Below are 100,602 nucleotides of genomic sequence, written 5' to 3'. Positions count from 1 at the left end.
TGGCTGGCCGACGGCAGCATCGAATACCTGGGGCGCAACGATTTCCAGGTGAAGATCCGCGGCTTCCGCATCGAGCTGGGCGAGATCGAAGCCGCGCTGCTGGCCTGTGCCGGCGTGCGCGAGGCGGTAGTCGTCGCGCGCGAGGATGTGCCGGGCGAAAAGCGCGTCGTCGCCTATCTGGTCGCGGCGCAAGCCGACGACCTGGTCGAACGCCTGCGCGTACAGCTGGCAGCGCGGCTGCCGGCCTATATGCTGCCGGCGGCCTTCGTGCTGCTGCCGGCCCTGCCGCTGAACAGCAACGGCAAGGTGGACCGGCGCCAGCTGCCGGCGCCCGACTACCAGGCGCAAGAGCTCTATGTGGCGCCGGCCAACGCCGTCGAAGCCCGGCTGGCGGAAATCTGGCAGCAGCTGCTGCGCGTCGAACAGGTCGGCGTACACGACAATTTCTTCCAGATGGGCGGCGATTCCATCCTGTCCATCCAGGTCGTTGCCCGCGCCAACCAGGCCGGCATCCATATCACCACGCGCCAGCTGTTCGAGGCGCAGACCATTGCCGAGCTGGCCCGGCTGGCTGCCAGCCAGGCCGCCGTGGCCGCGCCGCAGGATGCCATCGACGGCGTGCTGCCGCTGTTGCCGATACAGCAGCGTTTTCTCGACGGCGACGAACGCGACCGCCACCATTTCAACCAGGCCGTGCTGCTGCAGACGCCGTCGGGCTTCGATGCCGCCGCGCTGCAGGCGCTGGTCGCCGCGATCTATCGCCGCCACGATGCCCTGCGCCTGCGTTTTACCCGCGTCGACGACCAGTGGCAGGCCCGGCATGTGCCGCTGGATGCAACCATGCTGGCCGACAGCTGCGTGGTCGAGCCGCTGCCGCTGCAGCCTGCCGAACAGGCGGCCTTCGTCACGGCACGCTGCAGCGACTGGCAGACACGTTTCGACCTGGCCCAGGGCCCCTTGCTGCGCGCTGTGCTGTTTGCGCCGGCCGATGCGCAGGACAGCGGCCGCCTGTTGCTGGCGGTACACCATATTGTGATGGACGGCGTGTCCTGGCGCGTGCTGCTGGCCGATCTGGAACAGGCCTATGCGCAGCACAGCCGGGGCGAACCGATTGCCCTGCGCGCCAAGACCTCGTCGCTGCAACAGTGGAGCAATTCACTGGTGGACTATGCAAACAGTGACGATCTGCAGCAGGAACGGGCCTACTGGCTGGCGCAGAACGACCTGGCGCCGGCGCCGCTGCCGCTGGACCGGCCGACGCAGGGCGAGGGCAGCATTGCCAGCACGCGCAGCGTGACACTGGGCCTGGATGCGGAAGAAACCCGCGCCTTGCTGCAAGAATGTCCGGCCGCCTACCGCACCCAGGTCAACGAACTGCTGCTGGCCGGCGTGTTTCTGGGCATGCGCGAATGGACCGGCAGCGACGGCCTGCGCCTGCGCCTGGAAGGTCACGGCCGCGAGGCCCTGTTCGACCAGCTCGACGTGACCCAGACGGTAGGCTGGTTCACCAGCCTGTTTCCGCTGACCTTGCACTGCGCCGAGACCGACACCGGCGCGCTGGTCAAGGCGGTGAAAGAGCAGTACCGCGCCATTCCGCACCATGGCATCGGCTACGGCCTGCTGCGCTATCTCGCGGCCGAGCCGCTGCCGGCCTGCGACGACGATGCGGTGCTGGAATTCAACTATCTGGGCCAGTTCGACCAGGTGCTCGGTGCCGATACGCGCTTCCAGGCGGGTCGCGAAAGCAGCGGTGCCCAGGTCAGCCCGCAGCGCCGGCGTCCGGCCCGGCTGTCGCTGATCGGCAAGGTATTCGGCGGCCAGCTGCAGTTTTCCCTGAACTACAGCGCTGAGCAGTACGACGAAGCGAACATGCGCGGCCTGGCGGCCTTGCTGGAAAACGCCCTGCGCCGCGTGGTCGCGCATTGCCGCATGCCCGGCGTGGGTTCGTATACCTTGTCTGATTTTCCACTCGCGCGCATCACTGCCGCACAGCTGGACGACTGGCAGATGCGCTATCCGGCGCTGTCACGGCTGTATCCGGCCACGCCGATGCAGGCGGGGCTGCTGTTCGAAAGCCTGGTCGACGCTACGACGTATGTGGTGCAGATGATGCCGGTACTGCAGGGCGAGCTTGACCTGCCTGCCTTCCGCGCCGCCTGGCAGCAGACCGTGCAGCGGCACGACGCCTTGCGCACGGCCTTTGTCGGCGAGGGCGCGGCATTGCACCAGCTGGTCTGGGACCAGGCCGAGCTGCCCTGGCACGAGGAAGACTGGTGCGGACTGGACGATGTGGAGCAGACCCGCCGTTTCGAAGCCTACCGCCGGCGCGACAAGCAGGCCGGTTTCGACTTCGTCCGGCCGCCGCTGCTGCGCCTGGCCGTGTTTCGCCTGGGCGCGCAGCGCTACCAGCTGCTGTGGACGTATCACCATATCCTGTCCGACGGCTGGAGCAGCCCGCTGGTCTACCGCGATGTCGTGGCGCTGTATCAGGCGCAACTGCAGGGCCTGCCCGCGCCGTTGCCGCCGCCGCCGGCGTACGAACGCTATATCGCCTGGCTGCAGCGCCAGGATGCGGAGCAGGCCAGGGCGCACTGGCGCAGCCTGCTCGCCGACGTCGACGCGCCGACACCGCTGGTGCTCGACACCTTGCCCGGCGACGGCAGCCACGGCCCGCGCGAACAGCGCCTGCTGCTGAGCGTGGCGGAAACCGATGCCTTGCGCGCGCTGGCGCAGAGCCAGCACACCACCGTGAACACCCTGCTGCAATGGAGCTGGGCGTACTTGCTGCACCGCTACAGCGGCGAGGCCCGCGTGCTGTTCGGCGCGACCATTTCCGGCCGCGCGGCGGAAGTCGCGGGCATCGAGCAGATGGTGGGACTGTTCATCAACACCATCCCGGTCAAGGTGGAGTTCGACGGCAGGCGCAGCGTCGCCGAGTCGTTGCGCACCCTGCAGCAGGATTTCCAGCGCAGCAATGACTACGGTTTCCTGTCGCTGGTGGATATGCAGCGCCAGTCGGCGCTGCGCAGTGGCGTGTCGCTGTTCGACAGCCTGCTGGTGTTCGAAAACTATCCGCTGGACGCAATGACCGAAGCTGCCGACGCGGCCAGCGGCGGCGCGGCCGCGGCACGGCTGCGCATCGAGCGCTCCAGCAGCAACGAGCAGACCAGTTACGCACTGACCCTGAATGCCAGTCTCGACCGCAGCCTGCAGGTCAAATGCGGCTATCGTGCCGAGGATTTCGCCGCGGCCACGATAGAACGCCTGCTCGGCCACCTGGCCGCCGTGCTGCGCCAGCTGCCCGCAGCCGTGCAGCACAACCGCCGCATCGAATTGCTGCAAGACAGCGAACGCCGGCAACTGCAGGACTGGAATGCGACGCAGCAGGACTACGCGCGCGACGCCACCATCCACGCGCTGTTCGAGGCGCAGGTGCAGCGCCATCCCGGCGCGATTGCGCTGGTACACGGCAGCGAGTCGCTGAGTTATGCGGAACTCAATCGGCGCGCGAACCGGCTGGCCCGGCGCCTGGTCGCACTAGGCGCGCAGGTCGACGGCCGCGTCGCCATTTGCCTGGAGCGCGGCGTCGACATGATCGTCGCGCTGCTGGCCAGCCTGAAGGCGGGCAGTGCCTACGTACCGCTGGATCCGCGTTATCCGCCCGAGCGTCTCGCCTATATGCTGGCCGATGCCGCACCGAGCGTGCTGCTGACCCAGGCGGCGCTGCGCGACAGCCTGCCGGTACTGGCCGCAGGTGCAGCGCCGCTGCTGTTGCTCGACGGCGAAGACCTGTCGGCACTGGCGGACAGCGATCTGCACGTTGCCGGCCTGGCCGCCAGCAGCCTCGCCTACGTGATCTATACCTCGGGTTCCACCGGCCAGCCCAAGGGCGTGGAGCAGACCCACCGCACCATGGTCAATCTGATGACCAGCCTGTTCAGCCGCCATGCCGTGCTGGCGCAGCCGCTGCCGACCTTGCAGTTCGCCACGCTGAACTTCGACATGTCGCTGTACGAGGTCTGCAATGCGCTGTTCACCGGCAGCGCCCTGGTGCTGATCGACGAAGACGACCGTCTCGACTTCGACCGGCTGTTTGCACTGATCGCGCGCGAACAGGTCGGCCGCGTCTACCTGCCGACGGCCCTGCTGCAGCCGTTTGCCCATGCTGCACTGGCGCAGCAGGTGCGACTGCCTGCGCTCAAGCTGATGCAGGTCGCCGGCGAGCAACTGACCATTACGCCGACGATCCGCGACTGGGCCCGGCACAGCGGCTGTGCAGTGCTGAATCTGTACGGACCCACCGAAAGCCATGTGGTCAGCGATCAGTTGCTGGAGGGCGATGCGGTGAACTGGGCGACGCTGCCACCGGTGGGCAAGCCGGTGGCGAACATGCAGATGCAGATACTCGATGCCCAGCTGAGCGCTGTGCCTGTCGGCATCGCCGGCGAGCTGTACCTGAGCGGCGACGGCCTGGCGCGCGGCTATCTCGATCGTCCGGCCCTGACCGCCGAGCGCTTCATCGAACCGGTGCAGGACGGTGGCGACAGAATACGTTTGTATAAAACCGGCGATCTGGCGCGCTGGTTGCCCGACGGCACCGTCGAATACCTGGGGCGCAACGATTTCCAGGTGAAGATCCACGGCTTCCGCATCGAGCTGGGCGAGATCGAAGCGCGCCTGGTCGCCTGTGCCGGCGTGCGCGAAGCGGCTGTGGTCGCGCTCGACGACGGCCCTGCCGGCAAGCGCCTGGTCGCCTACGTGGTGGCGCAGGATGCGGCGCAACTGCAGCCGGCGGAACTGCGCGCAGCGCTGGCGCGGGAACTGCCCGACTACATGATCCCGGCCGCCTTCGTCAGCCTGCCGGCGCTGCCGCTGACGGCGAACGGCAAGGTCGATCGCCGCGCCCTGCCGGCGCCGGATGCGGCCCTGTTGCCGGGCCGTGCCTACGCGCCGCCGCAAGGCGACATCGAAAGCGCGATCGCTGCGGTCTGGCAGGAACTGCTGGGCCTGGACCAGGTAGGCCGCGACGATCACTTCTTTGAACTGGGCGGGCATTCGCTGCTGGTCATCAGCCTGATCGAACGCCTGCGCCAGCGCGGCTTCAGCCTGGGCGTCAAGGCGGTATTCGCTGCACCGACGGTGCGCGCGCTGGCCGAAGTACTGGCCGGCGCGGCGGGCGAGGCGGCCTTCGAGGTCGCGCCCAACCGGCTCGATGCGGCCACCACGCAGATCACGCCCGAGCTGCTGCCGCTGGTCGAACTGAGCCAGCCGGCCATCGACGGCATCGTGGCCGCCGTGCCGGGCGGCACGGCGAATATCCAGGACATCTATCCGCTGGCACCGCTGCAGGAAGGCATCTTGTTCCATCACCTGCTCGGCGGCAGCGGCGATGCCTACCTGTTGCGCCGGGTCGTCGGCTTCGACAGCCGCGAGCGGCTGGATGCGTTCCTGCAGGCCTTGCAGACTGTGATCGATCGCCACGACATTCTGCGCAGCGCGGTGTTCTGGCAGGGCCTGCCCAAGCCGGTGCAGGTAGTGCATCGCCGTGCGCCGCTGCCGCTGCACGAGCTGGCCCTGGCGGACGATGTTCCGGCGCTGGAGCAACTGCTGGCGCGTACCGATCCGCGCCGCACGCGTCTGGACTTGCAGCAGGCGCCGGTCATTGCCGCCTATGTCGTGCCCGATGCACAGAGCGGCGAATGGCTGCTGGCCCTGCTCAACCACCACATGGTCTGCGACCACGTCACGCTCGACCTGATGATCGGCGAGATCCACTGCCTGCTGCAGGGGCAGGGCGACCGGCTGGCCGAACCCCTGCCTTACCGCAATTTCATCGCGCGCACCCATACCGTACCCGAGGCCGTGCACGAGGCGTATTTCCGTGCCCAGCTCGGCGACATCGACACGCCGGTCGCGCCGTTCGGCGTGCTCGATGTGCAGAGCGATGCACAGGCAGTCAGCGAAGTGCGCATCGCCCTGGACGACAACCTGGCCCAGCGTATCCGCGAGCAGTCGCGCCGCTGCGGCGTCACACCGGCGGTGCTGTTCCATGTGGCCTGGGCGCAGGTGCTGGGCCGCTGCACCGGACTTGACGATGTGGTCTTCGGCACCGTGCTGTCGGGTCGCCTGCAGGGCTCGGAAGGCGCCGATCAGGTGGTCGGCCTGTTCATCAACACCTTGCCGCTGCGCGTCGGCCTGGCCGGCATCGGCGTGCGCGACGCGGTGGCCGAGGTGTATCGCCGCCTGGGCGAGCTGCTGACGCACGAACAGGCGTCGCTGGCGCTGGCGCAGCGCTGCAGTGCGGTGTCGCCAGCCTTGCCGCTTTTTACGGCATTGTTGAATTATCGCCATATCCACAATATAGGAACGCCGGCGGACATGGCCTGGCAGGGCATGCGCTCGCTCGATGCCAGCGCGCGCAACAGCTATCCGCTGACCATGTCGGTGGAAGACCGCGGCCAGGCCTTCGGCCTTACCGCGCAATGCCAGCAAGGCATCGACGGCGCACACCTGGCCGGCTATCTGGAAAGCGTGATCGCAGCGCTGGTCGACAAGCTGGAGAGCGATCCGGCCTTTCCTCTGAACCGGCTGGAGCTGCTGCCGTCCGCACAGCATCAGCAACTGCTGGTGCAGGGCCGCGGCCCCGCCAGCCTGCGCTGGCGAGGCTTGGCCCTGCCGCTGCAGATCGAACAGCAGGTGCAGCGCACGCCCCAGGCCGTCGCCCTGCGCTGCGGCGATACGCAGCTGAGCTATGCCCAGCTCGACGCGCGCGCCAACCGTCTGGCCCACGCGCTGATCGAGCAGGGCATAGGCCGTGGCGCCCGCGTCGGCATCCACCGGGAACGTTCGCCGGAGCTGCTCATTGCGCTGCTGGCAGTACTGAAGACCGGTGCGGCCTATGTGGTGCTGGACCATCGCCAGACCACGGCGCGCCTGCGCGCGATCATTGCCGATGCCGGCGTGAGCGTAGCCCTGCTCGACAGCCGGCACTCGGTATTGCCGGTCGGTGGCGTGGATGCGCTGTACCTGGACGATGCCGCTACCGATGCGCAATGGCTGGCGGAATACCCGTCGACGCGGCCCGACATCGCCATTGCCGACGACGACAGCGCCTACGTGCTGTACACCTCGGGCTCTACCGGCACGCCCAAGGGTGTAGAGATCCTGCACCGCGGCCTGACCGACTATTGTGCCTTTGCGCGCGAAGGCTATTACGCGGCATCGCTGAGCGGATCGCTGGTGGTGACGTCGCCGGCGTTCGACCTGACGGTGCCGTCGCTGTACGTGCCGCTGCTGACGGGCGGCTGCGTGGAACTGATCGCGGCTGACGACGATCTCGCCGGTTTTGCCGCGCGGCTGGAGCAGGCCGATATGCCGCCGGTACTGCTGCGCCTGACGCCATCGCATCTGCAGGGATTGCTGCAGCTGGCCGACGAAGCGCCGCGCCAGACTGCACATGTGTTCGTGATCGGCGGCGAAGCGTTCGGCGTGGATCTGGCGCGGCAGCTGCAGGCGAAGTATCCGCAGGCGCAGATCTACAACCATTACGGCCCTACCGAAACCGTGGTCGGCTGCAGCTGGTACGACGTGACGGCGAATCTGGCCGATCTGCAGCGCACGATTCCGATCGGCCGGGCGATGAGCAATACGTCGCTCTACGTGCTCGATCCGCAAGCACGGCTGCAGCCGCCCGGCGTGGCGGGCGAGCTGTATATCGGTGGTGCCGGTGTGGCCAAGGGCTATCTCAACCAGCCCGAGCTGACCGCAGCGAAATTCGTTGCCGATCCGTTCGAGGCCGGTGGCCGGCTATACCGCAGCGGCGACCGTGTGCGCTGGCGCCACGACGGCACGCTGGAATTCCTCGGCCGCCTGGACGACCAGGTCAAGCTGCGCGGCTTCCGCATCGAACTGGGCGATATCGAAAGCGCATTGCGCCGGCATACATCGGTGCGCGATGCGGTAGCGGTGGTGCGCGAGGGCGGAGAGGGGGGCGAGGCGCAGCTGGTCGCCTATGTCGTGGCCGACCCCGCGGACGGACTGGCCGACAGTCTCAAGGCCCAGCTGGCCGAGCAACTGCCGGCGTATATGCAGCCGTCAGCCTACGTCGTGCTTGCACGCCTGCCGCTGACACCCAACGGCAAGGTCGACAAGGGCGCCCTGCCGCGGCCAGAGCAACAGGCCAAGCAGTACATTTCTCCCGAAACGGAAACCGAGAAAATTCTGGCCGCGGTATGGGCCGGCCTGCTTGGCCTGGACGTGGGGCGGATCGGCGCCGGCGACAATTTCTTCGAGCTGGGCGGGCATTCCATCCTGTCGATCCGGTTGGTGGTGCAACTGGGCGAGCGTTTTCCGCTACCGCTGGGCGTGCGCGATCTGTTCCGCTATCCCGAGTTGCGGCAACTCGCGGCGTATCTCGACACGGCCACGCCGTTGCGCGACGGGGCCTGGAATCCGCTGGTGCTGCTGGGCAGTCAGCAGGCCGGTGCGGCGCTGTACTGCGTACCGGCTGCCGGCCTGACGGCGGCGTCCTACCAGGCGCTGGCGCAGGCGCTGCAGCCGCAGCTCGCCCTCAACGTGTTCGAGCCGCGCGGTTTCGACGCGGCGCAGCCGCCCTGCGCCGACATGGACGAGATCGTCCGTTGCAATCTGCAGGCACTGCGCGAGCACCAGCCGCGCGGCCCTTACCACCTGGCCGGCCATTCCTTTGGCGGCGGCGTTGCTTTCGAAATGGCGCGCGAGCTGGAAGCGCAGGGAGAACAGGTCGAACTGCTGCTGCTCGACAGCATGCTCTACCTGCAGGAACAGCAGCGCGGCGGCCGTTCGGCACTCAGCCATCTGCGCCAGATGTTCGCCGACGAGGACGAGGCTACCGCGGTCGCGGACACCCCCGCGAGCGACGCGGCCTTCCGCGCCCGTTTCGAGGGGCGCCTGCGCCAGGCCGGCCTGCTGCCGTTGCGGGGCGATGACGCGCTTCTGGACAAATACATTGCGGCGTTCGACACGCAATTGGCACTTTATTCGGCCTACCGGCCGTCGGGCCTGCTGCAGGGGCCGGTAAGCCTGCTGCTGGCCAAGGGCGGCCTGGCGCGGCTGGATCGCGACGCGCTGGTGCAGCACTACGGCCGTTGCTGCGCACAGCTTGCCGAGGTGGCCGTGGTTGCCGGCGGACACCTGTCGATGCTGTCGCCGGAGCATGTACAGTCACTGGCCTGGGTAATGCTGCAACACACGCAAGCCATGCCTGCGGCAGTCGTTGCATGAGTGGACGACTTCACAACATGGCGGAAATTCTTTGTGCTGTATCCCCGCTGGCTCAGGGGAATGGCCGCAACCTCGCCATGCCGGGGTTGCAGCGCGGTCGCAGGGCAGCTGTCCCGTCGACCGGTTCATGTGGCATTGGGGCCATTGCGTGCAATGGGAATGGGGCCGGCTGCTCGCTGCCGGCACTTACCAACCTTTAGAGATTGAGCAAGAACGTACTATGGACATTACTAGGAAAACCGAGAAAAAAGCCCCCTGGAAGCGCTACTGGCCGGTACTGCCGGCGGCAGTCGCGTTGCTTGTTGCGCTGTATGCGCTGCAGAGCTTCGGCAGTGCGTCCTACGTTGCCAGCCGCGACAGCCTGATCTTCGGCGACGTCAAGCGCGGCGACTTCCTGGTGCAGATCCGCGGCGTCGGCGTGCTGGTGCCGAAGAACATCCAGTGGCAGGCAGCGAATGTCGACGGCCGTGTCGACAGCATCGCGGTCGAGGCCGGCACCAGCGTCAAGCAGGGCGACGTGATCGCCAGCCTGAGCAATCCCAAGCTGAAACTGCAGCTGGAGGAATCGACCTGGGAACTGGAGGCGCAAAAGAAGGAAAACCGCGCCGCCGAAATGGAGCTGCGCTCGGAGCTGGCCGAGGTGCGCGCCGAGGCAACCAACGCCGAGCTGGATTTCCGCAGCTCCAAGCTCAAGCTCGATGCCGAGGAAGTCCTCGTCGCCAAGGGCATCGTTTCCCGCATTACGGTGGAGCAGTCCAAGCTCGCCGTCGAGCAGTTCAAGGAAAAGAACAAGTCGCAGCTCGAGCGCGTCTCCAAGATGGAGGCCAACCTCGAAGCCCTGATCGAAGCGCACGTGGCGCGCATGAACAAGCTGCAGAACACGCACAACCAGATCCAGCAGCAGATCGACGACCTTACCGTCAAGGCGCGCATCGACGGCGTGGTGCAGGAGATGGTGCTGAAGCTCGGCCAGCAGGTGCTGCAGGGCGCCGAGGTAGCGCGCATCGCGCCGCACGACAATCTCGTCGCGCTGCTGGACATCCAGGATTTCCAGGTGCGCGACGTGGTGCTGGGCCAGGTCGTCAATGTGGACACGCGCAGCAGCAAGATCGTCGGCAAGGTGGTGCGCATCGATCCGGCCGTGATCAACGGCGTGGTCAAGGTCGAGGTGCTGCTGGAAGGCAAGATGCCGCCCGAGGCGCGCCCTGACCTCAGCGTCGAAGGCGTCATCGATGTCGAACGCAAGCCCGACGCCCTGTTCGTCGAGCGGCCTTCCTTCGCGCAGAGTTTCAGGACCACCGCCATGTACCGGCTCAACGGCAGCGGCAATGCGGCAACCCGTGTCGAAGTGCAGCTGGGGCGCGCTTCCACGCGGCATATCGAGGTGGTCAACGGGCTGAAGGAAGGCGACCGCATCATCGTCTCCGATCCTTCTTCCTGGGAAAGCCACAACGACATTCTTATCAGGTAGGGATAGCCATGACTCAAGCACAACCACTCATCCAGCTGCAGGATCTGCAAAAGTCCTTCTTCACCGAGGAGGTCGAGACGCGCGCCCTGCAGGGCATTAACCTTTCAATATGGAAAGGTGAATATGTATCGTTCTCGGGGCCATCGGGCTGCGGCAAATCGACCCTGCTGTCGCTGCTGGGCCTGCTCGACGTGTGGACCAGCGGCAAGTACCTGCTGGCCGGCCACGACGTGTCCACGGTCGACCGCGACGAGCGGGCACGCATCCGCAACAAGGAAATCGGTTTCGTATTCCAGTCGTTCAACCTGATCAGTGACTTGACCGTGGAAGAGAACGTCGCGCTGCCGCTGACCTACCGCGCCGACCTGAAGAAGGGTGAGATCCAGGCCCTGGTGTCACGGGCGCTGGACAAGGTCGAGATGTCGCACCGGGCCAAGCACTATCCGACCCAGCTGTCCGGCGGCCAGCAGCAGCGCGTGGCCGTGGCGCGTGCGGTGGCGGGCAATCCCTCGCTGATCCTGGCCGACGAACCGACCGGCAACCTGGATTCCAAGAACGCCGAGATCGTGACCGAGATGCTGGAGAACCTGCACGCCGAGGGCTCTACCGTCTGCATGGTTACGCACAATCCGGAAACCGCGGCGCGCGCGCCGCGCCGGGTGGAACTGCTGGACGGCCAGATCGCCTCCAATATCGTCGTGCCGCGCAAGATTCCGGTAGCCGGCTAGGAGAGGCGAAGTGCTGCATATTTCCGATTTCAAGTATGCCCTGCGCCTGCTGAAGAAGACTCCGGGCTTCACTGCGCTGACCATTCTCGTGCTGGCCGGCGGCCTGGCCATCAGCCTGTACACATTCGGCCTGCTAAATACACTGTTATACAAAGACCTGCCGATCGCCGATGGCGGCTCGGTGGTGCGGGTGGTCGGCGAGCGCAAGGGCCGCATCAGCACGGTGAATGCCTATCTGCTGTCGGAGATCCGCGCCGGTGGCATCCGCAGCCTGAGCGAGCTGGGTGCGTATTCCGCCACCACGCTGGCCCTGGGCGACAAGGATTCCGTACGCAACCTGAGCGCCACCCTGGCCGAGTGGAACGTGTTCGAATTCAGCCGCACCAAGCCGCTGATGGGGCGTGGCTTCGTGCGCGAAGACAGCACCGACGGCGCGGAGGCCGTGGTCGTGCTGGGCTACAAGGTCTGGCAGTCGGCATTTGCCGGCGATCCGAACATCATCGATCGCAGCATCCTGCTCAACCGCAAGCCGACGCGTGTGGTCGGCGTCATGCCCAAGGACTATGCCTTCCCGGGTTCGGCCAGCCTGTGGCTGCCCATATCGAGCAAGGATCTGCAGCCCACCGGCTACACCGCCAACGCCTACAGCGTATACGCGCGGCTTGCCCCCGGCGCGTCGCACAGCCAGGTCAGGACCGAGCTGCAGGGCCTGATGAAGCGCGTACAGCAGCAGGACGGCCGCGCCGATTCGCAGGAGGAAGACCTGGACGGCCTGTTTCCGCTGACTTTCCAGTCGGTACAGACCTATCCCGAAGGACCTTTCGTCTTTGCCATCCTCAATGCGGTGTCGCTGTTCATCCTGCTGCTGGCCTGCGTCAATGTGGGCAACATGCTGCTGGCACGCACCAACGAGCGCATGCGCGAGATCGCCGTGCGCGTCGCGCTGGGCGCACCGCGCCTGCGCCTGCTGCTGCAGATGACACTGGAAAGCATGATCATCTGCGTCAGCGGCGGCATCATCGCCGTGCTGCTGGCCGGCTGGGCGCTGAAATCGACCAACGGCTTCATCGCCACGGTGTTCGAAGGCAACCTGCCGTACTGGTGGAACTGGGGGCTGGACGGCGCGACGGTGACCGCAGCCGCCGTGTTCATTCCGCTGATGATCCTGCTGGTTTCGGTGATGCCGGTCTACGGCGCCACGCGCATCAATGCCAGCGCGCTGCTGCGCGACGGTACGCGCGGCTCGCAGGGACGTACCAGCGGACGTATCTCGCGCATCCTGGTCACCATCCAGATTGCACTGATCTCGGTAGTGCTGCTGGTGGGCACGGCCATGGGCATCATCGCCTACCGCGCCGGGCATATCGATTTCGGCATCGATCCGACCAACCTGCTGACCATGCAGGTCGACTTGCGCGACAGCAGCCAGGACACGCCGGAAAAACAGCTGCTGTTCTACCAGCGTCTGCTGGGCGAACTGCGCGGCAGCAGCGATATCGACGCTGCCCTGCTCACCGGCAATCTGGGCGCCAGCCGCTTCGCCGTCGACGACATGGAATACAGCCGCATCGGCGACTACCCGGAAGCGACCCTGCTGGTCACTTCGGAATCGCCCGGCCAGATCGGTACGCGTCTGCTGGAAGGGCGCAATTTCGACAGCCGCGACAGCGAAACCGGGCTGAAAACTGCGGTGATCAGCCAGTCGCTGGCCCGCGCCTACTGGGGCGGCGAATCGGCGCTGGGCAAGCGCATCCGGCTGCTCGACGAGCAGGGCAAGACCACCGAGCAGCGCATCGTCATCGGCGTGGTCAGCGATGTGCGCCGCGGCGAGAACCTGCTGGTTACCGACAAGAACACCTTCGCTGCGATCTACCAGCCGCTGCCGCAGGCGATAGAGCCGGTATTGGGCGTGCTGGTACGCCATCGCGGTTCGGCCGCGGCAGCCCGCACGGCGATGTACCGCGCCGTCAGCAATGTCGACGCGTACGTGGTGCCGGGGCCTATCGCCAACTACGACGATTCGCAGAAGAAGCTGACCCTGGTCGCCACCACGATGACCGACCTGTTCGTACGCTGCGGCATCTTCGCCATCCTGCTGGCAATGACCGGCATCTACGGCCTGAGCAGCAACACGGTGGTACAGCGCACCCACGAAATCGGCCTGCGCCGCGCAGTCGGGGCGACCGACCGCAGCATCATCTGGCTGTTCCTGCGCCAGGGCGGCCGGCAGGTGACGGCAGGCCTGCTGATCAGCGCGCTGATCTCGATCGGCATTCTTTACCTGTTGTCGCGCTTTGCCGGCCTCGGCACCTTGACCCTGGTCGTGGTCGGGGTGTTCTTTGCCGCGCTGGTGACCGGGCTGGTCATGTCGGCGATATACATCGCTACACGTCGTGTTGTGAAAAACGAGCCGAGTGTGGCGCTGCGTTACGAGTAACAAGAAGCGTGCCGGCGATGCCGGCACCGCAGGGCAGAACCGCTGTGCACGCAGTGCGGCACAGCATCGCCGCCTGGGCCGAACCACGGCCCGGGCCGGCAGGACAGGCAAACCATGGCGCGGGGGCGCATGGGCGCGCGCAGGCGCGCAGCCATATACGGTGGCGTGAACACGGACTGATTCAGGAGGAAAGGGGAATGGCTACGTTGGCAAATGTGGATTGTGCGGACCTGAAGCCGGTACAGGGGACGCGGCTGCTGCTCGATCTCGATCTGCAGGGCAGCAAGGTGCTCGATTGGGCGCAGGAGAATCGCGCCCATGTCGAACGCCTGGTGCAGGGCAATGGCGCGCTGCTGATCCGCGGCCTGAAATTCGTCGGCAGCCAGCAGTTCGGCGCGGTGCTGTCGACGCTGTTCGGCGAAGACCTGATGCAATACACCTATCGTTCGACCCCGCGCACCGAGCTGCGCGGCAATGTATACACGGCGACGGAATACCATCCCGACCAGGTCATTCCCCAGCACAACGAGAACTCCTACTCGAACCGCTGGGCCATGCGCATCGGCTTCCTGTGCACGGTGCCGTCGCCCGTCGGCGGCAGCACGCCGATCTGCGACAGCCGCCTGGTGTATCGCGAGATTCCCGAAGCGATCCGTGCGCGTTTCGAGCGCCACGGCGTGATGTACGTGCGCAACTATTCGGAAATCGACATTCCCTGGACCGAGGTATTCCAGACCACGGAAAAAGCCGACGTGGAAAGTTTCTGCATCGCCAACCAGCTGTCGTACGAGTGGCTGGGCGAGCGGCATCTGCGCACGCGCCAGATCAACCAGGCCAGTGCGCAGCACCCGGTCACCGGCGCCCGGGTCTGGTTCAACCAGGCGCATCTGTTCCATGTCACCAACCTGGAAGCCGATGTGCAGGAAAGCCTGCTCAGCGTGATGAAGGAAGAGCACCTGCCGCGCAATACCTATTACGGCAATGGCGACCACATCGAGCCGGAAACGCTGCAGACGATCCGCGACATCTACGACCGCAACAAGATCGCCTTCGACTGGCAGCGCAACGACCTGCTGTTGCTGGACAACATGCTGTATTCGCATGGCCGCGGCACGTATTCCGGCAATCGCCAGGTACTGGTCGGCATGACCCGCCTGCACGGTTCGGAAGCGGCGGCCATCGCCGCCTGATCCGCACTTCCCGTCATCCGCTCGTCGCACACGGTACTCTCATGAACACTCCCTGGTTCATCCACTTCTCCCGGCCGCAGCGCTCGCGCCTGCGTCTGTTCTGCTTTCCCTATGCGGGCGGCAACGCGCATATTTTCCGCGCCTGGGCCGAGCAGCTGCCGCCCTGGGTCGAGCTGATCGGCGTGCAGTCGCCGGGCAAGGGCAGCCGTGCGCTGGAGCGGCCGTGCACGACCGTGTCGGAAATGACCGGCAAACTGATGCTGGCGCTGGAGCCGTTGCTGCACGACAAGCCGTTCGCGTTCTTCGGCCACAGCAACGGCGCGCTGATCTCCTTCGAGCTCAGCTGCATGCTGCAGGAACGTGGCCTGCCGCTGCCGCGCCAGCTGCTGCTGTCGGCCAGCCCTGCGCCCTGGACGCGGGAGTTCGAGCAGCCGTATTCGGCCATGAGCGACGAGGAGTTCAAGGCCGCGCTGCAGGATCTCAACGGCACGCCGCAGGAAATCCTCGCCAACCGGGAGCTGCTGGACCTGTTCCTGCCCGGCCTGCGCGCAGATTTCTCTCTGTCGGAAACCTATGTCTACGCCCGCGCGCGCAAGCTGTCAGTGCCGACCAGCGTGTTCTACGGCGAGCACGACGAAATCGAAGAGCATCAGGTACATGCCTGGCAGGAAGAGATAGAGCCGCCTATCCGCTTCGACCGCCTGCCGGGCGGGCATTTCTTCATCCACAGCCATCTGGAACTGCTGACGGCGATGGTCGGCAGCCGGCTGCGCGAGCTGGAGGTGCAGGACAGGGCGAGCCGCAGTCTGGAAAGCGTGGCATGACATGTTGCAATGTGACTATCTGGATAGTTTGCCGCGGCGCCCGGACGGTGCCCCGGCCGATGTCGATGAGGCAAGGAGATTTGAATGAGCAATGACGACGGTAAGCTGTACCTGCGCGAAGATGTCTATTTCGAGCCATTGCTGAACCAGTGGTACGCCTGGCCGTATCTGCTGCCGCCGGTCACCGGCGCACGGCATATCGTGAACACGCATCGCCGCATCATGAGTTCCTTCATCAAGAACGCGAAGCTGCATGTGATGGCGGTGGCCCAGCCCGGCATGGCCGGCTCGGAGTTCCTGGATTGCGCCGAAGACCGCGTGTCGGACATCAAAGCCCTGGTCGAGCGCATCGACCTGGAGCATGCAGACCTGGTGGTGCTGTCCGACTCCGTGCGCGAACTGGACGAACTGCTGCGCGCGCATACCAGCGGTGAGTCGATCGAATACCTGTACGAGCGCGTGCCGGCTCCGCTGCGCGGCTACGTCGAGATCTTCATGGATCTGGAGCACCACCCCTCGTACCGGCTGCTGGAAAGCCTGCTGTACAAGAGCCGTCACTATAAGCGCTCGCTGCAGAGCGTGTCGTTCGGCCTGCTCGACACGGTAGGCCAGCGGCCATTCGTGCTGAGTACGCCGCGCCTGCCCGAAGCCAACAATCTGCAGCTGAAGATCGATTACAACGATCCCATCCTCGACGCGGTATTCCGTGCCCGCGCGCTGCCGCTGGCGGCTGCGGAGGTGGACGCGCTGTTCGCCGGCCGCGAGACGCTGGGCGGCGTGCACTATCGCGACCTGTTCACTGCCGCGCCGCCGGCACAGCGCCACGTGCCGGTCCGCGACGGCGTGCGCCTGCAATACCTCGGCCATGCGGGCTTCCTGCTGGAAACCGCCGACGTAGCCATCATCGTCGACCCGGTCATCGCCTCGCGGGGCGAGTCCTTCTCCGACGAGGTGATCAGCTTCAGCCAGCTGCCCGAGCGTATCGACTACATCTGCATCACGCACAACCATCAGGACCACGCCAACATCGAGTCGCTGCTGCAGCTGCGCCACAAGACCAGCAAGATCCTCGTGCCGAAGAACAACGGCGGCAGCCTGACCGATCCGTCGCTGCGCCTGCTGCTCAAGCAGTTCGGCTTCGATGCGATCGAGATGGACGACATGGACGAGGTGCAGGTGCCCGGCGGGCGCATCGTCAGCGTGCCCTTCCTTGGCGAGCACGGCGATCTGAACGTTCGCTCCAAGGCGGCGTGGTTTTTCGAACTGCTGGGAAAGCGCGTATTCCTCGGCGCGGATTCTTCCAATCTCGATCCCACCATGTATCACCACATCGCCGACTACCTGGGCGAGGTCGACGTGATGGCGATAGGCATGGAATGCGTAGGTGCTCCGTATACCTGGCTCTACGGCGCCCTGCATACCAAGCTGGTGAGCAAGAAGATCAAGGAATCGCGTCGCCTGAACGGTTCCAATTTCGAGCAGGCGCACAAGATCGCCGAGATATTCAAGCCGTCACGCGTATTCCTCTACGCGCTCGGCATGGAGCCTTGGTACAAATATTTCATGGGCCTGGACTACGACGAGAATTCCGCCCAGATCATAGAAACCGAAAAAATGCTGCTGGCCTGCAGCGACAACAACATTCCGGCAGAACGGCTGTACGGCAAGATGACCATGGAAATGGCCTAGCCGCTACACCTTCGCGGGCATTCCTGCCGCGCTGCAACCCTCTGTCGTGGAGTACTCAATTTTATGAATGCCATAAACAACAACGCACCGATCTTCGTGGTCTGCTGTTCCCGCTCCGGCTCGACTCTGCTGCGCTACGTGCTCGATTCCCACGCCGAAGTCGGCTGTCCGCCGGAACTGCACCTGGGCGAGCTGTGCAAGACCCTGAGCTGGACCCATGCACTGATTCACCAGAGCGAAAAGAACAGCGAACTGACGCGGCAGCGCTGCCGCGAAGTGATCGACGGGATGATGAGCGACTACCAGAGCCGCGTCGGCAAGGCGCGCTGGTGCGACAAGTCCATCAGCACGGTCGATCACCTGGCCCTGGTCAGGTCGGTATTCCCCGATGCGCGCTTCGTCTGCCTGTACCGCAATTGCATGGACGTGGTGCACTCGGGCATGGAAGTCTCGCGTTTTGGCTATTCGGGTTACGGCTTTTCCTCGTTCGTGTCGAAGCGGCCGGACAATGTCGTCGCGGCGATCATGGACTACTGGTGCGACAAGACCGCCAAGGCGCTCGCCTTCGAGGAGCGCGAAAGCGGTTCGGTGCACCGCGTACAGTACGAAGACCTGGTGTTCTATCCCGACCAGGTCGTGCCGGCACTGCTGCAGTTTCTCGGCATGTCGCCGGATCCGGGCCTGGTCGAACGTATCTTCGCCATATCGCACCAGGGTGGGCCGGGCGATTCCAACATCGTCTTCACCCGTCGCATCGAACAGGGCGGCGTCGGCAAGGGCAAGGCGATTCCCCTGCGCCAGATTCCGGCCGAGCAGTTGCAGCGTGCCAATGTGCTTCTTGCGCGCCTGGGCTATGCGCCGATCGGCCCGGACTGGGACAGTGCGCCCTCGCCCTATCTGCCGGCAGTGCCGCTTGCCGGCGGCAGCGCGGCAGTCCAGGACGACATGGATCCGGGCCAGATGCTGACCCTGCTGTGCGGCCTGATCGGCAAATCCAGCCAGGATGGCGCGATCCGATTTGTCTTCGACGACCGCGCCGACGAGGTGTGGCGCATCGTGCTCGAAAACGGCGCGGCTGCGGTCGTCCGTGGCGACGCCGCGGCCGACTGCGAAGTGCGCCTGCCGCTGCCGCTGCTGGTGGCGATAGGACAGGGCCAGGCCAATCCCATGAAGTTGTTGAATGCGGGAAAAATTCACATTTCAGGAAATGGCGACTTGGCGCGGCGCATGTTCCAGGTCTGAGCAGCACAGGACGCGCGTCCAGGGCCTGGTGCCGGGATGCGGCTGGCTGTCGCTACCAACTGTTGAATCGTCGCACGGGACGGATTCGGCTGCCGCCGGCAGCGCCGCTGGCGGCAACCCGAAAAATTTTCGCCTTGTTCAGGGGTTCACTAAAGGACTAGCACTGATGAACGCATCCTCTGCCTATGCCGAAGCATCGGAGCGGCCTGCCGATACGGCCGATCCGCGCGTTACCACGGCCGACCGCATCCGCGAGTCGGGCTACGCGCTGCAGCGCGGCTGCTTCCTCGACGAGGAAGTGCGCGCGATCCGCAGCCATATCGACGCCTATGTGCAGCAGGCGCATCCCGGCATCGTCTACGAAGACGACTCGCGCCTGATCCGCGGCATTCACGGCCCGCATCTGTACGACGCGTTCTTCGCCGACATGGTCAGCGACCCGCGCTTTCTCGCCACCGCCGAGCAGTTTCTCGGCGAGCGCTGCTACGTGCACCAGTTCAAGATCAACATGAAGCAGCGCATGAATGGCCAGGCCTGGCCCTGGCACCAGGACTACATCTACTGGAAGAACGGCGACGGCATCGAGAACCCGGACCTGCTCAACGTGGCCATGCTGCTCAACGATGTCGATATGCTGCACGGCCCGCTCTGCTTCATTCCACGCAGCCATACCGGCGGCGACCTGTCGGAAGATCCGGACCGCTCCGGCGACTGGCGCCAGGATCTGTCCAAGGACCTCACCTACCAGGTTGGCCACGGCGCGGTCGACCGGCTGATCCGCGACAACGGTATCGAGTTCATCACCGGCAAGGCCGGCGATGTGGTGTTCTTCGATCCGCTGCTGGCGCATTGCTCCTCGACAAACCTCTCGCCGCAGGACCGGGTGCTGCTGATCGTCACTTACAACGCTGTGTCGAACGCTCCGCGGCCCGGCCACCATCGCATCCGGCCCGAATTCCTCTGCGCGCGGGATTTCACCCCGCTCTGAACCGAGCAAGCGAGCGGTCACGGAGTTCGTTGGCCTGCCGCGATGCTCAGCCGCGGGCTACTGGCCGAACGCCGCTGCGATACAGCCGAGATGGTCTCCTGCTGCCGGTCTGCCTGGGCATGGAAAGCTGGTCCTGGGGGCGAATCGGCTGGCGAGCCGTGGCAAGTGCGAGGTGCCAGGTGTCCGATGCCGATGACATGAATCCGGCAACCGGGCGGCATGGCCTGAAACTCAATGTCAGCGAAGTCGACAACGCGCAGGCCCTGGAGCTTGCGCTGTCGGTAGCTGCGTTTTTGCGGGTCTCGAAATCGCTGGCCGGCGAGATCGTCGGGCGCTGCCGGGTCGTGGTGAAACAGTGGCCGAAGATTGCCGGCAAATTGCAGATTCGCCCACGCGAACAGGAGCGGATGGCGGCGGCGTTCAGGCTTGCCGGCTGAAGTCGATAGCTGCGCCCGCGGAAAGGCCTGCTCGCATGGCTGTCGTTGCGACCTGTATTGCCATTGCAGCCTGTTCACTGCGCCAGCCGGAAATAACTCCGCTGCCTTGCCTGTATCGCGCCGCATCGGCCGGCCTCGCATCGACAGCTCAGCATAAGCGACGCCGTGGGTAGTTTCTTCCGGCGACAGCGGCCGGCGCGGTGCCGGCTTTTGCCAGACCGCTGGCGGCAACGCGTGCGGCCACGGCGAGCATCGGATGCACCCGCGATGCTCCTGTCGGAAAGACCGTGGTCGATGTCATTTTCGACACTCGTCACGGCAATGGGTAACCGCAAAAATGTTGCACGGCATCAGCAGGACGTCCGCCGCGGCAGTGGCGGCGCACCGGTGGCGCAATGACGGCAATCACCGCGGAGCGGCACGTATATGACGCGTCGTAGCATGACTGAAGACGACCCCCTGGACGATTTCGCGCCGCGCGAGATCGCACTCGACGGTGTGAGCAAGCGCGTCCATGTGGGTGGCGGCGGGCCGGCGGTCATCGTCATGAGCGAAATGCCTGGTATCAGCCCCCAAGTGGCGCGTTTCAGCCGCTGGGTGCGCGATGCTGGCTTTACGGTATACCTGCCTTCGCTGTTCGGCCGCGACGGCGCCGTGGTCAGTGCGGACGAAGGCGCCGCCGTGTTCCGGCATGCCTGCGTCAGTGCCGAGTTCCGCGCATTTGCCGGTGGCGGTTCCAGTCCGGTAACGCAGTGGTTGCGCGCGCTGGCGCGGCGTGCGCACGAGGAATGCGGCGGCGCCGGCGTTGGTGCCATCGGCATGTGTTTCACCGGCAATTTCGCCCTGACCATGATGCTGGAACCGGCCGTGCTGGCAGCGGTGCTGGCGCAGCCCTCGCTGCCGCTGGACGATCCTGCGGCCACCGGCATCGGCGAAGAGGAGTTCTGTGCGCTGCGGCAGCGGCTGCAACGCGAAGACCTCACCGTCATGGCCTACCGCTTCGACGGCGACCAGTTCTGTCGCGCGCAACGCTTTGCTGCCTATGCCGAAGCGCTGGGCGAACGCTTCATTGCCCGCGTGCTGCCCGACAGCGCGGCGAATCCCGACAGCCCGCCCTTCTTCCAGCGCTACGTGACCTGTCCGCACAGTGTGCTGACGGCCCATCTCATCGATGCGGCAGGGCAGCCGACTCTGGCGGCGCGCGATGAAATTCTGGCGTATTTTTCACGGCGGCTTATGCCGGGTTGCGGCTGACGCGCACGACGCGAGCGGTTTCAGTCGCTGTCCTGCAGCCAATGCCGTTTTAGCGGATTGTAGATTTCCAGACCGGCGAAATCGCGTTCGTTGTCGGTCACGATGATGCAGCCGCGTACGCCAGCGACGGCGGCCACCATCATGTCCAGCGCGTCGCGCGGACGGCCGCTGCGCTTGCCTTCGTGCATGAGTTCGGCCCAGAGCAGGGCGGCTCGTTCGTCGAAGGCGAGGATGCGGCCTGCAAACAGCGCCGGCGGGCCTTCGGCACCGGCGAACCAGTGTTCCAGCTGGCTGCGTTTGCGGCCTGCGGGCAGGTTGAGAATGCCGCGCCGGATCTCCGCCAGGGTGAGCGCAGCGATGTACAGGTCGTCATCGTGCTGGTTGCTGAGCCAGGTCAGCAGGTCTGGCGACGGCTGCGGCTTGATCGCGTGGCTGAGGATATTGGTATCGAGCAGATAGCGCATCACAGGTCGACGGCGCGGCCTTTGCTGCGCGTGCGCTTGAGGTTCAATTCGACGCCGGCCAGCGGCGAGCGGCGCAGGGCCGCCAGTATGCCGCCGGTGCGCGGCTTGGTGGCAGCCATCGCGTCGTGCAATGCCTCGCGCAGGCGTAGCGAGGCCGCACCTTCCTCGGCCAGCTGGCGCACCAGCGTGCGGATCAGTTCCCGATCGGCTTCCAGGCCCAGTACTTCGAAGCGGACCAGTCCGCGTTCGCCCAGCCGGGCGCGGTAATTGCGTACCGCGCGTTTTTGCGAGTCCGACATGGTTGCCTCCTGTTCCGAACCTGGCCAATGCCCGGAAATATATCCTGGCATTGGCCCGGGTTCAATTGGAAAACTAGGGCGCGGCAGGGTCGAGCGGCGCGGGTTGCAACGCTTGCAAGCGCCGAGTAGCCGCCACTGCCTGCATGACGGCAATCCTGCCGCGCCTACGGCAAGTAGCCGGTTCGCCGCTGTGCGGCCTCAGACCGGATAAGGTCCGTGCTCGAACGTTTCGGCGTGATAGCCCTTGGCGCCGACGGCATGGGTCAGGGGGCTGCGGTAGTCCTGTTCCTGGCGCAACTGTTCCAGCGCGTGGGCGAAGTCGTAGCGCGGCTGCCAGCCGAGTAGCTTTCTGGCTTTTGCGTTGCTGTATACACGGTCCAGGCTCGGGAGCATGCGCCAGCCGCGGCGGCGGTATTCGGCGACGTAGCTGGGGCAGTACTGCTCGACCACGCCGGGCGCGTCGCTGCGCAGCCGCGCCATGTCGGCTGGCTGGAACGGTGGCGTCGCGCTGACGATGAATTTGTCGAAACCCAGCGACGGCGCCTTGTCCAGCGCCAGCAGATGCGCGTCGACCACGTCCTGAATATCGACGCGGCGGTACAGCAGTTCATTCACCTTGCTGTTGGCATCGGCGTAGCTGGCGCGCGTGTCGGCGCTATCGTCTTCCTCGGGGAAGAAACGCGAGGTGCGCAGTACCAGGCAGGGCAGGTGCTGTTTGCGCTGGAACAGTTCGCACAGGTCTTCCGCGGCGATCTTGGTCACGCCGTAGATGTTCTTCGGTACGGGGCGCACATCTTCGCTGATCCAGGCTGCCGGCTCGCCGGGCGGCGGTACCAGGGCCGCGCCGAACGTGCTGGTGGTGCTGGTGAAGACGAGTGCCTTGACGCGGTGTGCAACGCAGGCTTCGAGCACGTTGAGCGTGCCGCTGATATTGACGTCGACGAACTCCTGCCGCGCATGCGTCGCCACGTGCGGCTTGTGCAAGGTGGCGGCATGGATCACCGCATCGCAGCCGTGCATGCAGCGGTCGACGAAACCGGCATCGACGATAGAGCCGACCTTGTCGGTAAATTCCGACGCGCGCAGGTCGATACCGCGGGCTTCGAGGCCCCGCGCGCGCAGGCTGCGCATCAGCGCTTCGCCGAGATGTCCGGCACTGCCGGTAACCAACACGTTCATAGCTCTTTTCCTGATCGATCCGGGTTGTACTGCGGCTGCATACCTGCCGTTGCTGGCCGCTTGCGGCGGACTGGCGTACGGCCTGGCCACATCGCCTGAACGGTACGCCTGCACCGCAGTAGCGATGGCGTAGCGGGAAAGCAGGTGCCGGCAAAAGCTAGCAGGCAGGCGCGGGCCCGCACAGGGCAGCAATGCACAGGACAGGCACATGCCCGTCGCGGCTGCGGCGCCTTCGACCAAAGTCGGTAGGGCTCTGCGTCAACATCTGCGGCGCTGCAGGCTGCGGCGCTTTCGCCGCCGTACCGTGGCCGCTAACCTCGGCGTATGGTTCAGCAACTTCTGCGCTTCGGCGATTGCACACTGGATATCGCGGCGCGTGAATTGCGCCGCGGCGGCGAACGCATCGAGCTGTCACCGACGGTGTTCGACTGCATCGCCTATCTGATCGAGCATCGCGGCCGTGCGGTCGGCCGCGACGAACTGGTGGCAGCGGTCTGGGCCAGGACCAGCATCAGCGACACCATGCTGGGCAAGGCCATACTCGCTGCGCGCCGTGCCCTCGGCGACGACGCGGAACGCCAGGCGCTGCTGCGCACGGTGCCGCGCTTTGGCTATCACTTCGTCGGCACGGTCGAAGCGGCGATTGCCACAGCGGACCAGCCAGCGACGCAGCCGGTCTTGGCCGAAGCGGTGCCAATGGCGGCGTCGGCGCAACAAAAAGCGGATCTGCGCGGCGCTGCAGCGGGGACAGCGGAGCCTGTTGCTGAAAACCCGCTGCCTGGCGCTGCTGCCACGCGGCCGCCGCCGTCCGGTTCCGGGCTGGACGGCATCCGGCCGCGCCGACCGGGCTACCTGGGGTGGCTTGGCGCAGTCCTGCTCGTGCTGGCTGCAGTGTTCTTTGCCGCGCGCCAATGGCCGGGTGTGTACGGCCCGCCAGCGGCGACGCCGAACGCCACAGCGCTGGTCGTCGCCGCCACGCCGCTGCCCGGCGACAGTTGCGCCATCCTGCCGGCGGAAATTGCTGCCGACGCGAGCGATTCCTGGCTACGCCTGGGCGTGATGGACCTGATGGCGACGCGCCTGCGCATGGCCGGCCTGCCGGTGCTGTCCAGCGACAGCGTGGTGCGGCTGGCGCCCGAAGGCAGCACGGCCGAAGCGGCGGCGGCGTCGCTGCGGCGTGCCGCCGAGGTACAGCACCTGATCCAGCCGGCCCTGCGCCGTAGCGGCAGCCACTGGATCGCCCGGGCCGAACTCAGCGCCGCCGACGGCAGCCGTCGCGTAGTGCAGGCCGAAGCCGACAATCCCATCGCTGCGGCCAATGCCGTTGCCGACCAGTTGCTGGGCCTGCTCGGACGCCGTGTCGAGCAGGCCACACAGGTGGCGAATCTTTCCCTGGCCGAGCTGCTGCAGCGCGTCGATGCGGCACGCCTGTCCGACCAGATGGACCAGGCCCGCGCCCTGATGGCCTCGGCCAGCGCGGCGCAGCAGCGCGAGCCGGAACTGCGCCTGCGCCAGATCCAGCTCGACCTGCGCGCCGGTGACCTGGCGGCAGCGCGCCGCGGCAGCGAGTCACTGCTGGCCGACGTGCCGGCGGAAACCGATCCGGTGATGCATGGCCGTGCGCTGGAAAGCGACTGCGTCGCCTTGTCCCGTGCCGGCGACATGGCGCCGGCGCTGCTTGCCTGCAACGGCGCCATCGAGCTGCTGCAAAGCCGCAACCAGCCGCTGGCGCTGGGCCGTGCGTACAACCACCGCGGCATCATCCATGCGCGGGAACTTCGCCGCGAATTGGCATTAGTGGATTTTTCCCATGCGCGCGTGGTGCTGGGCACGGTCGGCGATCCGCTGCTGCTGGCCATGGTCGACGGCAACGAAAGTGCGTTCGCGATGGAGCAGGGCCGCCCGGCCGAAGCACTGCCCGGCCTGCTGCGTGCCGGCCAGCAGTTCCAGCGCTTCGGCATGCGCAGTGAATTCGCCGTGGCCGTGGTCAACCAGGTGGAAGCACAGCTGGCTTTGCTGCAGCCGCTGCAGGCCTTGCAGGCCAGCGAGCAGAATTGGGCGCAGCGCCAGCAGCTGGCCGATCCGGCTCTGCGCCAGCGGCTGGCCTACGAGCGCGCCGAGGCGCTCGCCGCGAACGGGCGCCTGGCTGAGGCACGCAGCCTGTTTGGCGAGGTGCTGCACGGTGCCGATGCAGCAGACACGCCGCTGGAACAGGCGCTGGCCCGGGCCGGACTGGCGCGGCTGGAACTGCGCGCCGGACAGGCCAACAGCGCGCTGCTGCTGGCGCAGCAAGCGCAGGCAGCACTGCTGCCGCTGGAGCTGGCACGCCAGCGTGCCCAGGCTTGGCTTGCCCAGGTGCAGGCCTTGCTGCAGTTGCAGCGCACGGCCGAGGCCGAGGAACAGGCGCAGGCCCTGCGCCGCTGGGCCGCGACGGCCAAGCCGGAAGCGGCGGTTCTGGCCGAACTGGCGGCAGCAGCGGTGGCGACTGCCCGGGGCCAGGACGAGAACGCTGGGGCGGCCTTTGCCGAGGCGCGCAAGCGCGCCGATGGTCAGAGCAGGCCGGATATCCAGGCCCAGGCCGCAGCGGTCTATGCGACAGATTTGCTCGCCCGCGGCGATCTGCGGGCAGCGGCGGAACCGGTAGGTTTGCTGGCGCGTCATGCCGAGACCGACTTCGATGCCGCCGTACTGCAGTGGCGGCTTTATCTCGGCCTGGGCCAGCATGAGGCGGCTGCCGCAGCCCAGCTGCGCCTGCGCCGGCTGGCGGGCGAGCGGCCCTTGCCCGAGCTGGCGGTGCCCGGCGGAATTGCCGCCGCGCCGCCCGCGGCGCGGGCAGGCCGGCCGTGACGGCGCCGGGGACAGGGCGCGAACAAGGCCCGAACAGAAACGGAACGGTACGGGCATGGCCGGTGCGGCGAGCCGACGCGATGCTGTGGCCTGTCCCGTCGCCGCCCGCTGGCGATGGCCATTGTCACCGTCTGGAGTCGCCGATGTCCCCGACCACTGCCTTTCCCTCGACCCGCCGCCGTCCTGCGCGTCGCCCGCTGGCCCTGTGCCTGGCTGCTGCCCTGCTGGCTGTGCCGGCCGTACCGGCGCTGGCGGCGAACCTGCCGGTGGCCAACTGCAACGACAGCGGCAGCGGCAGCCTGCGCGCCGTTATCGCGACGGCGGGCAGCGGCGATACGGTCGATCTCAGTGCGCTGGCGTGCAGTAGCATCGCCCTGACCAGCGGCACCATCGACGTCGGTGCCATCGCCGATCTGACCATTGCCGCCGCAGCGGCGCAGAACTTCGCTGTCAGTGGCGCGCCGCAGTCGCGGCTGTTCCAGCACACGGGCACCGGCTGGCTGAGTTTCGACAACCTCAACCTTGGTGCCGGCCACAGTCCCGACAGCGGTGGCTGCGTGTTTTCCCAGGGCAGCGTGCGCGTCACCGGCGGCAGCGTGACCGGCTGCAGTGCAGGCGGCAACGACGTGGAAGGCGTACGCGGCGGCGCCATTGCAGCCCTGGGTGATGTCAGCCTCGACGGCACGCGCGTGGCCGACAGCCGCGCCGACGGCCGCGGCCTGGTGCTCGGCGGCGGCGTCTACGCCGGTGGCACTCTGCGCATTTCCCGCACGCAGATCGCCGGCAATACCGCCCACAGCCATCTGGTCAGCGGCAACAACCCCTTCGTCAATATTGCCCAGGGCGGCGGAGTGCATAGCGACGGCAACCTGTTGCTCGATAACGCGCGTATCAGCGGCAATAGCGTCACTTCGGACAGCTACGAAAGCTTTGGCGGCGGCATCAGCGCAGGCGTCAACGCCAGCGGCACCACGCCGGTGCAGCTGGAAGTGCTGCAGAGCGTGATCAGCGGCAATAGCAACCGCTCGCTTTGCGACGTCTGCGCGCCCCAGGGCGGCGGTGGCATCGTCGTCGGCATGGCTACCATCGATCACAGCGAAATCAGCGGTAACACGGTCGGTTCGACCAACCACTACGGCGGTGGCGGCGGTTTCCGCTTCTTTGGCAGCGGCAACGACGTACAGGTGCTGGACAGCGTGATCAGCGGCAACGAGGCCGATTCGGCCGGTGGCGGCCTGATCGGGCCGGGGCGGGGCAGGCTGATCGTGCAGCGCTCGCGCATCGAGAACAATACCGCGCACAACGATGCTGGCCTGGACGAAGGCGGTGGCGGCATCCTCGGTTTCGGCGTCAGCGTGCAGCTGCTCGACAGCAGCGTGACCGGCAATATCTCGGGCTCGGACGGTGCCGGCGTCAACCTGCTGTTCGGCGAATACGCGCCCGAGTCCAGCCGAATCGACAACAGCACCATTTCCGGCAACACGGCGACCAACCAGGGCGGCGGCGTGTTTTCCAGCGGTGCCGAACTGAACGTGCGCAACAGCACCATCGCCTTCAACAACGCCGGCGAGCGCGGCGCCGGCATCAGCGCCGACAGCTATACCTATAGCGTCGACCTGCAGAGCAGCATCATCGCCAACAATGCCACCGCCGGCGCGGCCAACAACGTCTGGACCTTCCCCGACGTGATCAGCGGTGCGAAAAACATCGTGCCGAATGCGCCGGGCCTGCCCGGCGAATTGCCCGCCGACACGCTGGCTGCCGATCCGCTGCTGCTGCCGCTGGTCTTCAGCGAAGGCATGGTACGCACCCGCGTACATGCCTTCGCCAGTGCCAGCCCGGCGCTGAATGCCGGCAGCAATACGCTGAATGTGCTCTACGACACACGCGGCTGGCCGTTCGTACGCGCCTTCGGCACGCCGGATATTGGCGCCTACGAGGAACAGCCGAATACCGATCGCGTTTTCGCCGACGCGTTCGAGGGCTGAGGCGCAGATGCGCGCTGCAGCGCCGACAAACGATGCCGCGCTGGCCGCCGAGGCGCTGGCAAGCGTGCATACCGCGAGTTTTCCGGTGCTGCTGCGCGAGCTTTCAGCCAGTGTGCTGGTCAGCACCTACCAGGCCGGCAAGCTGGTGCTGCTGCGTGCCGAGGGCGCGCGCGTGAACACGCATTTCCGTGGCTTCGCCAGGCCGATGGGCCTGGCCGCCGACCGCGGCCGCATCGCGCTGGGCACGCATTCGGAAATTGTGGAATTCCACAATATGCCGGCGTTGGCGGCGAAACTCGGCGGCGATGCGGTACACGATGCGGCCTATCTGCTGCGCCGGCGCCATGTCACCGGCGCGATCGACATCCACGAGATGGCTTTCGACGGCAGCGGCCGCCTGTGGTTCGTCAACACGCTGTTTTCCTGCCTGTGCACGCAGGACGAATCGTCCAGCTTCGTACCGCGCTGGCGGCCCTGGTTCGTCAGCCACCTCGCCGCGGAGGACCGTTGCCATCTCAACGGCCTGGGCATGCGCGACGGCGAGCCGCGCTACGTCACCGCTCTAGGCCAGAGCAACAGCCTGCAGGGCTGGCGCGCCAACAAGCGCGATGGCGGAGTGCTGATCGACATTCAGCAGAACCGCATCGTTGCCGCCGGCCTGAGCATGCCGCATTCGCCGCGCTGGCACGGCGGGCGGCTTTGGCTGCTGGAATCCGGCCGCGGCGCGCTGGTGAGCATCGATCCGCTCAGCGGCGCCAAGACCGATATTGCGCGTGTGCCGGGTTTTGCCCGCGGCCTGGATTTCATCGGTCCGGTCGCGCTGATCGGCCTGTCGCAGCTGCGCGAAAGCAATGCCTTCACCGATATTCCCCTGACCGAGCAGAATGCCGAGCGCCGCTCGGGCATATGGGCGGTGAATGTGCACAGCGGCGAGACGCTGGCATTCCTCACCTTTACCGGCGGCGTGCGCGAGATTTTCGCGGTACAGGCGCTATGCGGCGTGCAGTTTCCCGAAGTGGTGTACGAGGGCGAGCTGCTCGCCTCGGCCTATGCCTTGCCCGACGCGGCGCTGCGCGATGTCGCGAGCCACCCGTAGCCACTGCCGCTTGGCTAAGATGGCTGCCCCGCCGGCGCTAACCACACGGCGGGGAAGAGGGCGGCAGGCAGGTCGTCGGCGCGACGGCCTGTGGATAGCGCGCAACGACCAGCACAGGGAGCGGCAACTCAGTGGCCAGGCGGGCAGGGGATCAGGCACCTTACGTTGTCGACGCCGCGGGTCTGCGCTCGCTGCATTTCGGCCCGGCGCGGGTGCAAAGCCGCATGCTGCTGCGCGATCCCGGCCTGCTCGTATTCGACTACACCTGCCTGATGATGGGTTTCCTGCTGTTCCTGCCGCGGCCGCGGCGCATAGGGCTGATCGGCCTGGGCGGCGGTTCGCTGTTGAAGTTCTGTCACCGCCATGTGGCCGGCTCGCGCTGCGAAGCGGTCGAGCGCGATGCCCGCGTGATCGCGCTGCGCGATGCCTTCGCCCTGCCACGCGACGACCGCCGCTGCCGCATCCACCTGGGCGATGGCGTTAATTTTATAAAAAGCGAAACGGATGCCTTCGACGCCATCCTGCTCGACGGCTACGACGAATCCGGCATGCCGGCCCGACTGCGCAGCCGCAGTTTCGTTACCGCCTGCCGCAAGGCCCTGCGCGCCGACGGCATGCTGGTGGTGAATGTCGACAGCAACGACGCGGGCCGCGATGCCTTCCTGGCCAATGTCTGCCGCGTCTTCGAGGGTTGCGTGCTGTGCGTGCTCGACGAGGACGGCGGCAACTGCGTCGTCTTCGCCGGCCGCCGCCTGCAGCGGCGCATCGGCGAAATCCGCCGCCCCGCTGCAGTCGACCGTGCCGGCTGGGCCCAGCTTGTGCCGGCGGCGCTGCGCATACGCGCCGCGCACGACCCGGACGGCAGCTTGCGCAGGTCGCAGGCGCAATCCGACAGCGAGGCCGATGACGGCTAGGCGGGGTGCACCTGCGGCAGTGCCCGACCTACCTGTACCGGCCTGTTTCGCTATGATGCGTGCCCTTGCCGCGCAGACGATTACGCATGTCCGACGATTCCGCCCTCATCGATACCGCCTTCATGCACCGCGCTCTGGAACTCGCGCGCCATGCGGAGGCGGAATACGGCGAGGTGCCGGTCGGTGCGCTGCTGGTGCAGGACGGCCACATCGTCGGCGAAGGCTGCAACCGCAATATCGGCCTGAACGATCCCAGCGCGCATGCGGAAATCCAGGCACTGCGCGATGCCGGCCAGCGCCTGGGCAACTACCGCTTTCCGGGTGCCACGCTGTACGTCACCCTGGAGCCTTGCGCCATGTGTTCCATGGCGCTGGTGCATGCGCGGGTCGCCCGTGTCGTCTACGGCGCCAGCGATCCCAAGACCGGCGCGGCCGGCAGCGTATTCGACACGCTGCTGTCGGACCGGCACAACCACCGCATCGAGGTGCTCGGCGGCGTCGAGGCCGAGACTGCGGCGGAACTGCTGCGGGTGTTCTTCCGCAAGCGCCGCTGAGCGGCCGCCAGCGATCGCCCTCTGTGGCCGTCGCCAGTCCATCGTTGTCATCGTGTCCTCGCCCGGAGAATTACCGAACGTGATCGTGCGGTAATTGGCGTGTTTCCGACTTTTTTTCCAACTGTGGCAGGCCGGGTAGTGACGGCTGCCACAGACGGTTAAGTATGTTTGAATCAGAATTTGACAACGTTGTCATCAAGGGCTATTTGTCGCCGTGTCGCGGCCCGGCATTTGCCCTGGTGCCAGGGCGCAAGAACGCCAGGCCGTTCGACGCTGCGGTTGCTCTTGCCAAGTATTGAACAATTTTCTTTGTTGTTAATTCTGGTTATTTCCGTATTGCCGAGGAGACCCTTCCGATGAAGTCGCTATTGCTTTCGCGTGCACGCCTGTTTGCCCCAGTGCTGGTCGCGGTGGTGGGTCTGCAGTCGGCCAACGCACTGGCCCAGGCGCCACCGGCGCCGACCATTGCCTGGATGCCGGAAAGCGTACCGCTGAACAATGGCAGCGCCAGTGTGACGGTCAGCTGGGATATGTGGTGGGGCAACAACGGCAACCGCTGGAAATTGAAGCAGAACGGCACCGTCGTGCACACGGCCGCACTCACGCCGAACGGACAGAACGCCCAGCACGCCACGCATACGCTGAATCTCGCCGCCGCCGGCAATTACAGCTTTGTCGTCGACCTGTGCAACGGCAGTGGTGCCAGCGAGCAGTGCACCGCCAGCGCCCCGCGCAGCGTGACAGTCGGCGGCAGCAGCGGCGGCAGCGACGGCCTGACCTGGCCGGCGCCGCTGCTGGAACACAACCGCCCCTACGCCAACAGCACGAATGCGGTGGTTGCGGCGTATTTCGTCGAATGGGGCATCTACGGCCGCGCCTTTCCCGTGCGCAAGATGCCCACGTCCAACCTGAGCCACATCATCTACGCCTTCATCGCCATCTGCGGTCCCAACGATTCGCTGCTTGCTGCCAATCCGCAGGGTTATCAGGCGCTGATGCAGGAGTGTGCCGACCAGCCTGATTACACCGTCACCATCCACGACCGCAACGCCGCGCTGGACACCAGCTATCCGGGCGATACCTCGACCACGCCGATCCGCGGCAATTTCGGCCAGCTGATCCGCGCCAAGGCAGCGCAGCCCGGCCTGAAGATACTGCCGTCGATCGGTGGCTGGACCTTGTCCGATCCCTTCTACCACCTGGCCAACGATCCGGCCCGGCGCACCACCTTCATCAACTCGGCCATCCAGTTTCTGCAAACGTATACCTTTTTCGATGGTATCGACCTGGACTGGGAATATCCGGGTGGCGGCGGTGCCAACGACTTGCTCGGTGCGGCGACGGATCGTGCCGGTTACAACGCCCTGCTGACGGAGCTGCGCACGGCGCTGGATGCGCTGGGTGCACAGAACAACCGCCAGTACCTGCTGACCGCAGCGGTCGGTGCAGCGCCGGCCAAGATCGCCGCGGTCGACTATGCCGTTGCGGCGCAGAAGCTCGACCTGGTGTTCGCCATGAGCTACGACTACTACGGCGGCTGGAACAACGTACTCGGCCACCAGGCGGGCCTGCGTGAAGCACCGGGTCTCACCGCTCCGGGCTGGAACGGCAGCGCGACCATTGCCAACCTGCGCGCAGCCGGTGTGCCCGCGGCCAAGCTCGTGTTGGGCGTGGCCATGTACGGGCGTGGCTGGCAAGGCCTGAGCGGCGTGCAGAACGGCAATCCATTCAGCGGCACTGCCGCCGGCGCGGCGAGCCCCGGCACCTGGGAAAACGGCGTATTCGACTATCGCCAGATCGAAAGCGCTTTTCTCGGCGGTGAAAACGGCAGCGGGGCCGGTGGCTATGTCGCCGGCTACGACGCGACGGCAGAAGCAGCCTGGGTGTGGAATGCGTCAGCGGGCAAGCTGATTTCCTTCGAAAGCTCGCGCTCGGCCAGGGCCAAGGGGCAATTTGCGCGCAGCAACGGTCTGGCCGGCGTGTTCGGCTGGGAGATCGATGCCGACAACGGCCGCATCCTCAATGCCATGCACGAAGGGCTGGGCCATGGCAGCGCCAACGCCGACAGCTTGTTTGCCGACGATTTTCAGGTGCACACGCCATAAACGCCGCGGCGCGGCCGTGGGCGCACCGCGGCCGCTACAGTTCTGCGCCAGAGCGCAGGCCATGACGCATTTTCCACAACGCTTGCAGTGACCGGCACTTGCGCCGGATCCCGCTCATCCCACGGACTTCGGGGAGGAAGACCATGACTCGCCATTACCTGCCTTGCATCGCCGCACTGCTGGCCGTCGCCGCGCTCTGCGGCGGCAGCGCCCAGGCCCAGGACAGCTGCAGGCCCGACGGCATGCAGAAAACCGCCGGCGTGAATACGCCGTACTGCCTCGCCTACGACACGGCGGGCCGCGAACGCATGGGCAGCCGCCAGCGCCGCATCATCGGCTACTTCACCAGCTGGCGCAGCGGCACCAACGGTCAGCCGCGTTTTCTTGCCAGCGACATTCCCTGGAGCAAGATCACCCACATCAACTATGCCTTCGCCCATATCGACGGCAGCAATCGCCTGTCGGTAGGCAACGAGGCCGATCCGCAGAATCCGGCCACCGGCCTGCAATGGCCCGGCGTCGCCGGCGCGGAGATGGACCCGGAATTCAGCTACAAGGGTCACTTCAATCTTCTGAACAAGTACAAAAAACAATTTCCGCAGGCGAAGACGCTGATCTCGGTCGGTGGCTGGGCCGAGACGGGCGGCTATTTCGACGCCAATGGCAATCGCATCGCCGACGGCGGTTTCTATGCGCTGACCGTGACCGCGGCCAACCAGGTCAACCAGGCAGCGATCGACACCTTCGCCGATTCCGCCGTCGCCTTCGTGCGCCGCTTCGGCTTCAACGGCGTGGACATCGACTACGAATACGCCACCTCGATGAACGACGCCGGGCATCCGCTGGACTGGAGCGTGTCCAATCCGCGCCGCGCCGCGCTGATGCGCGGCTATGTCGCACTGATGAAGACCCTGCGCGAGAAACTCGATGCCGCCGCGGCGCAGGACAACAAGTACTACCTGCTGACCGTGGCCGCACCGGCCTCGGGCTATCTGCTGCGCGGCATGGAAACCTACCAGGTCACGCAGTACCTGGACTATGTCAACGTCATGAGCTACGACCTGCACGGCGCCTGGAACCAGTTCGTCGGTCCGAACGCCGCACTGTACGACGACGGCCGTGATGCCGAGCTGGTACATTGGAACGTGTATACGACGTCGCAGTACGGCAATCTCGGCTATCTGAATACCGACTGGGCCTATCACTACTTCCGCGGCAGCCTGCCGGCCGGGCGCATCAATGTCGGCGTGCCGTACTACACGCGCGGCTGGCGCAATGTCAGCGGCGGCAGCAACGGTCTGTGGGGCACGGCGCCACAGAGCAGCGGCTGTCCGGTCGGCCTGACCAGCTGCGGCCAGGGTGCCCGCGGCATCGACAATATCTGGCACGACCTGGAACTGAATGCCGAAGTGCCGGCCGGCTCCAACCCGATGTGGCATGCAAAAAATCTGCAGGATTCCATTCTGCCGACCTATCTCGCCGCCTACGGCCTGGACCCGGTCAACAACCCCGACGACCGGCTCAGCGGCACCTACGTGCGCCACTACGACGCGACCCTGGTGGCGCCGTGGCTGTGGAACGCGCAGAAGAACGTATTCATCTCCACCGAGGACGAGACCTCGACCGCGACCAAGGCCGACTATGTCGCCGACAAGGGCCTGGGCGGCGTGATGATCTGGGAGCTGGCCGGCGACTACCGCTGGCATCCCGACCGCCGCGGCGGCCAGGGCGAGTGGTATATCGGCACGACGCTGACCGACATCTACTATCAGCGCTTCCAGTCCGCTGCGCCCTACGGCAATCGACGCTTCGCAACGCCGGCAACCGGGGGCACGCTGGACGCCAGCATCAGCGTCAGCGAATTCGACCTGGGCGACAGCAACTATCCGATCACGCCCAAGCTGAAGATCGTCAACAACTCCACGACGACGATTCCGGCCGGTGCACTGTTCGAGTTCGATCTGTCCACCTCGGCGCCGGCCAACTGGACCAACTGGTCCGGCGCCACGCTCAGCGTGGTTTCCACCGGCCATAGCGGCAGCAATATCGGCGGCCTGGACGGCGATTTCCATCGGGCACGGCTGTCGTCGAGCTGGAACGCACTGCCGCCCGGCGGTTCGCTGGAAGTGGAATTCGTCTACTACCTGCCGATGGTCGCGCCGGGCAATTTCACGGTGAGCTTCGGTGGTACGACGTATGCGCTGAGGGATACGACATCGGCTACGGGCGGCAGCGCGGTCGACGTGATTTTCGCCAACGGTTTCCAATAAAGGTAAACAACGATGGCGGCTGCGCCCGCGCTACCGCAGCGCAGGCGTTGTCGTTCGACCGGCCGGTATCGGGTTGCTTCCTTGCCGCAGCGTATGTGCAAGTTGTCCGCTAAGCTGGCGCAAACCGGGGAGGGGACCAATGAACCGTTGGCTGTTTTTCACTGCCTGCTCTGCGCTGGCTCCGTTCGCGCAGGCCGTCACACCGGCTTTCGACCGGCCCGGCATCGCCGTCACCACGACGACGGTGCCGGCCGGCGGTATCGCCTGGGAACAGGGCCTGCCCGATTTCGTACGCGACTCTCGCGACGGTACGAGTCTGCGTGCCTACGCGGCGAATACGAACCTGCGTTTTGGCCTCAGCGATACCTTCGAACTGCGCCTGTTCGGCTCGCCCTGGAACTACCAGCGCCTGGTCACGCCGCAGGGGCGCAGCAGTAACAAGGGCTATGGCGATACGGGTATCGGTTTCAAATGGGCCGGGCCGTCCACGTCGAAAGCGTTTTCCTGGGCGCTGCTGGCCACCGCCAGCTTCGCGACGGGCGAAGACGATTTCAGTTCGGGCAGCACGGCCTACGATGTCGCCGCCAGCCTGGGCTGGGCCTTCGACGACAGCGTCTCGGCCACGCTCTACGCCGATGCCGGCCATCAGGACGGAAGCAACAGTTATACGATTTCACCGAGCCTGGGCTTTGCCCTGAGCGAGCGCTGGGCTGCCTTCGTCGAAGCCGGCTATACCCACGCCAAAGGCTCGCCCGACAACGCCGTGGCAGGCGGCGGCTTTACCTGGATGGCCAGCGAACGGGTGCAGCTGGATCTGTCCGCCGACTTCGGTGTCAATGCGGCGACGCCCGATGTACAGGGCGGCTTCGGGGTCTCGATCTACTTCGATTGACCATCGCTCAGGTTGCAGCAACGCCGGCCCGGCACCGGCCGGGCGCCAGCATTTGCCGTACTGGCGCACGCCGACGCTGTTGCTAACCTGAGCGTGCCAAGCTCCGTCCAAGCCCGACCACGGACAGGAGTTGCCATGCAGTCATACCTTGAAATTTCCACTAGCCCTGAGGCTTGGTGCGCCCGCTTGCAGCGCGGCGCGCTGGCGGCCTCGCTGATGCTGGCGACCCTGCTGGCCGGTTGCGCCGCATCGTCAATAGAGGGCAAGCCGCCGCTGGACGTCGGTGCGGCAGCGCCCGTGGCCGACCCGCTGGCCATGCTCGATCACGGCCTGCGGCCCTCGCTGTTACAGCCGGGACAGGCTGTGCCGCACTGGTCGCTGCAAGAACGCATGGCGCATTACAAGGTAGCGGGCGTCGCCGTGGCCTTGATCCGCGACGGCAAGCTGGTTGCCGCGCGTGGCTATGGCACGCGCGAAGCGGGCAAGGCGTTGCCGGTCGACGCCGATACGCTGTTTTCGGTCGGATCGGTCAGCAAGGTGGTGACGGCGACGCTGGCCCTGCAACGGGTGGCCGAAGGCAAGCTCGCGCTGGACAGCGACGTGAACCAGTCGCTGAAAAGCTGGCAGTTGCCGCCGGCAGCGCAGTTCGCCGACGCCAGCGTTACCTTGCGCATGCTGCTGTCGCATACCGCCGGCCTGAGCACGCGCGGCTTCGAAGATTTCCAGCCCGACGAAGCCATGCCGGCGCTGCTGCAGATTCTCGACGGCCTGCCGCCGGCCAAAAACAAGCCTGTGCGCATCGAGCGAGAGCCGGGCCTGATGTATCGCTATTCCGGCGGCGGCACTCAGCTGGTGCAGCTGCTGGTCGAGGAAAACAGTGGCCTGCCGCTGCAGTTGCTGGCGCAGCAGCGTTTGTTCGCGCCCCTGGCCATGCAGCGCAGCAGCTTCGCCAGCCCATTGCCCGCGACGACCGACAATGTGGCAAAAGCCCACGACAAACAGGGCAAGGTGCGCGCCTTGCCGCGCGGCTGGGAGTCGTTCCCGGAAATTGCCGCCTCGGGCCTGTGGACCAGCGCGAACGACCTGGGCCGCTTCGTCGCAGCCTTGCTGCAGAGCTACCGTACACAGGACGGCCTGCTGCCGCAGCCGCTGGCCCGCCAGATGATGACCGAGGTTGCGCCCAGCGTGCACGGCCTGGGGCCGCGCCTGGAAGGCGCCGGGCGGGCCCGCGTGTTCCATCATGGTGGCGACAACGACAGCTATCACGCCCGCATCGAAGGCTATCTGGAAAGCGGCGACGGCTTCGTCATCCTGACCAATACCAGCGACGGTGGGGCCGAACTGCGCGTGGAGATCCGCAATGCCCTGGTCGATGCGATAGGACTGGCGGTGGAACCGCCGCTGCAGATCGTTGCGCTGGACCTGAGCGGTGCCGCCTACGCCGACTATGCCGGCGAGTATCGCCTCGACGACTCGGTGCCGATGGAATACCGCGGCGTGCTGACCGAACTGTTCGATGCAGCCACGATCACGGTGCGTGCCGATGCCGGCCGTTTTGCCTTTCTCACGCCCGGGGCCAGGCGCGAACAGACCCTGGCGCCGCTGGCGACCGCGCGTTTCGTCGCTGCCGAGCGTGGCTATCCGCTGTTCGAATTCCACCGCGATGCGCGCGGCCGGCTGCGCGGACTCAGTGTTTCCTGGGGGCAGGGACGGGCCTACTACCGGCGCGAGGCGGCGGCGCCCGCGGGCTGAGGCGGCAGGCATCTCGACCGGGTCGAGGTACTGCGGCGCGATCCTGCTGACGGATCGCGCCGGCTGCTGTGGTCTGGCGTGGGCGGTGGCGGCGCGCAAAGCAAAGTATCAAAAGCGTTTTTTTCGACTAGTTTCTGATGCGCGGTCGTAGCTGGCGCCAGGCCGCAGTCGGTCGCCAGGGTCAGCACAAGCAGGGCGACGCTGAATCGCAACATGGGCAGTGTCCGCAATCGGTCCGGCCTGTGCTATCAGCGCCTGCGCCGGCAATGCGCAAGTCGTGCCCGGGCCGGCGCGGCGCTGCAGCCGGCGGCGCGGTACGTCGCCTCCTCGCCCCGGCATGGCCGGGGCGAGAAAGCTGCACGGTCAGCGAACTGCTACTGCGTATCGCCCACCGCCCGCGAGAACGGCGCTTGCGCCGCACCGCGCAGTTCGATTCGTGCGACGGCCCAATGCACGTTGTTCGCCCGATACGTCGTCGGTGCACTGGCGCGCAGACGCAGCTGCACGCGACGGTTGGCCAGGCTGGCGTTGAACACCAGGCTGTCGTTGCGCCAGCCATTGGAAAGGCCGCTGAAGACGCTGCTGCCGCTGCTCAGATAAGCGGCTGCGTTTTCCCATTCGCCGTCGTCGACGCGGATTTCCACCGTACCCGAGGTCGGACGCGGCGCGCGCTCCAGGTCGTAGTCGTGGCGCAGCAGCAGTTCCAGCGGCGTGCCGGCCGATACGGTGAACGGCTGGGTGGCGATGGCAACGTTGAAGTTCAGTTGCGGCTCGCTGATCACATAGCTCCACACGCCGTTGTGGCGCTGGCGCTTCCAGTCGAAGATTTCCGCCTGCTGCGCGCCTTCGGCGCCGAGGCAGACGCCAACCGAACAGGCGTAATAGTCGGCGAAGTCATGGCTCCAGTCTGCGGCGAACGTGGCCGCATGTGCTGCGCTGTCGACGAAACTGTCGCGGCGCAGATCGACATTGACGTCGAAGGTCTTGCTGTCGGCGGCAAACGCTTCCGGATGCCGCGTGTCCCAGGCCAGTGCCTGTACCGGCAGGGACAGCAGGGCGCGATTGCTGCGCACGCGGAAATCGAAGCTGAGTTCGCGCGTTTCCTCCGGTGCCAGCGCAATGTTCTCGATGAAGATCTGCTGCGGCAGGTCGTAGAAGCCGGGAATGGGCGGTACGACCAGGGTAATCGCATCCAGTGTGTCGAAGCCGGTATTGCGCAGGCTTACCTTGAGCTGGCCGCTTTCGTTGCGATCGAGCACGCCATCGCCGTCACCCTGGGTTTCCACCAGGCGCATGCCGACGATGTCCAGCGCGCGTTCCATATCGCGGAAGCTTTCCTTCACGCCGCGCAGGCTGAAGGAATAGCGCTCGGGCGATACCGCGCCCGCACCCATGCCGCGGTCGGCGAAGCCGCTGCGGCAGCGTCGATAGTCGGCTTCGCTGTCGGCGCGGATGGCCGTGAGCAGCGCTGTGCGTGCCTCGGTATAGGTGGCATCGACCGGGAACAGCTTGAGGCCGTCGACCAGCCAGCCGAGAAAGCGCTGGTGGGTTGCGTCGAACTGGCTGGACGGTGCGGCAGCCAGCACATTGCGTGCACAGGCCCACAACGCCGTGGTCCAGATTTCGCCGGCCGTATGCACTTCGGCATTGACCATGGCACGGCCTTTCCAGTCGAACGGATTGCTGTTGGCCGGTACCAGATTGTCCTGAGCGATGTGCTTGAAGGTGAGCGGGTTGTGCTGCTTGTCGACCGCGTACGGATAGCGCCGTATGCCGTGGTAGTAGCTGTTGTCGGGATTGCCCGGCGTGCCTGCGGCAGGCAGGTCGTCGCCGCGGAAATCGTAGTCGAGGTTCATGTAGGCGCCGACGGCATAGGCGCCGTAGAACGCGGGCTTGCCCGCCTGGTGGTAGCGGTCCTGTTCGCGCACGGTGAGGATAAGGCCGATGAAATCGGCCGTTCCTTCGTTCAGCGCACCTTGCTGGCCGTAGTAGGCCGACAGGGTCAGGCGGCCGAACATGGTGTGGCCCCATTCGTGGGCGATCACGCCCAGATCGAACGCGCCGGTATCGCGCCGGCTGGTGGTGCTGGGGTTCGTGCCCAGGGTCAGCGAACCGGATTCGCCGTCGGCCGGCGCGTACGCAAAAGTGGAATAGTACCCGGCATGCACGAACAGCGGATCGCCGGCGATGCCGCCGCGGCCGTAGTTGTCGGCCTGCGCATTGCCGGCGGCTTCGTCGTAGCCGGCGTCGTAGAAGCGGTCGTGCAGCCAGTTGGTCACGTAGAACGCCTGCACGATCTTGGCGCTCAGCGCGACGTCGTTGGTGGGAATGGTCGAGGTGGGTACATCGACCAGGCACTGGCTGAAGTCGTTCTGCGAATTGGCCGCGTCGTAGGGATAGTCGAAGGTGCGCGGGCCGGTCAGCGTGGCGCGGAAATCGCCTTCGGCCGCGCCGAAGCCCGGTCCCCAGCCTTCGCCGTAGCATTCGCCGTCGACGAGGATCTCGGCGTTGAAGAAGGCGTCGACGTTGTTGCCCTGCGTCGTCGTTGCGCTGTCGGCCAGCCAGGGATCGTTGCGGCTGATCGGGCCCTTGACCAGGCTGAGCAGGTTCATCGGCGCCCACGCCGTAGGCTTGTAGCCGTCGGCGACACCGGTCGGGTGCGGACTGGTAAAGCCGTAAGGATCGAAATACGGATGCGCGTCGGCCGCGCCGTAGACGCGATAGCGGAACGGCTCCAGGTCGTGGATCTGGCTTTGCCGGCGCAGGATGCGGCCGTCTTCGGCGGAGATCACCAGCGCCTCGGCACGCGGCCGCTGCTGGCCGGCTTGCTTGCCGATGAACTCGGCGTAATAGGCGGCGACAAGGCGTTCGCCGGCCGGATACCAGACCGGCTTGATGCGCGCCGGCCTGGCCGGGTTGAAGGTGGCGCCGGCGCTCAGCGGCAGGCGCAGGTAGCGGTCGTTGCTGGAAGTCTTGGCGGCGACACCGACCGCAGCATCCAGCTGCAGCGTGGCAAAGGCATGGCGCAAGGCCTGGCTGGAGTCCAGAGCGAAGGATGGCAGCGTCGCAGCGGCATGCTTGGCAGCGAGGCTGGCGGCAACGGCGCGCGGTTGCAGCGTGCTGTCGCGCAGTATGCCCAGACGCGCACCGAACACCTCGATGCCGGCGATTTCCTGGCGGTATTGCACGACACGGCTGGCGTCGCTGCTGCTGTGCACCAATTGGCTGTCGTCCAGCGCGAGCTTGCTGCGATAGGTTGTCAGCAGCTGGCTCGGCGAATTCGCATCGAAGCGGACGGATTGCTTGGCCACCGCCTCGGGCGAAAGCCATTGCAGGCTTTGCTGCAGTGCGAGCGGTTCGCTTTGATCGGGCGGGGCGGCGATGGCCGCGGGTGCTACAAAACCAGTTGCCAGCACTAACCACAATGATGCGTAGTTCACGGCGTCGCTCCCTAGTTGGCAGCGGCGCAGACTAGCAAGTATGGATTGAACTACGCAAGACTTCGTACGAAGTGGCTGGGCGTATCGGGGCAGTGGCCGGCGACCGCGGAAACCGGCACCGCAGCATAGGCGCCCCGGACGGCATTTGCCGGGCCGCCGTGCAATTCGCGTTGCTCATCGAACCCTGCGAAAGCGAGATCCCGTAGGACGCTGATGAGCGCAGCGAACTGCGCCGCGGCCGTGCCGGTAGTGGCAGCATGTAGTCGCTGGCGGTGCAATTCGCGTTGCTCATCGAACCCTGCGAAAGCGAGATCCCGTAGGACGCTGATGAGCGCAGCGAACTGCGCCGCGGCCGTGCCGGCAGTGGCAGCATGTAGTCGCTGGCGGTGCAATTCGCGTTGCTCATCGCACCCTGCGAAAGCGAGATCCCGTAGGGCGCGGATAAGCGCGGCGAATTGCGCCGCAGCCGTGCCGGCAGTGGCGGTATGTCGGCGCTGGCGGTGCAGTTCGCGTGGCTCATCGCACCCTACGAAAGCGAGATCCCGTAGGGCGCCGAAGCGTGCCTAGCCGAGCACCATTTCCGCCGGACTCTCCAGCAGCCGGTAGGCCGCGACCGACTCCTGGCCGAACACGTCGGCTTCGCGCAGCACACCGAAATCCAGCCCGGTGCGCTTCTGGATCTCGGCCACGCTGGTCTGGTAGGTCTTGTACGGGCCGAAGGCGAATTCCAGGTCGTCCAGGTGCGCGCTCTGGCTCAGCAGGTAGGCTGCCGCGCGCAACTCGCCACGGTTGTTGTCGCAGAACGCGATCACTTTCCAGAATTCCTGCGGAATCTTGAACTCGCGATAGTCCGGATCGCGCGCGCGCAGGACCGGGCCGGTGAAGACGCTGATCTTGATGTCTTCCGCGTCGGCCGTATCGAGTACGTAGTCTTCCAGGCCCAGCCAGCTCTTGGGATTGAACTGCTCGTGCTGTGGCGTGCAGTTGGTGAAGTAGAAGGTGTCGGCAATACCGGCGACGGCCTGCTCGCGCGTACCCCAGGCCGGGTCCAGGCGCCGCACCAGGTGGCCGCGCTGCAGCTTGTTGCGCGCGTACAGCGCCTCGCCGGCCTGGTCGTCGGGCGACAGGCGCGGATCGAGGAACCATTTGTCCGGCGTGCGCTTGACCGCGTGCAGCGCGTTGCCGTCGATGTTGCAGGCGGTGAACAAGGCCATCTTGCGGGCGCGGCTCATCTTCACCGAATAGCGGTGATAGCGCAGCTCGCCGTCGAGAACATCGTTGTTGCGCAGCAGGTCGCGTTCCAGTTTTTCCGACAGTGCCGGCAGCGGCAGCGGCTGTCGCAGAAATTTTTCATTGTATCCTTTGCGTTTTTGCAACTCGTCGGCGCTGGGGCCGCGGGCGCGGCTGGCCTCGTCATCCTCCGCAGGTGCGTCCGCATTGCTGTCCGCGGCCAGCTTGCTGCTGCGGCTGACCGGTACGCTGGGTTTCAACCGGGCCAGCGCATCGAGTACGGCACTGGCACGCACGGCGACATTGGTGCGGCGGTAGGCGCCACTGAAATGCAGACCGACGGCGCGGCCGTTGTCGCTGTTGAGGATGACCGAGCCGGAATTGCCGCCGAGACTGGTGCAGTCGTGCTCGAACGTGAAACGCTGGCCGGTGACATTGCGCGTCTGTCCCGGCGCGCAGCGCTTGACACCGTAGACGCCGCCGAAGATGCGCTGCATCTCGACTTCGTCGTTGCGGTCGTCGAAGGCGGGGTAGCCCACTGTCATCACGTTCTGCTTGTCCTTGACCGGATCGGGATCCAGCTCGATGGGCTTGGGCAAGGGGTGGTCCGATACCAGTTCGACGAAGGCGATGTCGGGCCCGCCGCTGGGTTCCACATGCAGCACCTTGGCGATACGCAGCGGCGCGGGTTTGCCGCGGAAGCCATCTTCGCGCACGAAATCGACACCGGCGCTGTAGTCGGCACCGTCTTCGTTCTGCAGCAGCTGTATTCCGCGGCTGCCGTGGCTGACGAAGGCCTCGACGACATGGCGGTTGGTCACGGCGACATTGCCGCGCAGCATCCAGGCCGTACCCAGGTGGGCGAAGTTCAGCGCATTGAGCACGTCGAGCCGGCCGATGGACGGCAGCAGCGGTTCGACCTTGGGCAAGGCCTTGTTGACGCGGTCGAGCATGAGCCCGGAAATGTCCGCGTTTTCGGGTATGACGATGCGGTTTTCGCGCACGAAGAATACCGGCCGCCCGGCCAGCAGCACGATGGCTTCCAGGCCGCCGTGCGCCACCTGGCCGAAGTCGCCGCGGTCGACCGCGGCACGCTCGGCGCTCGGTGCCGACGCGGTGGCGACTTCCAGCGCGCTGGCGGCCGCTCGCTGCAACCGAGGCGGCCGTACGCCTTCCAGGCCCCCTTCGACGCTGCCGCCAGCGCTCTCCAGTCCGCTGCTGCCGCGCTGTCCGCCGGCAGGCTGCGCGGTCCGCGCCAATCGGCGCTCGACGACCTCGGCAATGCTGGCGCGCAGTTCTTCGTCTTCGCTCAGTGCGGCAAGTTGCGAATTGTTCGGATGGGAACTCATGGCATTGCTCCGGTGGCGGGTGGGCTAGCGGAACGGCGGGTCGGCCGTCGCAGCAGTGGATTGGTTCTGCAGGTTCGCCGCGATGTCGCCGCGGAAGCCCTGCACGATCAGTTCGCGCAGGCCGGCCGCGTCCGCGTCGTGGCGCATCCAGTTGGCCAGGCTTTGCAGCAGTTCGGCGGACTGGCGCGAGCTGTCGCGGCGTTTGCCGCTGGCATCGGTCTCGGCGACGGCATGCAGCTTGGCGGCCAGATCGCGGCGCAGCTCCTGTTCCGAGCCCCAGGCATTGGCGTCGTCCAGTCCGCGCGCGATGCGCGTGGCCCAGTCCTGTGTGCCGCGGCCGGGCAGGCCGAGCTGTTCCAGCGCGTAGTAGAGAATTTCCGGATAGGCCAGGCCGTATTCGGCCACGGTTTCGCGCAGCAGCAGCGGCCGCAATTTCAGTTGGCGCAGTCCGTTCAGATTGATCTGGCCATCGCGCCGACGCAGGGCCGGCGGCAGTGGCGGCTTCGCCGTTCCAGCTACCTTGGCCGCGCTGTTCGGCACTGCCGGCGCCAGTCTTGCCAGACGCTGCGCGCAGACGTCCAGGCGCAGCTTGAGCATCTCGTCGGTGTGGAATGCGTTCATCGCCTGCAGCATTGCCAGGCGCTGGCGCGCCTGGGTGTAGTCGCCCAGCGCTTCCGCGGCGAGCACCGCGACGAACTGCAGCGTGACCGTCTCGCAGGCGGCAAAGCCGCCGGCGGCGACAGCGCGGTCGACGTGGTCGATGGCGGCCTCGAACTGGCCGGTGCTGCGCTGCAGCTCGGCCTGGATTTCCCAGAGCGGACTGCCGTCCAGCCGCTCCGTGCGTTCGACCAGCACCGCCCTGGCCGTGTCCAGGGCGCCGCGATTCAGCGCCGCGCGCGCGCGCCGGGCCGCCAGCCGTTCCCACGAGCCCTGGTCGGCAGTGCGGCGCAGGTCTTCGTCCACCGACAGGCCCAGCCGCGAAGCCAGGTACAGGCGCGAAGCAGCGGGCAGTTCGTCGATGGCATTGCCCAGCAGCACGGCTACGTCGTCGCGCCAGCGCGCATCGATCTGCGCAGCCGGCTGGGCCTGGCGCAGGCGGTGATAGATTTCCTCGGCGCGCGCAGTGGCCGTATCGATGTCCTGGTAATAGGCAATTGCGGCATTGTCTATTTTTCGTATCGTATCGCTGCCGGCCTCGGCGAGCAGGCTTTCCAGCATCACGCTGCGCACATCGCTGCGATGCAGCAGGCTGCCGTCGGCATCGATTTCGACCAGGCCTACTTCGCGCTGCAGCCGTTCGAACAGCGACTGTGCATGCGCCGCATCGCGCACGGCAATGCGGCAGGGGCTGGCCAGCACCTCGCTGATCACCTCGGGCGTGATGCGCCGCACCGCCAGGCCGGGATGGGCGAGGCGGCGCACTTCCTCGTCGTCGATATGCGACAGCACACGGGTATGCAGCAGCGCCTGGACTTTTTCTTCCGCCAGACGGAAGACCAGCCAGCGCGTGGTCGCAATATCGGCCAGCGCGGCGGCGCCGTGCTGGCGCAGCAGGCGCAGGGCCAGGCGCAGGGTCAGCGGATTGTCGCGGGCGATGTCGAGTACGCGCTTGCGCGTGACGGCGTCGAGCCGGCCCAGCTCGTGCTGGGCGAGGTAGGTATCGACCAGGGCTTCGCTGGCGGGGCGTTCGAGACCTTGCAGGCGTAGCCCCGGAGGCGCGCTTTGGCGTGGTGGAGCGCGGCCGGAGACGACGGTGCGCAGGTCGGGTATTTCGCGCTGCAACCTGACCAGCACGTCCCAGACAAAATCTTCCTCGACGTTGCCGCGGCGCTGGATTTCCTCGAAGGTATCGATGACCAGGATCAAGGGCAGGCCACGGAACTCGGCGAGGCGTTCGATGATGGCGGCGAAGCGATTGAGCCATTCGTCCGCGTTGACATTGCGCGCGCCGGCATCGCTACTGGACGATTCGCTCGCCGCGGCTTGCAGTACCGTCAGCTCGCTCTCCAGCATGGCGGTCGATTCGCTTGCCTGCCGGGCTAGCTGGCGTACGGCCTCGACCGTGAAATGACCGAAATCGGCGGTGCGGAAACCCAGCCGGTCGATGTCGATATAAACGAAGGGCAGTGGCTGGGCCACGTCCGGACCGCAATGCTCCATCAGGAACTGCGCCAGCACAGTGGATTTGCCGATGCCGCCCGGCCCGTACAGCACCAGCGGCGAAGCGCCGGGCGCGGACCGCAACGCAAAGCGCCGGACCACACGGCCCAGCTCGGAGCCCGGTTCGGCCACGCCCACATAGTCGCGCAAGGTTTTCAGTTCTTTCTGACGTCCCTGAAATCCATCCGCCAGCAATCGCTGGAACGGCTTGAACAGCTGCAGCCGGTCCAGCCGCCGCGCTGCTGCATGGATCAGTGCAGGTGCGGCGAACTCGCTGCCTTCCAGCCAGTGCAGCACTTCGCGTAGCAGCGCGGTCTGGCGAAAATCCAGCTGCTGCAGATCGATGCCTGCACCCAGCAGCTGCCGCAACAGCGTGTCGCGCTCCGATACCGCTGCCGGCAATGCGGCGAGCGCCTGCGCGAGGCGGCCTTCGCTGCGCAACTGCTGCAATGCCCGGCGCCGCGCCGCAGGCCGCAGCCGCCAGCGCGCTGGTATCGCGACAGTGCCGGCCTTGGCATTCTGTGCGGCAGCGACGAGTTCCGCATCGATGGACAGCTGTACCCAGTCCGCGTCGCGCGGCAGGCCGGCGAATTCACGCAGCTGTGGCACGCTGAAGGTATCGACCAGGCAGGCTGCCTGTACAAAGATCTGCTGCGTTGTGCTGGCTTCGCCGTGTTCGCGGCGCTGCAGGTCGTGCAGGCATTGCTGCACGACGCGCGAGGAGACCGTTGCCGGCAGCTCGATCATGGCGTCACCGCTGCCGGCACGCTGCCGTCGATCGCATCGCGCAGAAACACCACGGCGCGCTGCATCTGCTGGCGTGTCGGCGGATTGCCGACGTCTGCCAGCGCCGCATCGACGATGGCCTGTGCATCCGCGGCGGCCATGGCTGCGTTGCGCGCGGCGACTTCCGCCTGCAGGTAGGCGAGGAATTCGGCACGGCCCAGCGGCAGCAGGTTTTCCGCATAGGCCAGCATCTGCAGCTCGCTCTCGTAGCCGGTGCTGCGCAGCTGGCCGAGCAGGAAAGCGCTGATGTGTTCGATCTCGTGCTGCACCACCGCGATGCCCAGGCGCTGGAAGAACACCACGGTGTCGTCGGGCGTGGCCGGATCGTCCAGGCCGTCGACGACCAGCCAATGATTCTGCGCGCTGGTCTTGAGCGTCTTGCGCAGCAGCTCGAGCAGGCGGCCCGCTGCGCGGGCATCCTGGCTGCTGTCGGCAAACGGCGACGGCGCTGTGTCCAGGCCCAGCGGCTGCTTGATCAGCTCGAACACGTCGGCCAGTCCGCGTTCGCCGACCCCGCGGCCGGCCAGGTCCACGCGCAGCGGCGAGACGCCGGCGCTGAGGTTGGCGATATGGCGGATCAGATACCAGGAATGGCTTTTGCCGGCGGCGCCCGGTCCGCCGATCACTACGGTATTGCCGGACAATTCGTTGTTTTCCACAAATTGCCTGAGCAGCGCGCGCAGTCGCGGCCGCGCGATGAAGGGCAGGTTGCCGATACGGCGCAAGTCGTAGGCGATGGTCTGCGCAGACCGCCCGGCCGCCGCAGCGCCGGCCGGCCTGACGACGGCGGCGTTCAAGGCTTGCGCCCGCGGCACCGGCGGCTGCTCGACCAGTTCGCTCCTCGCCTGGCGGCGCAGGTCGGCGGCGATCAGCGGAATCGGAATAGCCTGGTTGTAGCGTGCGAACTCGCTGGACGGATCGCCGGCATGATGCAGCGCGAGCAGGCAGGTATTCAGTTCGTCCAGGCAGGGCGAGCCGGACGAGCCGTAGTCGGTAGAGGCGCTGTGGCGCAGGCGAAACGCACAGTCGGCATTGTCCGGCAGTTTCAGTACCACGCCGCTGGAAACCTTGATCGGATCGCCCAGCGGATGCTGGAAGATGCGTATCGGTTTCTGTGCATGGGCCTCAGTATTGCAGGCGTCGAGACGAAACCAGCCACGCAGGCTGGCGTGGCTGGGGGCAATGTCGACCGGATCGTGGCCGGGCTGGGCGGCCAGTTTCAGCACCGCATAGTCCAGTTCGTGCGGCTGGGCGAAGGGCGGCTGGCCGGTCTTGTCCGAATCGGCATAGCGCTGCGAGGCGCACAGCCATTTTTCGTCGGCGAGGTTCAGATCGGCACCGCTGTCCTCGACCAGCGTCGGTGCCTCGGCGGTATAGCCGAAGCGGACCTTGACCGCGGCGCCGGCCAGCTGGCGCACCAGCGCATCTTCAATCACGTGGTAGTTGGTCATGACCAGGTCCGGGCCGATCAGGAAGCCGGTGCCCTGGACTACGCCGCCGTCGCGGTCGGGGTAGTAGATCAGGCAGACGCGGCTTTCAACCTGACTGCTCTGGTTGCGCAGCCGCGCCGCCGATACCGGCCCCGAACTTCCGTTGACCCTGCCCATGCTGCGCCCCCGGCGACGCGGTTGTGCTGCCTCGATCTATTCACCGATAACGGCGAACACCTGCCTGCGGCGACATGCTTGCGATTGCCGCGCCGCCAGCAGCCGGACAGCGGCATGCACCGCGTTCCGCGCCAGCGAGGGGACATCGCGGAACCGTGTGTGCCTCGCCGCGGCGAATGCATCGGAGTGTACGTCTGTACGCTGCACATTTGTCACCGCGGCGTGCGCTTTTCCGCCGCTAAAGCCCGGCTTGCAGCAGGTGTCGCGAGGGCGCGCGGCCTCTCATCGCGTTGCGCCACTCGGCGAAAAAAGTCACCCAGGCAACCTCGCCTTGGCGTGGACTTGGCGCCAGCCGGCCGCAGGCCGCATGATCGCGCCGGGGAACTGCTCCACATGATCACTGCTGTACTTTTGCCCGGCCGCGCGGCCTGGGCGATATCCACTTCGGGGAGTGCAACGCCATGTCTCGCAACCTGGTCATCTGCATCGACGGCACCAACAACTATCCCAACGGCGGCTATACCAACATCCAGCGCCTGTGCCGCCTGCTGCAGCGCGACGAGACGCAGCAGACCTACTACCAGCCCGGTGTCGGCACCATAGAACCGAACTCGCTGGCCACGCGCTGGGGGCGGCGCGTGGCGATGACGCTGGATGCCATGTCCGGCATCCTGCTGCAGCGGCATGTCTGCGCCGCGTATCGCTACTTGATGGCGCACTACCAGCCCGGCGATACGCTGTACCTGTTTGGCTTCAGCCGCGGCGCCTATTCCGCGCGCGTGCTGGCCGGCATGCTGAGCAAGATCGGCCTGCTGCATCCGGGCTTCGACGAGATGGTGCGCTTCGCCTGGGAAACCTATATCGACCCGGCCAACCGCGAGGCGGCGAACAATTTCCGCGAGCACTACGGCCGCGTGGTGCCGTCCATCCGCTTTCTCGGCCTGTTCGACACGGTCAGTGCGATAGGCCTGCCCTGGGTGCCCAAGGTCTTCCCACGTACCTTCAACAATGCCGATGTGCAGGTCGTGCGCCACGCCCAGGCGCTGGACGAGCATCGCGTCATGTTCGTGCAGAACAGCTGGACCGCCACGCCGGTGGCGGCCGCCGGCAAGCCGCCTACCGACGTGCAGCAGGTCTGGTTTGCCGGCGTGCATTCCGACGTCGGCGGCGGCTACGCCGAAGCCGAGGCCGGCCTGTCGCGCATTCCGCTGGCCTGGATGGTGCGCGAAGCCCAGGCGGCCGGCCTGCGCTTCGACGCGCAGGCTTGCGCACGCACGCTGGACTGCAGCGCCGAACGGGTTCCCGACGTGGCCGGCGTGGCGCAGAAATTCGCCGCCAGCGCGCCGGCCCACGACGAGCTGCAGCAGCGCTGGCTCTGGAAACTGCTGGAATGGCTGCCGGTGCCGCGCCACCGGCGCAATCCCGACGACGACAGCTGGTACCGCCAGTGGCGTGTCAACCGCGGCCAGGAGCGTCATCTGCCGCACCTGCCGCTGCTGCACGACAGCGTGCGCGTGCGCATGAACGGCAGTGCCTACCGGCCACGGCCGCTGTTGCCGGCTGATCCACGCTTCGTCGTCTGAAGCAGGCGCCGTGTCCCGTCTGTCTGCTTTGCCGGTAGCGGCAGGCGGGACAGGCGTGGCGGCGTCGTTTTTTCGCCGTCCGGCTGCGTTGCACGCGACATCGACGTCCATGCTCACTACACTCCCGCGCCCCGCGAAACACCCGGAGCCCGGCGATGCAGATCGGTATCGATTTTGGAACCAGCTATTCGGCCGCAGCCGCCTACGTGCAAGGCCGCCTCGAAGGCATCCGCTTCGGCGAGCAAAGCCAGTTCCGCACGGCGGTGTTCTTTCCGGCTGCGGTGCCGGACCCGGCCGATTTCTATCTCAGCGCCGAGCGCGAACTGGAAGTGGATGCCTATGTGCGTTCGGCCAAGGCGGCGCAGCGCAGCGCCTACGTGGCCTGGCAGCAGCGTCGTGGCGAAGCCGAGCGCCTGTCCGGCTGGGACAAGGCCAAGGCGCTGGCGCTGGCCTCCGAACCCACCGAGCGCAGCGACGCCGATCTGCGCGCAGCCGGCATACGCCATGTGCGGCGCAACTGGATGGAAAACCTGGTGCGCCAGTCGCAGGGCGCCGTGGTCAAGGTCAACGACGCGCTGTTCGGCGACGAAGCCATCGATGCCTACATCAATGACGGCCTGGGGCATCTGGTCGAATCGCCCAAATCCATGCTCGGCTACAAGCTGCTGCCGAATGCGCGCCGCGTCATCCTGCATATCGCCAGCCATGTGCTGGAACATATCCGCCTGAGCGCGACACGCCAGCTCGGCACGCCGGTGCGTGCGGCGATTTTGGGGCGCCCGGTCGAGTTCAAGAGCGCCATGGGCGCCAAGGGCACGGAACAGGCGCTGGAAATGCTGACCGAAGCGGCGCAGTCGGCCGGCTTCGAGCAGATTGCGTTCCTGGAAGAGCCGGCCGCGGCGGCCATGCACTATCACACCCAGCTGACGCTGCCCGAGCGCAGCCTGATCGTCGACGTCGGCGGCGGCACTACCGACGTGGCCTTTGCCGAAGTCGGCGGCACGGCCGCTGCGGCGCGCATCCTCGGCAGCTGGGGCCTGCCGCGCGGCGGCACAGACATCGATATCGAACTGAGCCTGGCCGCCTTCATGCCGCTGTTCGGCCGCGGCCATCCGCTGATACCCGTGCATCATTTCCGCGAGGCGGCCAGCGTGCAAAGCCCGCCGCAGCAGAAAGAGTTCCGCGGACACAACTATCGCGACGCGCCGCAGCCGTTCGGTACGCGCTTGCAGGAGCTGCAGCGCATAGGTTCGACCTCGCTGCTGAACCGCGAGGCCGAGCGCATGAAGATCGCGCTGGGGCAGGTCGCCTCGGACCGGGTCGAGCTGGACTTCATCGAGCACGGACTGGCTGTGGAGCTGGATCTGCGCCATCGCGACCAGGCGTATGCGGATTTTCTCGACAAGCTGGCCGCGTTGCTGGGGCGGGTGCGCGGGGATATCGGTGTGGTGCCGGATTCGGTTTTCCTGACGGGCGGATCGTCGCGGGCGCCGTTGATCCGCGAGGTCGTGGCGCGGGAGTTTCCTGGGGTGCGGATCGTGGTGGGAGATGCTTCGCTGGGGGTGGTTTCGGGGTTGGCGGTGGCGGCGGGGCAGTGGGAGTTGTAGTTTTATTTTGTTTTGGGTTTTTGACTATTCGAGTCCGGGTACGGGGCCGCGGCCGAGTTTGAACTTTGGTTTGGGGTCAGCTCTGAGAGCTGCTGGGCTGCTGGGCTGCTGAGTTGCTGAGTTGCTGAGTTGCGCGAGTTGCGCGAGTTGCGAGAACACGCCCTCTCCCCCGACCGCTGTCGGGGGAGAGGGCTGGGGTGAGGGGGCGGCCGAATGGTGCGGTGAGTGGGTCGAAGCGCAAAAGCGCATCATGCGGGAGAATCCCATGCCTATCCCGCCACCGCCGCCGCCAGGAAAAAGCTGACCCGTAGCTTTGCACAGGCGAATTGGCCGGGACGGCAGCCGGAAGGAATTGCTGGCGGGGCTGGAGCCGATGGCGTTCCGGTAGGTGCATCGCGGCAGCGTGGTGCGCGCAGCGGACATCGATCACTTGCGTCGCGACGAGCGTGGCAAGTGCTCGCTCAGCCTCAAGGGGCGCAGCGAACGGCTGCTGTAAGCGCCGGAGTCCAGCGGCATTTTCGCGGCATGCAGCGGCCTGGTGCGCTGGCCGTCGTCGCAGTCGCGACAAACTACGGGGGTCTTCGTATTTTTGTCCGCTTGCGGCAGAATCGCCCGACCACCACGGCGGAGACGGGCGATGCTGAGCAGGCGCGAATGGTTGATCGGGGCTGGGCTGGGGGCTGCTTATGCGGCAGCAGGATCGCCGGCACTGGTTGCCGGCACAGCGACCGGCAAGGCGTCGCAGGGCAAGGCGTCGCAAGGCAAGGCCACCAGCCCTTGGCCGCCGTATCGCGACACGTTCGCCATCGACGGCGCTTCCAGTTTTGGTTTTTCTTACATCATGGACGACGCCGCGGCCACGGCCAAGGAGCTTGAGCTCGTGCGCGCCGCGGGCATGGGCGCCGTGCTGACTACGGTCGCGCCGCAGGGCCGCTTCTGGCTCAACGACGATGCATTCGAGCGGGCCAAGAAGGAAATCGCCAAATGGCAGACGATCGCGGCGCAGCACCCGGATCATCTGTTCATCGTGCGCAGCGCGGCCGATCTGAAGGTCGCTGAACGCAGGCAGCGCAGCGGCGTGATCATGGGCTTCCAGGGCACCGAGCCGCTGGGCGAGGACGCCGACCGTATCCCGATGTTCCGCGAACTCGGCGTGCGCGTGATCCAGCTCACCCACAACCGGCGCAATATCGTCGGCGACGGCTGCACGGAGCCGGGCAATGCGGGGCTGAGCAACTACGGCCACACGGTGGTCGAGCGCCTCAACGCGGAAAAGGTCGTGCTGGACCTGGCGCACGGCGCGCCGCGCACCATCGCCGAGGGCATTGCGGCGGCCAGGGCGCCGATGCTGATCAGCCATACCGGCTGCCGCGCGCTGGCTGACCTGCCGCGCAATACCTCCGACGCGGAACTCAAGGCCATGGCGGACAAAGGCGGCGTCGCCGGCATGATCTTCTGGCCGTATCTGCGCGTCGATACCCAGCCCATGGCGGTCGACGTGATCCGGCATATCGAACATGCGGTCAAGGTCTGCGGCGAAGACCATGTCGGCATCGGCACCGACCTGGGCGTGGCGCCTATCGAGCGCACGCCGCAGTTTGAAAAGGACAACATCGAATACATCAAGGCAATGGTGGACGACGGCATCTTCAACAAGGGCCGCCCGGAAAATCTGTACCTTTTCATCCCTGACCTGAACTTGGCCAACCGCTTCGAAGTGCTGGCCGGCATGCTGTCCGCGCGCGGTCACTCGGATGCGCGCATCGGCAAGATACTCGGCGGCAATTTTGCGCGGGTGATGGGCGAGGTCTGGGGCTGATCCAGGCGTTGCGGTTTTCGTGCAAGCCGCAATAGTCATTGCGCCTGTCGTTCAAATCGCTGCGCGGCATGAGTGGCCGCGCAGGCCTGAAAACACGCACTGGCGCCATTGTGCCGGACGCGACGGTCATGCGCTGCGCTCGGCACGACTCCTGCTGCAATGACTGCGCCGCTTTTGGCATAGCCATTCAAGGAGTACACCATGGCCAAGCACTATCCGTTGCTCGGTGCCGTTCTCGTCACCCTCTGGTCCGCCGTGCCGGCGTTTGCACAGCAGCCGGCATCGCCGCCGCTGGACAAGAGCCACGCGCCGGTTCCGCCGTACAGCCAGATCGACAGCGATGGCGACGGCAAGCTGGACAAGAAGGAATTTGCAGCTGCGACGACGCAGCTCAATATCACCCTGGCCCAGCTCGACACGAACAACGACGGCAACGTCTCCCGTGGCGAGTGGGACGACTATCGCGATGGCGTCGAGAAGTCGCGCATGCATTGATGCGCGCACGCAAGGAATCGCCGCGATGCATGAGCGCAATGCGGGGACGTGATGCACGGACGTAGGTTGGGGTAAGCCCGCGGGCGCACCCCAACATCGCGGTGGATCGCCATCCAAATGCCCGTGCCGAAGGAATGCTTCGCTTCCGCCGAGTCGCCAAGCGAAACATTCCTCCGGCACGCGTTATGAGTTAGTGCCATGCCTCGATGTCGGGGTGCCTCTGCGGCTTGCCCCGACCTACATTTTCCATTCGATTTACCCGTGCAGCACGTCGTAGCACGCGCCCATGGTGTGGTAATCGGTCTTGCCGGCAGGGCTTTTCTGATCGTCGTATTTGCGATTCTGCCGGTCGAGTATCCGGTACCAGGCGCCGTGTTCGTGATCGACGAAATGCGTCCAGGCATAGGCCCATAGCTTGTGGTACCAGCCCCAGTATTTCTCCTCGCCGGTGGCTCGCGCCAGGCGCGCGGCGGTGGCGATGGATTCGGCCTGTACCCAGAAATACTTGTCGTCGTCGCAGACGCTGCCATCGGGCGCGAACCCGTAGCACAGGCCGCCGTTTTCGTCGTCCCAGGCGTGCTGCATGGCGCGGTCGAACAATTGCTGCGCCACGGGTACCAGCCATTCCTGCGGCTGGCCGCGTTCGCGCCAGTGCTTGTCGAGAATCAGCAGCAGTTTGCTCCACTCTGTCTGGTGGCCGGGCTGGAAGCCCCAGGGGCGGAACAGGTGCTTGGGATTGTCGCGGTGATAGTCCCAGTCCACCTGCCAGTCTGCCGTGTAGTGTTCCCATACCAGCCCGCCGGCCAGCGCGGCCTGGCGCCGCGTCAGGTTGTCGGCCAGCTGCAGGGCGCGTTGCAGATAGCGCTCATCCTGTGTCGCTTCGTAGGCCGCCAGCAGCGCTTCGCAGGCATGCATGTTGGCGTTCTGGCCGCGGTAGGCGGAAAAATTCCATTGTTCATCGGCTTCGTCGCGGTACAGGCCGTAGTGCGCATCCCAGCAGCGCGCTTCGAGCAGGTCCCAGGTTTCCCGCAGCCAGTCCGCCGCTTCGGCGATGCCGGCCTGCAGCGCCCGCGCATAGGCCAGCACGACGAAGGCCAGGCCGTAGGTATGGTTGCTGCGGTCTTCGGGCTGGCCGTCGCGGATCGTCCAGGCATAACCGCCGCCGTGTGCATCGCGGTGTACTTCGCGCAGATAGGCCAGGCCATGACGTGCGGCGGCCAGATAGTCGGCATTGCCGAATTCCCGCGCGGCCATGGCGTAGTTGAAGACAAAGCGCGTGCTGCTGACAAGATGGCGATGACTGCGTTCGTAGACGCTGCCGTCATCGCGGAAATAATGGAAAAATCCACCCTGCGGATCGAGTGCATGCGCCTGGTAGAACGCCATTGTGTCGGCGATATGCCGGCGCAGGAATTCGACACTGCGGAAGTCGGGCAGGGCATTCACGCGGAAATCTCCAGGAAAGGGGCGATATCGGCCGGTGCCGGCATGGCGGCGAAGGCGCCGGGCCGGGTCACTGCAAAGGCACCGGCGGCGGCGGCCTGGCGCAGGGCCTGGTCCATGGTCGTCGCCGTGCGCAGGAAGGCATCGAACTCGGCGGTGGCGATATCGCGCAATGCCAGCCAGGCCAGCAGGCCGCCGACGAAGGCATCGCCGGCGGCGGTGGTATCCACAGCCTGTACCGCAAAACCGTCCATGCCGCCGCGGCGCGTGCGCGTATGCCAGTGCAGGCGCCTTGCGCCATCGGTCACGATCAGCCAGCGCGTACGGCCTTGCCACAGGCGTTCGATCACTGCCGCTTCGCTGCCCGCTGCGCTGGCCAGGTAGTCCAGCTCGTTGCGGGCGAGCTTGACCAGGTCGGCCTGCTCCAACACGCGCCACAGGCGCGCCAGCGGATCGACCTCGGCTGGCCAGAGCGACGGGCGCAGGTTCATGTCGAAACTGACCAGCGCGCCGGCGGCCTGGGCACGTTCTATCGCTTCCAGCGTGACGGCGGCGAGCGCGCCGTCGGTAAGGCTGTTGGAACACAGATGCAGAATGCCTGCATCGGTAAAACAGGCATCGTGGAAATGTTGTGCACGGAACAGCAGGTCGGCAGCCGGCGGGCGGTAGAAGCTGAAACTGCGTTCGCCCTGGGCGTCCAGCGCGACGAAGGCCAGGGCGGTGTTCGCCGCCGCGGTGCGCTTGACGTAGCCTGTGCCGACGCCGGCCTGGTCCAGGCTGGCGAGCAGGAAATCGCCGAACATGTCGGCGCCGAGCATGCCGACGAAATCCACCGTCGCGCCCAGCCGTGCCGCTGCCACCGCGACATTGGCCGGCGCACCGCCGGCAAACTGCAGGAACGCACGCGGCGCCGCCGGCGATGCCGGCGCCTGGGCCAGGAAATCGATCAGCGCTTCGCCGAAACAGACAATGCGCTTCATGCGGCGGCTACCGTGCCGGCACCGGCGCGTGCATCGCGCCAGCCGTACCAGACGATATAGACATAGCAGGCCAGCGGCAGCACGAACGATAGCTGCAGGCCGATGCGATCGGCCAGCAGGCCCTGCAGCAGGGGAATCACCGCGCCGCCGACGATGGCCATGATCAGCAGGCTGGAGCCGCGCGCCGTCAGCGGCCCCAACCCCTTGATGCCAAGCGTGAACAAGGTCGGGAACATGACCGAGTTGAACAGGCCGATCGCCACCATGCTCCACAGCGCCAGGTTGCCGTGGCTGGCCATGCTCAGCGCCAGCAGCGTGAACGCCAGCGCCGCGAACAGGCTGAGCAGACGTGGTGCTGCGATGAAGCGCAGCAGCACCGAGCCGACGAAGCGACCGATCATGGCGCCGCCCCAGTAGTACGACAGGTAGATCGCCGCACTGGTCTCGCTGATGCCGACGATGGCCGGATGGGCCAGGTAGTTGATCAGCAGGCTGCCGATGGCGACCTCGGCGCCGACATAGACGAAGATGCCGATCACCGCATAGCGCAGCGAGGAATGCTGCAAGGCGTCTCCGAAGCTGCCTTGCGTAGCCGCACCCGCGTCGGTGGCCTCGGCCAGGTGCGGCAGACGGAACAGGTATACAAAGAACGAAAGCGCAAACAGCAGCAGGGCCAGGCCCAGATAAGGTAGCTGCACCGCCTGCGCCTCGGCCGCGCGGTAGTGCTGCAGCTGCTCCGGCGACAGCGCGGCCAGCGCCTCGGCGCCCAGCACGGCAACCGACAGAATCAGCAGGCCGCCGATGGCCGGGCCTATGGTATGGCCCAGCGAATTGAGCGCCTGGGCCAGGGTCAGCCGGCTGGACGACTGCGCTTCGTCGCCGAGCAGGCTGACGTAAGGGTTGGCCGACACCTGCAGCAGGGTGATGCCGCTGGCCAGCACGAACAGTGCGGCAAGAAACAGGCCGTAGGACTGCCACTGCGCCGCAGGCAGGAAGGCCAGCGCGCCCAGGCCGGCGACGAGCAGGCCGCAGACCATGCTGTGCTTGTAGCCCAGCCGCGCGACCACGCGCCCGGCCGGCAGCGACATGACGAAATACGCACCGAAGAAGGTGAACTGGATCAGCATGCTGCGGGCGTAGTTCAGGTCGAACACGGCCTTCAGATGCGGAATCAGCACGTCATTGAGGCTGGTCAGGAAACCCCACAGGAAAAAGATCGTCGTGGTGACGATCAGGGCAATGCGGTTTGACGCACTGGCGGCAGTGTTCATCCAGGCAACCTCGGCATAAGGCGAACGGGCTTCAAGGCCGGGCCGGCGCGCAGGTACTGGCGCGCACGATCAGGCGGACGGGAACGACGGTATGCGCCGGCGCCGCGGCCAGGCTTTCCTGCAGTTGCGTTGCGGCGTTTTCGCTGCCGGCATTGCCGCCGATGCGTGCCAATACCAGTTGCGCTGCCTGGCGGCCGCGCGCGCGCGGATCGGCGGCGAGCGTGGTGAGTGGCGGCACACTGAGTGCGGCTTCGGGAATGTCGTCGAAGCCGGTCACGGCGAAATCCGCGCCGGGTACGCGGCCGCGGGCCTGCAAGCCGAGCATCAGGCCCAGCGCGACCGCGTCGTTGTAGCAGACCGCTGCGGTCGGCGCGCGCTCGCGAGCGAACAGCGCGCCGGCCTGGGCGGCGGCTTCCAGCCGGGTCGGTGCAGTTTCCACCAGCCATTGCGGCTCGATCTCGATACCGGCGCCCTGCAGCGCCTGGGCATAGCCTTCGCGGCGCTGGCGGCAGGAGCTGGAACCTGCATGGCCGCCGAAGAAGGCGATGCGGCGATGTCCCCATTGCAGCAAATGCTGCGTCGCCTGGTGTGCGCCGTCGGCATTGTCCAGGCTCAGCTGGTCCCAGCCGCTGTCGCGCAGTTCGCGGTTGAACACCAGTACTGGTGCGCGCATGCCTATGGCCTGGCGTACGCGCAAGGTATCGCTGCCTTCGGCCGGCGACAGGATCACCCCGGCCGGGTCGTGTTCCATCAGCGACAGCAGCACGGCCTGCTGGCGCTCGGCCGATTCGCCGGTGCTGCCGAGCAGGGTGACGTAGCCGGCGCCGGCCAGCGCTTCGTCGACACCGGCGGCGAATTCGGCAAAGAACGGATTGGACAGATCGTTGACGACCAGGGCGACGCTGCTGGAGCGGCGCGTGCGCAGGCTGGCCGCGGCGCGGTTGTAGACGTAGCCGACGCGCTTGAATTCGGCCTCGACCCGGGAGCGGGTCTGCGCGTTCACCAGCGGGCTTTGCCGCAGCACCAGCGAGACAGTGGCACGGGAAACGCCACAGCTGGCGGCAATATCGCTGAGCGTGACCTGGCGGCGGCGGGAACCTGGCATGAATTTAGATCGATCTAAGTTGTGGCCAGTGTGCCTGCGCCCACCGTCCGGCACATTCTGCAGTGCAGCAAGCCAGGTCGGTATCGATCATGCTAGGTTTCGATTTAGACCGATCCAAATTCACGGGAATACCCATGTCGCTGCTTGCCCGCACCGCCCTAGGCCTGCTCTGTACGGCGGCCTGCGTGCTGCCCACCGCCCAGGCCGACGATGCCGGCGAGCTGGCGTATGCGGCGGTCGATCCGTTTATCGGCACCGGTGGCGAAGGCCATACCTTTCCCGGCGCCGTGGTGCCGTTCGGCATGGTGCAGCTGAGCCCGGACACGCAGATCCGCGAGCGCAAGCAGGCCTATGGCTGGGCCGCCGGCTATCGCTACGACGACGACAGCATCGTTGGTTTTTCGCATACGCATTTTTCCGGTACCGGCCATTCCGACCTGGGCGATGTGCTGGTGATGCCCATCGCCGGCGCGGTCAGGCTCGAACCTGGCGACAGCAGCCAGCCCGGCAGCGGCTATCGCTCGCGCTTCTCGCATGCCGACGAACAGGCCAGGCCCGGCTATTACGCGGTAGGCCTGAGCGACTACGGCATCCGTGCCGAACTCACCGCGGGCGAGCGCATCGGCGTGCACCGCTATCGCTTTTCCAAGGACAAGCCGGCGCACCTGCTGATCGATATGCGCACCAGCATGTACGACTACCCGGGCAAGGTGCTGTGGTCGCGCCTGCGCCTGCACCCCGACGGCACCTTGACCGGCATGCGCGAAACCCGCGGCTGGGCGCCGGGCCGGCAGCTGTACTTCGCACTGCGCGTATCGGTGCCTGTCGTGGGCCAGCAATTGCACAACACGGAAAAAGATATTTATTACAAAGGCTTTGCGCCACCGGCAGCGGACAAGCCAGAGCAGCGCGTGAACATCGAAGGCCGCGCCCTGGTCGGCGTGCTGGACCTGCCGGCCGGCACCGAACAGGCCATCGTCAAGGTGGCCTTGTCGCCGGTCAGCGAGGAAGGCGCCGTCGCCAATCTCGAAGCGGAAATGCCCGGCTGGGATTTCGACACCGTCGCGGCCAAGGCCAAGGACGCCTGGAGCCGCGCGCTGGGGGTCTTCCGCGTCGAGGCCGATGCGGCGCAGCGCAAGGCATTCTTTACCGCGGTCTACCACACCTTGCAGGCACCCAGCCTGTTCATGGACAGCGACGGCCGCTACCGCGGGCCGGACAACGCCGTACACCAGGCCAAGGGCTGGCGCAACTTGTCCACGTTTTCACTCTGGGATACCTACCGCGCGCAGCATCCGCTGCTGACCCTGATCCGGCCCGAGCAATACACCAACGATGTCGTGCAGTCGCTGCTGGCGGCGCGGCGCCACAGCGCCCACGGCATACTGCCGGTATGGGCGTTCCACGGCCTGGAAACCTGGTGCATGATCGGCTATCACGCCGTGCCGGTGATCGCCGATGCATACATGAAAGGCATCCGCGGCTATCCCGCCGACGAAGCCCTGCAGGCCATGGTCGCCAGCGCCGACTACGGCCCTTACGGCGGTATCGCCCAGTACAAACAGCTTGGCTATGTGCCCATCGACCAGGTCGGTGAAGCCGCCTCCAAGACGCTGGAATACGCCTTCGACGACTGGACCATCGCCCGCGTCGCCGCAGCGATGGGGCGCAAGGACGTTGCAAAGACCTTCGAGCAGCGTGCCGGCAACTGGCGCCATGCCTTCGACAAGAAGACCGGCTTCATGCGCGCGCGCAACAGCGACGGCAGCTTCCGCGAACCGTTCGATCCCAGCGCCAGCGGTTACGGTACCGACTACACCGAAGGCAATGCCTGGCAATATTCCTGGTATGTGCCGCAGGACGTGGCTGGCCTGATCCGGTCGCACGGCGGCGACAGCAACTTCGTGCAGCGTATCGACCAGGTCTTCGAAGCCAAGGTCGATCCGAAACTGTTTGCCCATATGGAAGACATCACCGGTCTCATCGGCTGGTATGCCCACGGCAACGAGCCCAGCCACCATGTCGCCTACCTGTATGTCTACGCCGGCCAGCCCTGGCGCAGCCAGGAGCGCCTGGGCCAGATCATGCGCAGCCAGTACGCGCCCACGCCGCAAGGACTGGTCGGCAACGACGACCTGGGCCAGATGTCGGCCTGGTACGTGTTCACTGCGCTGGGTTTCTACCCGGTCGCACCCGCCAGCAACGAATACGTGATCGGCCGGCCGTTCCTGCGCCGTGCCGCGCTGGACCTGCCCAATGGCAAGACCTTCACCGTCATCGCCGAAGGGCTGGACGATGGCCATGGCTATATCGGCAGCGTCACGCTTGACGGCAAGCCGCTGCAGACCAGCGTGATCGCGCATGCGCAGATCCTGGCCGGCGGCGAACTGCGTTTCGTCATGCAGGCCACACCGAACCGCGAATGGGGCAGGGCGCGGGCGAGCCGGCCGTTTTCCATGAGCCCATAACGAATTTCCGGCCATGCCGCGTCAGCGGTGCGGCCGGACAGCTGCAGCAGGAGCGATGACAACAACAAGAATCGGATAGCGGTCCTTGGTGCCGCGGACGGAACATGGCCTCCCCCCCCCCCCGTTGAACCCTCCCCATGTCTTTCCGTATCCGCGGCCTTTCTCCTGCTCCTTTCCTGCCGCTCTATGGCCTGAGCGAAAATGCGCTGGCCGCACAAGGTGCGCGCCGCTACATCGTGGACAAATCGCCGGGCTTTCCCGATCGCATCGAACTGCGCGATGGCGAACCCGGCGAAGCCGTGCTGCTGCTGAATTTTCGCCACCAGCCCGCCGCGACGCCCTACCAGGCCAGTCATGCGATCTTCGTGCGCGAAGGTGCGCTGCAGGCAGCCGAATTCGAAAACGCAGTGCCCGAGGTGCTGCGCCGCCGTGTGATTTCCCTGCGCGCGTTCGGTGCCGACCACTACATGGTCGATGCCGACCTTGCCAGCGGCGACGAGATTGCCGATCTGATACAGCGCTACCTGTCCGACCCGGCCGTCAGCTACCTGCAGGCGCATTACGCACGGCGCGGCTGTTACGCGGCGCGCGTCGAGCGTACCTGAGCTGCTCATCGCGCCCTACGTCAGGCTGCCCAGGGCGCTTTCTCGAATTTGCCGACCAGATAGTCGATCAATACCTGTACGCGAGCCGGGCGCAGACGGCCGGGCGGGGTGACGACATGCAGGGCGATCGGCGGTGGCGTCCAGTCGGGCATGACGATTTCCAGCTTGCCCTGGCGCAGTTCGCGCCAGATCAGGAATTCCGGCTGCAGGGCCAGGCCCAGGCCGGCGACCAGGGCCGGGTTCAGCGCCTCGGCGTTGTTCACGCGCAGGCTGGCCGGCACGCTGATGGAAAAGTCGCTGTGGCGGCGATGGCTGAAGCGCCAGGCGTTGCCAAAACGCGAATAGGTATAGAAAAGTGCATTGTGCTGGGCCAGGTCGCGCGGATGCAGCGGACGGCCCAGCCGCTGCAGATACTCGGGCGAGCCGACCAGCAGGATGCGCACGCCGCAGAGCCGTCGCGCCAGCAGGCTGGAATCGGCCAGCGCGGAGATGCGCAGGGCAAAATCGTAGCCTTCGCCGACCAGGTCGGTAACGCCGTCGTCGAAGGCGATCTCCAGCGCGATCTCCGGATAGCGCGTCATGAATGCCGGCAGCAGCGGCGACAGGTGCTCGATGCCGAAGGACATCGGTACGGCGATGCGTACCAGGCCGCGCGGCGCCGCGGCCTGGTTGGTGATTTCCGCTTCCACTGCCTCGCCCTCGGCCAGGATGCGGCTGGCGCGCTCCAGCGCGCCGCGGCCGCTGTCGGTCAGCGACATGCGGCGCGACGTGCGATGGAACAGCACGGTCTTCAGGCGCTGCTCCAGCCGCGTGATCGCCTTGGACACCGTGGCCTGGGACAGGCCCAGTACTTCGGCGGCGCGGGCAAAGGAACCGCTTTCGGCGACCTTGGCGAAGATCGCCCAGGCTTCCAGGTCGGGCAAGGTCTGCATGACGTTTTTGGAATTAATCCGTTTCGATTCGTTCCATTCTAATCGCAATTGGCGGCGCGTAATCTACGCCCATCGCAACCCACCAGGAGTACGGCCATGATCGAACTGCGTCCATTCAACAGCCTCGGCGCCGCCAACCACGGCTGGCTTGACGCCCACCATCACTTTTCCTTTGCCGGCTATCACGACCCGGCGCGCATGGGCTGGGGCGCGCTGCGCGTCTGGAACGATGACGCCATTGCCGCCGGCACCGGCTTTCCGACGCATCCGCACGCGGACATGGAAATCATCACCTATGTGCGCGACGGCGCCATCACCCATCAGGACAGCCTGGGCAACCTCGGCCGCACCGAGACCGGCGACGTGCAGGTGATGAGCGCGGGCAGCGGCATCCGCCATTCGGAATACAACCGCGAGAACGACACCACGCGCATTTTCCAGATCTGGATCATTCCGGATGCCCGCGGCGGCGCACCGACCTGGGGCAGCAAGCCTTTCCCCCAGGCCGACCGCAGCGGACGCTTCACCGTACTGGCCAGCGGCATCGAGGGCGATGCCGACGCGCTGCCGATCCGCAGCAATTCGCGTGTGCTGGGCCTGAACCTCAAGGCCGGCGATGCCGCCGAGTACCGCTTCGGCGAAAAGCGCTACGGCTATCTGGTGCCGGCGCGCGGTGCGGTCGAAGTCGATGGCGTGCGGGTGAACGAGCGCGACGGCCTGGCGATCCGCGACCAGGCAAGCCTGAAGATCGTCGCGCTGGAAGACGCGGAAGTGGTGCTGGTCGATACCATCGCCTGAAACACCGCGATCGGGACAAGGCCACGGCTGCGCAAGCGCCGTGGCCTTGTGCTGTGCGAATTCAGAACACGACGACCTGGCGGACCGCCTCGCTGCGGGCAAGGCGATAGAAGCCGGCGTTGATCTGGTCCAGGCATCAGGCGATGCGTCAGCAGCCGGTCTACCGGCAGCAGGCCTGTTTTATACAAAGCGACAAAGGTCGGAATATGCTGCGCCGGCACGGCCGAGCCCATGTAGCTGCCCTTGAGCGTGCGTTCTTTCGCCGCGGCCGGGCGAATCCAGTTGCAGCATTTCCAGCTGCAGCGGTTGCGATTGCGCGTAAGGCCCAGGCAGTCCGCTCTGGCGCAGCACGGCGGCGCACGTTCATGCGCCGGGCTCGCGCTGCAGCCGGGCAAGTACTTCGCGCAACTGCGCCGGCAACGGCACCGCCTTGCGCGTGTGGCGGTCGACGAAGACATGGACGAACCAGCCTTCCGCTGCCGGCGCCTCCTGCCGGTTGCGGAACAGGCCGATGCCGTAGCGCACGCTGGAATTGCCCAGGTGTTCCACGCGCAGCCCGGCGGCGATGGTTTCCGGAAAGGCGATCTCGCCGAGGAATTTGCAGTGCGATTCGGCACAGACGCCGATGGCCTCGCCGCGGTGGATATCCAGGCCACCGGCCTGGATCAGATAGGTGTTGATGACCGTATCGAAATAACTGTAATACTCGACATTGTTGACATGGCCGTAGACGTCGTTGTCTTTCCAGCGCGTGGGAATATCCAGCCAGTGCGCGTAGCCTTGCCGCGCACTCATGCGGGCCCCCCGGCCTGGCGCGTGTTTTCCTGCTCCTGCAGCCGGCGCCATTCCACCTTGCCGGTGGCGCCCTTGGGCAGGGCGTCGACGAATTCCACCGCGTGCGGCACCTTGTAGGCGGCCATGCGCTCGCGCGCCCAGGCAATGAGTTCGTCCGCTTCCAGCGCCTGGCCCGCACGCCGCACCACCAGCACCTTGACGCTTTCGCCGCGGTGCGGGTCATTGCAGGCGATCACGCAGGCTTCCAGCAGGGCCGGATGCGCGTACAGGTAGGCCTCGACTTCCGCCGGCCAGACCTTGTAGCCCGAGGCATTGATCATGCGTTTGAGCCGGTCGACCATGAAGAAATAGCCTTCCTCGTCCACATAGGCCAGGTCGCCGGTGCGGAAGAAGCGGCGGCCGTCGATCTCGACGAAGGCCGCGGCATTGGCCGCGTCGTTGTTGTGATAGCCCAGGCAGACCTGCGGGCCATGGGCGATCACTTCGCCGACTTCGCCGGCCGGCAGCGGCTGCAGGGTCTGCGGATCGACGATCAGCACCGTGGTATCGAAGATCGGCAGGCCCAGGCATTGCGGCCTGGGCCGGTGGCGCGGATTGATATGCGTCGGTGCCATGGTTTCCGACAGGCCGTAACCTTCCACATAGGGAATTCCCCACAAGCCTTCGATCTTCTGCGCGATCGCCTTGGGCATGGCTGCGCCGCCGCCGGTCAGGCAGCTGAGCGAAGCGAGGTCGTAGCTGCTCAGATCCTGGTTGAGGAAATCGAACAGCATGGTCGGAATGGCGGTCCAGGTGGTGATACGGTGGCGGTCGATCAGGCGCGCTGCGCACTGCTTGTCCCAGCGCGTCATCACGGCGACGGTACTGCCCAGCCAGATCGGCGAATTCACGCCGTTCTGCATGCCGGTGACATGGAACATGGGCAAGGCCGCCAGCACGACGCTGTCCTTGGGCGTTGAACACCATTCCGGCCCGGCCAGCGCCGTGTGCATGACGCTGCGGTGCGTGTGCACGCAGCCCTTGGGCGCACCGGTAGTGCCCGAGGTATACGGCAGCAGGGCCAGGTCGTCGGGGCCGGCGCAATGCGCCGCCGGTACCTGCCGTGAGGCCAGCGCTGCGCGCCAGGGCACGGCGCCCGCGATGTGCACTGCGGGCGCGCTGACCACGTCGGGCAAGGGCAGGTCGCTGTGTTCGGGCAGATAGTCGGAATAGGCCGCAACGATGCCGTGGCTCAGTTCATGACCCAGCAGCGGCGCTATCGACGCCTGCAGTTCCTGGCCGAAGATGGCGCAGCGGCTGCCGCTGTCGCGCACGATATGCCGCACTTCCTCCAGCAGGTTCATGCTGTTGACCGGTACAGCCATGGCGTCGGCGCGGAAGACCGCGTACAGCGCGATGACGAATTGCGGACTGTTCTGCAGCAGCAGGACCACCTTGTCGCCCCGGCCTATGCCGCATTCGTGCTGCAGGTAGCCGGCCAGCTGTTCCACTTCCGCATGCAGTTGCGCGTAGCTGATGCTCGCGCCGTAGTAGAGCAGGGCCGCGCGGTCCGGATAGCGCAGCGCCGCAACGGCGAGGTTGTGGTACAGCGACGTCTGCGGCAGTTCCAGTTGGCGCGGTACGCCGGGCGGCCAGTGTTGCAGGTTCATGCGTCGAGTCTCCCGCTGATTGCTGCTGCGCAAACCCGCTTGCGCCGCCGAAGCGGGAAAGGCGGGCAAAGTGGTTTTATCCAGAACGAGTCAGAAGCGCCCTTCGGTCAGCTCGAACACGCGGTTACGCAAGTTGACCAGGCGCGGCCCGAAATCCTGCATCAGCTTTTCCCGCGTCATCGTCGAGACACGGCCGCTGCAATTGAAGGCCAGCACGCGGGCGCGGTCGGCCGACACCATGGGCACGCCCACGGCGAAGATTTCCGGGTTCCAGTCGCCCAGGGAAAAACAGAAGCCGTAGTTCTCGTAGTCCTGCCGCGCGCGCTGGATGCCGCTGCGGATGCGCGGCCAGTCACCCGGCGCACATTCCCGCTCCAGCTCCTGCATGCGCGCATCGAAGACGGCCTGCGGCCGCGCTGCCAGGTCGGCGCGGCCGAGTGCGGTAGTGCCATGCGGCACGCGCGAACCCACTTCCAGCTTGAGCTGGAACATCGCATCGCCCTGGCAGATTTCCAGCAGCACCATGCGCAGCCCGTCGGCGGCGCCGAGCATGACCGCGGCCTGGGTATGGTCGGCCAGCTCGCGCATCAGCGGTCGCGCAATGCTGACAACGTCGTTGTTTTTCATGAACGCATGGCTCAGCGACAGCACGGCCGTGCCCAGGCAGTATTTCTCGCGTTCGGCGGAATAGTTCAGATAGCCCAGCGCGGACAAGGTGAACGTGAAGCGCGATACCGTCGGCTTGGGCAGGCCGCTGCGGCGCGCGATGTCCTGGTTGCCCAGGTATTGCTCGCCATGTTCGAAGCAGCGCAGCACCGAGAATGCGCGCGCCACGGCGCTGACGAACTGCGGGTGGTCTGCGTCGACGCCGCGGCTGAAGGTATCGATTTCGCGCCTGGGATTGCCCATCTCAATGCGCAGCCTCTAGCCGCGCCGCATATTTCGCCAGTTCCAGTTTGGCAATAGTGGCGCGATGCACTTCGTCCGGACCGTCCGCCAGGCGCAGCGAACGCGCGCCGGCATAGGCCGCGGCGAGCGGAAAATCGCCGCTGACGCCGGCGCCGCCATGGGCTTGTATGGCCCAGTCGATCACCTGCACGGCGACGTTCGGCGCAACGACCTTGATCATGGCGATTTCCGCGCGTGCGGCCTTGTTGCCGAACTTGTCCATCGCATCGGCCGCCTTCAGCGTGAGCAGGCGCGCCTGCTCGATCTGGCAGCGTGCCTCGGCAATGCGTTCGTGCCAGATGGAGAACTCGGCGATCGGCCGGCCGAAGGCCACGCGCGTGCTGATGCGCCTGCACAGCAGTTCCAGCGCGACTTCGGCCAGGCCGATGCTGCGCATGCAATGGTGGATGCGGCCCGGGCCGAGGCGGCCCTGGGCAATTTCGAAGCCGCGGCCTTCGCCCAGCAGCATGTTCTGCACCGGTACGCGCACGTCCTTCAGTTCGATGTCCATATGCCCGTGCGGCGCGTCGTCGTAGCCGAATACGGTGACCGGGCGCAGCACGCGTATGCCCGGCGTAGCGGCCGGCACGATCAGCATCGACTGCTGCCGGTGCGAGGGCGCGTCCGGATCGGTCTTGCCCATCACGATGTAGACCGCACAGCGCGGATCGCCGGCACCGGAGGAAAACCATTTGCGGCCGTTGACGACGTAATGGTCGCCGTCGCGGCGGATCGAACACTGGATATTCGTTGCGTCCGACGAGGCAACGTCGGGCTCGGTCATCAGGAAGGCCGAGCGGATCTCGCCGGCCAGCAGCGGCTGCAGCCAGCGCTCCTGCTGCTGCGGCGTACCGTAGCGTTCCAGCACTTCCATGTTGCCGGTGTCCGGTGCCGAGCAGTTGAACACCTCCGACGCCCACAGCACCCGGCCCATGATTTCGCACAAGGGCGCATATTCCAGATTGGAAAGCCCTTGCGGTGCGTGCGCTGACCGGGGCAGGAACAGGTTCCACCAGCCGCGCTCGCGTGCTTCGCGCTTGAGCGATTCGACCAGTGTGCTGGGTTGCCAAGGATTGCCCGCGGCACGCGCGGCCTGCGCCTCCTGCGCATGCGCGCGCTCGTTGGGATAAATAAACTGTTGAAAAAATTCACCAAGCTCGCGGCGCAGCGTGTCGACTCGGGGGGAGTAACTGAAATCCATGCGGTTTCTCTCGGCGAAGCCACGGTCGCGGGGTCGAGCACAGTTTCGCAATACGAAACTGGAGACTCGGAATAGGAAAATCCTAGGCGGCCGGGCAGTGCATGGCAAGATCGGCAAGGACACCGCTTATTGCTGCAATGCCGCATTCATGGCGAGGAAAGCGACGGCTTGATCTGCCCGTACGGGCAGCGCTAGAGTCGAAAATTCAGGTGAAACCTAGTTTCGCTATACGAAATTGAATCTCATCCATCAGGTTGATGCATGCCTACGCCCCCCAGCCTGCTGACGCTGTCAACGACCTCGACCAGCGCCATGCGGCGAGGCTGCTTCCCGCAGCAGGTGGACGCATGAGTGCGGCGGCGCGACGCTTCGTCGCCAGCGACGGTGTCGGCCTGGCCTGGTACGCCTGGGGCGAGGCGACGCAGTTGCCGCCGGTCGTGCTGCAGCACGGCTATGCAGCGAGCAGCGCGCTGAACTGGAGCGCGACCGGTGTCGTCGGTGCGTTGCTCGATGCCGGACGGCGCGTGATCGCCGTCGATGCGCGCGGCCATGGCCAGTCGGACAAGCCCGGCGCTGCCGACTGCTACGGCGAGGCGCGCATGGCACAGGATCTGGCCGAGCTGCTCGCGGCGCTGCAGATCGGCGAGTTCGATCTGTTCGGCTATTCCATGGGCGCGGTGATCGGACTGCTGCTGGCCAGCGACCATCCTGGCGTGCGCCGGCTGGTTGTCGGCGGCGTAGGCGAGGGCGTCATTGCCTGCGGTGGTGTCGACCGCCGCGTGCTGCCGATGGAAGTGCTGATCGCAGCGCTGCGCGCGCCCAGCGTGGCGCAGATTGCCGAGCCCGCGGCGCAGGCGTTCCGCGTATTCGCCGAGTACGCCGGCAACGACCTGGCGGCACTGGCTTTGCAGGCTTCGCGCATGCACAGCACACCGCTGGCCTTGCAGCGCGTGTCTGCTCCGACCCTGGTGATCGCCGGCCAGAGCGATCCCCTCGCGCGGCAGCCGCATCAACTGGCCGATGCCTTGCCGCAGGCGCGCTGGGTCACGCTGGCCGGCGATCACCTTAGCCTGCTGCGCAATACTCGGTTCATTGAAGAATCCCTGTCTTTTCTCAACGCTGCCGCAACCGTCGCGCCAGCGGCCGCCCAGGAACCTTCGCCGTAATGACTGTACAAATCCACGATCACACCGATGTACGCGTACTGCTGCTGGACAATCCGCCCATCAACGGCCTGGGCCTGGCCACGCGCCGTGCACTGGGCGAGGCGCTGGACCAGGCCGCACAGGACGCGGTGATCCGCGCCATCGTCATCAGCGGCGCCGGCACACTGTTCAGCGGCGGCGCCGACATCCGCGAATTCAACACGCCGCAGGCGCTGCAGTCGCCCAACCTGCACGAGCTGATCGAACAGCTCGAAACCAGCACCAAGCCGGTCGTGATCGCCTTCAACGGCACGGCCCTGGGCGGAGGCCTGGAGCTCGCCCTCGGCGCGCACTACCGCGTCGCCGTCGCCGATGTCCTGATCGGCCTGCCCGAAGTGAAGATCGGCATCCTGCCCGGTGGCGGCGGAACGCAGCGCCTGCCGCGCGCAGTCGGCCTGGAAACCGCGCTGGAGATGATCGTCAGCGGCACGCCGCGGCCGGCGCGGCAACTGATTGGTACGCGCCTGCTCGACGAGGTCGTCGAAGGCGATCTGCTGCAGACCGCCGTGACCCTGGCGCGGCGTGCCAGCGAATCGCCCGGGCCGTATCCCCGCGTGCGCGACTGGGCGGTCGAACAGGCCGATGCCGCCGCGTTCCTCGCCGCCGCGCGCGAACGCATCGCCGCGGCGGCCGGGCCTTATCCCGCGCCGCTGGGCTGCTTCGATGCGGTCGCTGCATCGGTCAACCTGCCATTCGATGAAGGCATGGCGAGCGAACGGGCCGGCTTTGTTGCCCTGGTCGAATCGGCCGAATCGCGCGCGCTACGCCATGCCTTCTTCGGCGAGCGCGCCGCGTCCAAGGTGGCCGGCCTGTCCGCCGATGCCAGGGCGCGGCCGGTGCGCGAAATCGGCATCGTCGGCGCTGGCACCATGGGTGGCGGCATCGCGATGAATTTCCTCAATGCCGGCCTGCCGGTGACCTTGCTGGAAACCTCGCAGGCCGCGCTGGATCGCGGCATCGCCACGATCCGTGCGAATTATGAGAACAGTGCGAAAAAGGGAAAAATCAGTGCGGCCCAGGTGCAGCAGCGGCTGGAGCTGCTCAGGCCCAGCCTCGACTATGCCGCGCTGGCCCAGGCCGACCTGATCGTCGAAGCGGTATTCGAAGACTATGCGGTGAAGGAATCTGTCTTTCGCCAGCTCGATGCCGTGGCCAGGCCCGGCGCGATACTCGCCACCAATACCTCGACCCTGGATGTGGACCGCATCGCTGCGGCAACCGCCCGGCCGCAGGACGTGCTCGGCCTGCATTTCTTCAGCCCGGCCAATGTGATGAAACTGCTTGAAGTCGTGCGCGGCCGGCAGACTGCCGACGAAGTGCTGCTGACCGCGCTGGCCGTGGCGAAAACGATCGGCAAGACCGCCGTCGTCGCCGGCGTCTGCGACGGTTTCATCGGCAACCGCATGCTGGAACAGTACATTCGCCAGGCCGGCTTTCTGCTCGACGAAGGCGCGCTGCCGCAACAGGTCGATCGCGCCATCGAGGCGTTCGGCTTTGCCATGGGGCCCTTCCGCATGGGCGACCTGGCCGGCAACGACATCGGTTGGGCCATCCGCCAGCGCCGTGCGCTGGAGCGGCCCGACATGGCTTACTCGCGCACTGCCGACCTGGTCTGCGAACTCGGCCGCTACGGCCAGAAAAGCGGCAAGGGCTGGTACGACTACGCCGCCGGCGACCGCCGCGGCCAGCCGTCGGCCGAGGTCGATGCGCTGATCGAAAGGCACTCGCGCGAGCTGGGCCTGGAGCGGCGCGAGATCGGCGATGCAGAAATCGTCGAGCGCCTGCTGCTGGCCCTGGTCAACGAAGCCGCGCTGATCCTGGCCGAAGGCATTGCAGCCAAGGCCTCCGACATCGACGTCGTCTATCTGGCCGGCTATGGTTTTCCGCCCTGGCGCGGTGGCCCGCTGTTCTATGCCGACAGCCTGGGCCTGGGCAATGTCGTTGCAGCCATGCAGCGTTACGCCCGGGGCTATCGCGGCGAAGCCTGGACTGTCGCACCGCTGCTCGCGCGCCTCGCGCAGAATGGCCAATCCTTCAACTGATCCGCGGAGATTTCGCATGAGCGAGCCACGCAACCTGTTCGACCTCGACGGCAAGACGGCGCTGATCACCGGCGGTTCGCGCGGCCTGGGCCTGCAGATCGCCCAGGCCCTGGGCGCCTATGGCGCCCGCGTGCTGCTGTCGGCGCGCAAGAGCGACGAACTGCAAGCTGCGCAGCAGCAGCTGCAGGCGCAGGGCATCGAGGCGCATTGGATCGCGGCGGACAATGCAAAGACAGAACAAGTGGAAAAACTCGTCGACGAAGCCATCGAGAAGCTCGGTCATATCGACATCCTGGTCAACAACGCCGGCGCCAGCTGGGGCGCGCCGGCGGAAGACTATCCGCTGGATGCCTGGGACAAGGTCTTCAACCTGAATGTGCGGGGTATGTTCCTGCTCAGCCAGCAGGTCGGCCGGCGCAGCATGATTCCGCGCCGCTACGGCCGCATCATAAATATTGCCTCCGTCGCCGGCCTGCGCGGCAACCCGCCTGGTGCGATGCGCACCATCGCCTACAACAGCTCCAAGGGCGCCGTGGTGAACTTCACCCGTGCCCTGGCTGGCGAATGGGGCCAGCACAACATCACCGTGAATGCCCTGGCGCCAGGTTTCTTTCCGTCGCGCATGTCGCAGGGCCTGATCGAAAAACTCGGCGAAGCCACACTCATCGGCAGCTCGCCGCTGCAGCGCCTGGGCGACGACGAAGACCTCAAGGGCGCGGCGCTGCTGTTTGCATCGGCCGCCGGCAAGCACATTACCGGCCAGATTCTGGCCGTCGACGGAGGCCTCACCGCGGTATGAACGCCGAATTCTTCCACGGCAAAGTTGCCGTCATCACCGGTGCCGGATCGGGCTTCGGCCGCGAGTTTGCCCTGCTCGGTGCCAGCCTGGGCATGCAGCTGGTACTGGCCGATGTCCAGGCCGACGCGCTGGAACAGACCGTTGCGCAGGTGCAGGAGCGGGGCGCGCAGGTGCTGAGCCGCATCGCCGATGTGGCCGACGCAGCCCAGGTCGAGGCCCTCGCCGTTGCGGCAGAGGAACGCTTCGGCCTGGTCCACCACGTGTTCAACAACGCCGGCGTCGGCAGCGCCGGCCTGGTCTGGGAAAACACGCTGCAGGACTGGCAGTGGACTCTGGGCGTCAACCTGTGGGGCGTGATCAACGGCGTGCGCAGCTTCGTGCCGCGCATGCTTGCGGCAGCGAAGGCCGATCCGGCGTATCGCGGCCACGTCGTCAATACCGCATCCATGGCTGGCCTGGTCACGCCGCCGCTGAGCGGCGTCTACAACGTCTCCAAGCATGCCGTCGTGGCCTTGAGCGAAACCCTGCACCATGACCTGGCTTTGGTCAGCGAACAGGTGCATTGCTCGGTACTGTGCCCGTACTACGTGCCGACCGGCATCCATGTATCGCACCGCAATCGCCCGGCCGAGCAGGCCAATGCCGGGCCGGCGACGCAATCGCAGCGCGTGGCGCAGGCCTTCGTGGCCAAAGCCGTCACCTCCGGCAAAGTGACAGCACAGGATGTGGCGAAATTGACGTTCGAGGCCATCGCGGCGCAACGGTTTTATATCGTGTCGCATCCGCAGGCGCTGGATGGCGTGCGCTTGCGCGCGGACGATATTGTGGGGTTGAGGCAGCCTACGGATCCGTTCAGTCAGCGGGAAGGGTTGCGCGAGTCGCTGGTTGATGCGTTGAAAAGTTAGCTTTTTCTCCTTCTCCCCCGGCAGCTGTCGGGGAGAGGGGGAGGGGCGGTGCTGGACTTTGCTTCGCTGCCTGGTTTTTGGCGAAGGTGTCCGCCGTTGGCGGACGTTTTTGACGACTATGTAGTTGTGCGAGATGCATGGGCGCAGCGACGCAACCGACAGATAGAGCAGGATCGGGCAGGAGCCAGGACTGAACCGCCTCGGTTCACGCGCCGTCCGCGGCGGCCAGCCAGATTGTTTCGATCCAGTATTTCAGGACGATCCGCCGCGGCACCAGTCCGCAGCGATGGCATTCATTTCCCATGCGGAGCCCAGAGCCAATTTGCTCTTGATGCTCTCGCGGTGCGACTCCACGGTCTTCACGCTGATGCCCATCTGTACAGCAAGGTCCGAGGCGCCGAAACCCTTGCCGATCGCGACGAATACCTGCATTTCGCGGACGGTCAAATTCGGTTTTGGTGGCTGCAGTGACTGCCGGATGGGGCAGGACCGGCAAAGCATCTGCTTTGTATCCATCGACGGCAGATGACAGCGAGAAACCGCGTCGATGAGCGGCAAATAGGTTCTACCCGGTGTCAAATAGCTGACGTAGCCACAAGCCACTCGCGCGGTAGCATCCGCGTTCGCGCCAAGGTGTGGTTTCGATCCGAATGCGATCAAGCGCGTACGAATTGGGGCATCAGGCAAGAACTGCTCGACCGCCGGTATCCATTCTGGAGCGATGACCACGACTTCCGGCGCCTGTTTTCGCAAAGCGGCCAAGCCATGGTCCAGTGAATAGGCCGTGGCCAGAACGTGCAGTTCCGAACGTGAAGACAGCGCTACGGTAAGCCCCACCGTCGCAACCTCAGAAGGAATAACGATGAGGACAGTGACTTCTCGGGGGCGTTCAATATTCATGAGCACAACAACCACCAATCGCCACTTTTTTCAAGGCGATATTCCGTGCTGGAGTGCCTGAAAGATGAAAAAATCTGTGGCAGGCGGTTCGCATTTGGCATAAACCCTCGCATCTCTGGCGATTATCGCCATGCGGATCGGGGAATCCCCCATGGTGGGTTTTAGCACTTATTGCCTATGCTCAAGCCGCGTTGGGGGTAGATAGCAGCTTTTTTTTCCGTTATTGAGGACGCAGGCTTCTAGGCTGCACGACTGAATTGCGCGAATGAATCGCCACAAACGTTAGAACGGACTGCCCGGCTGTCGGGCATTCCCACATAGATCCGCTGCAACTGCCTCTTCAGGGGGGGAAGTGATGCTCGGGATTGATACGACCAGTGATTGCGCTGTCGGGCAAGTGTCAGCGGCTCCCGCCGTACAAACCGATGCCACGCACCCATATGCTGGCCACCTTCAGGCTTTTTTTGCGACCTCTCCGGCGATGGAGTTGGTAATCCTCTGCTACGCCGACGGACGCCCGTTGGCGACCGTCGGCGAAGCACCGCCGAATCATGCGGAGCGGGTTGCTGCCATGGCCAGTTCCTTCCTGGCCCTCAGCGAAACGTTCGCCAAAGAGGCATCGCACGGTCGCTGTTCCTACGCGACGATCACGTCGGCGCAGGGATTGCTCGTGGCCGTGCGTGTTCCATCGCCCAGGAAGTTGTACGTCCTGTGCGCTGCAGCCAGCCGGAGCGACAACCTGGCGATGATCTTGCGACGTACCCTCGACTGCGCAGACTCGCTGGCAACAGTCCTTCCATAACTCTTTCGGTGTGGGAAGCATTCTGGGGCTATGCACCCCGCTTTTTTTATCCTTTTTCAATGGGAATATCAGTCATGGCAAAAATCAGTCTCGAAGCCCTCCGTAGCATCGATGGCTACGTCGCCTCCGCGTTGGTCGATAGCGAAAGCGGCATGCTCCTGGCAGGCGACGGCAGCGGTATCAACCTCGACCTGGCAGCAGCCGGGAACACCGAAGTCATCCGCGCCAAGCGCAAAGTGGCCAACAGCCTCAAGCTCAACGATACGATCGAAGATGTCCTGATCAGCCTCGCGAAACAATACCACCTGCTGCGACCGCTGGAGTCCAATCAGAAGCTTTTCCTCTACGTGGTTCTGGATCGGACGAAGGCCAACTTGGCCATGGCCCGGCATGAACTCCGGTCTTTCGAAAAGACGATCGATTTCTCCTAACTGCCGCAGCGCTGCGGTATCGGATCCTCGTCCCCGGCGGCTGTGTCGCCCATCATCAAGACACCCCCTATGCGCATCGACCTTCGAACTGCGGCGCTTACCGACTCGGAAGATCAAAGGGTGAGGATCGCGGCGAATCTGTTAGGCGCGGTTCGCATCGAAGCGAAGCTGTCGCCGTGGGACGGCACGCGATGCGATGTGGTCATCGTCAACGCCGACGACGCTTACGGAAGACGGGTCATGGAGCTGGCGCAAAAACGGGGTATCGGCCTGCTTGCTTACGCCTCACAGGCCATCCATTTTGACAAAGCGTCGCAATGTCACGTGGCTGAAGGCACTGCTGTGTTTCTCGTATCCGCACTACGTTGCGTCATCGATGCCGCCAGAAAACACGACTCTGCGGCAAGCCCAGGCACTGCCGCGGCGTCTCCCGCCCCGGCCCGCCACGGCAATTTTTCCGCACTGATGGAGTTGACTCACGACGCGTGGAGAGGGCGCGACATCGATGCAGACATAGCCGGCCGCCGCATCAGCATCCGCGCCTCACGCGGTCGTGTCATGGCTGGAACACTCAGTGACATGCTGGCGGCGCGCGACGCCCTGGGCAAGTGCGCAGAACCCCATGGATTCACTGCCGTCCCCGAACGCCGTCCAGGCATCGGTGAGATCTCGTGGAGCCTTGATGCTTTCCTGGTCGATGGCGCCTTGCGTTGCCGGCAATCGCTGCCCACGTTCGCGGGCAGCGCTTACTCGCTGCGTGACTGGCCCGATCTCGGTTCCGCAGGCGAAACCCTCACCCCGTTGCGTATCGCCAGCTGGCTGCAGCAGCGATCCGGTAGCGTGCAGGAGCGCGCAAAAAAGGCCGGTATCGGTGCGGATGAAGTGAACGCGTGCTTGTGGGCGTTCCACGCCAGCAATTTGCTCGTCATCGGTGAGCCACCAGCGGCGCCTGCGCCGCCTGCCGCGCTGCCGGCGCGTGTTGCAACCCCCTTGCTGAGCAAACTTGCGGCCCGATTCGGACTCGCGTGGTAAAGCATGCAGCCGATCGCATCGTTCCCCCCGATGGCGTTCTGGTGACGGTGCAGATTCTGCGTGTTCGATGGACGGCCTTGCGGTAACTAAACGCGGTATGCACCGCAGCCTGTCGCCATCGGAGGCTGCGGATTCCACGGGAAGGCCATGACGAACCACATCTCTGTCGTCGATGCGTTGTCAACCAAACTGGTGTTTGTCGGCCCGATGGGAGCCGGCAAGACCACCGCCATCGCTTCGATCGCGGACTCGCCGCCGGTATCCACCGAGATGCCCATGTGCGAACCGCCGGTGGGCGACAAGACCTCGACCACGGTGGCGATGGATTTTGCGACCGTCAGGATCGAAGACGACCACAGCGTGTTCCTCTACGGTTGTCCAGGGCAGGACCATTTCGAGTTCATGCGACCGATCTTGCTACAAGGCGCTTTCGGCGCGATCGTCGTGCTGAACGGTGCCGATCCGGATATCGTGGGTCAAAGCACTTATTGGGCCCGCATCGTCACCGACTTCGATGCGTCGTTGCCCATGGTCATCGGTATCACTCGAACTGACGAGGCGCACCAGTTCGACTTGATCACGGTGCGTAGAGCCATGCGTGCGCACGGCATCTCTGCCCCGGTTTTCACGTTCGACGCGCGTAATCGACAGCAGACAGCGCAACTCGTCCGCGCGCTCCTGCTGATGCTGGACTAGCCAATCGTTGGTGCCGATTCAAGTGATGACCGAGGCGCAACTTGCCGCGCTCGATCCACATGCTCTTCGCTTGATAGACAACCGGCGTCATGAGGGCAGAGAGGCGGTGTGGCCTCCATCGCACGCTCCGACTCGGAGCGCGGGAAGTTCTTCAACTTAAGAAGGGCGGTCGACGGTCGATCACGGGCAACGGCAACGGCAACGGCAACGGCGTTATTTGCTGTGCTTTGCCGGGCCTTGCGAGTTTTCGCGATCAGACCAGCGCGGCTATCGCCCTGTTGATGCAATACCCGCCCACCGCGAGGAATACGAACAGCACCAGGCCCAGCTTCAATGGCTGCAATCCAGCCTGGCGCAGGCTGGCAATTCGTGTACGCAGGCCCATTGCGGCCATGGCGGTGGCCAGCAGCAGCGTGTCCAGTTGTACCAGCACGGCAACGAGGGCGGTTGGCAGCAGTTTGAGCGAATGCACTGCACTGACGGCGATGAACAACAGCGCGAACCAGGGTATATGCACCTGCGCGCAACAAGTCCTGAAACTCGCAGTCGCACGGTTGGCCGCGGCCGATTGCAGCGACAGGCCGAGCAGGAACGGCGCCAGCAGCATCACGCGCAGCATCTTTTCCACGACGGCGGCATTCGCGGCCTCCGGGCCTATGCTCTGGCCTACAGCGACGACCTGGGCCACTTCGTGGATGGTCGATCCGGCGTACAGGCCGAAGGCGTGTTGCGACAGGCCCAGGTAGGGATAAGCGAGCGGATACAGCAGCATGGCCAGCGTGCCGAACACGACGACGGTCGCGACGGCGATCGACACCTTGTGTTCTTCGCCGCGTACCAGCGGCTGTGTCGCCATCACCGCGGCGGCGCCGCAGATGGCGCTGCCGGCACCGATCAGTATCGCGGTCTGCCGGTCCAGCCCCAGCCAGCGCGTGCCGACGTGTACGGCGATGACGAAGGTCAGTGCCAGCATGAGCATGCCGATCAGCAGGCCGGGCCAGCCTACGGCGGCGATGTCCTGCAGCGATATGCGCAGGCCGTACAGCACGATGCCTGCACGCAGCAGGGTGCTGCGGGCCAGGTCGACGCCGGCAACTGTCTGCGCCGGCAGTGCCGGGAAAATGCTGTTGCCGGCGAGCATGCCCAGCGCGATCGCCAGGGTCAGTGCGCTGAGACCCAGCTGGCTCAACGGCTGCCATTGGGACAACAGGGCCGCAAGGGCGGCAAGCAGGGCGGACAGCAGCAGCCCGGGGGCATAGCGACGAACACGGGGAAAGTCGGGCAGGGACGCAACGATCGAACTCATACGGTACAGGGTAGGAATGGACGTCTTATGCGTCAAAAGCATAAAATTCACTGATGCATGAATTTTGGTTATGACGATGAATCTGCACCTGCTGCGTCTGTTCGTTGCCGTGGCCGAGGCGGGCAGCTTTTCCCGCGCGGCGGAGAAGCTGCACCTCAGCCAGCCTGCCGTTTCCAAGGGCCTGCGCGAACTGGAACACCAGCTCGACCTGGTACTCATCGAACGCAGCAGCGGCGCTACGCGCGGCGCTGGCGGTGCCAGGGGCTTGCGCCTGAGCGAGGCGGGCACCGCTTTGCTGGCGCATGCGCGCGGCATCTTCGCGCTGGAGCGCGCCGCACTCGACGACGTGCGCGCCCGCGTCGGCGTGCAGCGCGGCACCTTGACTGTCGGTGCCAGCACTACGGTCGCGAGCTACTGGCTGCCGCCGTATATCGCCGCGTTCTGCCAGGCCTATCCGGCGGTGTTGCCGCGGGTGATGGTCGGCAATACGCAATGGGTATGCGAGCAACTGCTCGACTGCAATGTCGATCTGGCCCTGGTGGAAGGCCAGGTCGAAGACGAACAGATCGAGGTCAGCAACTGGAAAAGCGATCCGCTCGCCATCGTTGCTGCGATGGACTCGGCCTTGCCGCGCCGCAGCGTGAGCGCAGCCATGCTGGCGCGGCAGAACTGGATTCTGCGCGAGCCCGGCTCAGGCACGCGCCAGGCCACCGAAGCGCTCTGCGCAGCGAATGGCATCGATGCCAGGCCCTGGATGGAAATGGCCAGCAACGAAGCGATCGCACGCACCGTCGCTGCGGGCGTCGGCATCTCGCTGCTGCCGCGCGTAGTCGTGGCCGACATGCTGGCGCTGGGCAGCCTGCGCGAACTCAGGCTGTCCGGGGCGGCGCTGTCGCGGCCGCTGTATCGCCTGGGCCTGAAAGCGCGGCCGCTGGTGCCGGCGGCGCGCAAGATGGTCGAGTTGCTGGAGCGCAAGCGTTGATCTCCGAGCCGGCTGCGCCGCCGCGGCATTGCGCGCGGATTGAGCCGCAAGCGCCTGCCCTTCTATGCCCTCCATGAGCGGTCCGCATGAGCGTCTATCCCAGGCCGATCTGTTCGCCCCGGCACCCTTGCTGCTGGCCGACGACGAGCACGGCCTAATTCGCTATACGCCGGGCTTTCTCGCCCCTGGCGAGGCTGCTGCCTGTTTCGATTTTCTGCACGCCAACGCGGCCTGGCACGGCGAGCGGCGGCAGATGTACGAGCGCGAGGTCGACACGCCGCGGCTGCTCGCCAGCTATTTGCTCGATGCGACATTGCCGCCGCTGCTGGCCGCGCTGCACGCGCGTGTCGAGGCGGCGGTGCAGGCGCGCTTCAGTCATGTCGGCCTGAATCTCTATCGCGACGAACGCGACAGCGTGGCGCCGCATAACGACCATCTGTCCGAACTGCAGCCAGGCCAGCCCATCGCCCTGGTCTCGCTGGGGGCGACGCGCGAGATGGTGATACGGCAGAAGCTGCCGCCGCGGCGCGCCTGGCATCTGCCGCTGCAGGCTGGCAGCCTGCTGCTGATGAGCTATGCGACGCAGCTGCACTACGACCATGGCATTCCCAAACAGGGCAGCGCGGTTGGACCGCGCATCAGTCTGGCCTTTCGCGCCCGTTCGGCTGCGCCGGCGTCGCGCGGGCGTTATGCCAGGCCAGCGGGCGATTGAAATGCGAGTGTTTTATTCAAGGCTGGCGCGGAGCGGCCCGGCAGCGGCAGATTCATCGTCCTGTCATGCGCCAGTCCTAGCCTGATGCCGCCGATGCCTACCGCTCCCGCCAGTCGCAACGTGCAGCGCGTGTTTCGCAACAACGGCGCACGCGTGGTCTGGATTTTCGTCGCGATCTGGCTTTCCATGCTCGCCTGCTTCACCTATATCGCGATCCGCGACGGCGGCATTCCCCAGGTCGGCGTATGGGCATGGCCAATACTCGGCCTGTTCTGGTTGTTCGGTGCCGGTGCGCTGGCCTGGGCGGCTGGCCTGCCGCTGCTGCGGCTGGAACTGTCAGCCGATGGCGTGCTGGTGCGCGAGCGCTTTCTCTGGCGGGTACAGGAAAAACGCTACCGCGTGCGCGAACTGCGCCTGCCACAGCTGGAGTCGGTCGTCGACGGCGATGGTGATGCGCAATTCCAGTGCGTGCTCGTTTTTGCCGACGGGCGCCGCCTGCTCGTGGCCGAAAGCCTGCACCGGCCGCAGGTGGAAACGACCTTCCTCACCCTGCAGGCCAGTCTGGCTGCCCTCTGCCGCGGTTATACGGATGCGGTGGCTGCAGACGCTGTCGCGCCGCGCCCGGCTGCTCGCTGAGCCCACCTGCGGCGCTGCTACTGTGCTGCGCTTACCCGCCAGACCACGTTGCCGACATCGTCGGCCAGCAGCAGATTACCGCGGTGGTCCACGGCTACGCCGACCGGCCGGCCGCGTGCCTGGCCTCGCTCGTCGAGGAACCCGTCGAGCACGTCCAGCGCCTCGCCCGCGGGGTGGCCATCGACAAATGGAACAAAGATAAGTTTGTAGCCGCTGGGCGGGCGCCGGTTCCAGGAGCCGTGCTGGCCGATGAACATGCCCTGGGCAAAGCGCGGCGGCAGCGTATTCGTTCCCGACCAGGCCAGGCCCAGCGAGGCGGTGTGCGCGCCCAGCGCGTAGTCGGGCACGACGGCAGTGGCAACGAGGTCCGGTCGCGGCGGCTCTACACGCTCGTCCACATGCGCGCCGTAGTAGCTGTACGGCCAGCCGTAGAAAGCGCCGTCGCGCACCGAGGTGAGGTAGTCGGGGACCAGGTCCGAGCCGATTTCGTCGCGCTCGTTGACCACGGTCCAGAGCAGGCCGCTGGCCGGTTCCAGCGCCATGCCGACCGGATTGCGCAGGCCGCTGGCGTAGACGCGATAGCGCTGCGCCGCCGGATCGACTTCGAGGATCGCGGCGCGTTCGTGCTCAGCGTCCATGCCGTTTTCGCCGACATTGCTGTTGGAACCGACACTGACGTACAGATGCTTGCCGTCGGCGGCGGCGATGACGTTCTTGGTCCAGTGGTGATTCCGCGCACCGGCCGGCAGGGCTATCACTTTCTGCGCCGGCGCCGTGATGGTGGTGTCGCCGTCGCGATAGGGAAAGCGCAGCAGTGCATCCGAGGCAGCTACATACAGGTCATTGCCGACCAGCACCATGCCGAAGGGCGAATTGATACCCGACAGAAATACGTTGCGTGTTTCTGCCTTGCCGTCGCCGTCTGCATCGCGCAACAACGTGATGCGATTCGCGCTGGGTACGCCGGCACCGGCCTTTTTCATCGCTCTCTGCATGAACCAGCCTTTGATGCCTTTGCCGTCTTCCGGCTTGGGCGGCGCATTGGTTTCCGCCACCAGCACATCGCCGTTGGGCAGTACGTACAGCCAGCGCGGATGGTCCAGTCCACTGGCCAGCGCCGTAACGGCAAGGCCGGCAGCCGCGCGCGGCTGCGCGCCGGCCGGCCAGCCGACGGCCTTGGCGACGTTCACCGTCGGTATCCAGCGCTGTTCCGGCGGCGGCAATTCGGGTCGCGGGCCCATGCCTTGGCGAATCGGAATACTGGCTTTTTCGCTGCAGCCGGCGAGTGCCAGCACTACAGCGCCGAACAGCAAGGGCTTGTACATGCAGATCTCCGTAGGCGCGCGGACGAGGACGCCGCCAGGCTATGTACAGGCAAGAACGATACCGCTGGCACGGAGCCGGCAGTTTCACTTCATGGCATGGATTGGATTCGATTTTGTCCGGCGGCGGGCATCACCGTATCGTGCAATTTTCCTCGCACGGTCGATGTATCGGGCAATTGGCCTTGTCCATCGGCGCGTGTGCAGCACAGGTCGGGCTGAACTCGAACCGTTGGCCTGCACGGCGCGCAAGCACTCGCGGGCGGCAAGGCATGCCGCGCGGCGACGAGGCCGCGCGTAGACGCAATGACGGCATGGGGGTTGCAGTGAGTTCGCAACGCAAGATCCACAATGCCGAAGGAGCAAGACATGGCGAACGAAGAAAACACCGGCAAGATCGCCGCCGAACTGACCGAGCGGGCCTGGGAAATCGCCGGATCGCTGCGCACCAGCCTGCTGACGACATACGACGGCACCCAGCCGCGCATACGTCCCATGGCCGGCGCGGTGCGGCGCGAAGAACATGCGATCTATTTCATGACCGAGAGCACTTCGCCGAAGATCACCCAGCTGGAACGTCATCCGATTGCCACGGCAGCCTTCGCCGACGATAGCGGCAACAAGTTCGTCACCTTCACCGGCACTGCGGTGGTGAGCAACGACCGGGAAAAGATCCGCGAAATCTGGACGCCGTTCGCGAAGGCCTGGTGGGATTCGCCGGATGACCCGATCATCCGCCTGATTACCTTGCATCCGACCGAGGCCGAATTGTGGGACAGCCCGGGCAAGCTGCTGGCGACGGTGATCATGCTGTCTGCCGTGGTGACGGGGGCGAAGCCGAAGGTGGGCGAGCATGCAAAGCTGTATTCGCCGTAAGCGTCTGCGCAGCGGTGGCGAAGGCTGACACCCGCGTGGCCGGCGGCCTTGCCCTCGCCGTGGTATCGGTTTCCGCGGCTCGGCTGCGCCTTCCGCTATCGGGATAAGGCTGGTGCGTTCGACCCGGCAGCAAGCCGGGTCGACCTCGCCAATAACCCGGCATCGGTTCGTTCTGGCCCGCAAGAACCACTCGTCATCGCGCCGGCCACTGATGCATCCATGCCTCGCCGCTGTGCGAGACCCGTTGCGGCGTTCGCCCGATTCCAGCCCCATCCTGTGCAAGCTACACTCGGCCCATGAGTTTCCAGCACTACTGGTACATCGTGGCCGAATCCCGCGAACTGGGCCGCGACCAGGTACTGGCGCGGCAGGTACTGGATGAGCGGCTGGTGTGTTTTCGCGCCGCGGACGGCCGTGCTACGGTGCTGCGGGATCGCTGCCTGCATCGCAATGCGCCGCTGAGTGCCGGCCAGGTGCGGCAAGGTTTGCTGGTCTGCCCCTATCACGGCTGGACTTACGACGGCGAAGGCCGCGTCGTGGCGATTCCGGCGCTGGGGCCGGAATTGCGGCAGCGACATTGTCTGCCGCCGTATGCAGTGATCGAACAGGACGGCTTCGTCTATGTGCAGCTGGATCGCACCGCAGCGGCGCAGATCCGGCCGTTTGCGATGCCGCACTACGGCGAGCCGGGCTGGTTCACCCTGCGCCTGCAGAACCGCTTCCGCAACAACGTGGCCAATTGCGTGGAAAATTTCATCGATATTCCGCATACGGCCTTCGTGCACCGGCGCATCTTCCGTTCGTCCACCGGCGAGAAGCTGAGCGCACGCGTGGTGCTGCGTAATGCACAAGTACATATCGAATACGCCAACGAGCGGCGCAACCTGGGCAGCTATCGCTGGTTCCTCAATCCCCGTGGCCTGGCGGTCAGCCATACCGACAGTTTCCACGCGCCGAACGTGACCTCGGTGGAATACCGCATCGGCCGCAAGGTATTCCTGATCACTTCGCAGGCAGTGCCGGTCAGCGAGCAGGAAACCCTGGTGTATACCGACCTGACCTACCGCTTCGGCCTGTTCAACCGTCTTGCCGCGCCGTTCGTGCGGCGCTACGGCCAGCGCATCATCGACCAGGATCTGCAGATTCTTGCGCTGCAGATGGACAGCATCCAGCGCTACGGCCGCGAGTTCCGCGATACGCCGGCCGATCATATCCACCGGCTGGTCGACTCGCTGCGCGAGGCGATCGGCCGCGGCGAAAATCCGCACGATCTGCCCGAGGCCTGCCTGGACATCGAGTTCTACGTATGACGTTTCGCGCGCGCCTGTTCGCCCTGTTTCCGACGCTATGGCTGCTGGCCCTGCTGGCCTGCCTGCTGTGGCTGGTCCAGGCGCGCACGGCCTGGCCGCTGGCGGCGGCGCTGGCGATTGCCTATTTGCTGCCGCCCTTGTGCTTTCGCCTGCACGATGCGGCCTGGCCGCTGCGCGAAGGCCGTTCGCGCATCGACGCGCCGGGCTATTCGCCCTGGTGGGGCAGTCATCAGTTCCAGGTGATGTACAACGCGTTTCCCGCGCTGGAGAGTGCACTGCGCCTGTTGCCCGGCGGTTATAGCGCCTGGTTGCGCCTGTGGGGCAGCCGCATCGGCCGCGGCGTGCACTGGACGCCGCGCGTGGAGATTGCCGACCGCAGCCTGCTCGCGGTCGGTGACGGCGTGGTATTCGGCCATCTCGTTGCCTGCTATGCCCACCTGATCAAGCCGCATCGCGGCGGACTGGTGCTGTATGTGCGGCGCATCGAGATTGGCGACGGCGCGTTTATCGGCGCGGGCTCGCGCCTGGGGCCCGGCGCACGCATTGCCGCAGGCACGGTACTGCCTATCCTTACCGATGTCGGCGTGGGCCGGCGCCTGGGCGCGGACTGAGCATGCGCGGCGCGCTTGCGGCAGCGCTGCTGCGCTTGGCCTCGGCACCGCGCGCACGGCGCTTTGCGCGCGCGCTGCAGGATTGCCGCGCCGCCCAGGCGGCCACGCTGGCGCGCATCGTGCGCGCGGCGGCGGCGACGGACTATGCGCGCCAGTGCGGACTGGCCGCGGCCGACGGTGTCGCCGAATTCCGCCGCAAAGTACCTATCTGTACTTATGCCGATATTGCGGGGTGGATAGCGCGGCAGCAACAGCAGCCGGGCAGGGCGGCGATAGCGCCGGGACGGGTGCGCTGTTACGAACCGACCTCGGGCAGCGGCGGCACGGTCAAGCCGATCGCCTACAACGCCGCGCTGCTGGCGAGTTTCCGCAGCCTGTTCGCGATCTGGGCGCACGATCTGCTGAGCCATCAATTGCGGCTGCGTTCTGGCCGCTGCTTTATCAGTGTGTCGCCGAGCTTCGGCGCGGCGCGCGGCCTGGCCGACGATCGCGACTATCTCGGCAGGGCGCAGCGTCTGCTCGCCGCAGGCTTCCTGCTCACGCCGCCGCAAGGCTGCAGCGACATGACCGGCTTTCGCCGCGGCCTTGCCCTGGCCTTGCTGCGCGCGCGCGATCTGGAAGTCGTCTCGATCTGGAATCCCGGCTATCTGCTGGTCGTGCTCGACGAGGTCGAACGGCGCGAGCCTGACTTGCTGCAGCAGCTGCCGGCGCTACAGCGCCGCATTCTGCAAAATGATGCAAACCCCTGGCCGCAGCTGTGGCCGCAACTGCAGCTGGTGTCCTGCTGGACCGGTGCCGCCGCCGCCTTGCCCGCACGGCAGCTGGCGCAGCGCCTGCCGCAGGCGCGCCTGCAAGGCAAGGGGCTGCTCGCCACCGAGGCGCCGGTGACATTGCCCTTGTGCGCGGCCGGCGGCTGCGTGCCCTTGCTCGACGAAGTGTTCCTGGAATTCGAAACAGCCGATGGCGACTGCCGCCTGCTGCACGAACTCGATGACGGCGGCGAGTACGCCCTGCTGCTGACCCAGGCCGGTGGCCTGCTGCGCTACCGCCTGGGCGACCGCGTGCGTGTCGGCGGGCGTTATCTCGACGTGCCACTGCTGGAATTCATCGGGCGCGCCGACGCCGTAGCCGACCTGGTGGGCGAAAAGCTGGACGAGGCATTTGTCGCGACAGTACTCGCCGAGGTCTGCGCCGCGGCCGGTTTTGCGAGCTTGCTGCCGCTGCAGCCGGAACAGGGACGGCCGTTCTATCTCTGCCTGACCGATGTGGCCGACAGCGGCATGCTGGCCGATCGCCTCGACCAGGCCTTGCGGCAATCCCTGCGCTATGCGGAAGCACGCGCACTGGGACAGCTGGCGCCGGTGCAGGTATTTGCGGCGCGCAACCTGCGCGAACGCGTGCAGGCGCACTGGCTGGGCCTGGGCATGTCCTGGGGCGACATCAAGGACCGCAGCCTGCTGACCGATCTGTCGCAGGCGCAACGCCTGCACGCGGCCTTGCAGCGCGATCAGCGCAGCGAGCGGTAGATCTGCGCCGCCTCGGCGGTTGCGGCAGGCGTGAAGGCATTGCGTGCGTCGAGTGCATCGACCAGCCAGTGCATGCCCGGCTGCGCCATCAGCTGGCGCAGGCGTGCCAGCTTGGACGCAGTCTGCGCCGCGGCATCCAGTGCTTCGAACACGCCGGCGATGGCTGTCGCGTCGATGCCGTCCAGTGCCGCGTCCAGCGCCGCGACGACAGCCTGCGGCCCGCTGCGTATCATCTGGAGGAATGTATACGATGCATCAAGCAGGAAACCGCGCTCGCGTTCGTTCAGGCGCCGGCGGTCGAACACGGCCAGGCCGGCGGCGTGGTGCAAGGCCTCGTCCTCGGCCATGCGCTGCAGCGTCGCCGCCAGGGCAGCATCGCTGCAGTCGGCGGCCAGGCCGGCATAGTGGACAATGCCGAATCCTTCCAGCACCACCTGCATCAGATAGGCCAGTGGCTGCGGCGTGGCTTCGCGCAGGCAGTCGGCGATAAAAGCGTTGAACGGGTCCAGCGTATCGCCGGTCTGCTGCAGCCAGGGCTGCAGCCAGGCGTAGTGGCTGGCCTCGTCGGCGCCGATCAGGCTGTACAGCGTGCGCTGCTGCGCATCGTCGCTGAGCAGCACCATGCGCGCGCAGAATTCCATGCCGCCGCGTTCGACCAGCCAGGATTCGCGCAGCAGGCCGAGGCTGCAGTGGTCGAGCACGCGGCGCTGCAGAGCTTCCGGTGCGGCGACGTAGGCGTCGACGTGTTCCAGGCCGAAGCGCTGCGCTGGCCACAGTGCGCCATCGCCCTGCGGCGTGGCTGCGGCGGCGCGGCGGCGCAGCAGGCGCGCGCTGGCCTTGTTCAGACCGTCGCCGTAGCTGCTCATGCGGGCGGTTCGCTGCGGTCGGCCGGGGCCGCCAGCAATGTGCGGAATTGCCTTGCCAGCAGGCGCTGGGCCAGCCGTTCCGGCAGCAGGCGCTTGAGCCAGTGCAGGCTCTGCGCGTCGCTGCCGACGCGGGTACGCAGCGGCATCTGTGCACGCTGCAGCAGGCTGGCGATGGCCGCGATCACGGCGCCCTCGTCCTTGCCCGGCCGCGCCAGCAGGCGCGCCAGCAGGGCGCGATAGCCGCGCAGCTGCGCTTGTTCCGTCGCAGCAAGCTGCTGCGTCTGTTCGCCCCAGCGCAGGTTGGCGGCAAAGCGCGTGCGCCGGCCGCCGGGTTCGACCAGGGCTATCTGCAGGCCTTGTGCCGGCAGTTCGTGGGCCAGCGACTCGGCCCAGCCTTCCAGCGCAAACTTGCTGGCGCAGTACAGCGAATTGAGTGGCAGGCCGGTTTCGCCCGACAGCGACGACAGCACGATGACGCGCCCCTGGCGCCGGCGCAGGGCTGGCAGCAGGGCCTGGGTCAACTGGGCTGGGCCGAGGAAGTTCACCTGTAGCTGATGCTGCATCTGATGCAAGGTATAACTGGAGAACGGCCCGACCAGGCCGTAGCCGGCGTTGTTGACCAGGCAGTCCAGTTCGTCGATCTGCGCCGCCAGGCGTGCGATGGCGCCGCTGTCGGCCAGGTCCAGCGGCAGGAATTCGATGTCGGGCAGGCCGGCCGGACGCTGGGCGATGTCGCGCACCGCAGCCAGTACCTGCCAGCCGTCCTGCGACAGCTGTCGCGCCAGGGCCAGGCCCAGGCCGGAGGAACAGCCGGTGATCAGAACCTTGCGTTTCATGCGTGCTTGCCGCCTACGCGATGCAGATGCCGCCGGTGGGTGGAATGCGCTGCCGGCTCGGCCCAGTCGGCGCGTGGCTGCTGGTCGAGATGGCGCATGAAGGCGAGTACCGCCTTGTCTGCGGCAATCGGCGTGCGCAGGTCGAAGCGAATGCTCTGGAATACGCGCGTATCGCCGCGGGCGAAATACCAGCCGACGGCTGCCGTCAGCGCCAGCACGGCGTGGTCGAACAGCCAGCCGGCGATGCCGCTGCGCCGGCGTGTGATTGCCACGGCCTGGCCCTGGGTTTCGCCGTCGTCGCCGCGGTGCAGGGCGAACATCAGGTGGAAATGCAGGAAATCCGGTCCCAGCGTGACGAAGCCGGTGCTGCCGTGCCAGTAGCTGAGCTTGTAGGTCAGCGCATCGCGGTAGCAGCGGCCGAGCAGGCGTCCCAGCCAGTGCGTCGCCGGCACGCGCCCGCTGTTGTGGAATTCGATATGCGCGCGGTCGCGCGGCAGCGCCTGCATGCTCAGGATGGAGCCGGGCAGGCCGTGTACGCTGCGGAAGTGCTGCTCGTCGATGGCGTTGATCAGCATCACGTTGGGATGGCAGTTCTTGCGGAAGCGGTTGACCTGCAGCGTGCGGCAGCGCAGGCCGGCCAGCTCGGGTACTTCGGGTACGGCGTGGGCGGCATGTGTGCCGGTCCAGATCCAGACCAGGCCGTAGCGCTCGGCGGCCGGCCAGCGTTTCACCTGGGCACGGGCGGGTGGCGTGCCAGGCTGGCAGGGAATATCGTCGCAGCGGCCATCGGCGGTATAGCGCCAATGGTGGAAAAAGCAGCGGAGTTTATTTCCCTCGACGCGGCCTTCGGCCAGGTGCGCGCCCATATGCGCGCAATACGCGTCCAGCGCAACCAGCTCGCCATCGTCGCCGCGGTAGACGGCCAGGTCGCGGCCGAGCAGGCGCAGCGCCTTCACCTGGCCGCGGCGGATCTGCCGCGAGGCGCACAGCCAGTACCAGCCTTCGGCTATGGCTTCGCGATGATTGAACAGCGCCTCGCTCATGCCTGCGCTGCCCGTTGCGGCGATTCGCTATCCCGCGCTTCGCGCTGGGCGGACAGGAACAGGCGCCTCGCCAGCGGGCGCAGGTTGTCTGCCTCGATGCGGCACAGGCACACCAGTTCCTCGCCACGGGCATAGCCCGGGTTGCGTTCGAGGAAGAACGTGACTTCCGCCAGATGCGCGTGGATAGGCGGCACGCTGGCCAGGTCGGCGCGCAGGTGGCCGTGCGAATCCGCATGACGGATCACACCGCGCTGCGCATCGTAGGCGTCGCCAAAACGGTCGCGGGCGAGAAAATCCATCAGCCGCTGGCGGCCTGGCGGTGTCGCATGTTGCGGCGACGGATCGTAGTCGAGGCTGAAGGTGGGCAGATAACGGAAGGTGCGGTGGCCCTTGGAAATCAGCAGCCAGTACAGCGGTTCGGCCGATTCCTGCCGCACCTGCGCAGCCAGGCGGATAAAGCCGAAGGCCAGTGCCTGCTGGCCCCAGCTGCCTTCGTCGACTACGGTATCGCCGGAGAACAGCACGCGCAGCGGCACACCGTCGAATTCGCGCCGGTAGCAGGCAACGGTGGAAAAACCGCGCAGCGTGCCACTGTCGTCGCGCACTTCCAGCACCAGCTGCTTGTCGTCCAGGTCGGCGTTGAAGCGTGCCCGATCGGTGGCGTCGAAATGGCGCCGGTACAGCGCGAACATTTCTGCGCGCTGCAGCGCGGTGATGTCGGCATGTTCGATCAGGCGGGCGCGGATCGGCGCGGCGGCATCAGTCATAGCGGAAAAGCCGGGGAGTCAGGATCCAGGCGAGGACAGCCAGTGCCGTGCCGGCTAGCGTATCCCATACCACGTGTTGTTTGGTCGTCAGCGTGGCCACGGCGATCAGCGCCGGCCAGCTGCAGGCCAGCAGGCGCCAGCCGCGCCGCCACAGGGCCAGGCCCGATAGCGTGGCCAGCGCCACGTGCAGCGAAGGAAAGCAGTTGCCGTCCACGTCGCGGGCGAACAGCAGTGCCCAGGCCAGGCCGGTAAGCCCGGTTGTCGGCTGAGCCGGGCGCTGCAGCTGGGTAGGCCATATCAGGAATACGCTGGCCGCGATCAGCGTGGCGAGCAGGCAGGCGTAGAACACGCGGCTACGGTCGGCATCGTCGCGCGCCTTGACGATGGCCAGCGGCAGCAGCAGGAACTGCGACAGGTAGATCCAGATCGACCAGTCCAGCAAGGGAATCGCCGCATCGATGCTGCCGCGCTGCAAGGCTACCGGCGGCTGCAGCCGCAAGGCGTGGCTGCCCAGATAGAGCAGGCAGAACAGCAGATAGCCGAGCAGCAGGGCCAGGCCGATGCGGCCTGCGCGGATCGCCGGCAGCTGCATCAGGACTGCGCCGCCAGGAATTGCGCATACAGCGCGCGCACGCGGCGTACTTCGAGCGCATAGCGGCCGCGCAGTACCGTCACGAACAGGCGATTGAGGCAACGCGACGCGCGCCAGGAAAAGACCAGGTCGCGCATGTCCACGTGCGAGCGTTCGTACAGCAGATGGCCGAGCAGGCCGCTGGCTTGCGACAGCGGGATGCCAAGCAGCCACCAGGCATTCCCGCTGAGCAGGGCAGCCACCACGCTGCCGTGCATCAGCAGCACGCCGAGGCAGTGCAGGGCGATATTGCCGCGCGCCTGGTGCTTGTAGACGAAGATATCCCAGTAGTCGCGGAACGGATGATCCAGCGTGGCGTCGTCCAGGCGATTGCGATGGCGTGCCAATGCGGCGGCGGCATCGGCCGGCACGCGTTGCGGCGACAGCACCTGGCCGAGCGTGCGGCTTGCCAGCAGGGGCAGCGGTTCGCCGTCGCGTACTACCTGCTCGCCGCCGATAAACACGGCGGCGACCGCGGCGGCATCGTCGCGGCGCACCAGGCGTGGCGCCCCCTGCAGCAAGGCGTCGGCCACTTCCGTCACGCGGCTGGGCTGTGCCAGGGCCTGCGGCCGCAACAGCAGCAGGTCGGCCCGTGCGCCGGCGCGCAGGCGGCCCGCGTCGATATTGAACCACTGCGCTGCCTCGCCGCTGACCCGGGCAACGGCTTTTTCCATTGGCATGAAGCCGCTGATGGCGGCCTCGCGCAGCAGGTTCAGCGCACTGTCGAAAAAAGCGATATTGCGCGAATGTGCACCGGCATCGGAAAAACCCGGCAGGATATGCGCATGTGCCAGCAGCTTGCGCAGCACGCCGGGCCGCTCGTTCGCGCTGCAGGCCTGCCAGCACAGCGCGGTATCGTATTCGGCCAGCAGATCCATCAGCGTGGCGGTGGCATCGTGGCCGCGCCGGCGCGCGATCTCGCCGATGCTCAGGCCGACATGGGCCGGGTCGGGCGAGGCCAGCACCTGCATGCGTGCCGGATCGCGATGGAAGGTGCGCAGGCCGCGGCGCTGCCAGTCGCGGCGGAAGCGCGTGCGGAATGCCGTATCGGCCCAGAGCGCACGCCGCGCCGCTGCATCGGCGGCGCTGTTGAGTTCAACGCCGCTGGGGAATTCCTCGAAGAACGGCGTCAGCGGACCGTCGCCGCGAATGACGAAAGCCTCGCCCAGTGCCTGGAAACGCAGATTGCCGCCGAACACGCGATTGACCAGCCAGGCCGCCAGCGGAAACGCGCGCCACAGGCCCGGGTGGTCGCTCATGTCCATGGCCGACAGCACGGTCAGGCGCAGCGGCGGGCGGAACAGGCCCATGCCCATGGCGAGAATGCGCAGGAAGGAACTCGGCTTCTGCGGGTTGGGCGTGACCTGGAATACCGCATCGCGTTCGCGGCAGAGCGCGGCCAGCATGCGGTATTCGCGCAGGTCGGCGTAGTGCGAAGGCACCGAGCGGCCGGCGTAGATACCGCTGACCTTGTGCCAATGCACCATGTCGATGGAAATGCCGCAGCAGCCGGCTTGCAGCGCGCTCAGTGCGAGCGTGCGCATCTGCTGCAGTTCGCTGTCGCTGGCGGTATCGCGCAGTGCGCGCTCCAGCCCCATCACGGCGACCCGCACGGCGCTGTGGCCAAGCAGCGGCGCTACGTTGGGACCAAGCTTGAGCTGGCCCAGATGGGCGAGGTAATCGGCCGGCGTTGTCCACGAAACGGCCTGGCTCAGCCAGCGCCGCACCAGTTCGGCGGGCAGGCTTTCCACGCGCAGGAAGATATCGGCCAGATCCTCGGCGCGGCCTGCAGTCAGCGAAAGACTGCAATTGCCCATGACCACCGTGGTCACGCCGTGGCGCACCGATTCGGCCAGGCCAGGCGCAATTTCCACTTCTACATCGTAGTGGGTGTGGATATCGACCAGGCCCGGCAGCAGCCACAGGCCGGAGACGTCGCGGCATTCCCGCGCGGGTCCGTCCAGTTGCCCGGCCATCGCCGCAATGCGGCCGCCGGCAATGGCGATGTCGCAGCGGCGCCCGGGAGCGCCGCTGCCATCGAACACCGTGCCGCCTTGCAGCAGCAGATCGTACATAAGCTAGCCAGGTTCGCCGGGTTTCAGCGGCGCCGGCGCAGCAGGGCCATCAGCAGCAGACCGAGCAGCAGTCCGCCTACGCCGGCCAGTACGGCCATGCGCTTGCCCGTGTCGGCGGCGGCCTGCAGCATCGGATTGTCGAAGGGATTGGCGGAAAAATGCACATTCACCAGTTTCCAGCTGTCGCCTTCCTTGACGACGGCCGCGCTCCAGCGCGTCGTCATGCTGCGCTGCTCGCCCTGCTTGAAGACGGCGTTCTTGCGGAAGGTGTAGGTGTCCTGCGAGGTGCCGTAGACCACGCCGACATTGTCGTCGAGGAAGAATGTCAGTTCGTCCGCCGCCGGCTTGGTTTCCACCGACAGCAGCGGTGCATCGGCACCGTCGAACAGTTTGTTCCAATAGCTGCGGAACGCTTCGATGCCGACCAGCTTGGTATTGTCCACCGCAATCACGGTAAAGCCCGCGTGCAGTTGCGGCGTCAGCAGGTCGAACTTGCGCGTATTCACCGCTTCGCTGGCCGTGCGCATCAGGCCGCGCAAGGCCTCGTGATCGGCTTCGCGCGCCGCTGGCGCGGTCTGCGCAAAAGCCACGCCGCTGCACACCAGCAGCACTACTGTCCACACCGTTGCCGCGATCCGTTTCATGCGTGCCGATTCCCCAGTCCCAGATGGCGCGAGGATACCTGTTCGCTCCAGCCTTGCCCAATCGGCGCCGATTGCACCGGCGCGCGCGGCGCCGCTATGCTGCGGCGACTACGGGCAATTGCCGTCAGCCGTACGTTATCGAGGCGTTAATTGCATGCACCAGGGCTGGTATCTGCCGCTGATCGCCTTCGTGCTGCTGGCGTGGCTGGAACGGCGGCGGCGCGATCCGGCGGCACTGCGCTACGCACGGTCCGACTGGCTGCTCAACCTGGCTGGCCTGGCCGTGCAGGGCGTGCTGGTGCCGCTGGCCGGTTTCTTCATCGCCACGCGCGTGCTCGCCGAGCATCTGCCCGGCCTGGCGGGCGTGCTGCCGCTGGGCTGGTTCGGCGCCTTCCTGCTGAATTTCGTGGTGGTGGATTTTCTCTACTACTGGCAGCACCGCCTGTTCCATCGCGTGCCGTTTCTCTGGGCCATGCACCGCTGCCATCATGCCTCGCCGACGGTCGATGTCTGGGCCACCTCGCGCAATGCGCTGGCGATCAATTTCCTGTTTGTCTACCTGTTGCTCAATCCACTGCTCGGCTTTCTCTGCGATGCGCCCGATGGTTTCTTCGTCGCTGCCGGGCTGACCGCCGCGCTCGACCTGTGGCGGCATTCGCGCCTGCCGGTGTCTGCCGGCCTGGGCCGGCTGCTGGTCACGCCCTGGCACCATCATCTGCATCACAGCCCGGAAGGCGCAGGCAGCAACTACGGCGCCAACCTTATGCTGTGGGACCGCTGTTTCGGTACCGCGCGCGAGGCGAGTGCCTATCCGCGCCGCTACGGCCTGAACGCGGCGCCCGGCGCCTGGCGCCAATTCCTGTTTCCCTGGTGAACCATGCATAGCGGCCTAGCCCAGCACCAAACCCTGTCCCTGCTCGACGATGCGTCCACCGTGCGCAAGCTGGAGTTCAACCTCAAGCGCAACAGCGAGCAGGACCACACCGACGCGATCGATTCTGCGGCCGCGCAGTTCGTCTACGCGGACTGCCGCAACGAGTACTGGAATCCGGAAAATCATTCCCTGCTCTGGGGCACGCCGCTATGGGACCAGGCCAGCGCGGCCCAGCGCGTCGTGCTGAACCAGCTGTACTGGGTGGCCTACTACGCGCAGATCGTTTCGGCCGAGATCGCAACGATTTTCCTCAACCAGGTTTCCGCCGCCGGCCTCTACGCGCTGGAGGATTTCCGCCTGGTCTGCGACAACCTCGACCTGGAATCGCGCCAGGAGCGCGCGCATATCCACGCATTCAAGAAAATCAGCGAAACGGTCGAGTTCGAGCTGTTCGGCGAGCGCCTGTTCACCTATCCCATGCGCAGCCTGTTCGACCACACCATGATCTACGCCGATACCACGGCAGCGCGCAATTTCTGGCGCCGGCTGCAGATACGCGGATTCATGCTGATGTCGTCCAGCAACGCCTTCCTGGCCAGCCAGTACCTGCTGATCCGTGGCCTGCGCACGCTCAACGGCAAGCTGATCCAGCACCAGCTGTCGCGTCACTACCTCGATCATGCGGACAAGGACAATGCGCCGATCCCCTCGCGCATCAGCTATTACCATTTCATGGACGAATCCTTCCATTTCAATACCTCGCGCGTGGTCGGCCTGGAAGTGCCGCGCTCCATCGCCGCGCCCGGCGCGTTCGAACGCTGGGTGGTCAACCGTGCCGTGACCGGTTGCCAGGACGACCATGCCAACGCCTCGGTCGTGGTCAACGGCATTTTCTGGTACGACCCGTCGACCTATGCAACCTTGTACAAATTGTTCAGGTCCAAGGTGTTCGGCATGCAGCAGGGCGAAGCCGTGGCCATGCTGCATGCCTGCTTCGGCCAGGAATCCGCTGGCCTGCATGCGGCCTTGCAGACGCACGGCACAGCCGCCGATTCGTATGCTGCCTTCGTCGAGCCGGTAGCCTGGCTGGACGCGGCCAACCGCGATATGCGGCATATGCGCCGGCATGGCGCCGAACGCTATCTGCAGCGCAATCGCGCCGCGCTGAAACGCTTCCAGCCGGCATGAGCACGGTCCGCATCGAGTTTCCCGGCACGCGCTTCGCGGCGCAGGAACTGCCGGCGCGCGCTTGCCTGCCGCTGCACCTCACAGTGCAGAATTCGCCGTTGCTGTTCGGCTGCCGCAGCGGCTTGTGCGGCACGTGCCTGATCGAAGTGGAAGGCGAGGGGGACGTGGCCGAGCCACCGTCGGCCGAGGAGATCGAAGCGCTGGACATCTATGCGCCGGGCAATGCCAAGGCACGACTGGCCTGCCAGCTGGTGCCGCTGGGGGCGATGCGGCTCAGGAAGATCGACAGCGCCTGAGCGGTGCGCGTCCTGTACGGCGTCTGGCGACAGGCCGTGCCCGCAAAGGGCAAGACACCGACGCCTGCGCAACACCGCAGCGCGATCCGTCCGTGGCCAAGCTGTCATGCCGGCACGCGAAGCCGCCGTGCGAAGCGCGCGGCCGTTGCAGGTCAGTCGCGTGTTACCACGCCAGTGAGAGGTTCTGTTCGCTGACGGCACCGATGCCGTACGCGGCAATGCCTGTCGCAGGGGAGGTTTTCATGGCCGCGCCGATCGCGTTGAGGGCCGCAAGCGCCGCTGAACTGCTCGACGCCCTGGACACGGGCGATCTGCCGGAAAGCGTGGCGCTTGGCAGCGAAGTGGACTTTTCCAATCGGCATTTCAGCGAAGCCGTGACGATACGGGGCAAGCGCTTTGCCAAGACGCTGCGGCTGGACGACAGCGTTTTCGAAGCCGGCCTGTCGATCACCGAATGCCAGTTCGACGGCCGGCTCAGCGCCACCGGCATCCGCTGCAACGGCAAGCCGGTAGACCTGGCCGACTGCATCTTTGCCGACCATGTCGTCATCCGGCCCGTGGCGATTGCCCGGCTGTCGCTGCGTTCGGGTCAATTCGCCAAGGGCTTCGAGATTGCCGTCGCGCCGGACCAGCCTATGAGCGTGGATCTGCGGTTTTCCCGCATCCGCGGCGATTGCACGATCAAGGCACCGGCCTTCCGCCAGCCCGACTATCTGGGCCGCGTCGCCATGGGCGAATTGAAACTGTATGAATCCGTGCTGGAAAAGGAGGCCAGCCTCGAATTGCTGGGGCTTGAGCTGCCCGATCTGACGCTCAGCGATATCGTGCTGCAGGACAAGGCGTCGATCTATTTTGTCGACGTCGAGGCAACGACGATCTGGATGGAAAACCTGCGCGTGACCGACAAGGCCAACATCAGTTTCTACGATGTGGATTTCAGCGGTGCGCAGCTGGCCGGTACCAATATGGAGAAATTTGTTTTCTCTCGTGTTACCTGGCCACAGCTGGCTGGCCGCAGCTGCCTGCGCGGCGAGATCGATCTGCGCGAGAAGCTGCGCAGCGAACCCTGCGCCTTGCGTGAACGCGAGCCGGCCAGCGCACGCGAACGGCTGGCGGAGAACTATCGCCAGCTCGTGCTCAACTTCGAGGCCAAGCGCAACTACGAGCTGGCCGAGGCCTTCCATATGGGCGAAATGGAAATGGCCAGGCTGCAGGCCGAGCCTTTGCCCAGTTCGCGCTGGCGCCGTTGCCTGCGCAACTTCAACACGTATTGGCTGTACCGTTTCGTCAGCGTGTACGGCACCAGCTACCGGCGTGCCGCGCTGGTCATGGCGGCCTTGCTGCTGGTGTTTTCCGGCCTGTTCCTGCTCAACGGCATGCACTACCGCACCGGCAAGGAACGGATCGACTACACGCCGTGCCTGTGCCTGCCCGCATCGGCCGAAGACTGGACCGTACTGGGCCAGGATTTCGTCGCCGCATTCGGCATGACGCTGTCGATCGCCACCTTGCAGAAGGACAGGCCGATGGACCCGGCAGGCGTGGGCGGCTCCGTGCTGTCCTCGCTGCTGTTGCTGCTGGCCTCGTCGCAGGCGGCATTGCTGCTATTTGCGCTGCGCAGGAAATTCCGCCGCGCCTCGATCTGAGCGCGAGCGTAGGGCATCGCGCCGGACGGCCCTGCGGCACAAGCGGTCTACGCCGCCTCGGCGGTGCAATTGGCGGTGCTCGTTGCCGATTCCGGCCAGGGCGAGTGCCGCAATAAGTTTGTGCATGTGCTGTTCCTTCGGCATGCCGGCGACCATCGTGGTGATGCCGGTACAGTGATCAATAAACACTTGTGCAGACATTCCTTTGTGATGACGGTGGCGCCTGGCGGTGGTGCTGTCGTGTTCTCCTAGAATTCTGCGCAGTTCCTGCTCAGGTTTTCGCCGATCGCGGCTTAGCGTTGTGGCTGCAGTTTCCCTGCGCGCAAGGCGCGGCAGCCGTTACAGCGGCCGCCTGCACGGGATGCTGCCGCGCCTGCCAGCGCCGCCGCGTGCGGATGCCGCTGGCGCGCCACCCAGACCCGCACTCTGCCGAGGTTAGCCATGGCCCGCCGTCTCTCCCTGCCGATGTTGTCCGACACCCACGCCAGCCTGGGCGAAACCCTGGCCGTACTGCAGCAGCGCGAACTGCTGCGCCGGCGCCGCTTCCTGCTCGGTTCGCTGGGCGGCGCCGCTGCATTGGCTGCGCTGCCTTTGCGTTCCTTCGGCTGTGCGCTGATTCCCGCCGAAACTGGCGGCCCGTATCCCGGCGACGGCACCAACGGGCCGAATGTGCTGACCCAGAGCGGCATCGTGCGTTCGGACATCCGCGCCAGTTTCGGCTCCTCAGGCACGGCCGCTGCCGCCGGTACACTGCTGACCGTGCGCCTGAAGCTGGTCAGTACCCTGGCCGGCTGTGCGCCGCTGCAGGGGCTGGCGGTATACATCTGGCATTGCAATGCCGCCGGCGGCTATTCCATGTACTCCTCCGGCGTATCGGGGCAGAACTATCTGCGCGGCGTGCAGGTGAGCGATGCCGCCGGCGAAGTCAGCTTCACCTCGATCTTTCCGGGCTGCTATCCGGGGCGTTGGCCGCATATCCATTTCGAGGTGTACAGCTCGCTGGCGCAGGCCGTGTCCGGCAGCAACGCGGTGCGAACCTCGCAGCTGGCCTTGCCCGAGGCGTCCTGCCGCACGGTCTATGCCCAGAGCGGCAGCTACTCCGGCAGCACGCAGAATCTCAACGGCGTTTCGCTCAATGGCGACAACGTATTCGGCAATGACGGCGGCGTGCTGCAGCTGGCCACGACCAGTGGCGACAACGCGGCCGGCTGGCTGTCGGTGCTGGAAGTCGGCGTGGCGGCGCAGCCGACGGATGCGATCTTCGCCAACGGATTCCAGAGTTAGTGGCCTGTCTCGCCAGTAACAGTGAATAGTTCCGCTGTCTTTCGCTGCGATACCTCGCTGCGATTCGTCGCCAATCCGCGTTTCTTCGCTGACTTGCTGCACTGCAATGGGCCTCGCCTGATTGCGTTGCTGTGCGCGGCGAGAAACCAGTTCGAACAGACCGAGCAACTGATCGAAGCGGCGGATTCCGATGCATTGCACCCGATGATTGTCGGCGCGCGCAGCGACGTGGAACATCTGGACGACGCAGGATCGGAGTCGGCCCTGTGCGTTCCTGCGCGTTGCCATACGTCGATAACTACGCCTCTAGGCTTAGTTATCGCGGATTTCGTCTACGCCGTATGGACTATGCATACTCCTCCGTTGATTTCGTCCGCAAATTTCGGATGATCGGATGTTCGGCAGCCGCGCCGGGGCAGGGCGGATCGCCGTAAAGCAGTGCGCGAAACGCAGGGGAGTCGCGCTGCCTCAACCCTTCCGAAGGTCCAGACATGTCCCTACCGCATCGCACCGCTCTTGCGTTGGCTGTTGCTGCATTCGTTGCCACTTCTGCCGCTGCCGCCGCCGATTTCGCCGCCGTTCCCGAGCAGCAGCTTGCCCAGGCCCTGGCGCGGGGTGCCAGTGTCGTCCACGACTACGGCAGCTTTGCCTGGGTCCGCGACAGTGGCCTGGGTGCCGATAGCGCCGCCACCTATTCGCTGGATCTGGGCGGACGCGTATTCGATCCCACGGTGGATGCGGCAGCGCGTACCAGCGCCTACGGCAAGGGCAAGGCGCTGCGCCTGGTCCAGTTCGACGGACCAACCAAGCAGGATTGGCTCCTGGCGCTGCAGAGCAACGGCATCGTGCCGGTGCAATACATCGCGCCCTTCGCCTACGTGGTCTGGGCCGACGACGTGGCCATGCAGCGTGGCCGCAGCCTCGGCGCCGTGCGCTGGAGCGGCGACTTCCTGCCGGAATACAAGATAGCCAACGTGCTCGACGGCGAACGCCGTGGCGAAACCCAGTGGCGCGCCATGGTCTATCGCGGTGCCCAGGTCAGCGACGCCGAGCTGCGCAGCAGTGGCGCGACAAGCGGCATGCGCGTGCAGATCGACCGCCAGTTCGACATCGTCGAACTGGAAGGCACCGCCGCGTCGATCACCCAGCTGGCGCAACTGCCCGGCGTCTACGCGCTGGACCCGGTACCGCGCGACGGCGGCCTGCGTGCCGAAGTGGCCAACCAGATCACGGCCAACAATCTCAACGCCAGCAACCTGCCGGTGCCGGGCTATCTGGCCTGGCTGACCACCATGGGCGTGAACGGCAACGGCGTGAAGATCGCCAACGTCGACGGCGGCATCTTCGACACCCATCCGGACCTGGTCGGCCGCATGCTGCCCTGCACCGGCGACACCTGCGGCGGCAGCGCCACCAGTTCGCATGGCACGCATACTGCCGGCATCATGGCCGGCGACGCCTCGTCGGGCACCAACGACGCCAACGGCTTCAAGCGCGGCCAGGGCATGGCGCCCGGCGCCAAGCTGATCGAGCAGGTATACAACCCCACATTTACCCAGGCCGGCGGCATGCTCAAGCTGATGCGCCAGTCCAACGACAACGGCGCCGACCTGTCCGGCAACAGCTGGGGGCCGGGCTCCACGCCGCGCGGCTACGACGCCGATACGCGCCAGGTCGACGTGGGCACGCGCGATACCAAGCCCGATGTGGCCGGCGACCAGCCGCTGACCTACGTGCTGTCGTTCATGAACGGCAACGGCGGCACCAGCTCGCAGGGTTCGCCGGACGAAGCCAAGAACGTGATCACGGTCGGTTCGACCAAGGCGCAGACGTCTTCCGGTGCGATCGACCCGGGCATCGACGACCTGTCCAGCAACAGTGCCCACGGCCCGGCGCTGGACGGCCGCCGCATCCCGCACCTCGTCACGCCAGGCTGTTACGTGGATTCCACCATCAGCGCCACCGGTTACGGCATGAACTGCGGCACCAGCATGGCTTCGCCGCAGGTGACCGGCGCTGCGGCGCTATTCGTGGAAAAGTATCGTTCCAGCCATGCCGGCGCCTCGCCCAGCGCGGCATTGATCAAGGCCGCGCTGGTGGCGGCGAGCAAGGATCTGTTCGGCCGCCCCGATGCCGACGGCGTCACCATGGGCCATCGCCCCGACAACAAGCAGGGCTGGGGCCGCCTGCGCGCCGACTGGCTGCTG

Annotated in this window: 75 protein-coding genes (1 of these 75 only partly in view); 49 read left to right on the top strand and 26 right to left on the bottom strand. The window is 66.0% G+C overall.

The window, feature by feature from the left end; translation table 11 throughout:
• The first annotated feature begins 3 nt into the window (after positions 1 to 3).
• From DFR29_RS10770 to DFR29_RS10720, 11 genes are all read left to right on the top strand, one after another.
• Positions 4 to 9,261 (top strand): amino acid adenylation domain-containing protein, encoded by a 9,258-nt coding sequence (locus tag DFR29_RS10770; RefSeq protein ID WP_341829851.1) that lies wholly within the window; start codon positions 4 to 6, stop codon positions 9,259 to 9,261.
• A 220-nt stretch (positions 9,262 to 9,481) separates the two neighbouring features.
• The gene (locus DFR29_RS10765; protein ID WP_166654013.1) at positions 9,482 to 10,732 is read left to right on the top strand and encodes an efflux RND transporter periplasmic adaptor subunit; all 1,251 of its coding nucleotides are present in this window, start codon (positions 9,482 to 9,484) and stop codon (positions 10,730 to 10,732) included.
• Between the two features lie 8 nt (positions 10,733 to 10,740).
• Positions 10,741 to 11,460, top strand: coding sequence for an ABC transporter ATP-binding protein (locus DFR29_RS10760; RefSeq protein WP_133818589.1), 720 nt, complete (start codon positions 10,741 to 10,743; stop codon positions 11,458 to 11,460).
• Between the two features lie 10 nt (positions 11,461 to 11,470).
• The gene (locus DFR29_RS10755) at positions 11,471 to 13,897 is read left to right on the top strand and encodes an ABC transporter permease (protein ID WP_133818588.1); all 2,427 of its coding nucleotides are present in this window, start codon (positions 11,471 to 11,473) and stop codon (positions 13,895 to 13,897) included.
• Positions 13,898 to 14,094: 197 nt separating this feature from the next.
• Positions 14,095 to 15,087: a TauD/TfdA family dioxygenase gene (locus DFR29_RS10750; protein ID WP_133818587.1), complete on the top strand. Its 993-nt coding sequence runs from the start codon at positions 14,095 to 14,097 to the stop codon at positions 15,085 to 15,087.
• 41 nt (positions 15,088 to 15,128) lie between these two features.
• Positions 15,129 to 15,911 (top strand): thioesterase II family protein, encoded by a 783-nt coding sequence (locus tag DFR29_RS10745; protein ID WP_133818586.1) that lies wholly within the window; start codon positions 15,129 to 15,131, stop codon positions 15,909 to 15,911.
• Positions 15,912 to 15,995: 84 nt separating this feature from the next.
• The gene (locus tag DFR29_RS10740; RefSeq protein ID WP_133818585.1) at positions 15,996 to 17,600 is read left to right on the top strand and encodes an MBL fold metallo-hydrolase; all 1,605 of its coding nucleotides are present in this window, start codon (positions 15,996 to 15,998) and stop codon (positions 17,598 to 17,600) included.
• Between the two features lie 63 nt (positions 17,601 to 17,663).
• On the top strand, positions 17,664 to 18,842 hold the full coding sequence (locus DFR29_RS10735) for a sulfotransferase (RefSeq protein ID WP_133818584.1): 1,179 nt from the start codon (positions 17,664 to 17,666) through the stop codon (positions 18,840 to 18,842).
• Between the two features lie 166 nt (positions 18,843 to 19,008).
• Positions 19,009 to 19,830: a phytanoyl-CoA dioxygenase family protein gene (locus DFR29_RS10730; protein ID WP_166654012.1), complete on the top strand. Its 822-nt coding sequence runs from the start codon at positions 19,009 to 19,011 to the stop codon at positions 19,828 to 19,830.
• A gap of 179 nt (positions 19,831 to 20,009) precedes the next feature.
• A complete protein-coding gene (locus DFR29_RS10725; protein WP_133818582.1) occupies positions 20,010 to 20,267 on the top strand; it encodes a hypothetical protein in 258 nt (85 codons plus the stop codon).
• Between the two features lie 441 nt (positions 20,268 to 20,708).
• The gene (locus DFR29_RS10720) at positions 20,709 to 21,521 is read left to right on the top strand and encodes a dienelactone hydrolase family protein (protein WP_208113564.1); all 813 of its coding nucleotides are present in this window, start codon (positions 20,709 to 20,711) and stop codon (positions 21,519 to 21,521) included.
• Positions 21,522 to 21,541: 20 nt separating this feature from the next.
• Here DFR29_RS10720 and DFR29_RS10715 read toward each other — a convergent pair whose 3' ends face one another.
• From DFR29_RS10715 to DFR29_RS10705, 3 genes are all read right to left on the bottom strand, one after another.
• Positions 21,542 to 21,985 (bottom strand): PIN domain-containing protein, encoded by a 444-nt coding sequence (locus tag DFR29_RS10715; RefSeq protein WP_208113563.1) that lies wholly within the window; start codon positions 21,983 to 21,985, stop codon positions 21,542 to 21,544.
• Complete coding sequence (locus DFR29_RS10710) at positions 21,985 to 22,284, bottom strand: hypothetical protein (RefSeq protein WP_133818579.1); 300 nt, start codon at positions 22,282 to 22,284, stop codon at positions 21,985 to 21,987. Before DFR29_RS10710 ends, DFR29_RS10715 begins: the two co-directional genes overlap by 1 nt.
• 198 nt (positions 22,285 to 22,482) lie before the next feature.
• Positions 22,483 to 23,463 (bottom strand): NAD-dependent epimerase/dehydratase family protein, encoded by a 981-nt coding sequence (locus tag DFR29_RS10705; RefSeq protein ID WP_133818578.1) that lies wholly within the window; start codon positions 23,461 to 23,463, stop codon positions 22,483 to 22,485.
• Positions 23,464 to 23,787: 324 nt separating this feature from the next.
• Here DFR29_RS10705 and DFR29_RS10700 point away from each other — a divergent pair, with 324 nt between their 5' ends.
• The 9 genes from DFR29_RS10700 (at position 23,788) to DFR29_RS10660 (ending at position 37,881) form a co-directional block, all read left to right on the top strand.
• Positions 23,788 to 26,310 (top strand): winged helix-turn-helix domain-containing protein, encoded by a 2,523-nt coding sequence (locus DFR29_RS10700; RefSeq protein ID WP_133818577.1) that lies wholly within the window; start codon positions 23,788 to 23,790, stop codon positions 26,308 to 26,310.
• Between the two features lie 143 nt (positions 26,311 to 26,453).
• Positions 26,454 to 28,298, top strand: a complete 1,845-nt coding sequence (locus DFR29_RS10695; protein ID WP_133818576.1) for a choice-of-anchor Q domain-containing protein — start codon at positions 26,454 to 26,456, stop codon at positions 28,296 to 28,298.
• A gap of 7 nt (positions 28,299 to 28,305) precedes the next feature.
• The gene (locus DFR29_RS10690) at positions 28,306 to 29,394 is read left to right on the top strand and encodes a TIGR03032 family protein (RefSeq protein ID WP_133818575.1); all 1,089 of its coding nucleotides are present in this window, start codon (positions 28,306 to 28,308) and stop codon (positions 29,392 to 29,394) included.
• Positions 29,395 to 29,618: 224 nt separating this feature from the next.
• Positions 29,619 to 30,308: a spermine/spermidine synthase domain-containing protein gene (locus DFR29_RS10685; RefSeq protein ID WP_133818574.1), complete on the top strand. Its 690-nt coding sequence runs from the start codon at positions 29,619 to 29,621 to the stop codon at positions 30,306 to 30,308.
• Between the two features lie 86 nt (positions 30,309 to 30,394).
• The gene (gene tadA / locus DFR29_RS10680; RefSeq protein ID WP_133818573.1) at positions 30,395 to 30,862 is read left to right on the top strand and encodes a tRNA adenosine(34) deaminase TadA; all 468 of its coding nucleotides are present in this window, start codon (positions 30,395 to 30,397) and stop codon (positions 30,860 to 30,862) included.
• Positions 30,863 to 31,218: 356 nt separating this feature from the next.
• The gene (locus DFR29_RS10675; RefSeq protein ID WP_133818572.1) at positions 31,219 to 32,967 is read left to right on the top strand and encodes a glycosyl hydrolase family 18 protein; all 1,749 of its coding nucleotides are present in this window, start codon (positions 31,219 to 31,221) and stop codon (positions 32,965 to 32,967) included.
• A gap of 143 nt (positions 32,968 to 33,110) precedes the next feature.
• The gene (locus DFR29_RS10670) at positions 33,111 to 35,237 is read left to right on the top strand and encodes a glycosyl hydrolase family 18 protein (RefSeq protein WP_133818571.1); all 2,127 of its coding nucleotides are present in this window, start codon (positions 33,111 to 33,113) and stop codon (positions 35,235 to 35,237) included.
• 139 nt (positions 35,238 to 35,376) lie between these two features.
• Positions 35,377 to 36,129 carry a transporter gene (locus tag DFR29_RS10665; protein ID WP_133818570.1) on the top strand — a complete coding sequence of 251 codons (753 nt, stop codon included), beginning with the start codon at positions 35,377 to 35,379 and terminating at the stop codon, positions 36,127 to 36,129.
• A gap of 135 nt (positions 36,130 to 36,264) precedes the next feature.
• Positions 36,265 to 37,881 carry a serine hydrolase domain-containing protein gene (locus DFR29_RS10660; RefSeq protein ID WP_133818569.1) on the top strand — a complete coding sequence of 539 codons (1,617 nt, stop codon included), beginning with the start codon at positions 36,265 to 36,267 and terminating at the stop codon, positions 37,879 to 37,881.
• 374 nt (positions 37,882 to 38,255) lie between these two features.
• Here the strand turns inward: DFR29_RS10660 and DFR29_RS10655 are convergent, their stop codons facing one another.
• From DFR29_RS10655 to DFR29_RS10640, 4 genes are all read right to left on the bottom strand, one after another.
• A complete protein-coding gene (locus DFR29_RS10655) occupies positions 38,256 to 41,321 on the bottom strand; it encodes a M36 family metallopeptidase (RefSeq protein ID WP_133818568.1) in 3,066 nt (1,021 codons plus the stop codon).
• Between the two features lie 563 nt (positions 41,322 to 41,884).
• Positions 41,885 to 43,900: a DNA/RNA non-specific endonuclease gene (locus tag DFR29_RS10650; RefSeq protein ID WP_133818567.1), complete on the bottom strand. Its 2,016-nt coding sequence runs from the start codon at positions 43,898 to 43,900 to the stop codon at positions 41,885 to 41,887.
• 24 nt (positions 43,901 to 43,924) lie between these two features.
• On the bottom strand, positions 43,925 to 46,807 hold the full coding sequence (locus tag DFR29_RS10645; protein ID WP_133818566.1) for an AAA family ATPase: 2,883 nt from the start codon (positions 46,805 to 46,807) through the stop codon (positions 43,925 to 43,927).
• Positions 46,804 to 48,453 carry a trypsin-like serine peptidase gene (locus tag DFR29_RS10640; protein WP_133818565.1) on the bottom strand — a complete coding sequence of 550 codons (1,650 nt, stop codon included), beginning with the start codon at positions 48,451 to 48,453 and terminating at the stop codon, positions 46,804 to 46,806. Before DFR29_RS10640 ends, DFR29_RS10645 begins: the two co-directional genes overlap by 4 nt.
• 461 nt (positions 48,454 to 48,914) lie before the next feature.
• Here DFR29_RS10640 and DFR29_RS10635 point away from each other — a divergent pair, with 461 nt between their 5' ends.
• From DFR29_RS10635 to DFR29_RS10620, 4 genes are all read left to right on the top strand, one after another.
• The gene (locus DFR29_RS10635; RefSeq protein WP_133818564.1) at positions 48,915 to 50,036 is read left to right on the top strand and encodes a T6SS phospholipase effector Tle1-like catalytic domain-containing protein; all 1,122 of its coding nucleotides are present in this window, start codon (positions 48,915 to 48,917) and stop codon (positions 50,034 to 50,036) included.
• A 155-nt stretch (positions 50,037 to 50,191) separates the two neighbouring features.
• Positions 50,192 to 51,643, top strand: a complete 1,452-nt coding sequence (locus tag DFR29_RS10630) for an Hsp70 family protein (RefSeq protein WP_133818563.1) — start codon at positions 50,192 to 50,194, stop codon at positions 51,641 to 51,643.
• Between the two features lie 637 nt (positions 51,644 to 52,280).
• Complete coding sequence (locus DFR29_RS10625; protein WP_133818562.1) at positions 52,281 to 53,462, top strand: dipeptidase; 1,182 nt, start codon at positions 52,281 to 52,283, stop codon at positions 53,460 to 53,462.
• Between the two features lie 201 nt (positions 53,463 to 53,663).
• The gene (locus DFR29_RS10620; RefSeq protein ID WP_133818612.1) at positions 53,664 to 53,957 is read left to right on the top strand and encodes an EF-hand domain-containing protein; all 294 of its coding nucleotides are present in this window, start codon (positions 53,664 to 53,666) and stop codon (positions 53,955 to 53,957) included.
• 255 nt (positions 53,958 to 54,212) lie between these two features.
• On the opposite strand, the gene DFR29_RS10615 is transcribed toward DFR29_RS10620, so the two are convergent.
• Genes DFR29_RS10615 through DFR29_RS10600 form a run of 4 tightly spaced genes read right to left on the bottom strand, consistent with a single transcriptional unit; the run spans position 54,213 to position 58,756 of the window.
• Positions 54,213 to 55,403 (bottom strand): AGE family epimerase/isomerase, encoded by a 1,191-nt coding sequence (locus DFR29_RS10615; RefSeq protein WP_133818561.1) that lies wholly within the window; start codon positions 55,401 to 55,403, stop codon positions 54,213 to 54,215.
• Positions 55,400 to 56,380 carry a carbohydrate kinase family protein gene (locus tag DFR29_RS10610; RefSeq protein WP_133818560.1) on the bottom strand — a complete coding sequence of 327 codons (981 nt, stop codon included), beginning with the start codon at positions 56,378 to 56,380 and terminating at the stop codon, positions 55,400 to 55,402. The genes DFR29_RS10615 and DFR29_RS10610 overlap by 4 nt, the downstream gene beginning before the upstream one ends.
• On the bottom strand, positions 56,377 to 57,651 hold the full coding sequence (locus tag DFR29_RS10605) for a sugar MFS transporter (protein WP_133818559.1): 1,275 nt from the start codon (positions 57,649 to 57,651) through the stop codon (positions 56,377 to 56,379). The genes DFR29_RS10610 and DFR29_RS10605 overlap by 4 nt, the downstream gene beginning before the upstream one ends.
• Positions 57,652 to 57,682: 31 nt before the next feature.
• Positions 57,683 to 58,756 carry a LacI family DNA-binding transcriptional regulator gene (locus DFR29_RS10600; protein WP_133818558.1) on the bottom strand — a complete coding sequence of 358 codons (1,074 nt, stop codon included), beginning with the start codon at positions 58,754 to 58,756 and terminating at the stop codon, positions 57,683 to 57,685.
• A 134-nt stretch (positions 58,757 to 58,890) separates the two neighbouring features.
• On the opposite strand from DFR29_RS10600, the gene DFR29_RS10595 reads away from it, so the two are divergent.
• Positions 58,891 to 61,224, top strand: a complete 2,334-nt coding sequence (locus tag DFR29_RS10595; RefSeq protein ID WP_133818557.1) for a GH92 family glycosyl hydrolase — start codon at positions 58,891 to 58,893, stop codon at positions 61,222 to 61,224.
• Positions 61,225 to 61,361: 137 nt separating this feature from the next.
• Complete coding sequence (locus tag DFR29_RS10590; RefSeq protein WP_133818556.1) at positions 61,362 to 61,829, top strand: DUF1203 domain-containing protein; 468 nt, start codon at positions 61,362 to 61,364, stop codon at positions 61,827 to 61,829.
• Between the two features lie 20 nt (positions 61,830 to 61,849).
• On the opposite strand, the gene DFR29_RS10585 is transcribed toward DFR29_RS10590, so the two are convergent.
• Positions 61,850 to 62,761, bottom strand: a complete 912-nt coding sequence (locus DFR29_RS10585) for a LysR family transcriptional regulator (RefSeq protein WP_133818555.1) — start codon at positions 62,759 to 62,761, stop codon at positions 61,850 to 61,852.
• Positions 62,762 to 62,857: 96 nt separating this feature from the next.
• Here DFR29_RS10585 and DFR29_RS10580 point away from each other — a divergent pair, with 96 nt between their 5' ends.
• Positions 62,858 to 63,559, top strand: a complete 702-nt coding sequence (locus tag DFR29_RS10580) for a pirin family protein (protein ID WP_133818554.1) — start codon at positions 62,858 to 62,860, stop codon at positions 63,557 to 63,559.
• A 363-nt stretch (positions 63,560 to 63,922) separates the two neighbouring features.
• Here DFR29_RS10580 and DFR29_RS10575 read toward each other — a convergent pair whose 3' ends face one another.
• The 4 genes from DFR29_RS10575 to DFR29_RS10560 form a co-directional block, all read right to left on the bottom strand.
• Positions 63,923 to 64,354 (bottom strand): acyl-CoA thioesterase, encoded by a 432-nt coding sequence (locus DFR29_RS10575; RefSeq protein WP_133818553.1) that lies wholly within the window; start codon positions 64,352 to 64,354, stop codon positions 63,923 to 63,925.
• Positions 64,351 to 66,003, bottom strand: a complete 1,653-nt coding sequence (locus DFR29_RS10570) for a long-chain-fatty-acid--CoA ligase (protein ID WP_133818552.1) — start codon at positions 66,001 to 66,003, stop codon at positions 64,351 to 64,353. The genes DFR29_RS10575 and DFR29_RS10570 overlap by 4 nt, the downstream gene beginning before the upstream one ends.
• A gap of 90 nt (positions 66,004 to 66,093) precedes the next feature.
• Positions 66,094 to 66,912: an IclR family transcriptional regulator gene (locus tag DFR29_RS10565; RefSeq protein ID WP_133818551.1), complete on the bottom strand. Its 819-nt coding sequence runs from the start codon at positions 66,910 to 66,912 to the stop codon at positions 66,094 to 66,096.
• Position 66,913: 1 nt separating this feature from the next.
• The gene (locus DFR29_RS10560) at positions 66,914 to 68,152 is read right to left on the bottom strand and encodes an acyl-CoA dehydrogenase family protein (RefSeq protein ID WP_133818550.1); all 1,239 of its coding nucleotides are present in this window, start codon (positions 68,150 to 68,152) and stop codon (positions 66,914 to 66,916) included.
• 347 nt (positions 68,153 to 68,499) lie between these two features.
• Here DFR29_RS10560 and DFR29_RS10555 point away from each other — a divergent pair, with 347 nt between their 5' ends.
• Genes DFR29_RS10555 through DFR29_RS10540 form a run of 4 tightly spaced genes read left to right on the top strand, consistent with a single transcriptional unit; the run spans position 68,500 to position 73,103 of the window.
• On the top strand, positions 68,500 to 69,318 hold the full coding sequence (locus DFR29_RS10555; RefSeq protein ID WP_166654011.1) for an alpha/beta fold hydrolase: 819 nt from the start codon (positions 68,500 to 68,502) through the stop codon (positions 69,316 to 69,318).
• Positions 69,318 to 71,399, top strand: a complete 2,082-nt coding sequence (locus tag DFR29_RS10550; RefSeq protein ID WP_133818548.1) for a 3-hydroxyacyl-CoA dehydrogenase NAD-binding domain-containing protein — start codon at positions 69,318 to 69,320, stop codon at positions 71,397 to 71,399. The genes DFR29_RS10555 and DFR29_RS10550 overlap by 1 nt, the downstream gene beginning before the upstream one ends.
• 16 nt (positions 71,400 to 71,415) lie before the next feature.
• Positions 71,416 to 72,198 (top strand): SDR family oxidoreductase, encoded by a 783-nt coding sequence (locus DFR29_RS10545; protein WP_133818547.1) that lies wholly within the window; start codon positions 71,416 to 71,418, stop codon positions 72,196 to 72,198.
• The gene (locus DFR29_RS10540; RefSeq protein ID WP_133818546.1) at positions 72,195 to 73,103 is read left to right on the top strand and encodes an SDR family oxidoreductase; all 909 of its coding nucleotides are present in this window, start codon (positions 72,195 to 72,197) and stop codon (positions 73,101 to 73,103) included. The genes DFR29_RS10545 and DFR29_RS10540 overlap by 4 nt, the downstream gene beginning before the upstream one ends.
• 252 nt (positions 73,104 to 73,355) lie before the next feature.
• Here the strand turns inward: DFR29_RS10540 and DFR29_RS10535 are convergent, their stop codons facing one another.
• On the bottom strand, positions 73,356 to 74,003 hold the full coding sequence (locus DFR29_RS10535) for a LuxR C-terminal-related transcriptional regulator (RefSeq protein WP_133818545.1): 648 nt from the start codon (positions 74,001 to 74,003) through the stop codon (positions 73,356 to 73,358).
• 355 nt (positions 74,004 to 74,358) lie between these two features.
• Between DFR29_RS10535 and DFR29_RS30495 the strand changes: the two genes are divergently transcribed.
• From DFR29_RS30495 to DFR29_RS10515, 4 genes are all read left to right on the top strand, one after another.
• A complete protein-coding gene (locus DFR29_RS30495; protein ID WP_133818544.1) occupies positions 74,359 to 74,805 on the top strand; it encodes a roadblock/LC7 domain-containing protein in 447 nt (148 codons plus the stop codon).
• Between the two features lie 74 nt (positions 74,806 to 74,879).
• The gene (locus DFR29_RS10525; protein WP_133818543.1) at positions 74,880 to 75,236 is read left to right on the top strand and encodes a roadblock/LC7 domain-containing protein; all 357 of its coding nucleotides are present in this window, start codon (positions 74,880 to 74,882) and stop codon (positions 75,234 to 75,236) included.
• Positions 75,237 to 75,305: 69 nt separating this feature from the next.
• A complete protein-coding gene (locus DFR29_RS10520) occupies positions 75,306 to 76,268 on the top strand; it encodes a hypothetical protein (protein ID WP_133818542.1) in 963 nt (320 codons plus the stop codon).
• Between the two features lie 147 nt (positions 76,269 to 76,415).
• Positions 76,416 to 76,964: a GTP-binding protein gene (locus tag DFR29_RS10515; protein WP_133818541.1), complete on the top strand. Its 549-nt coding sequence runs from the start codon at positions 76,416 to 76,418 to the stop codon at positions 76,962 to 76,964.
• A 253-nt stretch (positions 76,965 to 77,217) separates the two neighbouring features.
• Here the strand turns inward: DFR29_RS10515 and DFR29_RS10510 are convergent, their stop codons facing one another.
• On the bottom strand, positions 77,218 to 78,270 hold the full coding sequence (locus DFR29_RS10510; protein ID WP_133818540.1) for a YeiH family protein: 1,053 nt from the start codon (positions 78,268 to 78,270) through the stop codon (positions 77,218 to 77,220).
• Positions 78,271 to 78,346: 76 nt separating this feature from the next.
• Between DFR29_RS10510 and DFR29_RS10505 the strand changes: the two genes are divergently transcribed.
• The 3 genes from DFR29_RS10505 (at position 78,347) to DFR29_RS10495 (ending at position 80,600) form a co-directional block, all read left to right on the top strand.
• On the top strand, positions 78,347 to 79,252 hold the full coding sequence (locus DFR29_RS10505) for a LysR substrate-binding domain-containing protein (RefSeq protein ID WP_133818539.1): 906 nt from the start codon (positions 78,347 to 78,349) through the stop codon (positions 79,250 to 79,252).
• A 73-nt stretch (positions 79,253 to 79,325) separates the two neighbouring features.
• Positions 79,326 to 79,964, top strand: a complete 639-nt coding sequence (locus DFR29_RS10500) for an alpha-ketoglutarate-dependent dioxygenase AlkB (protein ID WP_133818538.1) — start codon at positions 79,326 to 79,328, stop codon at positions 79,962 to 79,964.
• 93 nt (positions 79,965 to 80,057) lie between these two features.
• Positions 80,058 to 80,600, top strand: coding sequence for a hypothetical protein (locus DFR29_RS10495; protein ID WP_133818537.1), 543 nt, complete (start codon positions 80,058 to 80,060; stop codon positions 80,598 to 80,600).
• A 17-nt stretch (positions 80,601 to 80,617) separates the two neighbouring features.
• Here the strand turns inward: DFR29_RS10495 and DFR29_RS10490 are convergent, their stop codons facing one another.
• Positions 80,618 to 81,925 (bottom strand): PQQ-dependent sugar dehydrogenase, encoded by a 1,308-nt coding sequence (locus DFR29_RS10490; RefSeq protein WP_133818536.1) that lies wholly within the window; start codon positions 81,923 to 81,925, stop codon positions 80,618 to 80,620.
• Positions 81,926 to 82,291: 366 nt separating this feature from the next.
• On the opposite strand from DFR29_RS10490, the gene DFR29_RS10485 reads away from it, so the two are divergent.
• The 4 genes from DFR29_RS10485 to DFR29_RS10470 all read left to right on the top strand — a co-directional run bounded on the left by DFR29_RS10485 (position 82,292) and on the right by DFR29_RS10470 (position 86,245).
• Complete coding sequence (locus DFR29_RS10485; protein WP_166654010.1) at positions 82,292 to 82,798, top strand: pyridoxamine 5'-phosphate oxidase family protein; 507 nt, start codon at positions 82,292 to 82,294, stop codon at positions 82,796 to 82,798.
• 296 nt (positions 82,799 to 83,094) lie between these two features.
• The gene (locus DFR29_RS10480; RefSeq protein WP_133818534.1) at positions 83,095 to 84,108 is read left to right on the top strand and encodes an aromatic ring-hydroxylating dioxygenase subunit alpha; all 1,014 of its coding nucleotides are present in this window, start codon (positions 83,095 to 83,097) and stop codon (positions 84,106 to 84,108) included.
• The gene (locus tag DFR29_RS10475) at positions 84,105 to 84,719 is read left to right on the top strand and encodes an acyltransferase (RefSeq protein WP_133818533.1); all 615 of its coding nucleotides are present in this window, start codon (positions 84,105 to 84,107) and stop codon (positions 84,717 to 84,719) included. The genes DFR29_RS10480 and DFR29_RS10475 overlap by 4 nt, the downstream gene beginning before the upstream one ends.
• A gap of 2 nt (positions 84,720 to 84,721) precedes the next feature.
• Positions 84,722 to 86,245 carry a GH3 family acyl-acid amido synthetase gene (locus DFR29_RS10470; RefSeq protein ID WP_133818532.1) on the top strand — a complete coding sequence of 508 codons (1,524 nt, stop codon included), beginning with the start codon at positions 84,722 to 84,724 and terminating at the stop codon, positions 86,243 to 86,245.
• On the opposite strand, the gene DFR29_RS10465 is transcribed toward DFR29_RS10470, so the two are convergent.
• From DFR29_RS10465 to DFR29_RS10435, 7 genes are read right to left on the bottom strand one after another with little or no spacing between them, the layout of a single operon-like run.
• Entirely contained in the window at positions 86,227 to 87,111 is an 885-nt protein-coding gene (locus DFR29_RS10465) for a ferritin-like domain-containing protein (protein ID WP_133818531.1), read from the bottom strand. The genes DFR29_RS10470 and DFR29_RS10465 overlap by 19 nt on opposite strands.
• The gene (locus DFR29_RS10460; protein ID WP_133818530.1) at positions 87,108 to 87,947 is read right to left on the bottom strand and encodes an SDR family NAD(P)-dependent oxidoreductase; all 840 of its coding nucleotides are present in this window, start codon (positions 87,945 to 87,947) and stop codon (positions 87,108 to 87,110) included. Before DFR29_RS10460 ends, DFR29_RS10465 begins: the two co-directional genes overlap by 4 nt.
• A complete protein-coding gene (locus DFR29_RS10455; RefSeq protein ID WP_133818529.1) occupies positions 87,944 to 88,990 on the bottom strand; it encodes an aromatic ring-hydroxylating oxygenase subunit alpha in 1,047 nt (348 codons plus the stop codon). Before DFR29_RS10455 ends, DFR29_RS10460 begins: the two co-directional genes overlap by 4 nt.
• Positions 88,987 to 89,757: a hypothetical protein gene (locus tag DFR29_RS10450; RefSeq protein ID WP_208113562.1), complete on the bottom strand. Its 771-nt coding sequence runs from the start codon at positions 89,755 to 89,757 to the stop codon at positions 88,987 to 88,989. Before DFR29_RS10450 ends, DFR29_RS10455 begins: the two co-directional genes overlap by 4 nt.
• Positions 89,750 to 90,349 (bottom strand): phosphatase PAP2 family protein, encoded by a 600-nt coding sequence (locus tag DFR29_RS10445; RefSeq protein ID WP_133818528.1) that lies wholly within the window; start codon positions 90,347 to 90,349, stop codon positions 89,750 to 89,752. Before DFR29_RS10445 ends, DFR29_RS10450 begins: the two co-directional genes overlap by 8 nt.
• The gene (locus DFR29_RS10440; RefSeq protein ID WP_208113561.1) at positions 90,349 to 92,463 is read right to left on the bottom strand and encodes an Mpo1-like protein; all 2,115 of its coding nucleotides are present in this window, start codon (positions 92,461 to 92,463) and stop codon (positions 90,349 to 90,351) included. Before DFR29_RS10440 ends, DFR29_RS10445 begins: the two co-directional genes overlap by 1 nt.
• A 23-nt stretch (positions 92,464 to 92,486) precedes the next feature.
• The gene (locus DFR29_RS10435) at positions 92,487 to 93,107 is read right to left on the bottom strand and encodes a nuclear transport factor 2 family protein (RefSeq protein ID WP_133818527.1); all 621 of its coding nucleotides are present in this window, start codon (positions 93,105 to 93,107) and stop codon (positions 92,487 to 92,489) included.
• 154 nt (positions 93,108 to 93,261) lie between these two features.
• On the opposite strand from DFR29_RS10435, the gene DFR29_RS10430 reads away from it, so the two are divergent.
• From DFR29_RS10430 to DFR29_RS10400, 7 genes are all read left to right on the top strand, one after another.
• The gene (locus DFR29_RS10430) at positions 93,262 to 93,981 is read left to right on the top strand and encodes a sterol desaturase family protein (protein WP_166654009.1); all 720 of its coding nucleotides are present in this window, start codon (positions 93,262 to 93,264) and stop codon (positions 93,979 to 93,981) included.
• 3 nt (positions 93,982 to 93,984) lie between these two features.
• Positions 93,985 to 95,169 carry a P-aminobenzoate N-oxygenase AurF gene (locus DFR29_RS10425; RefSeq protein ID WP_133818525.1) on the top strand — a complete coding sequence of 395 codons (1,185 nt, stop codon included), beginning with the start codon at positions 93,985 to 93,987 and terminating at the stop codon, positions 95,167 to 95,169.
• On the top strand, positions 95,166 to 95,465 hold the full coding sequence (locus DFR29_RS10420; RefSeq protein WP_133818524.1) for a 2Fe-2S iron-sulfur cluster-binding protein: 300 nt from the start codon (positions 95,166 to 95,168) through the stop codon (positions 95,463 to 95,465). Before DFR29_RS10425 ends, DFR29_RS10420 begins: the two co-directional genes overlap by 4 nt.
• Before the next feature lie 242 nt (positions 95,466 to 95,707).
• The gene (locus tag DFR29_RS10415) at positions 95,708 to 97,111 is read left to right on the top strand and encodes a hypothetical protein (protein ID WP_133818523.1); all 1,404 of its coding nucleotides are present in this window, start codon (positions 95,708 to 95,710) and stop codon (positions 97,109 to 97,111) included.
• A gap of 441 nt (positions 97,112 to 97,552) precedes the next feature.
• Entirely contained in the window at positions 97,553 to 98,395 is an 843-nt protein-coding gene (locus DFR29_RS10410) for a dioxygenase family protein (RefSeq protein WP_133818522.1), read from the top strand.
• 21 nt (positions 98,396 to 98,416) lie between these two features.
• The gene (locus tag DFR29_RS10405) at positions 98,417 to 98,785 is read left to right on the top strand and encodes a hypothetical protein (RefSeq protein ID WP_133818521.1); all 369 of its coding nucleotides are present in this window, start codon (positions 98,417 to 98,419) and stop codon (positions 98,783 to 98,785) included.
• 101 nt (positions 98,786 to 98,886) lie between these two features.
• Positions 98,887 to 100,602, top strand: partial view of a S8 family serine peptidase gene (locus tag DFR29_RS10400; RefSeq protein ID WP_133818520.1) — the 5' portion only. The gene runs 1,656 nt beyond the window's last position; the window shows 1,716 of its 3,372 coding nt (coding positions 1-1,716); the start codon lies at positions 98,887 to 98,889; its stop codon lies off the right edge, out of view.

The organism is Tahibacter aquaticus (genome assembly GCF_004363655.1).
GTDB classification, from domain to species: domain Bacteria; phylum Pseudomonadota; class Gammaproteobacteria; order Xanthomonadales; family Rhodanobacteraceae; genus Tahibacter; species Tahibacter aquaticus.
The sequence above is the reverse complement of the archived record's forward strand: the minus strand, read 5'-3'. Positions and strand labels throughout refer to the sequence as shown.

Excerpts from the sequence above, each read along its gene's own strand:
- DFR29_RS10765 (WP_166654013.1), top strand. The coding sequence starts at position 9,482 with ATGGACATTACTAGGAAAACCGAGAAAAAAGCCCCCTGGAAGCGCTAC.
- DFR29_RS10590 (WP_133818556.1), top strand. The coding sequence starts at position 61,362 with ATGTCTTTCCGTATCCGCGGCCTTTCTCCTGCTCCTTTCCTGCCGCTC.
- DFR29_RS10465 (WP_133818531.1), bottom strand. The coding sequence starts at position 87,111 with ATGAGCAGCTACGGCGACGGTCTGAACAAGGCCAGCGCGCGCCTGCTG.
- DFR29_RS10720 (WP_208113564.1), top strand. The coding sequence starts at position 20,709 with ATGACTGAAGACGACCCCCTGGACGATTTCGCGCCGCGCGAGATCGCA.
- DFR29_RS10600 (WP_133818558.1), bottom strand. The coding sequence starts at position 58,756 with ATGCCAGGTTCCCGCCGCCGCCAGGTCACGCTCAGCGATATTGCCGCC.
- DFR29_RS10415 (WP_133818523.1), top strand. The coding sequence starts at position 95,708 with ATGGCCGCGCCGATCGCGTTGAGGGCCGCAAGCGCCGCTGAACTGCTC.
- DFR29_RS30495 (WP_133818544.1), top strand. The coding sequence starts at position 74,359 with ATGCTCGGGATTGATACGACCAGTGATTGCGCTGTCGGGCAAGTGTCA.
- DFR29_RS10510 (WP_133818540.1), bottom strand. The coding sequence starts at position 78,270 with ATGAGTTCGATCGTTGCGTCCCTGCCCGACTTTCCCCGTGTTCGTCGC.
- DFR29_RS10635 (WP_133818564.1), top strand. The coding sequence starts at position 48,915 with ATGTCTCGCAACCTGGTCATCTGCATCGACGGCACCAACAACTATCCC.
- DFR29_RS10440 (WP_208113561.1), bottom strand. The coding sequence starts at position 92,463 with ATGTACGATCTGCTGCTGCAAGGCGGCACGGTGTTCGATGGCAGCGGC.
- DFR29_RS10620 (WP_133818612.1), top strand. The coding sequence starts at position 53,664 with ATGGCCAAGCACTATCCGTTGCTCGGTGCCGTTCTCGTCACCCTCTGG.
- DFR29_RS10555 (WP_166654011.1), top strand. The coding sequence starts at position 68,500 with ATGAGTGCGGCGGCGCGACGCTTCGTCGCCAGCGACGGTGTCGGCCTG.
- DFR29_RS10710 (WP_133818579.1), bottom strand. The coding sequence starts at position 22,284 with ATGTCGGACTCGCAAAAACGCGCGGTACGCAATTACCGCGCCCGGCTG.
- DFR29_RS10560 (WP_133818550.1), bottom strand. The coding sequence starts at position 68,152 with ATGGATTTCAGTTACTCCCCCCGAGTCGACACGCTGCGCCGCGAGCTT.
- DFR29_RS10470 (WP_133818532.1), top strand. The coding sequence starts at position 84,722 with ATGCGCGGCGCGCTTGCGGCAGCGCTGCTGCGCTTGGCCTCGGCACCG.
- DFR29_RS10505 (WP_133818539.1), top strand. The coding sequence starts at position 78,347 with ATGAATCTGCACCTGCTGCGTCTGTTCGTTGCCGTGGCCGAGGCGGGC.
- DFR29_RS10450 (WP_208113562.1), bottom strand. The coding sequence starts at position 89,757 with ATGACTGATGCCGCCGCGCCGATCCGCGCCCGCCTGATCGAACATGCC.
- DFR29_RS10455 (WP_133818529.1), bottom strand. The coding sequence starts at position 88,990 with ATGAGCGAGGCGCTGTTCAATCATCGCGAAGCCATAGCCGAAGGCTGG.
- DFR29_RS10730 (WP_166654012.1), top strand. The coding sequence starts at position 19,009 with ATGAACGCATCCTCTGCCTATGCCGAAGCATCGGAGCGGCCTGCCGAT.
- DFR29_RS10420 (WP_133818524.1), top strand. The coding sequence starts at position 95,166 with ATGAGCACGGTCCGCATCGAGTTTCCCGGCACGCGCTTCGCGGCGCAG.
- DFR29_RS10570 (WP_133818552.1), bottom strand. The coding sequence starts at position 66,003 with ATGAACCTGCAACACTGGCCGCCCGGCGTACCGCGCCAACTGGAACTG.
- DFR29_RS10640 (WP_133818565.1), bottom strand. The coding sequence starts at position 48,453 with ATGGGCAGGGTCAACGGAAGTTCGGGGCCGGTATCGGCGGCGCGGCTG.
- DFR29_RS10675 (WP_133818572.1), top strand. The coding sequence starts at position 31,219 with ATGAAGTCGCTATTGCTTTCGCGTGCACGCCTGTTTGCCCCAGTGCTG.
- DFR29_RS10670 (WP_133818571.1), top strand. The coding sequence starts at position 33,111 with ATGACTCGCCATTACCTGCCTTGCATCGCCGCACTGCTGGCCGTCGCC.
- DFR29_RS10485 (WP_166654010.1), top strand. The coding sequence starts at position 82,292 with ATGGCGAACGAAGAAAACACCGGCAAGATCGCCGCCGAACTGACCGAG.
- DFR29_RS10660 (WP_133818569.1), top strand. The coding sequence starts at position 36,265 with ATGCAGTCATACCTTGAAATTTCCACTAGCCCTGAGGCTTGGTGCGCC.
- DFR29_RS10475 (WP_133818533.1), top strand. The coding sequence starts at position 84,105 with ATGACGTTTCGCGCGCGCCTGTTCGCCCTGTTTCCGACGCTATGGCTG.
- DFR29_RS10685 (WP_133818574.1), top strand. The coding sequence starts at position 29,619 with ATGCTGCTGCGCGATCCCGGCCTGCTCGTATTCGACTACACCTGCCTG.
- DFR29_RS10745 (WP_133818586.1), top strand. The coding sequence starts at position 15,129 with ATGAACACTCCCTGGTTCATCCACTTCTCCCGGCCGCAGCGCTCGCGC.
- DFR29_RS10495 (WP_133818537.1), top strand. The coding sequence starts at position 80,058 with ATGCCTACCGCTCCCGCCAGTCGCAACGTGCAGCGCGTGTTTCGCAAC.
- tadA (WP_133818573.1), top strand. The coding sequence starts at position 30,395 with ATGTCCGACGATTCCGCCCTCATCGATACCGCCTTCATGCACCGCGCT.
- DFR29_RS10645 (WP_133818566.1), bottom strand. The coding sequence starts at position 46,807 with ATGATCGAGCTGCCGGCAACGGTCTCCTCGCGCGTCGTGCAGCAATGC.
- DFR29_RS10750 (WP_133818587.1), top strand. The coding sequence starts at position 14,095 with ATGGCTACGTTGGCAAATGTGGATTGTGCGGACCTGAAGCCGGTACAG.
- DFR29_RS10705 (WP_133818578.1), bottom strand. The coding sequence starts at position 23,463 with ATGAACGTGTTGGTTACCGGCAGTGCCGGACATCTCGGCGAAGCGCTG.
- DFR29_RS10535 (WP_133818545.1), bottom strand. The coding sequence starts at position 74,003 with ATGAATATTGAACGCCCCCGAGAAGTCACTGTCCTCATCGTTATTCCT.
- DFR29_RS10460 (WP_133818530.1), bottom strand. The coding sequence starts at position 87,947 with ATGAAACGCAAGGTTCTGATCACCGGCTGTTCCTCCGGCCTGGGCCTG.
- DFR29_RS10595 (WP_133818557.1), top strand. The coding sequence starts at position 58,891 with ATGTCGCTGCTTGCCCGCACCGCCCTAGGCCTGCTCTGTACGGCGGCC.
- DFR29_RS10435 (WP_133818527.1), bottom strand. The coding sequence starts at position 93,107 with ATGAAACGGATCGCGGCAACGGTGTGGACAGTAGTGCTGCTGGTGTGC.
- DFR29_RS10410 (WP_133818522.1), top strand. The coding sequence starts at position 97,553 with ATGGCCCGCCGTCTCTCCCTGCCGATGTTGTCCGACACCCACGCCAGC.
- DFR29_RS10610 (WP_133818560.1), bottom strand. The coding sequence starts at position 56,380 with ATGAAGCGCATTGTCTGTTTCGGCGAAGCGCTGATCGATTTCCTGGCC.
- DFR29_RS10525 (WP_133818543.1), top strand. The coding sequence starts at position 74,880 with ATGGCAAAAATCAGTCTCGAAGCCCTCCGTAGCATCGATGGCTACGTC.
- DFR29_RS10690 (WP_133818575.1), top strand. The coding sequence starts at position 28,306 with ATGCGCGCTGCAGCGCCGACAAACGATGCCGCGCTGGCCGCCGAGGCG.
- DFR29_RS10625 (WP_133818562.1), top strand. The coding sequence starts at position 52,281 with ATGCTGAGCAGGCGCGAATGGTTGATCGGGGCTGGGCTGGGGGCTGCT.
- DFR29_RS10445 (WP_133818528.1), bottom strand. The coding sequence starts at position 90,349 with ATGCAGCTGCCGGCGATCCGCGCAGGCCGCATCGGCCTGGCCCTGCTG.
- DFR29_RS10515 (WP_133818541.1), top strand. The coding sequence starts at position 76,416 with ATGACGAACCACATCTCTGTCGTCGATGCGTTGTCAACCAAACTGGTG.
- DFR29_RS10520 (WP_133818542.1), top strand. The coding sequence starts at position 75,306 with ATGCGCATCGACCTTCGAACTGCGGCGCTTACCGACTCGGAAGATCAA.
- DFR29_RS10575 (WP_133818553.1), bottom strand. The coding sequence starts at position 64,354 with ATGAGTGCGCGGCAAGGCTACGCGCACTGGCTGGATATTCCCACGCGC.
- DFR29_RS10585 (WP_133818555.1), bottom strand. The coding sequence starts at position 62,761 with ATGCAGACCTTGCCCGACCTGGAAGCCTGGGCGATCTTCGCCAAGGTC.
- DFR29_RS10490 (WP_133818536.1), bottom strand. The coding sequence starts at position 81,925 with ATGTACAAGCCCTTGCTGTTCGGCGCTGTAGTGCTGGCACTCGCCGGC.
- DFR29_RS10550 (WP_133818548.1), top strand. The coding sequence starts at position 69,318 with ATGACTGTACAAATCCACGATCACACCGATGTACGCGTACTGCTGCTG.
- DFR29_RS10605 (WP_133818559.1), bottom strand. The coding sequence starts at position 57,651 with ATGAACACTGCCGCCAGTGCGTCAAACCGCATTGCCCTGATCGTCACC.
- DFR29_RS10700 (WP_133818577.1), top strand. The coding sequence starts at position 23,788 with ATGGTTCAGCAACTTCTGCGCTTCGGCGATTGCACACTGGATATCGCG.
- DFR29_RS10430 (WP_166654009.1), top strand. The coding sequence starts at position 93,262 with ATGCACCAGGGCTGGTATCTGCCGCTGATCGCCTTCGTGCTGCTGGCG.
- DFR29_RS10425 (WP_133818525.1), top strand. The coding sequence starts at position 93,985 with ATGCATAGCGGCCTAGCCCAGCACCAAACCCTGTCCCTGCTCGACGAT.
- DFR29_RS10480 (WP_133818534.1), top strand. The coding sequence starts at position 83,095 with ATGAGTTTCCAGCACTACTGGTACATCGTGGCCGAATCCCGCGAACTG.
- DFR29_RS10740 (WP_133818585.1), top strand. The coding sequence starts at position 15,996 with ATGAGCAATGACGACGGTAAGCTGTACCTGCGCGAAGATGTCTATTTC.
- DFR29_RS10665 (WP_133818570.1), top strand. The coding sequence starts at position 35,377 with ATGAACCGTTGGCTGTTTTTCACTGCCTGCTCTGCGCTGGCTCCGTTC.
- DFR29_RS10630 (WP_133818563.1), top strand. The coding sequence starts at position 50,192 with ATGCAGATCGGTATCGATTTTGGAACCAGCTATTCGGCCGCAGCCGCC.
- DFR29_RS10565 (WP_133818551.1), bottom strand. The coding sequence starts at position 66,912 with ATGGGCAATCCCAGGCGCGAAATCGATACCTTCAGCCGCGGCGTCGAC.
- DFR29_RS10540 (WP_133818546.1), top strand. The coding sequence starts at position 72,195 with ATGAACGCCGAATTCTTCCACGGCAAAGTTGCCGTCATCACCGGTGCC.
- DFR29_RS10580 (WP_133818554.1), top strand. The coding sequence starts at position 62,858 with ATGATCGAACTGCGTCCATTCAACAGCCTCGGCGCCGCCAACCACGGC.
- DFR29_RS10715 (WP_208113563.1), bottom strand. The coding sequence starts at position 21,985 with ATGCGCTATCTGCTCGATACCAATATCCTCAGCCACGCGATCAAGCCG.
- DFR29_RS10545 (WP_133818547.1), top strand. The coding sequence starts at position 71,416 with ATGAGCGAGCCACGCAACCTGTTCGACCTCGACGGCAAGACGGCGCTG.
- DFR29_RS10500 (WP_133818538.1), top strand. The coding sequence starts at position 79,326 with ATGAGCGGTCCGCATGAGCGTCTATCCCAGGCCGATCTGTTCGCCCCG.
- DFR29_RS10650 (WP_133818567.1), bottom strand. The coding sequence starts at position 43,900 with ATGAGTTCCCATCCGAACAATTCGCAACTTGCCGCACTGAGCGAAGAC.
- DFR29_RS10760 (WP_133818589.1), top strand. The coding sequence starts at position 10,741 with ATGACTCAAGCACAACCACTCATCCAGCTGCAGGATCTGCAAAAGTCC.
- DFR29_RS10735 (WP_133818584.1), top strand. The coding sequence starts at position 17,664 with ATGAATGCCATAAACAACAACGCACCGATCTTCGTGGTCTGCTGTTCC.
- DFR29_RS10695 (WP_133818576.1), top strand. The coding sequence starts at position 26,454 with ATGTCCCCGACCACTGCCTTTCCCTCGACCCGCCGCCGTCCTGCGCGT.